Source organism: Streptomyces sp. NPDC002754 (assembly GCF_053592315.1).
In genome coordinates, this window is sequence record NZ_JBSFVM010000017.1 from 55357 (window position 1) to 140335 (window position 84979).

The following is an 84979-nucleotide window of genomic DNA, read 5'->3' on the forward strand; positions in this document are numbered from 1 at the left end:
GCAGCTGAACGGATCTGCTCCGAATTGCGCCTGGCGTCGGCGCGCAGCCGGGGCTCCGATGGCACCGCACCGGTCAAGGTCCTCACCGTCTTCCACTGCCACTCATCACCGAAATTTGACTCGCCTGGTCAGCTTACCTACGGTTGCGGGCACGTACGAAGTTGACCCACACGGTCAACTTATGGCCTCGCCCATCACCGCGACGGTTCCGGTGCGGGCACACGGAAAGAAGGACCACGCACATGATCGTTGTCGCCGGCGCGACCGGGGCCCTGAACGGGGCCACCGTCGAGCACCTCCTCAAGCGTGTACCCGCCGACCGGATCGGCGTCAGCGTCCGCGACGCCGCCAAGGCGCAGCACTTCGCCGACCGCGGCATCCGTGTGCGGCAGGGCTCGTACGGAGATCCGGCCGCGCTGCGCCACTCCTTCGCCGACGCCGAGCAGGTGCTTCTGGTGTCCGGCAACGACCCGGCGGCCGACCTGGTCGGCCTGCACCGCACCGCCATCGAGGCCGCCGTCGAGGCCGGCGCCCAGCGGATCCTCTACACGAGCCAGCACGCCGCCGTCCCCGGCAACCCGTACCCGCCGTCGGAAATCCACATCGCCACCGAGGCGATCCTCGCCCGGTCAGGAGTCGCCTGGACCGCACTGCGCAATGGCGCCTACGGCACACTTGACCAGCTGCTCGGCCCGTGGCAGGAGACCGGAGAGATCGCCCGACCGGAAGACGGTCCCGTCCCGTACACCGACCGAGACGAGGTGGCCGAGGCCACCTCGGTCATTCTCGCCGGTGACCGCTCCTTCGACGGCCCGGTCACCCTCACCGCGCCGACCGCCGTCACCTTCGACGACTTCGCCAGGATCGCCTCGGAACTCACCGGTCACACCATCAAGCGCATCGTCCTGGACGACGAACAGTGGGTGGCCGACCAGATCGCGATCGGCGTCCCTGAACAGGCGGCCCGATTCATGCTCACCTGGTACCAGGCCGGCCGCGCCGGCCACTTCGCAGAAGCCGACCCGCTGCTGTCCGAGCTCCTCGGCCGCGAGGCGAGCAGTGCCACTGACCGGCTCGCGGCCCACATCGCGGCATGAAGCAGCGGCTGCTGCGGGCCGCGTTCACCGTCCGGTCGAGCACGGACGTGAACGACCGCCGCGTCACCGTCTACGAGCGGCGGACGGCCGCCACCGCGGCCGTCCGGTCCCAGTAGGTCGGACCCCGTTCGCCGTGCCGGATCCGCTGCCGCCGTAATGGCGCGGGCGCGGGATCAGGCGCAGGGCCGCCGCGAAGACGGCGAGCGCACCGAGGAGCAGGAGCGTCTCCTCGCGGTGGCTCACCTCGGCGACGTACACGGTGACGACGAACGGCGCGTCGGCGAGTGCGAATCGGCCGCGGAGCGGACCCCGGCGAATGCCCGACGGCGCACCGGGATCAGCGCGCCGGCCATCGGGACGCCGAAGCGCCAGGAGACATCCAGACCGATCCCGCCGGGGTCGGTCACGACGACGGCCGCCACCAGTAGCGGCGCCCAGAGCACCAGGGCCGTGAGCCCGGCCGCGCCGCGTACCCGGCGGGCCGGACGCAGATCGGGCGGGCAGCCGGCGGGACGGCGGCGACCAGAACCGGTGCGAGGACGATGGCCGCGAAGTGGAGCGGCTGGAATGCCCGCCCCGGCGCCAGAGCCCGCGTCGACTAATGTCCGTGGCGTGGATACCCCCCGCCTGTTCGACGGCAGACTCAAACTGCGGCACCTGCTGCTCGTGGACTCCCTGTCCCGACAAGGAACCGTGGTGGGGGCCGCCAACGAACTCCATGTGACGCAACCCGCCGCGACCCGGAGCCTGCACGAGGTGGAGGACATCCTCGGTGTCCCGCTGTTCGAGCGCGGGCCGCGCGGGGTCACCGCCACCGTGTTCGGTGAGGCCTTCACCCAGCACGCGCGCGCGGTGCTCGCCCAGCTCACCCGGGCAGGCCGGCACATGGTGGAGTTGGCGGAGGCGGAGCGGGGGACCGTGGTGGTCGGCATCCACCTGGCCGGTTCGAACACGCTGCTGCCGCGCGCGGTGGCGGCGCTGAAACATGCGCATCCGCTGCTGACCGTGATCGTACGGGAGGCCTCCCCCGAGGAGCTGCTGCTCGACCTGGAGGCCGGGCGCATCGACCTCATCGTCGGCCGGCTGACCGCGCCCTCCGGCGACGGCCTGATCCGGCACCCGCTGTACGACGAGTCAGTAGGCCTGGTCGTCCGTGCGGGCCACCCGCTGGCGGGACGGGAGGGGATCGACATCGCGGACACCCTCGACTTCCCCTGGATCCTGCCCGGTTCGCAGACCACCCTCCGCCGCGAGGTCGAGGACCTCTTCGCCCGCCGGGGGCTCACCCTGCCGCGGAACCGGGTAGAGGCCACCTCGTTCCTCACGGTGCGTCAACTCCTGCTGGAGACCGACGTGGTGGCGGTGCTGCCCGCACTGATCGTGCGCGACGACGGCCGGCTCGCGCCGCTGTCCGTACCGCTGGAGCCGGTGGGGCACCGGGTGGGTGTGACCCTGCCGGGCGGCCGCACCCTCAGCCCGTCCGGCGAGGCACTGCTGAAGGCCCTGGAGCAGACCGCGGCTCTCATGACCGAGGACTCCCCCGGCCTTCGGCAGGAGGAGTCCTCATAGTCCGCGTCGCCCTCGTCATAGCGGCGTCCCGGCGCCGACCACCACGCGGCGCGGCGGTCACGTCCCCAGAAAACGCTCCGCGTTGCCGCGGGTGATCTTGCGTCGCGCCTCCTCGGTGAGGAAGTCGCTCTTGCGGACCACCTCGCCCACCGGCCGCTCCCCCAGGGGGTACGGGTAGTCGCTGCCCACCATGACGTGGTCCTCGCCGACGGTGTCCACGAGGAGCCGCAGCGCGCGCTCGTCGAAGACGACCGAGTCCACGGAGAACCGGCCCAGGTAGTGCGAGGGCGGGTACTGCGAGGTGCCGACCACGTCGTTGCGGCCGTGCCAGGCGTTCTCCATGCGGCCCAGCCAGAAGGCGAACGAGCCGCCGCCGTGTGCGAAGCAGATCTTCAGCCGGTCGTCGATGCGGTCGAAGACACCACCGAGCACCATCGCCAGGATCGACAGGTGTGTCTCCGAGGGCATCGCCGTCAGCCACCGTGCCATCCACCGGTCGAGGCGGGGCGAGTTGTCCATGTCCCAGGGGTGCACGAACACCGGTACGTCCAGGGACGCGCAGTGCTGGAGGAAGGTCACCACCCCGGCACTGTCCAGGTCCTGGTCGCCGACGTGGTTGCCGATCTCCACGCCACGGTGACCGGCCGCCACCGCGCGTTCCACCTCGCGGCAGGCCGCGTCGGGGTCCTGGAGGGGGACCTGGCAGAACGGGATCAGGCGGTCCTGCGCGGGCGCGGTGATCTCCAGGGCCAGGTCGTTGAAGATCCGTGCGATCTTCGCGGCCTCGGCGCCGCTGCGACCGTAGTGGAAGAACGCCGGGGTCGGTGACACCACCTGGGTCCGTACGCCGTCCGCGTCCATGTCCCGCAGCCTGACCTCCGCGTCCCAGGCGTTCGCCTGGATGCGCCGGAACTCGGAGGACCCGGTCATGATGACGGCCTCGGCCTCGGACTCGATCCGCAGCCACGGTGCGTCGGGGCCACCGAGTTTCGACAGGTCGGGCCAGCCCTTCGGCACGTAGTGGGTGTGGACATCGATCACGTCTGACACCGGTTCAGCCCTTCCCGGGGTGCAGCGCGCCGCACGCGGAGCACACACGGGCCTTCTCGTCGCCGTAGAACTCCTCGAAGACCGGCGGGAGATCGGCCACGATGTCACGCACCTGCAGCTCCACCTCGTGCACGGTCGCCGAGCAGGAAGCGCAGAACCAGAGGAACTTCTCCAGCTTGCCCTCCTCGCGGACCCGCTCGATGACCAGGCCGATGGAGTCCGGGTCGGGGCGCTGCGGCGAGTGCGGCACGTTGCCGGGGAGCAGCCAGGCCTGGCCCTGCTTGATGTGTACCGTGTGCGGTCCTTCGTCGGTCATCAGGTTGACGTGCATGTCCCCCTTGACCTGGTAGAACCACTCCTCGTACGGGTCCAGGTGGAAGTCGGTGCGCTGGTTGGGGCCGCCGACGATCTGGACAATGAAGTCGTTGCCGAGTGACATGGTGCGGTTGTTCACCGGCGGCTTCAGCAGGTGTGCGTGGTCGTCGATCCAGCCCTGGAAGTCGATGACCTCGGGGATGTCGGTCACGGTGTCTCCTCGGTGGTTGCGGTCGCGGGCAGGTGTGCCACGGCCTGGATCTCAATGAGCAGGTGCGGGTGGGGCAGTTGGTGGACGGCGACGGTGGTCCGGGCCGGACCGTTCTCGTCGAAGTGCTGTCCGTAGACCTCGTTGTATCCGCCGAAATCGTTCATGTTGACCAGATAGGCGGTCACTTGGACGACGTCGGCGAGACTGCCACCGGCGTCGGCGAGGATGTCTCCGATGTTCTCCAGGACCGCGCGGGTCTGCGCCCGGATGTCGAGGTCCGTGGTGCCCATCTCGTCCGTGGACACACCCACGAAGGTGTTGTCCGGTCGCCGCGAACTGGTGCCGGAGACGAATACGAGGTCTCCTGCGCGCCGGAAGTGCGGGAAGCGGCCGCGGGGCGTCGCCTTGCCCGGAACGATACGTGCCTCGCCCATCAGACACCCCTCACACTGACGCGGCCGAGGCCGGAGACCTCACAGGTGGTGACCCCCGCGGTCAGCGGCATCGCCGCCGTGGCCGCGCCCGCGAGCACCACGTCCCCGGCGCGCAGCGGGACGGACCGGCGGCGCGCCATGTCGAGCAGCGCGCGCAGGGCGTTCAGCGGCCCGTCCAGGATGGCGACGGTCGAACCCGCCACCTCCTGCTCCTCGTTGCTCAACCGTACGGTCAGGTCGCCGACGTCCTGGAGCGGCGCCCAGGGGCCGATGGCGTAGCCGGCCGCGGAGGTGTTGTCCGCGACCACGTCCTCGTACGTGAACCGGAAGTCGCGGTAGCGGGAGTCGATGATCTCCAGCGCGGGTGCCACGGCGTCGACGCAGGTGGTGATGGAGGTGTCCGGGGCGGCCGGGTCCACGTCCCGGGCGAGCCGGAAGGCCACCTCGGGCTCGACCTTCGGGTGGATGAGGCGCGAGAGGTCGACATCGCCGCCGTCGGCCACACACATCGCGTCGGTCAGCCGGCCGACGATGATCTCCGAGACACCCATCTGTGCCATCTTGGCCTTGCTGGTGAAGCCGAGCTTGACGCCGGTCATCCGCTCACCGCGTGCGGTGCGCCGGCCGAGCAGCGCGGCCTGGATGACGTAGGCGTCGTCGATGGTCAGGGTGTGGGTGTCGGCGAGGCTGAGGGTGTCGGTGACGGCCGTCTGGGCTTCGTCGAGCCGCCCGGCCAATTCGTCGACGGTGTGCGCGTCGAGCATCAGGTGTGTCCTTCGGTTCGGGTGGTGGCGGCGTGCGCGGTCGTGCGCTGCGGACCGCCGGGATCATCGCCGGTCGGCGTCACAACTGCACGCATACGTTGGTGGGTTCGGTGTAGAAGTGCAGCGACGAGGCGCCGCCCTCGCGGCCGAGGCCGGACAGGCCGACGCCGCCGAAGGGCGAGCGCAGGTCGCGCAGGAACCAGGTGTTGACCCAGGCCATCCCCACGTTCATGGCCTGTGCCACGCGGTGGCCGCGCCGCAGGTCCTGCGTCCACACGGAGGCGGCGAGACCGTACTCGGTGTCGTTGGCCAGCGCGATCGCCTCTTCTTCCGTGTCGAAGGGGATCAGCGCGGCGACGGGGCCGAAGATCTCCTCGCGGACCGGCCGGTCGGCGTTGGTCAGGCCGGTCCAGAGCGTCGGCTCGATCCACGAGCCACCGTCGAGGTCTCCGCCGAGACTCGGGACGTTACCGCCGGTGAGGACCTTGGCGCCGCACTCCTCCGCCAGGTCGAAGTAGCCACGCACCTTGTCACGGTGGGCCTGAGAGATGAGGGGCCCGGTGGTCGTCCCCTCGGCGAGCGGGCTGCCCAGACGCAGGGCCTCGGCCCGCGCCACGAGCCCGTCGGCGATCTTGTCGAAGACCGGCCGCTGCACGTAGACCCGCTCGGTGCACAGACACACCTGGCCCGTGTTGGCGAAGACGGACCGCTCGAGACCGTCGAGGGTCTCCTCGATGTCGGCGTCCTCGAAGACGAGCGCGGCGTTCTTCCCGCCGAGCTCGAAGGAGACGGGTCGTACGCGCGGCGCGACCGTCTTCATCACGTGTGCGCCGGTCGCCGACGAACCCGTGAAGGTGACACCGTCGATCCCGGGGTGGGTGGTGAGGTGCTCCCCCGCCGAGCCGCCGCCGAAGCCGTGCACGACGTTGTACGCGCCCGCCGGGAGCCCGGCCTCCGCGAGTACCTCGGCGAGCAGCGTCGCCGTGCCGGGGGTCTCCTCGCTCGGCTTGACGACCACGGTGTTCCCGCAGGCCAGCGCCGGGGCCACCTTCCAGGTGAGCAGCAGCAGCGGCAGGTTCCACGGGACGATGACCGCGACCACGCCGAGCGGCTTGCGCACCGCGTAGTTGAGGGCCTGGCGCCCGCCGGCCAGGTCGGTCATGAAGGATTCCTGGCCCGCGGCGGCGACCACGTCGGCGAAGGTGCGGAAGTTGGCGACGGCGCGGGGCACGTCCAGCTCCCGGGACAGCGTCAGGGGCTTGCCGGTGTCGGCCGTCTCGGCGGCCACGAACTCCTCGAACCGTGCCTCGATGAGGTCCGCGGCCCGCCGGAGCACGGCGGTGCGTTCCCTGACCGGGGTCGACGACCAGGGGCCGAGGGCCGTGCGGGCCGCCGTCACCGCCCGGTCCACCAGGGGTGCGTCGGCCTCGTGCACCTGGGCGTGCGCGCGGCCGGTGGCCGGGTCGATCGCGTCGAAGGAGCGGTGGTCGGTGCCGGCTTCGGGATCGACGTAACGCCCGTCGACGAAGTTGCGGATCCACCGTGTCGTGTCTGCCGTCATGGTCACAGCCTGGAACTCCGGGCCCATGCCTGACAAATGAACTTTTCGCTCGTTGCCATGCCTGTTTCGGTATGTCGGGCCGAGCGGCCGCCAGAACGCGTCGGGGCGTGTCGGGACGCGTCCGGTATACCCAGACGGCTATGGCGGCGAGGGAAACCGGCATTTGTCGGCCGGTCCGCGGGGGCCCAGGATCCACCGAAAGCGCGGAACCCACCCCGCCGAACCCAGCAAGCGAGGTACCTACGCCATGAGTGACCCCGAGCGTTCGCAAGGTGCGAGCAGAACCGCGCTCGCCACCCTCCTCGGCACCACCTTGGAGTGGTACGACTTTTTCCTCTACGGCACGGCCGCCGCCCTCATCTTCGACAAGCAGTTCTTCCCGGGCCTGAGTCCGGCGGCGGGCACGCTCGCCGCCTTCAGCACCCTCGCCGTGGGCTTCGTGGCCCGTCCCCTGGGCGGTCTGGTCTTCGGCCACTTCGGGGACCGTCTCGGCCGCCGCTCCACGCTGGTGGCCTCGCTGCTGCTGATGGGTCTCGGCTCCACCCTCATCGGGCTCGTGCCGGGCTACGACACCATCGGCCTGTGGGCCCCGGTCCTCCTGGTGGTGCTCCGCATCGTCCAGGGCATCGGCCTCGGCGGTGAGGGTGCGGGCGCCACGTTGATGTCCATGGAGCACGCCCCCGAGGGGCGGCGGAACCTGTACGCGGGCTTCCCGCAGATGGGCACACCGGCCGGTCTCGTGCTCGCCAATCTCGTCTTCCTGGCCACCAACTCCCTTGCCGGGCATGTGGCGTTCACCGGGTGGGCCTGGCGCATCCCGTTCCTGCTGAGCTTCGTCCTGGTCGGCGTCGGGCTGGTCGTCCGGCTGCGGGTCACCGAGTCGCCGTCCTTCGACAAGGCGCGGGAGGAGCAGGAGGTGGCCCGCTTCCCGCTGGCCGACGCGATGAAGGTCGGCCTCCCGCGCCTCGGCCTGACCCTGCTGGCCGTGCTGGCGAACTCCACGGTCGCGTACGTCTTCATGGTCTTCACGCTGTCGTACGGCACTCAACACCTGGGCTACGACCAGCAGTTCCTCATTCTCGGGGTGAGTGGGGCGGCGGTGCTGTGGTTCGCCTCCATCCCGGTGTGGACGCGCTTCGCCGACCGGCACGGCAGACGGGGCATGTTCATCGCCGGCTCCGTGGCCGTGCTCGTCTGGTGTGCGGTCTTCTTTCCGCTGCTCGACACCGGCAGCCGTGCGACCGCGCTGGTCGCGCTCGCCGGGATGGGTCTGATCATCCCCGTGACGCACTGTGTGCAGGGCGCGATCATCGCCGACACCTTCCCGGTGCGGGTGCGGTACTCCGGTACCTCGCTGATCCTCCAGGCCGGCGCGGTGCTCGGTGGCGGCCTCGCGCCCATGATCTCCAGCGCCCTGCTCGGCGGCGGCGACTCCTCCATGGGTGTGACCTGGTACCTCGTGGTGGTGTGCGCGCTCAGTCTCGTCGGCGCGGTGGCCCTGTTCCGTGCGGTCCCCGAGACTCCTCAGCAGAAGGTGACCACTCCCGAGTTCGCAGGTGAGGCATGAACGACGACTCCTTGGCCCGCAGCGGCCCTCTCCGGTTCGCCACCGCGGAGCGGTTCTCCCCGCCCGTACCCGTACGAGGAGTGGAACCCGCCAACGGCGCGGGCGGCATCTGCCCCCAACCGCCGTCCCGGCTCGACAAGGTGATGGGCCCGCCCCACGACCGCAGGCCCCAGAGCGAGGACTGCCTCCACCTGTCGGTCACCTCCCCGACCGCCCCCGGGGCCGGTCGCCCCGTTCTCCTGTGGTTCCACGGAGGCGGCTTCAGCAGCGGTGCCGGTGTCCTCGACTGGTACGACGGCAGCGCACTCGCCGCCGAGCAGGACGTGGTCGTCGTCAGCGCCGGATACCGCCTCGGCGCGCTCGGCTATCTCGTGCTCGACGGGGTCAGCGAGGGGAACCTCGGCCTCCTCGACCAGTTGGAGGCGCTGCGCTGGGTACGCGACAACATCCACCTGTACGGGGGTGATCCCGGCCGGATCACGCTCGTCGGCCAGTCCGCCGGCGCCCTGTCCATCCTTCAGCTGCTCCGCTTGCCCGAGGCCCGGGGACTGTTCCGCCGCGCGGTGCTGCAGAGCGCGCCCGTATCCATCGCCACCAGGCCGCTCGCCGAGGCCCGCGAAACGGGCCACCTCTTCGCGACACACCTCGACGCCGACCCGCGCACGGCCCCGCACGAGGCACTGCTCACGGCGCAGGCCCTCACGGCGGCCGACCTCCAACAGCGGGTCGGCAACACCCTGGTCCCCCCGTTCGGCCCGGTCTCCGGCACCCGCCCTCTCCCGGCCGGACGCGCGGACTTCGCCTTCGACCCCACCGCCATGGACGTCCTCTACGGCTGGAACGCCGACGACATGTCCGCCTTCGCCGAAGGCGCCAACGACCACGGCAGCGTGGCCGAACGCACCCACCGCGTCTACGAGGCACCGCTCACCGCCCTGCACGGGGAACTGGAGGCCGCGGGCGCCCGCGTGCACGGCTACCGGCTGGACTGGCGCCCCCGCGGCTCCGCCTACGCTGCCACCCACTGCCTGGAGATCCCACTCGTCCTCGGCTCGGCGACCGCCTGGCACGGCGCACCGATGCTCGGCGACCTCACCTGGCCGGAGGTGGACCGCTTCGGACGCGAGGTCCGCGGGGCGTGGGCCGCTTTCGCCCGCACCGGGGATCCGGGGGCGCTGCCTGCTCCGATGACCGGGCTGGACGGCTGAGCGCCGGCGGGTCACACCTGTGGCAGCGCCAACCGCTCCCCGTACAGGGCCCGCGCGTTCCCGGTGAGGACGGCGCGGGTGGCGGTGTCGGTCAGTCGGGAGGTGCGGATGTAGTCGAAGGCCCGCCGGTACTTCTCGCCCTGGAAGTACGGGTGGTCCGAGCCCGCCAGGAGCCGGTCGGTTCCAAAGGTTTCGGCTGCCAGGACCAGCGACGGTTCGTGGAAGTTGGCCGCGTCGAACCACATGCGCGGCAAGGTCTCCATGGGCGGTTCGGGAAACGCGTGCCAGTCCTCGTAGTTGTCCTGGAGGCGCTGGGCCAGGAAGGGCAGGTCGCCGCCCAAGTGGGCCACGTGCAGCCGGACTTGAGGGAAGCGTCGCGGGATGTCCGCCTTCAGGAGTTGGAGCACGGCGATGGCGTCCTCGACAGGTGCCCCGTTGACCCACTCGAGACGGTGGTCGTTGATGAGGTCCGAGCGGGCGCCCGAACCCGTGGCGTGCACATTGACGATGGCCGACCGCTCGTCGAGGGCAGCCCACACGGGGGCGAACCGGGCGTCCGCGGGGCTGAGCCCGCCGGGCAGCACGGCCGGAAGGGAGACGCCGGCGAACCCCAACTGGTCGAACAGTCGCGGGAGTTCGGTCAGTGCGGCGTCGACATGCGGCAGCGGCAGCGCGCCGTAGGCGAGGAACCGGGTCGGGTGGGCCTCGACGAGGCGTGCGTACTCGTCGTTGATCCACCTTGCCGCGTCGAGTGACGGCTGCGCTTCAGGTCCGCCCGGGCTCTGCGGTGTCACGGCGAGTACCTGGACGGCGACGCCCGCGGCGTCCATGCCCCGCAGGCGTTCGGCGATGTCCGCGTCGGTCGAGTCGGCGGCGAGGTTCCGCGCGATCCTGGTGGTCGCAGGGTCGACCCCGATACCCTCCAGCCGGTCCAGATACGCCGCCGGGTAGACGTGCGCGTGGGTATCCACGGCGAAGGCGTCCACCGCGTGGGTGTCCACCGCGTCGGCGTCTGTCATCGGGCGACCTCCACTCTGGTGTGCCGGGGGCTGACCAGCGACGAAAACACCAGCGTAGGCAGGCTCGGTCCACACCGCAGGCGGAGACGGCCATGACGCCATCGGCAGGCGACCGTCAGGAGACGACGACCCTTACCCGGGCGAGGGTGTCGAGGCGCGCGAACGGGGTGGCCGGGTCCGCGTCCCGGTGGGCGGAGGCGCGGACGGTGACGAAGTGTGTGCCCCGCTGCGCGAAGGTGTGCCGTCGCTCGATCACCACGCGCGGGGCCGGGACGATCTCCTCGTGCGTCGCGAAGGCCGCGGTTCCGTCCAGGTCCCAGGCCGCGGCGACGATACTGCCGCCGTCGGGAGGGCAGGTGAACTCGGCGCGTAGCACGACCTCTTGACCAGGCGTCACCTCGGCGCGTTCGCCGCCGTTCGCGGTGAGCCGGGCCACGGGCTGTACTCCGCGTCGGTCGTGGGCGGCGGCGGGAACGTGCACCTGGCCGTCGGTGACGTTGTAGGCGGTGGTGGCGGGCGGTTCGACGCCCCGCTCGGCCCAGGCGGCCACGTCCCGCAGTGCCTGGTGGAGGGCGCCGAGATAGGAGACCGTGTGCGTGGGGTCCTCCTGGGCCTCGCTGTCGCCGTGCAGGGCGTGGTCGACGTACCAGAGGCGGAAGTTGGCCTGCTCGCCCTCCTCGCCGAGGTGCTCGCGGATCCGGCTTCGGTACCAGTCGCCCTGCCAGGGGAAGGCCTCGCGGTCGAGCAGACTGCACACGGCGACCATCTTGCCGTGCGGCCGGCCCTCGGGCAGCGATCCTGAGGCGGCGCCGGTGAACAACGGGCCGGCGAGGAGCTCGCGCTGCGGGTGGCGAGGGGTGCCGTCCGGGTTGCGGAACTGGTCCCAGACCGCGTACTCGGGGCCGGGCACCTGATGCCGGTGGTAGGTCTGGGCGGCGAGGAAGCCGCTGTTGTCGATCTCGATCTCGTCGCCCGGACGCAGCCCGTCCGGGCTCGCGCCACGGAATTGTTCGTCGAGGACGGCCAGGTCGCCGTGCACCTCGCTCAGTACGAACGAGCCGCCTGCCGCGGCTCCGGTGATGACGCGCAGGTCGGCTCCCTGGGCGGCGACACGGACGGGCACGCTCAGCCGGATCCCGGTCAACGGCTTGTCGGCGGAGGCGGAGGCGAAGGAGGTGTCGACGCCGCCCCGGACGGTGCCGTGCGGCGGCATGTCGTCGGACGCGGTGACCAGTTCGGCCACGGTGCAGCGGTGCCGCAGCCGGTCGCGGTGGAGGGAGCTGTCGGGTGCGGAGTCGGCGCCGAGGTGTCCGGGCCGCGTCCAGAAGTCCTCGAAGTAGCCGGCGTCCAGGGCCTCGACGCCGGGCTTCAGGACGCTGAAGGCGTGGTTGCCCATGGTGCGATGGCCGAACCAGGAGCGCGGCGGGAAGCCCATGCGGGTGGCCTCCTCCAGGGCGGCCCGCTGCTCGGCGTCCAGACCGGCGTACATGTCGCCGCCGCCCGGCTCGGTCGCGTCCACGATCGCCTCCAGCCTGCCCCGCAGCACCCGTTGGGCGTGCATGCGGACGCTGAAGACATTGGGGATCGCCATCGGGCTGCCGATGACGTAGGGGACGAATCCGTCCCACACACCCTCGGTGTTCTCGGCGGCGCCGATGGTGCGGTAGGCACCGCCGCTGCCGCCGTAGAGGTAGCCGTAGGGGCGGTGGTCGAAGCCGTAGACACGCACGGCGAGTTCGCGGGAGTAGCGGGCGCAGGCGGCGTTGGCGCGGTAGGCGCCGATGGTGGGATCGGCGCCCGAGGTGGGGTCGGCGTAGTCCGGACCGCCGCCGTTGGTCTCCAGGAAGTAGCCGCCGCTGTCGGCCGCGAAGCCGATGCGGTCCTCCTGCCCGCGGGCGGTCTGCGCCAGGTGCTCGCTCTGCGGAACCGGGGTCACATGCTGGAAGAAGCGGCCCGCGTACTGCTCGCGGGGCGGGAAGTACGCGGAGAAGCGGGTGTCGGTGCCGTGGAAGCCGCCGTGCAGGTAGCGGTGCGGGACCGGTTCCTGCCGCCACTCGTCCACGTCCGTGTAGGGCTTGCCGAAAAGCTCGTCGGCCTGATGTTCCATCATGTTCCTTTCCTACGAGGCTCGTTGTAGGCCCTGATGCGGCGTCAGAGGCCGACCTCGGGTCCGTCGAGCAGGGCGCGGGCCCGCATCCAGTTCTCCCCCGTCAGGCGGCGCACGCCGTCGGCGAGCAGGTCGTCCACCGGGACGTCGGCGTTGGTGATGCGCATCATGGTCAGGCCGTCGAAGAGGGCAGAGATCTGACGGGCGGTCTGTTCCGGGTCGAGGCCCGGGTGGGCGAGGCCGTCGCGCTGCCGGCGCTCGACCAGCCGGGCGAAGATGCGCACGCTGTGCTCCGTCCGGTCGTGGAAGTAGGCCGCCGCGGGGCTGCCCGGCGTGGCGGAGAGCCCCTTGAGCGTCAGATACAGGCGCAGCCGCCGCTCTTCGACGGGGCCCGGAGCCACGGCGCGCCGCAGCTCGTCGAGGTCGAGGCGTACGTCCTCTTCCTCGACACCGGCCTCCCGCACCGCCAGTTCGTCGGCCCGCACCATGCCGGCGACGAGCAGGTGCTCCTTGCCGGCGAAGTGGTAGAGCACGGTGGCCTCGGGGACCCCGGACTCGCGGGCGACCAGCGCGGTGGTCACCCGGTCGTGCCCGTGCTCGTCGACGAGACGCAGCACGGCGTCGGCGATGTCCGCGCGGCGCTTGCGGGAACGGGCGTACGGGCCGCGCTTGGCGGAGGGGGTGGTGTCGGTCATGTGGGCACGGTATGCGCTGCCCTGGGGCGGGTTCATCGCACGCCCCGCAGCCGAGCGGTGGTGAAGACACTGGCGACGGCACAGACCGCGCCGAGCAGCAGAAGGAGGGTGTAGGAGCCGCCGGTGACGGTCAGTACCGCCGAACCGAGGGCGGGGGCGAGGGTCTGCGGCACCGTCTGGGCGAGATTGATCAGCCCCAGGTCCTTGCCGACGCCCTCCGCGTCCGGCAGCACATCCGCCGTCAACGCGGCGTCGACGCCCATGAAGGCACCGAAGGCGAGCGACACCAGCCCCCAGGCGAGCAGGAATTGCGTCTCGGAGGTGATCCGGGTGACCAGCAGCATGCCGAGCCCCACCACCGAGCCCCCGAAGTAGACGAAGGGCCGCCGGCCGAACCGGTCCGACAACGGCGCGGCGGTCACCAGGCCGATCACGGTGAGCAGCCCGGCGACCGCGTTGACCGTGGCGACGCTCGCGGTGGCCGCGTGCAGGTCCAGGTCGAAGCGGGACTGGACGAAGTAGAGCAGACGTGTCTGAAGAACCGCGTAGGCCATGACGACGAGCACGCGGCCCGCGCACGCCCAGCGGAAGTTGTGGTCGCGGAAGGCGACGAACATCGTGCGCCACATCGGCGCTGGTGTGCCCCGGGGCGCCTGGGCGCGATCGTCGTCACGGCTGGATCGTTCGGGAGCCACCAGGACGAACACCACGGTCCCGACCAGCACCACCGCACCGAGGAACGTCGTGCCCACGGCAGGGGTGTCGACGAAGGCGGCGCCGAGCCAGCCCGCGCACGCGGCGGCCAGCGTGGTGGCGAGCGCGGGCAGCGCCCCGACGGTGCCGCGGCGGCTGCGTGGCACGCGTTCCGCCATCACCGTGCTGAGCGGTGTCGTCACGAGGACGACGGTGATCTGCGCGAGGGCGAAGGCCAGCAGGAGCGAGGTCGGTCCGGGGGCGAAGCCCACGGCGGCGAACGCGACCACCGCGCCCGCGCCGCCGGCCAGCAGCCAGGGCGCGCGCCGGCCCAGGCGGTGGCGCGTGCGGTCGGAGAGCATGCCGATCACGGGGCTGGCCAGCATCGAGACGGCCGCCCCCACCGAGGAGACGATGCCCAGCCAGGACTCCTTGTGCGCCTCGCCGACGAGTCGGGCGATCTGCACGGGCAACAGGACCGTGGCCACGGCGTTGACGGTGAGATAGACGGCCGTCTGAGCAGCCGTCAGAGCCGCCCCGACCCGGACAAGACCCACCCGCGGGAGGCCCGCTTCCGGAGCGTCTTCCGGTGCGCCTTCCGGCTCGTCTCCCCGGTTTCCCGGGACAGGTACGGAACGCGCGGACGGATCCGTGGCGTCCAAGACGGCCTCCTGGCGGGAGCGGCGCAGTGGATGGAGGGGGTGGAGCGTAGGAGCGAACCCTGAGCGTAGTCACAATTTCAGTCGAGACAAGACCTGCGAACGAACCCGTTGAACGAGTGAACTTCACGGCTCACTCCATTTTCACGCCCGCCCACCCATCTGGGACGGCTCGCGCTCCCCTCGACCAACCGGACTTCTTTCCTCCCACCCCCTGGACGCGCCGACGATCTTCCGCCTAATGTCTGCCGCATTCCATATTCCATAGAATCCAGAATCCAGGGAGCGAGCAGTCGATGAAGTCACGTGCGGCGGTCGTCACCGGGGTCGGAGAGCCCGTCGAGATCCGTGAGTTCGACGTGCCCGAGCCGGGGCCCGGCCAGTTCGTACTGAAGGTCGAGCTCACCGGGATGTGCGGCACGGACGCACACATCCGTCGCGGGCGGCTCGCCAGTGTCACCTTCCCCGCCCTCCTGGGTCACGAGATCGTCGGCACACTCAGCGCACTCGGCCCCGGCGTGCACACCGACCACGCGGGTCGGCCGGTGTCCCTGGGCGACCGTGTGGGCGTCCTCCCAGCACTGAGCTGTGGCACCTGCTTCGACTGCCAGGTCCGGCACCGGCCCGACGCCTGCCAGGACCGCCGCCCCTCCTACGGCTTCGCCTCGCCCATCGGCCAAGTCCCGGACCTGAGCGGTGGGTTCAGCGAGTACCTGTTCGCCTCCAACGTCGGCACCGTCTTCCACCGCACCGAACTCCCGCCCGGCATCGCCGTTCTGCAAGAACCCCTGTCGGTGGCGCTGCACGGCATCGACAGGGGCCGGATCGGGGTCGGCAGCTCCGTCGTCGTCCAAGGGGTCGGCGCGATCGGGCTGATGGCGGTTGCCGCGGCCCGTGCGGCGGGCGCAGGCCGGATCGTCGCGCTCGGCGACCCGGGCACACGTCTGGAACTCGCCCTGGAACTGGGCGCGGACGACGTCGTCGACATCGGCGAGCACACCGGGACCGAGGCTCGCCGACGTGCGGTCCTGTCCGCGCTGGGCCGCCCGGCGGGCGCGGACTGCGTGATCGGCACGGCCGGCTCACCCCAGGCGTTCACCGAGGCCATCGGTTACCTCGCGAGCGGCGGAGTCCTCGCCGAACTCGGCAACTTCACCGACAGGGGCACCATCCCCTTCAACCCGTTCAGCGACCTGCTGCAACGCGACCTGACGCTCACCGGTGTCTACGGCGCGGGCCCCGACATGCAGCGCCGCTACCACCAGGCGCTGACTCTCCTTGAGCGGGAGGACCGGCCGTACGAGCGCGTGGTCAGCCATCGCGTGCCCCTGGACCGTGTCGGCGAGGCGCTCTCCGCGCTGGAGGGCAGCTACTCCCTCGACGGCCGGGATGTCGTCAAGGTCGCTTTCAGCCCCGTGAGTTGACGACTTACCCCCGCCATTTTCGTCCCACCCCTCCCCCCTTCTTCCTGCCCCGACGGTGACGAGGAGACCGCGTCCCATGCGAAGAATCCCCCTGCCGGTCGCGGCCGCGACAGCCGCGGCCGCCCTGGTACTTGCCGGCTGCTCCACTCCCCCGCAGAAGGGCGGCGCCGGCACTCTCGGCACGGCCCAAAAGCCCGTGGAAATACGGGTGTTGGCCAATGACGCCTTCGCCAAGCAGTGGCAGGACAAGCTCGTGCCACAGTTCCGCAAGGAGTACCCGAACATCAAGGTCAGGGTCGACGGGCTGCCCTATGCGGACCAGTTGCCGAAGACCATGCTCGATCTGACCGGCGTGTCACCCACGTACGACATCGTGCTCGCCGACGATCCCTGGATCCCCCGGCTCGCGGAGACCGGCGCGCTGCTCGACCTGCGCAAGGGGGATGCCCGCAAGACCACCGGCAAGGACTACGACTGGGCCGACTTCACCCCCTCTGACCTGGCGGCAGGCCAGGCCGATGGACACCAGTACGCCGTCCCCGTACGCACCAACCTGATGCTGATGTTCTACAACCGGGCCCTCTACAAGAAGGCCGGGGTCGCCGAGCCCGACGAGCACACGACCTGGAAGCAGTACCTCAAGGACGCCTCCAAGCTCGACCAGGACACCGACGGGGACGGCAAGAAGGACTCCTGGGCGGTCGGGACCTACTTCACCAAGGACCCACTGACACCCACCATCTGGCAGACGATGCTCAACGCCGACGGCGGACAACTGATGGACGACAAGCATCACGTCACGTTCAACAACGCCAAGGGTGTCAAGGCCTTGCAGACCCATATCGACCTGCTCAAGCACGCTCCGCCCGGTGCGAGTACGTATCAGTTCAACGAGCCGCTGGAGGCGTTCCGGCAGGGCAGGACAGCCACCATGTTCATGTGGGGCAGTGTCTACAAGGGCACGGCCATGGACAGCGCGTCCACGAAGCTCGGCTCCGGGGACGTCGGCATCACCACGATGCCCGCCGGCTCAGCGGGACCCAGCACACACCGTGGTGTGTGGTCGGCGGCGGTCACCAAGAAGTCGCCCCACCAGGCCGCCGCGTGGACGTTCCTGCAGTGGGTGACCTCGAAGAAGGGCGAGCAGTGGGTCGGCGCCCATCTGGGGTCGTTCCCCGCCCGCCGTTCCACCCTGGCCGATCCTCCGGCCGAGTGGCTGCGCCCCGTGTACAGCGCCATCGAGAAGGGCGACAAGGCGGTCAAGGCCGGGAAGATGTACCGTCCCCGGCTCCCCGAGTCCGACGCCGTACAGCAGATCCTCGCCCTGGAGACCAGCCGGGCCATGTCGGGCGAGACGACCGCGAAGGAGGCCCTGGACCGGGCGGAGAAGGACATCTCCACGCTCCTCGCGGCGAAGGGGTACGACCAGTGAGCGCCCCGACGACGACACCCCGCGGGCTGCTGCCCTTCCGCCGTGGCGCGCGGCTCGGTGAACAGGGCACCGCGTGGCTGTTCCTCACCCCCGCTCTCGTGCTGCTCGGCGGCATGCTGCTCTACCCCATCGCGTACACGGTCTGGGTCAGCTTCTCCTCCTTCGACCTCGCGAAGTTCGAGCCCTCCGGCTGGGTGGGGTGGAGCAACTACCGGCTGGTGCTGCAGGATCCGGGCTTCGCCCAGTCCCTCAAAGTGACCGGCATCTACCTGATCCTCGCCCTGCCACTCCAGATGGTGCTCGGGTTCGCGATCGCGTTTCTGCTGAACGTGGAGTGGAAGGGCCGCGGCGTGCTGCGGGCGCTCTTCCTGATCCCGATGGTGGTGGCTCCCGTCGTCGCCGGCGGGATGTGGCGGATGCTGCTCGACCCCATGTGGGGCGTGGTCAACTACGTACTCGGGCTTGTCGGCATCGGGCCCGTCGAGTGGCTCGGCGACCCGACACTCGCCATGATCAGCCTCGTGGTGATCGACACCTGGCGCTGGACCCCCTTCGTGGTGCTGATCGCCTCGGCCGGGATCATGGCACTGCCCACCGAGGTGTACGAGGCGGCCCGTGTGGACGGCGCCTCCGCGCTGCGCACACTGTGGCGGATCACGCTGCCGCTGCTCGTGCCGGTGATGTCCGCCGCGTTCATCGTGCGATGGCTGGGTGCGGTCAAGATGTTCGACATCGCGCTCGCGGCCACCAAGGGCGGCCCGGGACAGGCCACCGATGTGGTCAACCTCTACATCTACGACAAGGGTTTCCGCAGCCTGGAGTTCGGCAGCGCCTCCTCCATGGCGACGCTGGTGCTGCTGCTCACGCTGGTGGTCACCTACGTGCTCTTCCGGATTACCCGGCGGTTGGAGAACCGATGGTGAGCGAGACGGTACAGACGGCGCCGGGACCGAAGTGGGGCCGAGTCTTCGCGATCGGCGGGGCCATCCTGGTGACACTCGTCTTCCTGTTCCCGGTGCTGTGGATGGTGAGCATCTCCTTCAAGCTGCCGCGTGACATCTTCTCCGTCCCGCCCCGCCTCTTCAGCGAGCTGACATCGGCGAACTACACGAGCTACTTCCAGCAGGCCCGCATCCTGCCCCGCATGGTCAACACGGTGATCGTGGCGGGTGGTTCGGCCGTCATCTCGATGGTCGTCGGCTCGATGGCCGGCTACGCGCTGTCGCGGCTGCGCATGCGCGGCGCGGGCGTCGTCGCGGGACTGATCCTCGCCTCGCGTGCGGTGCCGCCGATCGCCCTGGTCGTCCCGATGTTCCTCGTCGCACGCAAGCTCCAGCTGACCGACCAGTACATCACCGTGATCCTCGCCTACATGACGTTCCTGATCCCGTACGTGGTGTGGCTGATGCAGGCCTTCTTCCGCGGTCTGCCGCGGGAGTTGGAGGAGTCGGCGATGGTCGACGGGTGCACACGGTTCGGCGCCTTCTTCCGCATCATCGTGCCGTGCAGCCTCAGCGGCCTCGTCTCGACGCTGATCTACTGCGTCATCCTCGCCTGGGAGGAGCTGCTGTTCGCCCTGGTGCTCACCAACGACCACGCGGTCACCATCCCGGTCGCCATCGCGGGCATGGCCGCGGACACGGAACGGGGCGGCCTGTGGGGCCCGTTGGCGGCCGTCGGGGTGCTGACGGTACTGCCCGTCGTCATCTTCGCGCTCGCCGTGCAGAAGTACCTCGTCAAGGGCCTCGCCGACGGAGCGACCAAGGGATGACCACACGCATACGGGACGTCCGCGCCCGCCTCGTCGAACTGCCCTACCCGCGCCCCTTCCACCCCTCCTGGGCACCTGAGGGCGGCCACCGCGCCATGTCGGCCGTCATCGTGGAGGTGGAGACGGAGGACGGCATCGTCGGGGTGTCCGGCGGCGACATGGGACACGGCACCGGGCCGATGCTCCTGGAGACCATCCGTACGTGGCTCAGGCCCGCGCTCGTCGGCCTCGACGTCCTCGCGACCACGGGCATCGCCAACCGACTGCGGTACGTCGCCGAATACGTCTTCCCCCGGCCCTGGGTCGTGGGCGTCGCCGTCTGGGACGCGGTGGGCAAGGCCTGCGGCCGGCCGCTGCACCAGTTGTGGGGCGGTGAGCGCACCGCCATTCGCGCGTACGCGAGCTTCGGCGAAGTGCGCGACCGGCATCAGCGGGCCGACGATGCCCTCCAAGTGGTGGCGGAGGGATTCACCGGCATCAAACTGCGGGTGCACGCGGACACGATCGCCGAGGACGTGGCCCAAGTGGCCGCCGTACGCGAGGCGGTGGGGCCCGACGTCACGCTGATGGTGGACGCCAACCAGGCGGCCGCGTCCTGGCGCTACCGTCCCGACGGCAGCCGCATGATCTGGGACTTCGAGCGGGCGCTCACCACCGCGCGGGAGTTCGCCGACCTCGGCGTGGCCTGGCTGGAGGAACCGCTGGGGCGTCACGACTACCGCTCCCAGCGGGAGTTGACGGCCGCCTCCCCCATTCCCATCGCGGGCGGGGAGCACAACCGCGGCCTGGGTCAGCTCGTCCGTCTGCTGGAGGACGACTGCTTCAGCATCTACCAGCCCGACGCCAATGAGAGCGAGGAGATCGGCGCGCTGCGGATGTTCGGGATGATGGCCGCGGCGCGGCAGCGGAAGGTGATCCCGCACGCCTGGGCGACCGGCCTCGGCGTGGCGGGGAACCTGCAGCTGTGCGCTTCGCTGCCGAACTGCGACTGGCTGGAGTATCCGTACGACCCCCCGGTGATCGTGCCGGAGGTCTTCCACGTGATGCTCACCCGGCCGCTGCTGCCCGACGCCTCCGGGAACGTACCGCTTCCCGAGGGCCCGGGGATCGGCGTCGAACTTGACCATGCGGCGATCGAGCCGCTGACCGTACAGCAGGTGTGAGAGGCGCACATGACCCGACGACCTTCCTCCGCGGACCCGGCCCTGTCCGGTGGGCCGGCCCCGCGACCGCCCGAGCCCTTCCGTACCAAGGCCGACCTGGCCGCGGAGCACATCAAGCAAGAGATCATGTCGGGGCGGGCGGCACCCGGCACGAAGCTCGTGGCGCGCACGGTCGCGGAGGCGGTCGGCATCAGCGAGACCCCCGTCAGGGAGGCCGTCAAGCAGCTGGTGTCGGAGGGCTGGCTCGTCGAACGGCCGCACGTGGGCGCGGTGGTGGCGCAGGTGACCGTCGACAACGCGCGTGAGCTGTACGGGGTCAGGGCGGCGCTGTCGGCGCTGGCCCTGGAGCTCGGCGGGCCGCTGACGGGAACCAGGCTCGACCAGGTCGACGAGGTGCTGGCCGAGTCCGTCGAGGCGGTCGGCGAAGGGGACGTGGCCCGCTTCGCCGCCCTCAACCGGCGGTTCCACTCGCTGCTCTGTGACACCGGGCAGACGCAGATGATCCACCGGATGCTGACCGGGATCTGGTCCAAGACCGAAACCGCCCAGCGCGGGTTCCGTCTGGTGCCCTGGCGGCTTCCGGAGTCCCACGCCGAGCACGTGGCCATCAGGGACGCGCTCGCGGGCGGGTCGTTCCAGGAGGCGGCGGAGCTGGTGCGCGCCCACGAACTGGCGGCGATGGACGCGCTGATCCAGGCACTGGAGGAACAGTCCGCGGCCGACGGCGCCGGGCCCCGCGGGGCCAACTGAAGCGCGGCGCGCCCTGTTCCCCTTCACCAATGGTCCGGCCTCATTCACAGGGGCCCAGAGTTCAAGGAGAACTTCATGCACACCGGGCACCGCGTAGCGGAGCGCGAGATCACCGAGCGGACCAATCTGTGCCGTCCCGACGGGCGGCTCAACCCGGACGCGGTCGGCTGGAGCAGGACGCCCCTGCACCACACCAACCTCAAGGGCTGGGGCCGCACGATGCGCTGGGAGTACTGGTGTGTCGTCACGCCGAACCATGTGTTCGCCGTCACCGCCTCCAGCCTCGACTACCTGTCCAGCAAGGGCGCCTGGTGCCTGGACCGGCGCACGAACACCCCCCTTCATTCGGTGGAGGTGACCAAGCCGGCCCGTGGCGTGCAGTTCCCCGACCGCTGCGGGGAGGGCAGCGTGTGGCTGGGGCCCGGCCAGAACTCCGTCTCCATCGAGGAGGTCCCCGGGCACACCCGGCTGCGGGTGAAGGCCGGTGAGTTGCGGGCCGACCTTCGGGTGGAGCGCGTTCCGGGGCGGGACAGCCTGGCGGTGGTGGTGCCGTGGTCGGATCGGCGCTTCCAGTACACGGTCAAGGACGTGGGCCGCCCCGTGGAGGGCACCATCACCGTGCGGGGCGAGGAGTTCCCGGTGTCCGCCGAGGAATCCGTCGCCACCCTGGACCACGGCCGGGGCCGCTGGCCCAGCAGCACGCTGTGGAACTGGGGCGCCGCGCACGGCCACGTCGACGGCCGCGAGGTCGGCCTGCAGATCGGCGGCAAGTGGACCGACGGCACCGGCAGTGTGGAGAACGGCCTCTTCCTCGACGGCCGGTTGCACAAGATCAGCGAAGAGCTGGTGTGGCGTTACGACAGCCAGGACTGGTACGCGCCGTGGCACATCACCGGTGAGCGTGTCGACCTTGAGTTCCAGCCCGAGTACGTGCGTTCCTCCGACGCCACTCGGCTGTGGATGCGCAGCCGCGAGGACCAGGCATTCGGCCGCTACCGGGGCCGGGTCGTCGACGACGCGGGCGAGACCGTGGAGGTGCGGGACCTCTACGGCTGGGCCGAGGAGGTCCACCGGCGCTGGTGAGCGGCACGGAGGTGCGGTCGCGGCTGGTCAGGACGTCAGTCGGCGGGCGAGACGTTCGGAGTCCGCCTCGGTCCAGCCGGGCGGCCGGGTGATCTCCGCCCATGCGCTGGTCGGCATCGCGCCGTACCGGTGCCCGTAGCCGTCGGGGACGTCCGCCGCGCCGGCCATGTCGCAGGCCACCTGCCAGAACGTGAGCAGCGGGTACCAGCGCATGGCCGGTGACACGTCCCCGGCCCGCGGTGTCAGCATCCAGTCCGGTTTGTTGACGGCGAGCCCCGGCGACCACCACACCACCGGGTCCGACCCGTTCTGCAGGTAGACCGACCGCGGCTGTCGCCAGGGCGCGTCCGGGATCGTGTAGTCACGGGGTACCTGGGCGAACCGCACGTTCGCCCCGTTGTCGTAGACCGGCCGCCACTGCGGGCTGCCGGTCCGGCGGCCGTCGGTGACCCGGTTCCACAGCGGGTTGCTGTACGTGGGGCCGACGAACAGCGCCCCGTCGACCTTCGAGGTGAGCGCGTCCGGGGATCCGCCGAGCGCGTGCTCCATCGCGTACGATCCCAAACTCTCGCCGTACACGAGGAGTTGAGGCCGGTCGCCCTTGGGCAGCGTGAGCCACTTGCGGCGCACCGCGTCGAACAGGGCGGAACCGGCGTCCGCGGCCTCGTCCTCCGTCAGCACCGACACACCACTGGGCAAGTACGAGTACTGCATGGCCACCAGGGCGCTGTCGCCGCCCCACATGTACTCCAACGGCTTGCTGCCCTGCTCGTTGATCCAGCCGGTGCCGGTGGTGCCCATCACGGCCAGCACCTTGCGGGAGAAGCCGCCGGTGCGTTCCAGCTCGCGTACGGCGAGGTCGGCCCGCTTCTGGAGGGTGTCGGCCGAGCGGAGACCGACGTACACCCGCACCGGATCCTTGGCCGGTGCATGGGTGAACGACGCGATGTCCTCACGGCGGGTGGCCTCGCCGACGAAGTCCCGGCCCTTGGCGCCCAGGCTGTCCCACGGCGCCTGCGACGGCGGACTGCCCGAGAGCGTGGCCAGCTCGGGCCGCACGATGCCCTCCGTGGTCCCCTGGTCGGTCAGCGACGCGGCGCTCTCGATCACGCGCAGGGCCCGGCCGACCAGAACCCCTTGAGCGAAACCGATGGCGATGAGGGCGACCAGGACGACACCGACGGCGTACGCCACAGGGCGCGGCACATGACCCCCTGCGAGGTTCGTCACGACACGTGTCGCAAGGCGCAGCACGCGGGCCACGCCCAGCACGAGCAGCGCCAGCACGGCGGAGACCAGCGGCACCAACGCCCATTGCCACCACACCACCTGAGGTGGCATCGACACGGCCCGGCGCACATCACCCTGCCAGCGCACGCTCCGCGCCGTCAGCACCACGACGGCCGCGACCGCGACGGCGGCCACCGCCCACTTCACCCACCCGTGACGCGTACGTGGTGGATACAGCCCGGCGCGGCCGGCGATCCGGCGCGTCACCGCGTCGAGAATCGCACCGACGGCGTACCCGACCACCGCCGTGACGCCCGCCGCGAGCCCTTGCAGCCACCAGGCGCGCGGCAGGAGCGAAGGCGTCAGTGACAGGCAGTAGAAGACCGCGGCCAGCACGCACCCGCCCCAGGAGAACCCTCTGAACACGACCCGCTCAGACCCCGCGTGCCGACGGAACCAGGACCGCGGCCTGCCGTACACCTGATACGAACTGTGCTCCACCGCAGGCACTCCTCAGGCCGCGCTCGACACCTCCGGAGAGGGGACCGCGGCAACGGCAACCGGTTCCGACAACTTGCCAGTAATGTCGCATCAATCCAGGCTTGGCACTACTTGTGCGCACCTACTTGTACACATCTACTGACGCACACCTACTCACGCCCATCTATACGGACCGTCGGCGGACGAGGTGACCCATCCATGCAGGCACCCTTCACCGGGCGCATCTCCCACGCCTCGGCCCTCGCCTGCGCCGTCGGCGTGCTGGTACTGACCAACCTCGCCAACAACCGCTGGATCCCTTCCTGGATCCTGCTCACCGCGGTGGTCAGCACCTGCGTGCTCGTGCTGCTCCTGCTCCGGGCCGGCGGCGAGTGGGCCGATCTCGGTCTGGCCCGGGACTCGCTGGGCACCGGCGTGCGCTGGGCCCTCGCCCTCATCGGCATCGTCGCCGCCGTCTACGTGTGCGCCGCCGCTCTCCCGGCCACCCGCCACCTGTTCGAGGACAACCGCAACGACGGCCTCGGCCTGCCCGAGGTGCTGCTCAAGTCACTGATGATGGTTCCCCTGGGAACCGTCCTTCTGGAGGAGACGGCGTTCCGCGGTGTCCTGTACGGCCTGATCCAGCGCATGCGCGGCCCCACGGCGGCCATGCTGGGCTCGTCGCTGCTCTTCGGCCTCTGGCACATCCTGCCGTCGCTCAACCTCGCCAACGACAAGCCCGCACTCACGTCCACCTTCGGGAACTCCGTACTGGGCACCGTCCTGGTCGAACTGGGCACGGTCCTCTTCACCGCGGCGGCGGGATGCGTCCTCTGCCTGCTCCGGAACCGCAGCGGCAGCCTGCTGGCCCCGATGGGCCTCCACTGGGCGACCAACGCCCTTGGGTACGTGTTCGGGTATCTGTGGAGTCGGGCATGAGGGCCCTCAACAACGCCCCACCAGACGGGCGATGGCCGGTGCGATGTCCTCCAGGGGCAGGACGAGGTCGACCAGTCCGGTGTTGATCGCCGAGCGGGGCATGCCGCGGAACTCGGCTGTGGCCGGGTTCTGCACGATGACGGTGCCGCCGTGCTTCTTCACCGCGGTGATGCCTCGTGAGCCGTCGCCGTCGGCGCCGGTGAGTACGCAGGCAATGGTCCTGGAACCGTAGGCCTTCGCGGCGGACTCGAACATCGGGTCGGCGGCCGGGCGGGCGTGGTTCACCGGCTCCTCCTCCGTCAACGCCAGCGTCCTGGACGTCCCCACGCACAGGTGCCGGTCCGGCGGAGCGATGTACACGGTGCCCAGATCGGGGTCCTCCCCGTCCTCGGCCAGCTTGATCCTGAGGTCGGTCCGGGGGGGGACAGCACGGAGACGATCCGCGTCTCGCGGGAGCGCCGAAGGTGCTGCACCACCAGAACGCCGACAACTCCCCGCTCAGGCCGCCCAACAGCGTCCCCAGGCCCTGAATCCCACCCGCGGACGCGGCCACCAGAACAATCACCAGAAGTGGAAGAAGCACCGGTACTCACCTTTGGAGAGTAACCCCCGGCGCGGCCCAGCAGGCGGAAGCCCCTGTGCCTGCGCCCTGCCGGAAGGCTGACGGTCAAAGCCTGGTGACTTCGGGGCGTAGCTGTTAACTTCCCCCTCCACGATCATACATTCAGTCATTACGTGTATGAATGGAGCGACTATGCGGGGAACGACGGCCGTGGTGCTGGGCGGCAGCGTGGCGGGGCTGTGTGCGGCGGGGGTGCTCGCGCGGCACTTCGACGAGGTGGTCGTGCTGGAGCGGGACCAGCTCCCGCCGGACGCTCAGCATCGGCGGGGCGTGCCGCAGAGCAAGCATCCGCACTTCCTTCTCAACTCCGGGCGCCGCGCGATCAGTGAGATCTTCCCCGGGTTCGAGGAGGATCTGATCGCGGCGGGCGGGATGCTCCTGATGCCGTCGCTGGACGCGGCGTACTGCGAGAACGACGGCTGGGGGCCGCGCCAGGCCGGCTCGATGACGATGGTGTACAGCTCCCGCGTGCTCATCGAGCGGGTCCTGCGCGACAAGGTCCGTGAGCTCCCGGCCATCGAAATCCGCGAGGGTGTGAGTGTCACCGGGCTGCGGACCAGCGGGGGCGGGACCGCCGCCGGGCGGGTCGAGGGGGTCGACTTCCGTACGGACGACGGCGGTTCGGGGCAGCTCTCCGCCGACCTGGTCGTCGACGCGCTGGGGCGCGGCTCGTCCGTCGCCGACTGGCTGGCCGGGGCCGGGTGGCCGGCGGCGGCGGAGAAGACCCTCGACGCCAAGGTCACGTACACCTCGCGGTGGTACGACCTGCCACCCGCCGACCGGCGTCCCGAGTCCTGGTGGTGGAAGCACCTGGTCGTCACCCCGACCCAGGACACCGGCGACCACCCCGAGGAGCACGAGTTCCTCAGCAACTTCTTCCCGATCGAGGGTGATCGGGCGATCGTGTGCATGGGCGCGTGGGGTCTGCGGATGCCCCGCGAGGTCGGCACCTTCGAGGCCGCGGCGGACCGCGTACGGGCGACGGCCTTCGGGCAGGCGATGCACACCTGCACACCGACCTCCGAGGTGCACCTCACCCGCTCGACCGGCAACAAGTGGCGCCGCTTCGACCTGCTCGAACGGCCGCCGCTCGGCCTGGTGAGCGTTGGTGACTCGATCTGCGCGTTCAACCCGTTCTACGCCCAGGGGATGAGTTCGGCGGCCCGCTCCGCGCTCATCCTCGCCGAGCTGCTGCGCGGCCGCGAGGCCCTCGACGCCGCCTTCTTCCGCGAGTTCCTCGGCCGGCAGAAGAAGTCGCTCGACGTGCCGTGGATGCTCGCGATGGCCCGTGACCAGGCCTACGACTTCGCGACCGGGAGCGAGGTCGTCGCCGCCTGGCGCCGCAACCTGTCGGCGCGCCTCAGCTGGCCGGTCTTCAACGCCATCACCGCGACGAGCCGTGAAGACGCCTACGTGGAGCGGACGTTCGCCGAGGTCTTCAACCTCGACAAGTCGCTGCGCGAGATGGCCACCGACCCGCGGTTCTGGTTCCGTATCGCGCGCTACAAGGTGCGTCGACTGCTCGGCCGCACGGTCGTACCCGGTGGGTTCGACGAGCAACAGGACCCGCCCGCGACCGACTTCACGGATGCCACCACCAACGGCGCCGACCGCACGCCCGCCGCGGACCCCGCTCTCGTCAAGGACTGAGACACACCACGCTGAGACATCCACCGGCACGACCGATCCGAGGAGCGACGGATGGGCTACACATGCGACTCAGCGGCCGAGCGCATCTCGGAAGGGCTCGGATTCTCGTGCCATGACGCCGCCCCCGTCGTGGACCTCCGCAACCCGTTCGACCTCGAGAGCGGCACGATGCCGTTCCTCGAACTGCTCGTCATCGGCGGCGCGGTGTTCGCCCTCGTCCACGCGTGGCGGCGGTGGCGGCGCGACGGCGACCCGGTCAACATCTCGCTGTGGTTCGGCTCGGTCGTCTACCTGGCGGTAATCGAACCGCCGCTCTACTTCCCGAGCTGGTTCGGGCTGCAGGAGCACGTGGGGCTCATCTTCTCCCACAACGTGTTCACCGTGCAGTTCATGTACGACCGGCTGCCGCTCTACATCGTCGCCTTCTATCCGGCGCTGTCGCAGCTCGCCTACGAACTGGTCCGCGTCCTCGGCGTCTTCGCGCGGCGGGGACCGCTGGCCGGTTCGCTGGCCGTCGCGTTCGTCTGCCAGGTGTTCTACGAGATATTCGATCAGCTCGGGCCCCAACTGAAGTGGTGGGCCTGGAACCCCGACAACACGTTGATCAACGAGCCGGCGCTCGCCTCGGTCCCGATGAACAGCATGTTCCTGTTCGCCTCGGTGTCCTTCGGCGCGATGACCTACCTCGTCGTACGGCTGGTCGGCGCAAAGGACGCCGGGGAGGGCGGAGAGGCAGGCAGGGGTGCGCTTTCCGGCCGTCGGATCGCCCTGCGCACCCTGGCCGCCGGTGTGCTGACACCACTCGCGATGGGTGTCGCCGGGATACCCAGCAACCTGTTCAGCGGCGGGGACCAGCTCGGGATCCAACGGGCCGTCCTCGGGGTCGAGTTGGCCCTGGTCTGGCTCGTCGGCCTCTACCTGCTCGCGGACTCCTGGCGCGCGCGGCGGGCCGACCCGACACCGGCCCCGGCGGCGTCACCGTGGTTCGCCCGGGTCTACCCGGCGGTGTACCTCGTCGCCCATGTCCTCCTCTGGCTGGTCGCGTTGCCGGCGTACTTCGCGGCGTCCGACGGCGTCACCGAGCAGGGCACGCCGGTCGGAAGCCTCTGGTACACCGGCCTGTGCGCCGTCGCCGCCGCCGGTCTCGTGGTGGCCGCACTGCGCGCGACCATGCCCCAACGGGCCGAGGAGCTTGTGCGATCCTGAGGGCATGGGTCATCACGGCTGGGGAGGCCGCCCTCCCGCATCGGACGCGGAGGCGCGGCAGCGGATCATCGACGCGACCGCCCGCTGCGTCGACCGGCACGGCGCGGCGAAGACGACCCTGTCCGACGTCGCGGGCGAACTCGGTGTCACCCGGCAGACCGTGTACCGCCACTTCGGCGGCATCGGTGACATCATCGGCGAGGTGGCGGCCCAGGGCGCCGAGTCGTTCGTCGACTCGATGATCGCGCACCTGCAAGGCGTCACCGACCCGGCGGATGCCGTGGTCGAGGGCATGATCTTCTGCGTGCGGACCATCCCCACCGAGCCACGCCTGAGCCTGCTGCTGCAGCGTGGCGACACCACCGCCTTCGGGCGCGGCGCCACCACCGGTGACACCATCACCTACGGCGCCAAGATGTTGCAGCGGTTCCCCGTCGACTGGGCCGCAGCGGGCATCGGCGAGGCCGATCTCGACGGCCTCGCCGAGATCATCATGCGGCTCCTGACCTCGCTGCTCCAGCACCCCGGCGAGCCCCCGCAGGACGAAGCCCGGCTCCGCGCCCTCCTCAACCGCTGGCTGGCCCCGGCCCTGTCCGGCACGCCGCGGCCCGGGTAGGCGGCCTGCCCCAACGGCGGACCGTCACCGTGCTGGAAGCAGCCCGGCGCTCCGCAGGTGTCGCTCGACGGATGCGACGGAGGTGTCGGCGAGCGGGATCTGCGGCGCGGCCGTGACACCGTGTGTGAACACACCGAGCAGGCGCAGGGCGTGCTTGAAGCCGCCGAGGGCGGAGGAGTTGCGGCCCATGTCGGTCTCCGGGCCCGTGTCGACGAGGCCGAACAGTTCGACGAGGCGCTCCTGCTCCTTGACCGCGGTGTCCAGGTCGCCGCCGCGTACGGCGTCGTAGAGGCGGACGTATCCGGCCGGGTCGACGTTGCCGAGTCCGGGTACGACACCGTCGGCGCCCGCCAACAGGGCGGCGTCCACGGTCAGTTCGGATCCCGTGAGGATGCTGAAGGAGGGCGCGGGGCCGTCGGCGCGGCCGCGGCGTCCGCCGAGTTCGACGAGGAGTCGCCGCAAGGACCCCTCGTCGCCGCTGCTGTCCTTGAGTCCGGCGAGTGTGCCGTCCTCGGCGAGTTCGCGTACCAGCGCGGCGGAGAGCTTGGTGTGTACGCAGACGGGCAGATCGTAGGCGAACAGGGGAAGGTCGACCCGCTCGCGCAGCAGGCGGAAGTGGCGGGCGATCTCGACCGGGTGTGTACGGGTGTAGAAGGGCGCGGTGGCCACCAGCGCGTCGGCGCCGGCCGCGAGGGCGGCGCGGCCGTGTTCCGCGACGCGGGGTGTGGTCATGTCGATGACACCGGCGAGCACCGGGACCCGTCCGCGGGCGGCCTCGATGACGGTCTCCAGGGCGACGGCCCGCTGCCGGTCGGTGAGGAAGGCGACCTCGCTGCTGGAGCCCAGGGCGAACAGTCCGTGCACTCCCCCGTCCACCAGGTGGTCGACGAGCCGGGCGAGGGAGGCCGTGTCGACGTCACCGTGCGCGTCCAGCGGGGTGCAGACGGGCGGGACGACGCCGCGGAGGGGCTGGGGCCAGGACATGGGGTCTCCAGAAATGTACGTGGGTGGTTCGGAGGGAAACAGGGCCGCCCGGCACCCGGGCGGCCCTGCAGTACTACGGCGTGGTGACGTTCAACGACGTTTCCCCGTAGGCGTGTTGACGGCCGCGGACCTGGTAGTCCGCTGTCGCCTTGACGGTCCCGGCGGTGGCGTCCGCGGGAACCGTGACAGGGACCTTCACGGTGGCGCCCTGGCCGGGGTTGAGCGCGGGCACGGTGACGGCCGGTGCGCTGTAGCCCTTCGGCAGCGTCAGCGAGACCGAACCGGCGGGCAGGGCCGCGTCGTTCTGGCTGACGACGCGGACGGCGACCTCGGTGGTGGCTCCGGCCTTCAGGCTCGCGGGCGGTGTGACGGTGACGGGCGCGCAGACACCGCTCAGCCACTGGAGGTCGAAGGACGAGTAGGTGATGTGCCGGTAGTCGTCGCGCTCCCAGAGCAGGCCCGTGCGCGGGTTGGCCGCGGTGCCGTCGCCGAGCTGGGTGAGGGTGGAGTACGCGGCGGAGCCGGCCTCGACGGTCCTGCGGATCGGCCAGTTCTGCCCGTTGTCGCAGGACAGGCGGACGGTGAGGTTGCTGCGGCCGCTGGTGGTCGCGGTGTTGCTGAACATCAGCCAGTTCGCGCGGGGGTGCGAGGCGTCGACCCCGGGCGCGTAGCGGGAGATGGAGCCGTTGTTGGCAGGGTCCGGCAGCTCGGTGTCCTGCTTGAAGGGTGTGTAGGTGACACCGCCGTCGCTCGAGTACGCCACCGTCCGGTACGGGGCGGAGCGGTTGTTGAGCATGACGCGGCCGTCGGACAGCTCCACGGTCTTGTTCTCGTCGCCGCCGGGGCCGACGGGGGTGCCCATCTTCCAGGTGGCGCCGTGGTCGTCGCTGTAGGCACTGACCGCGTAGTTGGCGCCGTTGTTCCGGATCGCGTACTGCTGGATCAGGCGGCCCTTGTACGTGCCGTGCCGCAGCTGGATGCCCTCTCCGGAGGCCGCGAACATGCCGGCCCACGCGGGGTTCTTGATGTCGGCGGTGATGCGCTCGTGCTTCCAGGTCAGGCCGTCGTCGTCGGAGTAGCTGTAGTCGGCCTGCAGGACGTCCGGGTCGCTCTCGTCGTTGCCGGTGGCCGAGCCGAAGAAGCCCTGGTTCACCGAGGCCGCGTAGAAGAGGAAGATGCGGCCGCTCTCACGGTCCACGAGGAGGCTCGGGTCGCCGTACCCCTTCGGGGCGGCGTCCTTGCGCACCACCTGCTGGGCCTGCCAGGTGGCGCCGCCGTCGGTGCTGCGGCGCACCATCACACCGATGTTGCTGGGCAGGTCGGAGAGGGTGGGGCGGGCGTCGTAGGCGGCCAGCAGCGTGCCCTTGGCGGTCGAGGTGAGCGCGGGGATGCGGTAGTAGGGCGAACCGGTGCCTGCGGTCGCCAGGTCCTGCGAGGTGAGGATGCCGGCGGTGGCTCCGTGGGCGACGGTCGTGGTGGCGGCCACGACGGCGAACGCCGCGGCGAGGGTGGCCAGGGTGACTCTTCGCTGCATGAACGGACCTCTTCTCGGTTGGGGATCAGACGAGTTGGGGGTCGTACGGGGGCCGGGCGCCGGTCTCCGCGGCAAGGAGTGCGCGCACCCAGCTGAGCTGTTCACGCCGGTGGTGGCCTCCGCCGCCTTCATGGCCGTTGAACTCGTAGACGCGGACGTCCTTCGGACCGGCGTATCGGTGATAGGCGGCGAAACAGGTGGAGGGCGGGCAGATGTCGTCCATCATCGCGATGGAGAACAGGGCGGGCGCGGTGGCGCGCGAGGCCAACAGTGCGGCGTCGACGTACGAGAGCGTGGTGAACACGGTGTCGGTGCGGTCGCGGTGCAGCCGCAGGTACTCGGCGATCTCGGTGTAGGGGCTGGTGGCGGAGATCCGTGCGGCGCGGCGGATGTCGCACAGGAACGGGACGTCCGGCAGCACTCCGGCGAGACCGGGTACGAGCGCGGCCACCGCGAGGGCGATGCCGCCTCCCTGGCTGATGCCGGTCACCACGATCCGGCCCGGGTCGACGGCCGGGTGGGCGCGGACGGCGTCGACGCAGCGTACGGCGTCGGTGATCACCCGCCGGTAGTAGTGGCTGTGCGGGCGTTCGATGCCTCGGGTCAGGAATCCGGGGACCGTACCGACGAGGGTGGCCGTGTCGGGTGTGTCGCCTCCGGCGGTCGACCAGCCCTGGCCCCTCGTGTCCATGATGAAGTGCGCGTATCCGGCGTTCGACCACAGCAGTTGCTCGTGCGCGAGTCCGCGTCCGCGCCCGTATCCGAGGAACTCGACGACGCAGCCGAGCGGTTCGCTCGTCCCTGCGGGCAGGTGCAGCCAGCCGCGTACCGGCTCGCCGTCGAAGCCCGGCACGGTGACGTCGTACGTCGTCACCTGGGTCAGGCCGGTGTCGACCGGTGCGAAGTGCGGCGGGGCGCCGAGGGCGCGCGCCTGGTCGAGCGTCTCGGACCAGAACCGGTCGAGGTCCGCGGGCTCGTCGAGGTCGGGCAGCAGTGCCAGGCACTCGGCGAGGGTGAGGTCCGTCAGTGGCATGAAGGGGCCCGGTGGGTGAGGGCGTGCGCACGGCGCGACGCGGGGGTACGGGCTGCGGAGGGCAACCGGCACGAGGGACAGAAGACGTCTGATGTCTGCTGTCCTGGACCTTAGGGATCTCCGAGAAACGCGTCAAGTGCCCACGCGGATGGAACAGTTGATGCCGGCCCCCGCCGGATCACGGCATGGATCACGGCATGCAAAAGCGGCGCAGCCCCCGTGTCGAGGGTCTGCGCCGTTGGTCAAAGGCCAGGTCAGCGGCGGGCGCGTGCCTCCGCGATGCGGCGGCGCACCGGCGCGTAGTGCTCGCTCAGCGCGGCCGCGAACTCGGCGGCGTCGCGGGTGCGCACGGCGTCCACGATGCGGTCGTGGTTGGCGATGGTGGCCGCCTCGTGCTCGTGCGTGAACACGTCGAGGTGCGGCGCGACGACGACGTACACGTCCCAGAACGCCGCGGACAGCTGCCCCATGAGGTCATTGCCGAGCGGCGCGACGAGCAGCGTGTGGAAGGCCCGGTCGGCGTCGACGAACCCGTGCCCGTCCCCCGCGCCGGCCCCGCGCATCGTGTCGACAAGCCCCTGGAGGTAGTCGACCTGATCGCCCGTCAGCGTGGTGACGATCCGCTCGGCCATGCCCCGCTCGAAGAGCTCGCGCACCTCGATCAGGTCCGACATCACCTGGAAGTCGTCGTCGGGGCTGAGCAGTCCGCGGAACGTGAGGCTCTCGACGAGGGCGGACAGGCTCAGCCTGCCCACATAGGTGCCGTGCCCGTGCCGCACCTCGACGATGTCGAGCGCGGTGAGGATCCTGATGGCCTCGCGCACGCTGGAGCGGCTTGCCCCCAGGGCCTCGCACAGCTTGGGCTCGGTCGGCAGCGGGTCACCGGGGCGGAGCTTGTTGCGCAGAATGTACGCCTTGATGCCGTCGACGACCTCCTGCCTCAACGGCTGTCGGACCGGCTTGAGTTCGGGCGTGACCACCCGCGCCGCACCCTGTTCCACCGCCACCTCTTGACCCCTTTCGGTTCACCGGGCTACGTTCCCACACTATCAAGGCATCAGACATCAGACGTCTGATGCATTTCGATGAGGCGCCGACCATTCACGCCGCCGCCGCTTGCTCCCACTTCTCGTTTCCCGCTTCTCGTTTCCCGCCTGGAGGACTCCTTGCCCTCGCGCAGCGCAGTCGGCGTCAACCGCCGCACCTTCATGAGATACACGAGCGCCATCGGCGTGACGACCGCGATCACCACGGGCCTGACGGCCTGCGGCGGCCCCGCCTCCAGTGGCAACGGCGCGAAGACGTCCGGCGGCACCGGCTCCGGCACGATCGAAGCCGGCCTGTCCTACCCGCTGTCCACGGGTTTCGACCCCATGATCACGTCCGGCGCCACGCCGTACGCCGCGAACATGCACATCTTCGAGGGCCTCGTCGATCTGAACCCGGCCACGCTCGTCGCCCGGCCCGCGCTGGCCACCCACATGCCGAAGAAGATCAATGCGACGACGTACCGTGCGACTCTCCGCAAGGGCGCGACCTTCCACGACGGCTCCGCCGTGACCGCCGACGACGTGGTCTTCAGCTTCGAGCGGGTCCTCGACCCGAAGAACGCTTCGCTGATGGCCCAGTTCGTCCCGTTCATCGACAAGGTCGACGCCGTCGACGAAGGCACGGTCGAGTTCAAGCTGAAGTACCCCTTCGCGCTCTTCCCCTCCCGGATCTCCGTGGTGCGGATCGTGCCGAAGAAGATCGCGGGCGCCGACGCCAAGGCCTTCGACGCCAAGCCGGTCGGCTCCGGCCCCTACCGCTTCGTGTCCGCGGTCCGCGAGGACAAGATCGTGATGGAGAAGTACGCCAAGTACAACGGCCCGCACCCGGCCAAGGCCCAGAAGATGACATGGCACCTCATCTCCGATCCCTCCGCCCGGGTGAGCGCCCTGCAGTCCGGCCGCGTGCAGGCCATCGAGGACGTGCCCTACATCGACATCAAGGGCTTCACCGGCAAGAACGAAGTCGAGTCGGTGCAGTCCTTCGGCCTGCTGTTCCTGATGTTCAACTGCGCCGACAAGCGGTTCGCGGACAAGCGGGTCCGCCAGGCGCTGCACTACGCGCTGGACACCGAGAAGCTCATCAGGACGGCGCTGCTCGGCAAGGCGGCGCCGGCCACCGGGTACGTGCCCGCGACCCACCCGGACTACCACAAGGCCGCCACCGTCTACGGCCACGACGTCGCCAAGGCCAAGAAGCTCCTCGCCGAAGCCGGGGCCACGAAGCTGTCCTTCACCCTGCTGCTCACCGACACCGGCTGGGTCAAGGACATCGCCCCGCTGATCAAGGAGAGCTGGGCGGCGGCCGGCGTCGACGTCACGCTCGACATCGCCCAGTCCCCCGCCCAGTACGCCAAGGTCGACAAGGGCGACTTCGACGCGCTGGCCGCGCCGGGCGACCCGTCGGTCTTCGGGAACGACGCCGACCTGCTGCTGCGCTGGTTCTACTACGGCTTCTGGCCCGAGAAGCGCTACGGGTGGACCGGTTCGGCCGCGTACAAGAAGACAAAGTCGCTGCTCGACCAGGCCGCGAGCAGCGCCGACGAGAGCAGGCGCAAGGAGCTGTGGGGCCAGGTCACCGATCTGGTCGCCGAGGAGGCCGCCCTCTATCCGGTGCTGCACCGCAAGCTGCCCACCGCCTGGACCTCCGACGCGCTCACCGGGTTCAAGCCGCTGCCCACCACCGGCCTCTCCTTCGTCGACGTCGGCCGCGCCTGACGCCGGGCGGCCCGGCCACCAACCTCTAGGAAAATCAAGATGGTTGCATTCCTCCGGCTCGCGTTGCGCCGCGTCGCGATGATGCCGGTGATGATTCTCGGCATCGCGCTGCTGGTCTTCGTGGTCCTGCAGTTCTCGCCCGCGGACCCCGCGTACAACGCGCTCGGTGACAGCGCGAGCCCCGAGGCGCGTGCCGCGTTCGCCGAGGCCCAGGGCCTCAACGACCCTTTGCCGGTGCGGTACTTCAGCTTCCTGGGCCAGTTGGTGCAGGGTGACCTCGGTGTCACCGTGCCGCCCAGCCAGCCCGTGGTCGACCGGATCGCCACCGCGTTCCCGCTCACCCTCCAGCTCACGCTGCTCGGTCTCGCGCTGGCCATCGTGCTCGCGCTGGTCGTCGGTGTCACCAGCGCCATGTGCCGCGACCGCTGGCCCGACCAGGTCTTCCGCGTCGTCTCCATGGCCGGCATCGCACTGCCCTCGTTCTGGCTCGGAGTGCTCCTCATCCAGCAGTTCGCGCTCAACACACCGCTCTTCCCGACGGGCGGTTACGTCAATCCGGCCGAGTCCTTCACCGGCTGGCTGCGCTCCCTGGCCCTGCCGGCGATCTCGCTCGCGCTGCCCGTCGCCGCGTCGCTCGCCCGGCTCATCCGTACGTCGATGGTGGCCGAACTCGACCGCGACTACGTCCGCACCGCCCGCGGCAGCGGCCTGCCGCCCTTCCTCATCATCCGCTCGGTCCTGCGCAACGCCCTGGTCACCCCGCTCACCGTGCTCGGTGTCAAGGTCGGCTATCTGCTCAGTGGCGCCGTCGTCATCGAGGCGATCTTCGATCTGCCCGGCATGGGCAAGCTGATCCTCGAAGGTGTCACCGGCGGCGACGTCGCGCTCGTGCAGGGCACCGTACTCACCATCGCCATCGCGTTCCTCGTGGTCAACGTCGTCGTGGACCTGCTCTATCTGTTCGTCAACCCGCGTATCAGGACGGTGTGATGCTCGCTCCACGTTCCCTCGCCGAGCGTCTCGCCCGGCCCGGCACACGGCTGCGCCGCCTGCCACTGACCTCCCGTATCGCCCTCGGTGTGCTCCTGGTCGTCGTCCTCGGCGCGGTCCTCGCACCGCTGCTCACCCAGGACCCGCTCGCCACCGGCGTTCCGGCCCAGGCACCGGGCGGCGACCACTGGTTCGGCACCGACCGGTCCGGCCGTGACGTCTTCGCCCGGGTGGTGCACGGCGCCCGCTACTCGCTCACCATCGGCTTCGGCGCCACCCTGCTCGCCCTTGCGCTCGGCTCGCTGCTCGGCGCGCTCGCCGCCACCTCGCGCAAGCTCGCGGACGAGTCGGTGATGCGCACGCTCGACGTCATCATGTCGTTCCCGCCGATCGCGCTCGCCGCGGTCCTCGTCGCCGTGTTCGGCCCGAGCGTCCCCGTCATCATCTTCACCATCGCGTTCGTCTACGCGCCCTCCCTCGCCCGCGTCGTGCGCGCCAACGTCATGGAGCAGTACGGCGAGGACTACGTGGCCGCCGAGCAGGTCATCGGCGCGGGGCGCGGCTACATCGTCGCCCGCCACATCGCCGTCAACTGCGCGGCCCCGATCCTGGTGTTCGCGACCGTCATGGTCGCCGACTCGATCATCTTCGAGGCGAGCCTGTCGTTCATCGGCGCCGGTGTGCAGGACCCCGACCCCAGTTGGGGCAGCGTCCTGGCGTACGGCCGGCAGATCCTGCTGTCCGGCGGCTGGTGGGCGACCTTCTTCCCCGGCCTCTGTCTGCTCGTCACCGTGCTCGCCCTGAACGTGCTTTCGGAGGGCATGACGGACGCGTCTGCCGCCCCTGACACCTCGCGTACTGGGGGCGGCGATCCCTCCGAGGCGCCCGCGGCGGCAGCCGTGGACCAGGCCGACGTGAACACGGCTCTCAGCGAACTCGCCACACAGCTCGCCGGGACCGATCCCGCGGTGCGCCCGTTGCCCGCCGACGCGCCCGAGCTCCTCGCCGTACGCGATCTCACCATCCGCTTCCCCGACCGCTACGGCGACACCCGTGTCGTCGACGGAATCTCCTTCACCGTGCGCGAGGGCGAGACGCTCGGTCTGGTGGGAGAGTCCGGCTGCGGCAAGTCCATCACCAGCCTCGCGATCATGGGTCTGCTCGCCCGCAACGCCGAGGTCGAGGGCGAGATCCGCTACCGCGGACGCGATCTGCTGACGCTGACGCCGAAGGAACGCCGCGCTCTGATGGGCCCGGAGATCGCGATGGTCTACCAGGACGCCATGTCGTCCCTGAACCCGTCCGTGCTGATCGGCACCCAACTCAAGCGGCTCACCTCGCGGGGCGGCACCCGCACCCCGGCCGAGCTCCTCGACCTGGTCGGCCTCTCCCCCGAACGCACCCTGCGCAGCTACCCGCACGAACTCTCCGGCGGTCAGCGCCAGCGCGTCCTCATCGCCATGGCGCTGTCCCGCAGCCCCCGCCTGCTCATCGCGGACGAGCCCACGACCGCGCTCGACGTCACGGTGCAGGCCCAAGTCGTGGACCTGCTCGTGCAGTTGAGGGACGAACTCGGCTTCGCCATCGTCCTCGTCTCGCACGATCTCGCCCTCGTCGGCGACCTCGCCCACCGCGTGGCCGTCATGTACGCGGGTCAGGTCGCCGAGACCGGTGCCACGCGTTCCCTGCTGACCGACCCGGCCCACCACTACAGTCGCGGCCTGCTCGGCTCCGTCGTGTCCCTGGAGGCGGGCGCGGAACGTCTGCACCAGATCCGCGGTGTGGTGCCTGCGCCCCGGTCGTTCGGCGCGGGCTGCCGCTTCGCCTCGCGCTGCGCCGCCGCGACCGACCTGTGCGCCACCACGCCACCGCCCGTCGCCGACCGGGGGCCGGCGGGCGACCACTGGTTCGCCTGCCACCATCCGGCGTCCGAGGCCCTGGCGGCGCAGCACCTGGAGAGCACCCGATGACCGCGCCCGCACCCACCGCTGAGACCACCCGGGACACTGCCATGGACGACCCGCTGATCCGCCTCGACGGCATCCACGTACGCCACAAGGCCCGTAGCGGTGGCATCCTGCGCCGGGACTCCGTTCATGCCCTCACCGACGCCTCGCTGGAGGTGCATCGCGGCGAGATCGTCGGCCTGGTAGGCGAGTCGGGCTGCGGCAAGTCCACGCTGGCCCGCGTGGTCACCGGTCTCCAGCGCCCCACCGAAGGCCATGTCCTCTTCCACGGACGGGACTTGTGGGAGATGTCGGCGGCCGAACGCCGTACGGGCTTCGGCCCCTCGGTGGGTGTCATCTTCCAGGACCCGTCCACCGCGCTCAACCCCCGACTGCCGGTACGCCGCATCCTGCGCGACCCGCTGGACGTGCACCGCCGCGGCAGCAACGCCGAGCGCGAGCGACGCATCGGGGAACTCCTCGACCTGGTGGGCCTGCCGGAACACACTCTCGGCGCGCTGCCGAGCCAACTCTCCGGCGGGCAGCGACAACGCGTCGCGATCGCCCGCGCGTTGGCCCTCGAACCCGAACTCATCGTCGCCGACGAACCCACCAGCGCGCTCGATGTGTCCGTGCGCGCCCAGATCCTCAACCTCCTCACGGATCTGCGCGAACGCCTGGGCCTCGGCATGGTGTTCATCTCCCACGACGTCCAGACGGTGCGCTACCTCGCGGACCGGATCGCGGTGCTGTACCTGGGCCGTGTCGTCGAGGAGGGTCCGGCCCACCAGGTGGCGGGCCGGGCACGGCATCCCTATACGGAGGCCCTGCTGTCGGCGACGCCGAGTCTGCTGGAGCGGCCCGAGCGGATCATGCTGGCCGGCCCGGTACCGTCCGCCACCCATCCGCCGACCGGCTGCCCGTTCCGTACGCGCTGCTGGAAGGCGGACGACGTGTGCGCCACCTCGTTCCCCGCCGCGGACACGGAGGGCGGGAGCCACCGGTGGCACTGCGCGCACGCCCGTACGTTCGCACTCGAGACCGTGGAGTAGCCGAGGTCACGCGGGCGAGCGGCGCGCGCCGATACCCGGCAGTTCCTGCAATCGCTCCCGGACGTACCGCTCCGTCTGCGCCGCGTCCCGCTCGCCCACGTCAACGCTCACCACGTTCCATCGCGTCGCCGCCAGCCTGCGCAGGGTCAGTTCGCTCTCCCGGCGCAGGTGGTCGGCCGCGGAAGCCAGGTCGCTGACGGAAGCGGTGCCGGGCGAGTTCCGAAGCTTGTCGACATACCAGTCCGCCCACTGCGGGCCCTCACGTTCGACCGCCCGCCGCAACGCGACTTCCGGGTCGTCGCGGAGGAACACGACGGTGACCCGTGCCGGCTGCACGGCTTCCTCCAGGTCGTGCACGACCTCCGCGATCGCCGTCTCGTCATGCCCCCAGGCCACCAAGGACGGGATGAAGGGGATCAGCGCATCCGTCACCAGGACGTCCACGCCGTCCGCCCGCGCCTGCTCCACGTACGACCGGGTTGCCTCCACCAGAGTCCGAGGCCGCACACTGCCGGCTCCGCCGGCGAACTCCTCGGCCACGGCACTGAAGGCCGGGCGCACCAGGATGTCCGCTTCCTCGAAGTGATCGACCACGGCCCCCGACGCGTCGGCCCAACGCGCCAGCGCGCCGCACAGCGTCGACTTCCCCACACCGGGGCTGCTGCCCACGACCGCGATCAAGTGCTGTTCCACCACAGCAGTTTTCCACACACCACCGCTCGCCCACGTTCGCGGGGCGCCTCCCATCAAGGACGTACGGCGGAATCCGCGCGATCGGCCGCGGCCCTGCGCAGGGCCGCGAGGCCGCGGGCGATCACGGGGTGGTCCTCGCTGCCGCGCCGTACGCACGCGACGAACCGCCGTACCGGAGCGGGCGCACCACGCAGGGGCACCCGCACCAGCTCCAACGACACCGGCGCCAGGCGCGGCACCAGCGCGATGCCCAAGCCGTGGGTGACGAGCGCGGCCACGGCGTGCCAGTCGACCGCGGCATGCGCCGTCCGTGGTGTGAACCCGGCCGCCACGCCCGCCGCCGTCAGCAACTGCTCCTGATCGAGGGGGTCGCCTGCTCTGATCCAGGTCTCCTCCGCGGCCTCGGCCAGTTCGATGCCGCCCGTGCGCGTCGCGAAGGGGTGACCGGGTGGCACCAGTACGTCAAGTGGCTCCTCCAGCAACGGTAGTTGGGTGAAGCGCGCGTCGTTATGCGCGGGGCCGCCGGGCGCCGGGATCGCCACCGCGATGTCCGCGCGTTCCGTCATCAGCAGCTCGTACCGGTCCTCCGCGTGGTCCTCACCGATCTCGACCGTGATCCGCGGATGTTCGTCGCGAAGGCTCCGGGCCGCGGGTGCCATCAACGCCGCGATGGCCGTGGCCGCCCCGGTGAACCGCAGCCGCCCCGCCTCCTCGTTGCAGTAGGTGGCCAGCTCGGCCCTCGCCCGCTCCCAGCGTGCAAACAGCGCGTCGGCGTGCCGGATCAGAGCCAGCGCCGCGGGGGTGAGCCGGACCCGCCGCCCGTCCGGTTCGAGCAGTTCGACACCCGCGTGGGCCGCGAGTTGCCGCAGTTGCTGGGAGACGGTGGACGGGGTGAGGTGCAGCACGCGGGCGGTCGCGGTGACCGTGCCCTGTTCGTGCAGGACCCGCAGGGTCTGCAACCGAGGATCGATCATGCTGCCATCCAACCATTCGGCACGGCCGCACGGTTTCAGGCGGAAACATTCGATGGACGCACACGCTCGCAGCCGCTGAGACTGCCTGCATGGCCGTCTCCGAACTCCTCAACGATGCCTTCCTGCCGGGCCTGTGGGCGGGGTACGCCCTGGCCGTGCCCGTCGGCGCGCTCGCCGTGCTCCTGGTGAGCCTGACCGCGCAAACCTCGCTGAGGGTGGGCACCTCGGCGGCGCTCGGCGTGGCCACGGCCGACGGCCTCTACGCGGCGCTCGCCGTACTCGGCGGGGCGGCCGCCTCCCGGATCGTTCAGCCCGTGGCGGGTCCGCTCCGCTGGGTCGGCGCCGCGGTCCTGCTCGTCCTGGCGGCCCGGACGGCACTCACCGCGATACGCGAACGGGGCGCGGCCCCGGAGGCGACGTCCCCGCCGTCCGCCCTGGGCCGGCCGGCACGCGCGTACCTCGGCTTCCTCGGTCTGACCCTGCTCAATCCCTGGACCATCATCTACTTCTCGGCCCTCGTACTGGCCGGACCCGCGCGCGGGGACGGCGGCGGGCCGGACCGCGCCGCGTTCGTCGCGGCCGTGATCGTCGCCTCCGCGAGCTGGCAGGTGCTTCTGGCCACGGGTGGAGCCGTGCTGGGCAGGACACTGACCGGCCCGCGGGGGCGGCTCGTCACCGCGGTGACGTCGAGCGCGGTGATCGGAGCGCTCGCGGTGAGCCTGGTGCTTACGCCGTGAGCGAGGGCGCTGCCGCGGATCGCGGCCGTAGTGACAGCGCAGGCAGCAGGGCCCGGACCGTGCGTCGCGGTCCGGGCCCTGTCTTCGTACCGTGCCGCCCCGTGGCGGCGGTGCGTCAGCTCTGAGTGCTGTCGTCGCCCGCCTGCTCGGCGGCGGCTGCCTTCTCGCGCATCTTGCGCACCAGCTCCGCCTTCTGCTCGGCCGCACCCTGGCGGTCGAGGTTGCGGTGCGGGCCGTTGTTCTGGCGCTCGGCGCGGGACAGCTTCTTGCGCTGGCCGCCACCCTGGCCCACAGGGTTGTTGATGTTCTTGCTCACGGTCATGGGTTCTCCCGGAATGATGTGAAGTGATCTACGGATTCATCGGTGGGGGACGGGCGCGGCGACGTCGGAGGACGTCAGCAGGGGCCCGTCACGCTCTCACTCGTAAATCGGCGTCTGGAAGAACATGTCCCCGACATTACCCGGTTCCGCCGACCCCGCACACCAGGTTTCCCGCCGTCCCGGCGCCGGCCGGCCGCTCGTCGACCACCCCGCACCATTGACGGTGACCTGACACAACCGGACCGTAGTGGGCATGCCGAAGACGTGTGCACGCCTGCTCGCCGCCTTGGCGATCCTCTGCGGATTCCTGACCGTGTCGGGCGCACCGCCCGCCACCGCCGCCGACGCCCTCCCCCACTCCCTCTGGTTCGACGAGACACCTCTCACGGTGCAGAACGGCCGCTTCACCGACGGCCATGGCCGAGAGGTCGTCCTGCGCGGCTACAACGTCTCCGGCGAGACCAAACTGGCGGAGAACGGCGGACTGCCCTTCGCCTCCGTGGCCGACGCCAGGAAGTCCGCGGCGGCGCTCCGCGCTTCGGGTGGCGGCAACGCCGTCCGCTTCCTGCTCTCCTGGGCCGCGGCCGAACCCGAGCGGGGCAAGGTCGACACCTCCTACCTCGCCGCCGCCACCGACCAGATGCGCGCCTTCCTCGACGCCGGCGTCCGCGTCTACCCCGACTTCCACCAGGACCTCTACTCCCGGTACTTGTTCGACGCGGACAGCTGGTACACGGGCGACGGCGCCCCCAAATGGGCCGTGGAGGCGGGCGGTTACCCCAAGGAGTCCTGCGGGATCTGCCTCCTGTGGGGCCAGAACATCACCCAGAACAGGGCCGTGACGCAGGCGTCGCACGACTTCTGGCACAACGAGTACGGCCTGCGGGACGCCTTCCTGGACACCGCCGGGGCCACCATGGCGTACATCAAGGAGCGCGTGAGCGCGGCCGAGTTCACCGGCGTCGTCGGCTTCGACCCGTACAACGAACCGCACGCCGGCACGTACGACTCAGGCCGGACGAGCCGCGCCTGGGAGCGGGACGTGCTGTGGCCGTTCTACGAGAAGTTCCGCGCCCGCATGGACACGGCCGGCTGGCAGGACAAGCCGCTCTTCGCGGAACCGAACCTCTTCTGGAACGCCAACCTCGACTTCCAGCGGCAGGAGGGCGGGCTCCTCGACACAGGCACCCTCGGGCCGCGCTACGTCTTCAACACCCACTTCTACGACCAGAAGGCCATCTCCGGGATCTTCATGTGGGGCAAGGCGAAGGACGGCCAGTACACAGGCGACTTCGGCACGGTCCGCGACCGCGCCTCCGCCACGGGCACGCCCGCGATCGTCAGCGAGTTCGGCCACCCGCTCGCCGGGGCGGTCTCCGGCAAGGCGCCGACCGTCAACAAGGCCATGTACCAGGCGCTCGACTCCCGCGTCCCGGGCGGCAGTTGGTGGTCGAACCCGTCGGCGTCCGGCCCGGTCCTGTCCGGAACGCAGTGGCAGTGGGACATCTACAGCGGACGCCACCACGAGCCGATGAACGGCAACCCCGACAAGGTCAAGACCGACGGTGACGCCTGGAACGACGAGGACATGTCCGCCGTACGCCTCGACGACTCGGGCACACCGACCCTCCGCCAGGACACCCGACTCCTCGACCGCCTCTACCCGAGCGCCACGTCCGGCAGGAACGTCGCCTTCACCTACGAGGACCGTTCACGGGACGGCTCCACGACCCTGACCTGGAACCCGGTGCCCAGCTCGCTGCCGAACGTCGCGCGCCTCGTGGGTTCGGGCCAGTACGGGCTGCTGGCCTGGCGCTCGGGCAAGGGCTCGGCCCCGACCGAACTGCACCTCCCCGCGACCTTCCCGACCGGTTCCACGACCGTCGTCTCGGACCTCGGCACGGCACACGCTCCCGCGGCCTAAACCCCGGGCACCCCGATCGCCACGGCCCCCGAACCCGGCGGCACGGGCAGCCGCCGCCTGCTCCTCACCGACCAGGACTCCGGTGCGCTGCACTACGCGCTGGTGACCAACGGAGCGTCGGCGCCATCGGCCGAGCTGCTGAAGTCTGCCCGCTCCGAGCTGTCGGACTGGGCCACGAAGACCCTCCGGTAGCGCGGTTCCAACCGCCTTCGTCATGGTCCCGGCCGGCTCTCCACGTACCGGCGTACGGCCGTCCTCGTGATTTCCCCGCGCGCCCTGAGAACTTGAGGACCTCGAAGACAAATAGGCTGATAACACACTTCGCATGTCTGAACACGCTGCTCAACCCATGCGAAAGTCCCGAAGACCCGCGCGCGCCTGCCTCACCTTCGCCGCCGCGCTGTCCCTCGGCGCCATCGGCTCCGTCTCGGCGTACGCCGCGGACGCGACAGTTGTCCATCCCGGGGACCTCGGCCCCACCGGGCCGTGGTTCAGGCTCCAGGACGACCCGGGAAACGCCGGAATCGCCCACGGCACCCAGGAAGTCGCCGCCTTCGCCGACCCGCAGTGGCTCGACGGAAGCCTGCACCTGGCCGTCGGGGCCGGCGAGACCTCCCAGGCCGCCCACCCGTTCGCCGCGCCGATCACGCTGACGTCGCTCCTGGCCTCCGGCATCTCGTACTCGGCGTACCAGAACTCGGCCGGGTCCACCGTCGGGAACGCCGGCGCGAACCTCCAATTCCCCATGATGTGCGGCGGGACGTTCACCACGCTCAGCTTCGAGCCGGGCAGCAACTCCGACACCGCGGGCAGAAACGGCGTCGTCCCGGACACCTGGCAGACCTACGCCCCGGACGGGGCGTCCTCGTGGCGAACGTCGCGGGCCGTGGCCGGGATGCCCGCACAGGGCGACGCGACGCTGGCAACCTTCGCCGCCGCCTGCGATGCACCCGGGGACGGCGCCCTCGGCGTCATCGCCAGGGTGGGCCGGCTGGGCTCCGACACCGCCACGCTCGACACCTACGTGGACGGCATCACCGTCGCGGGCACCACCTACGACTTCGCGGTGGAAGGGCGCGCCACCGCGGCCGTGGACGTCCCCGACCGGGTCGTCGCCGGAGGCCCTGCGGTCGACGCCTCGGTGACGTACACGAATCCGGCCGACGGCCCGGAGTACCCCGACACCGGCACCACCCTGACGCTCAAGGGCCCGGCCGGACTGCGCCCCGACCAGGTGACGGTGATGGTGGACGGCAAGCGGATCCCGCTGGCCGCAGGATCCGACGGCACCTTGGTGGGACAACTGCCCAAGGGCACCACCTTGCCCCCCGCGGGCGCCTCGACCACCGCGTTCACCCTCGCCGTCGCCGACGGAGCGCCGACAGGACCGCTGTCCGTCACCGCCGAACTGACAGCCCAGGCGAGCGGCGGGACCCGCAAGCCTGTCGACGTGGCGGACGCCGACTCCGCGCGTATCGAAGCCCGACCCACCCCCAGCCCCACTCCCAGCCCTTCCACCGCCCCACCGACCCCCGGGCCCACCAAGAGCGAACCCGCGGTGCCGGCCCCCGGGCCGACCGGTCCGACCCTCGCCGAGACCGGAGCAGCCGCGCACGAGCGCTGGCTGGGCATCGGGGCGCTGTCGCTGGTCGCCCTCGGCTCGGCGACCTTCCTCATCGCGCGCCGCCGATCGAACTGACCACGCCGACGGGCGCTACCTGCTCGCATCGAGAGCCTCGGCAAGCGCGTCGAGGCTCACGTCGACGATGGCGCGCAGTTGCTCCCCTCCCACCCCGGTTCTGCTCATGACGGCGAGGGACTGATTCACGGCCGCAATGTGGATGGCGAAGGTCTCGGCCGCCTCGTCGTGCAATCCGCCGGCCTTCAGTGCGGCGCGCAGCCGGGAGCGCTGGAAGCCGACCGCCTCCTTGGCGCGCCCGACGACGCGCGCGCTCAGTACCGGGATCGCCAGGACGGATTGCACCACCAGGCATCCGTCGGGCACATCGGGGTCCGCGATGCGTTCCAGGGTGACATCGAAGAACCCCCGCACGGCCGCGAGTGGTCGATCGGCGGCGCATGACAGCGCGGCGTCGAACTTCTCTCCGTAGCGCGCCGCGTAGCGCTCCAGGCAGCGCATGAAGAGCGCGTCCTTGTCGCCGAGGGAGGAGTAGATGGAGCTGCGGTTGAGCCCGGTGGCACGGGACAGGTCGTCCACCGATGTGTCGGCGTAGCCGGCCCGCCAGAACTGGATCATCGCGGCGTCGAGCGCCATGTCGATGTCGAACTGCTTCTTCCCTGCCATGCCGCACCTCCCTACTGGTCTGCGCTTGTGCTGCCGGCCACTCTATCTTGAACTAAAAAGTTCAAGATAGGTACGTTGCGACAGCACACTCCACCCTGAGGGAGGGACTCCATGACCGACCACCTGATACCCGACCATCCGATGCCGGACCTGCCGCTGCACGACCTGCCCGGCTTCACGCACCGCTGGGTCGACGCGGACGGTGCCCGACTCCATGCCGTCGAGGGCGGCCTGCCGAACGCCCCGACCGTCGTCCTGCTCGCCGGATTCCCGCAGACCTGGTGGGCGTGGCGAAAGGTGATGCCCACGCTGGCCGACCGATTCCACGTCATCGCGATCGACCTGCCGGGCCAGGGCCACTCCGAACGCCCGCACGGCAGCTACGACACGCACACCGTCGCCGCACACGTCCACGCCGCGGTGGAAGCCCTCGGAGTGTCGGCGTACTGGCTGGTCGCCCACGACATCGGCGCGTGGGTCGCCTTCTCCCTCGCCCTGAAGTACGAGAGCCGGTTGCACGGACTCGCCCTGCTCGACGCCGGGATCCCGGGCATCACGCTCCCCGAGTCCATCCCGACCGACCCCGAAAAGGCGTGGAAGACCTGGCACTTCGCGTTCCACCTCGTGCCCGACCTGCCCGAGACACTCCTCGCGGGCCGCGAACGCGCCTACGTCGACTGGTTCCTGAAGGCCAAGGCACTCGACCCCGGGACCTTCGACGACGCCGAGGTCGAGCAGTACGCCATGGCCCTCGCCGCTGGCGGCGGGCTCCGCGCCGCCCTCGCGTACTACCGGGACGCTGCCGAATCGGCGCGGCTGAACCACGAGGCACTTGAACGGCAGCACTTGACGGTGCCGGTTCTCGGGATTTCCAGCAGCCACGGCTCCATCCCCGACATGGCGGCTTCCATCGGGCCATGGGCCGACAACGCCACCGGGGTCGTCGTGCCGGACGCGGGACACTTCATCCCGGACGAACAGCCCGCCGCGGTCGCCGCGGCCCTGGCCGGTTTCATCTCGGACCACGATTGACGCCGCAGTGGGTCAGGCAGTTGGCGGCGGTGACATCCGCGGAACCGGACCCGCTCGCCGCACGGTTCATCGGTGGCCTGCTCGGTCACGGCATGCGCGTGCCCCGCGGTGTGCAGACGCAGCTCACCCAGGACGCCGAATCGACCGGCTGAGGAACTGGAACTTCCCCCCTTTTGCCGGGCAGTCGACGCCCGCAGGCAACTGGACCTACGGGAAGCGTTGTTGGTCCGCAGTCAGGCCCCACTCGGACTGGCCAGAGGGCTGGCACGATGAGTACCCATGGATGCTCAAGAAGCTGTAGCGGCACAGGCTCGCCGTGTGGCCACCCAGCTCTTTCCGCACGCCGTGGGCGCCGTGCTCGGAGGTTCCGCGGCTCAAGGTCGCGCCACCCCGACCAGCGATCTGGACGTGGCCGTACTTCTTCCCGACTCGGAAACGGGCCGCCGGGAGGTGATCCGTCACGATGGCCGCATCGTCGAACTGTTCCTCAACACCGTTGCGGGCCTACCCGAGTTCTTCGCGTGGGACGGGGCCCGACGCCGCGGAACCGTCCTCTTCCTCTACGACCGGGGTCTACCCCTTGCCGACCCGCACGGGCACGTGGCTCGTGCGCGCCGGCTGGCCCGAGATGTGCTGGCTTCCGGCCCTCCGCCGCTCACCGAAGCCGAGTGGGAACACGGTCGCTATGTACTCACCTGCTTCCTCGACGACCTGATCGACACCCCACCCGACAACCGGTACGAACAGCTCTCCCTCGCCGACCAGGTGCTGCACAAAGCAGCTGACCTGGTCACGGCCCATCACAACGCTTGGACGGGGATCGGCAAGTGGCTTCCACGCAGGCTGCTGAGCGCTGACCCCGCATTGGGTGAGGCCCTCCTGGACGGTCATCGCGTCCTGGCCGAACACGCCGACCCGCTGCCGTTGGCCGCTGCGGTCAAGCAGGCTCTGGACTTGTTCGGCGGACCGTTGATGGAGGGCTACGCACACCGCTGGCCCGTGTGAGTGGTCTCCGACGTCAGGCGGCCGCCATCCTGCTCTGCCGTCGGCAGACGGTCGCCCCCGCGGTCGTCAGCGCCAGGAACGTGGCCATCACGATCGCCATGGGGGCGGCGCTGCGGGTGCCGAACAGGCCGATGAGGGGTGAGGCGGCGGCGCCGAAGGTGAACTGCGCGACGCCGAGCAGTGCGGACATCGTGCCCGGGGCCGTGCGCCCCCGGCTCTGCCCCACGGCGTTTACGGCTGGGAACACGAACCCGAAGGACGCGACGGTGATCAGCAGGCACAGGCAGAAGGCCCAGAGTTGCGACCCCACCGTCGCGGTGAGCACAAGCAGGAGGAGCTGGCCGCCCAGCCCCGCCACCGCACCGATGACCAGCAGTGTCTCGGGACGACGCCCGCGCACCAGCCTCCCGTACAACAAGGACGCGCCGAGGTTGGCCAGGGCGTTCACCCCGTAGACGACACTGGTCATCGTGGCCGACAGGCGCAGCAGGTCGTGCAGGACGAACGTCGCCCCGGCGATGTAGGCGAAGACGGCAGCGCCGACACCGCCCATGGTCAGAACCGGAGCGAGGATGTTCGGCCGTGCCAGCAGGGTCCCGACGATCGGCTTCTCGCAGAACGTCGGCAGGCCCGCGCGCTGGACGGCGCGGATCAGGTCGGCGTGGGTGAAGGTGGGCGCGGCGATGACGACCCCGTCGAGGCCCGCGCCGAGCAGTGCGGCGAGGTCCCCGGCGACCTCGCCGCCGGTGCGGTCCGCGACGGCGCGGGCGGAGCGCTCGTCCGCGTCGTGAACGACGATCCCGCTGACCACCGGGAGGTTGGCGAGTGTCGTGGCGTGGAACGCGCCGATGCGGCCGGTGCCGATGAGTCCGATGCGCATGGGGAACACCTTTCGTCATTCGTACGAGCGGGAGGGCCCAGTGGACGGGCGGGCTCGCTATTTGTTATTACATCCGTACGTACGGACGTGCGGAGTTTTACGGGATTACGGCATACTGGCGCTGTTGGCAGTAGCGCTCTGGAGGGTGACGTGGAGTCGATCGCCAAACTGATCACCATCGACCGGAACAGTCCGGTCCCGCTGTACTTCCAGTTCGCCCAGCAGTTGCAGCAGCTCATCGAGAGCGGCGTGCTGCCGCCCGGCACCCGCCTGAGCAACGAGATCGCCCTGGCCGACCAGTTCGGGCTCTCCCGCCCGACGATGCGTCAGGCCATGCAGCACCTCGTCGACAAGGGCCTGCTCGCCCGCAAGCGCGGAGTGGGCACCCAGGTCGTCACCAACCGCATCCGGCGCCAGGTCGAACTCTCCAGCCTGCACGACGACTTGGAGCGCGACGGCCGCCATCCGCGCACCAAGGTGCTGTCGGTCACCACCCGGCCCGCCGACGCCGAGGTCGCGGCGGCGCTGCGACTCGGCGAGGGCGTCGACGTGCTGGCCGTTGAGCGGGTCCGGTTCGCCGACGACCAACCCATCGCGCTGCTGCGCAACCACCTGCCGGCCGGGCTCGTCGAGCTGACCGCCGACGCTCTGGCCGAGACGGGCCTGTACCAGTTGCTGCGCCGGTCCGGGGTGGATCTGAGCTCCGCCCAGCAGGCCATCGGCGCCCGCAGGGCCACCGCGGCCGAGGCCAAGCTGCTGGAGGAGACCCGCGGCGCCACGCTGTTGACCATGACCCGTACCGCGTACGACGACGCCGGGTCGCCGGTCGAGTACGGCGCCCACGTCTACCGCGCCTCGCGCTACTCCTTCGAGATGACGGTCGCCGCCCGCTGACGGGCCCTTCGCGCGCCGTGTCATCAGTGGCCTCGTTTCAGTAGCGCGTCGGACAGGTCGGCCGCGGCCGCGTTCGGCCGCAGGCCGATGACGTCGAGGCGGCGCAGGGGGTCCGCCACCACGGACGGGCCGACGCCACGGGCCGGGATGATGACCACGCCCTATAGACAGTATGTAAGGACAATCGATTGACAGTTGATTGCCGAGCCGGGCAGGCTCGGTCCAAGCCCGCATCCAAGGAGGCAAGGCCGTGACCACACCTCTCGCCCAGCGCATCGCCGGAGCGCCGATCTCCTGGGGAGTCTGCGAAGTCCCCGGCTGGGGACACCAGCTCCCACCCGAACTGGTCCTGCGCCAGATGCGCGAAGTCGGCCTGACCGCAACCGAGTTCGGGCCCGAGGGCTTCCTGCCCGCCGCCCCGGCCGACAAGGCCGCCACGCTCGCCTCGTACGACCTGAAGGCCGTCGGCCAGTTCGTGCCGGTCGTCCTGCACGACCCGGACCGCGACCCGCTGCCCGAAGTCGAGGCGGCGATCGCCGGGCTCGTGGCCGCCGACGCGGGCACCGTCGTCATCGCGGCCGCCACCGGCGCCGACGGCTACGACGAGCGCCCCGCCCTCGACGCGGCGGGCTGGTCCTCGCTCCTGGCCAACCTCGACCGGATCTCCGCCGTCGCGGCCGGCGCCGGTCTCGTCGCGACCCTCCACCCGCACGTGGGCACGATGATCGAGTCGGGTGACGAGACGCGGCGCGTACTCGACGGCTCCGGCATCGGGCTGTGCCTGGACACCGGGCACCTGCTCATCGGCGGCGGCGACCCGGTCGCCCTCGCGGCCGAGCGGCCGGGCCGGATCTCCCACGTCCACCTCAAGGACGTACGCATGGACCTGTGCGAGCAGGTCGTGGCCGGCAAGATGCCCTACACCGAGGCGGTCGCCGCCGGGATGTACGTCCCACTCGGCGCCGGGGACATCGACATCGCCGCGATCGTCCGAGGTCTTGAGGCCGACGGGTACGCCGGCTGGTATGTGCTCGAACAGGACACCATCCTGGCTTCGGCGCCCGCCGCGGACGGCGCGGGCGGCCCCGTCGAGGACGTGCGCGCCTCGGTCGGCCACCTGCGCTCGCTGGCCGGCACCGCCGCGCACGCCCCGGACAGCGTGGAGGGCTGACCATGGCTCACGAACTCGTCACCATCGGGCGCAGCGGGGTCGACATCTACCCGCTCGACCACGGCGTCGGCCTCGAAGAGGTACGGACGTTCGAGAAGTTCCTCGGCGGCAGCGCGACGAACGTCGCGATCGCGGCGGCCCGCCACGGCCGCGCCGCCGCCCTCATCACCCGGGTCGGCCGTGACCCCTTCGGCCGGTACGTCCAGCAGGAGGCCGCGCGCCTCGGGGTGGACCCCGTGCACATCACGCCGATCACGGAGCCGGACGGCCCGCCGACTCCGGTGACGTTCTGCGAGGTGTTCCCTCCGGACGACTTCCCGCTCTACTTCTACCGGTACGGGACGGCTCCCGACCTGATGATCGAGCCCGCCGCGCTGCCGCTGGACGACATCCGCGCGGCCGGGGTCTTCTGGGCGACGGTGACCGGTCTGTCGGCCGAGCCGAGCCGGTCCGCCCACTTCGCCGCCTGGCGGGCCCGCGGCCGACGCACCCACACGGTCCTCGACCTCGACTACCGGCCGATGTTCTGGTCGGGCCCCGAGGAGGCACGCCGGCAGGTGGAGCGCGCCCTGGAACACGTCACCGTGGCCGTCGGGAACCGTGAGGAGTGCGAGGTCGCCGTCGGCGAGACGGATCCGCAGCGGGCCGCCGACGCGCTGCTCGACAGGGGCCTCGACCTCGCCATCGTCAAGCAGGGCCCCAAGGGAGTCCTGGCCGCCACCCGCGAGGAGCGGGTGGAGGTCGCGCCCTTCCCCGTCGAGGTCGTCAACGGCCTCGGTGCGGGCGACGCGTTCGGCGGCGCCGTCGTGCACGGCCTGCTGAGCGGCTGGGACCTGCGCCGGACCATCGCGTTCGGCAACGTGGCGGGCGCCCTCGTGGCCTCCCGCCTCGCCTGCTCCACCGCCATGCCGACCACGTCCGAGGTGGAAGCGGCCCTCGCGTCCGCCCCGGGGGCCCAGACCGCGGGGACCACATGATCAACGCCGCACGGCTGACCCGGATCCGCGCCCGTGAGCCCGAGCTCATCGGCCGCTCCTGGCAGAAACGCTCCCGTCGCCCGGTGGTCGGGAACGACGGCCGCCTCCTCATCGTCGCCGCCGACCACCCGGCCCGTGGGGCCCTCGGCGTCCGGGGCGACCCCGGAGCCATGGCGAGCCGCACCGACCTCCTCGACCGGCTCGCGACCGCGCTGTCGCGGCCCGGCGTGGACGGTGTGCTCGGCACCCCTGACCTGCTCGACGACCTTCTGCTCATGGGGGCCCTGGAGGACCGGGTCGCCATCGGGTCGATGAACCGGGGCGGGCTGCAAAGTGCCGCCTTCGAGCTCGACGACCGGTTCACCGCGTACACCGCGGAGGCGATCGCCGCCCAGGGACTCGACGGAGGCAAGACCCTCACCCGGATCTGCCTCGACGACCACGGCACCGTACGCACACTGGAGGCGACGGCGGCCGCGATCACCAGCCTGGCCGAGCACAGCCTGATGGCCATGGTGGAACCATTTCTGACGGTGCGCCAGGAAGGCGGCGGCGTGCGCAATCTGCTCGACCCGGACAGCGTCATCAGGTCGATCCACATCGCGAGCGGGCTCGGCGCCAGCAGCGCGTACACGTGGCTCAAGCTGCCCGTCGTCGACGAACTGGAACGCGTCCTGGACGCCACCACCCTGCCGACACTGCTCCTCGGCGGCGACCCGCAGGGCGACCCCCATGACACGTACGCCTCGTGGGGCGCGGCCCTCGAACTCCCGGCGGTGCGCGGGTTGGTGGTCGGGCGGGCGCTGCTCTATCCGCCGGACGGTGATGTCTCCGCCGCCGTCGACGTCGCGGCCGAACTCGTCCACGGGAGCGACACATGAACACGCCACGGGTGGACACATCACGGTTGGGCACACCACCGGACGCGACGACGGTACGGCTCACGGTGGCGCAGGCCGCCGTGCGGTTCCTCGCCGCCCAGTGGACGGAGCGTGACGGGGAGCGGCGGCGGCTCTTCGCGGGTGTCCTCGGCATCTTCGGCCACGGCAACGTCGCGGGCATCGGTCAGGCGCTCCTCCAGCAGGACCGGCAACCCGAAGGACTCCCCTACATCCTGGCCCGCAACGAACAGGCCATGGTGCACACCGCCGTCGCCTACGCGCGCCAGCAGGACCGCCTGGAGGCCTGGGCCTGCACCGCCTCGATCGGCCCCGGCTCCACCAACATGCTCTCACTCTGCGGATCGTGCTTTCAGCTTCCGAACGGCAGGTAGTCCGTCTCGTGAACTCCTCGCCTCCGTACTGAAGTTGGGCGCGGCCAGAGCGGAACCCCTACTGCGCACCCCGGGGGGGGCGGTCAGCCGAACGGGGTGATCGTCTCGTACGGCTGCTGGAACCGCACGGCGATGCCGGACTCGGCGCTCTTGCGGTCGAGCAGTGCCTTCGCCTTGGCGAAGTTGTCCAGAATCCGCGGCACGGGGCGCGGTCGCTTGGTGAGCGGCCGTCCGAAGTCGTCCCAGTGCACAGGGATGACGAGGTCGGGGCGGGTGGCCTCGACGGTGTGGTGCCAGTAGTCGTTCTGGAACCGCGCGGACTGTGTACCCAGGCCACCGATCAGCGGGCCGAACCCCGCCCAGGTCAGCTGGGAGCGCAGATCGTGGCGCCGTCGCTGGCCGGCCTCGGGCAGGGAGAAGGCGAGCAGCGTCCAGGTGCCGTCCCATCCGTCGTTGACGGCACCCTGCTTCCAGATGCGGTCCTCGCCGTCACGGAGGATGGCCTCCGCGCGGTCGGTGAGGGCGAAGTACATGCGGCGCCCTTCACGGCGGCGTTGCAGCAGACCGCGACCCACCATGCGGGTCAGGGTCGAGCGGGTGGCGTGCTCACCCACGCCCGTACGGCCGAAGACCTCGATGACGTTGCCGGAGTAGACGCAAGCGTCGCCGCCCAGTACGTAGTTGCCGAGGAAGGTGAGCATGAGGGACTGGGGACGCAGGACCCCCTCGGCCCCTCGCTCCCCCGGCGTGCTGCGTCCGCCGCCTGCCATGCCACCCTCCCGCGTCGCTCCGCCACCGTACGACCCAATGTTACGCACTCTGTCGATCGTCGCGAGAGGAGTGCACAGCGCGGTCAACTAGAGGGATCTAAAAGGGGGTTAGTCCGCTATGAGCCCGGGTGATCACCCCAGCGCCCCGGCCCGCACCCCGCGGCTTCGTGGGATACGACAAGAAGGAGGGCGATCAAGAAGGACGGCATGATCAAGCACAAGCGTGCGCTCGGCGGTGCGATCGCACTGGCCATGTCCCTGGGTGTCACGACGCCCGCACTGCCGGGAAACGCCTGGGTGGCGCGGAACCTGCCCCACGCCTCCGAGTTTGCGCTGGAGCGCACTTCAACTCCTAGTTTCGGCGCATGCGATACATCAGACTCGGAACGACCGGACTGGAAGTCTCCGCCATCGCCCTCGGCTGCATGAGCTTCGGCGAGCCGGGCCGGGGCGGCGAGCCCTGGTCGCTGGGCGCGGACGCCAGCCGGGACATCATCAAGCAGGCCCTCGAAGGCGGCGTCAACTTCCTCGACACGGCCAATGGGTACAGCGCCGGAAGCAGCGAGGAGATCGTCGGCAGGGCGGTCAAGGACTTCACCCGACGCGAGGAGGTCGTCCTGTCCACCAAGGTCTGGATGCGGATGCGCCCCGGCCCGAACGGCGCCGGGCTGTCCCGCAAGGCGATCTTCGCCGAGCTCGACGCCTCCCTGAAGCGGCTGGGGACCGACTACATCGACCTGTACCAGATCCACCGCTGGGACTACGACACCCCGATCGAGGAGACCCTCGAGGCGCTGCACGACGCGGTCAAGTCCGGAAAGGTCCGCTACATCGGAGCCTCTTCCATGTACGCCTGGCAGTTCGCCAAGGCCCTGTACCTGGCCGATCTGAACGGCTGGACCCGGTTCGTGTCGATGCAGGACCACTACAACCTCATCCACCGAGAAGCGGAGCGGGAGATGCTCCCGCTCTGCGCCGACCAGGGCATCGGCGTGATCCCGTGGAGCCCGCTGGCGCGGGGCAGGCTGACACGGGTCCGGGACACCGCCACGGCGCGTGCCGAAACCGACGAGGGCGGCAAGATCCTCTACCGCGACGGGGACCAGGCCGTGGCAGAGCGCGTCCACGAGATCGCGGGCAAGCGGGGTCTGTCCCCGGCCCAGGTCGCCCTGTCCTGGGTCATGCGCCACCCGGCGGTGACCTCGCCCATCGTCGGGGTTACCAAGCCGGCCCAACTGGCCGACGCACTCGCCGCGGTGGACGTCGCACTCGACGAGGACGAGGCCGCCTACTTGGAGGAGCCCTACCAGCCGCACGAGGTTGCCTACCTGGAGAAGTCCTTCTACAAGTCGCGCCCTGCGGCGGGCTCCCGGTAGTCCGGCCTACCGCCGACCTTCGACGAGTCCTTGCCCTGCGCAGCGCCACCAGCACGCCGAACGCCGGGATGGGCAGGCCGTAACGCTTCGAAATGCCGGGGCAACCGGGCCTGGTACCGGTTGAACGTGCGGTGGAGCCGGCCGAAGACTGCCCGCGCGGAGGTGTCCACGTCCGGGACCTCGCGCTGCCACTCCGCACTCCGCACGCCGCCGGGGCCGATACGGGATCGGCAGCGGCGGATTGCGGGGCGGCTGGATGCGACGGTCGGCGCCTCGCGGTTGACCCGGAGGCTGTCCGGATCAGGTCACCTTGGAGCGCAGCGCGTAGCGGTCCTCGCGCCACGCCTCGGTGGTCAGGACCTCGCGCAGGAACTGCACCGCGTCCCACACATCGACGAAGCGGAGGTACAGCGGGGTGAAGCCGAAGCGCAGCAGGTCCGGTGCGCGGAAGTCGCCGATGACGCCGCGGTCGATGAGCGCCTGCATCACCGGGTATCCGTCGGTGTGCCGCAGCGCGACCTGGCTGCCGCGCGCGTCGGCGTCCCGCGGCGTCACGACCTCCAGGCCGAACTCGCCGCACTCCTGCTCGACGAGGTCGATGAAGAGGTCGGTCATGGCCAGGCTCTTGCCCCGGAGCTGTTCGAGGTCGACCCGCTCCCAGATGTCGAGGCTCGCCTCCAGGGGTGCGTACGACAGGAGTTGGGGAGTGCTGCACTGGAACCGCTTGATGCCAGTGGCCGGTTGGTAGTCGGTGGTGAACGCGAAGGGGTCGGCGTGGCCGTGCCAGCCGGTCAGTGGCTGCCGGGCCACCTCCTGGTGCCGCTGCGGGACGTAGACGAACGCGGGGGATCCCGGGCCGCCGTTGAGGTACTTGTAGGTGCAGCCCACGGCGAAGTCGGCGCCGCTCTCGCCGAGGCGTACGGGCAGCGCGCCGACGCTGTGGCACAGGTCCCAGATCACCAACGCGCCGTGGCTGTGCGCGAGTTCGGTGACCGAGGCCATGTCGTGGAGCTGTCCGGTGCGGTAGTCGACGTGGCTGAGGACCACGACCGCGACGTTCTCGTCGAGCGCCTCCTCCAGCGTCGGCGCGTCGGCGCCGACCAGTCGCCGCTGGTAGCCGTCGAGCAGACCCGTGGCGCCCTCCATCATGTAGAGGTCGGTCGGGAAGCTGCCCGCCTCCGAGACCACGACCTTGCGGTCGGGGCGCATCCCAAGAGCCGCGGAGAACACCTTGAACAGGTTGATGGACGTGGAGTCGCACACCACGACCTCGCCCGGTCCCGCACCGATCAGCGGCGCGAGCCGGTCACCGAGCACGGCCGGCTTGTCGAACCAGCCGGCGGTGTTCCAGCTGCGGATCAGGCCCTGGCCCCACTCGACGTCGACCATCTCGCCGACGCGGGTGCGAGCCGCCCGCGGCAGGGCACCGAGGGAGTTGCCGTCTAGGTAGTTCACCCCCTCGGGCAGGACGAACTCCTCCCGCAGTGAGGCGAGCGGGTCAGCCGCGTCGTACTGCTCACACAGGGCGCGTGTCGTGGTCACGTTGTTCCTTTCGGGTCGGGATGGCCGCCGCGATGACGAACGCGAGCGAGGCCGTTCCCCAGGTGAGCCCGATCGCGCGACGTCCATCAAGGCGATGACACCACCACTGACGGCCTCATGGAAAGAGACACCCAGTGCCTGCGGGGCTTGATGCTGAACGGACTCCGCAAGTCCACCCGCGGGACGTCAGCCGCCGTCCACCCACCGTCCCGCGACCCTGGCCATACCCCCTTCCCCGCTTCCCCGCTTCCGCGGCGAACAGCCTCGCGGCCGCCTCCCCGACGTCCGCGGTCCCGTCAGCTCAGGTCCGGGACCAGCAGGACCTTGCAGGCGTCCCCTGTCAGGAGGTCCATGGCCTCGTTCACCTGACTCAGTGGCAGTCGGTGTGTGATCAGCCAGTCCAGGTCCAGGCGGCCAGAGTTCAGCAGGAGCATGGTCTGCTCCCACGTTTCCCACAGCCGGCGGCCGAAGATCCCGCGCAGTGTGATGCCGCGCTTGTTGATCTGGGCGGCGACGTCGATCGGCACCGGCCGGCCCGGGTGGCCCACGGTCACGACCGTGCCTTCGCGACGCAGCGCGTCGAAGAGGGGCGGGAGCGCGGCGGCCGCCCCCGAGCATTCGAAGGCCACGTCGGCCCCGCCGCGGTGGCCGCTCAGTTCGCGGCTGCGCTCGGCGATGCCGTCGCCCGGCTCCATGGCGATCACACCGAGCTTTTCGGCCTCGGCGCGGCGGAACGGGTTCGGCTCGATCACGATCACGTAGGCCGCGCCCATCAGGGAGGCCAGGCGGGCGACGACCATGCCCACCGGCCCCGCGCCGCTGACCAGAACGCCGCGTCCCGCCACCGAATACCCGGCGCGCTGGATGGCGTGGACCGCGACACCGGCCGATTCCAGCAACGCGCCGGTCTCCAGGTCGACGTTGTCGGGAAGGGGGACGCAGATACTGTCGGGCACGGCGACGCGTTCGGCGAAGACCCCGTCGAAGTGCATGCCGAGGATTTGCGTGTGCTCGCAGGTGTGCGCGTCCCCCGTGCGGCACGCAAAGCACTGCCCGCACGGCAGGTGGCTCTCCAGCGCGACACGGTCACCGACGCGCAGATTGCGCACCCCGGTACCCACCTCGACGACGGTGCCCGCCGCTTCGTGCCCGAGGACGACGGGGAGTCCAAGGTTGAATGCCTGGGCGGCCGACGACCATTCATAGCATTCGCGGTCGGTGCCGCACAGTGAGGCCGCGGCGACCTCGACGACCACCTGGCCGGCTCCCGCCTTGGGCTCGGGCGCGTCGGTGACGTACTCGACGCCCTTGTCCGCCGCTGCCTTGACGACTGCTCGCATGAGTTCCTTCTCCTTCAATTCGCATGTACGGGTGGGGTGTTGGGCCAGATGACCGGTGCGCGGGTCAGGCCGAGGTGGATGTCTGCGCGAAGCGGTTCAGCACGTCGACCGGGCCGACCTGGCCTCCCTTGAGCAGCAGTCGACAGCCGGCCACCGCCGCGTCGCTGTCGGTGCGGCAGATGGGGGCGGCCGTGACGAACTGCGAGGAGACACGAAGCTCGCTGACGCCCATGGCCAGCAGTGCGTGGCTGGAGGTGTCGCCGCCGAGCACGGCGATGTCGCGGGTGAGTCCCTTGGCCGCCATGTTCGCGGCCACGGTGCCCAACAGTTCACCCACGTACGCCGCGTCGAGAGGGCCGGCAGCGGCGTAACGCGGGTCCTGGGTGCCGCGTGTGGTGTGCACGATGACGTTGCGTCCGGCATCGAGCCAGGCGGCCGTGCGCTGTTCCAGCTCGTTCAGCCGGGAGGGGTCATCGCCGTTCAACACTTGGGCGGGCACGGCCAGTTCGGCCCAGCCATGCGCGATGGCGTCGGCGATCTGCGCGGCCGTGGTGCTGGAGGCGGAGGCGCTGACGGCCAGCACCGGCCCGGTTGCCGACTGGGCGGCGGCAGTGACAGTGGCAGTAGCCGTGGCATTGGCAGTAGCCGTGGCCGTCGCAGTACCGGATCGCTCGCCGGCCGTGCGTGCGAGGGCTGCCATCACACCACCGGAGCCGACCACTATCGCCGGGCCGCCTTCACGGACGGTGTCCTCCCGCAGCGCCAGCGCCAGCGCGTCGAGGTGTCCCTCCTCGACGGCGTCCACGACGAAGGCCGCCCGGCTGGAGCGGCGGAGCGTCCCCCACCGCTCGCGGAAGGAGCCGTCGGCGTAGGAGGGAAGGTGGATGGCCTCGGGCACCTCGCCGGTCAGCGACTGCCCGGCGATCACCTGCCGCAGGTCGGCCTCGTCCATCGGTGTCGACGGATGGCCGGCCATGACGGGGTGCCGGTCGAGGCGGTGGGCACCACCCGAGTAACCGGCGAAGTGGTTACTGAAGGCGGTGTACCGGCCGAAGTCCGGCTGTGCAGGGGCGATGGCGATCGGCCCGTGGCCGGGGAAGCGCTCGTGCAGCAACTCGATTCCCCTGCCGATGCTGCCGCGTGCGCTGGAGCTGTCGAAGGTCGAGCACACCTTGTAGATGAGCACATCGGCGTCGGCCGTGGCGATCTGCTCCAGCTGTGCGCGGACCAACGCGTCGAAGGCCGCCCCGCCGAGGGAACGCGAGGGCCCCGCGATCCCCACGACATCGCAGTCGGTGGGCAGTTGGCGGCTACCGTCTCCGACGACGAGCACGGCATCGAGTCCGTGCCGGTGGGCCTGCGCGAGGACATCGCTGGCTCCCGTCAGGTCATCGGCCACGAAACTGACGTACGTCATGTGAGGTCACCCCTCCGCACGGCCATCCCACCGAAGGTGCGCCCGGCGTGCAGCAGCGCCGGATCGCCCGCCTCGGACGCCGCGCGCGCCGCCGCCTCCAGCGAGACACCGTCGACGGCTGCCGCCCACGCGGCCCGGAGGCTGCGCACACCGGCCGCGGGCCCGTCGGGGTGGGCGGCCACGCCGCCGCCCGCGAGCATCAGCAGGTCGGTCGACCCGGTCGCGGCGAAGGTCGGCGCCGGGGTGGTGACATTCTGGCCGGACGACAAGGTCGGCACCGGGCCCAGGGTGTGCCCCAGGGGCTCGAACAGGCTGCGTACGTTGGCGGTGACCTCCTCGTCCGTCTCGTAGAACTTGCTGCCAAGGCCGCTGACATGCAGGTGATCGGCGCCCGCGAGACGGGCCAACTGCTGCCACACCCGGTACGACATCCCCAGCGCCGGTGAGCGCATGGACCCGGCGAGGCCGGCGCGGTGGCCGTGCACGGGTACCTCGGAGAACTCCCGCAGCCAGGCCAGCGCGGGCAGCCCCATGACGGGAACGTTGAGCATCACGCACCGGCCACCCGCCTCGACCACCATGTCGTGCCGCCGACGGAGCCCGGCGAGGTCTCCCGTGATGTTGAAGGCGTACATGACGGGGTGACCGGTGAGCTGCTCGGCCTCCCGGATCTCCTCGGTGGCGACGGCGATCCGGCGCTCCAGGGGAAGGTACGTCGGATCGGTCATCAGCTCGTCGTCCTTGATCAGGTCGATCGAGGCCCGAGCCAACTCCCTTACCACGAGCCGGAATTCATCCTCGGTGAGACCCACGTTCGGCTTGATGATCGTGCCGATCATGGCGCCTTCGGCGTCGCCCATCAGCCTGCGGGTGCCCGGGATGCCGAACGCCGGGCCCTGATGGGCAGCGACGAACTCGTCCGGCAGCTCGATGTCCTGCACGCGGCAGGCGAACAGTTCGCCGAGCTCGAAGAGGTTCCCCGCGATGGCGGTCTGCAAGGTGGCCAGGTCCGTCCCGATGTTCTCCATCGGGAACTCGACCACTGCGAGGGACGCCCGCACCTTCTCGGGGGAGGTACGCGAGGGCAGTGACGGGACGCGCTCGCCCAACTCCCGCACACCAACAACCTGCGCGGCATGGCGTTCACGAATGCGGGGTGACTCGCCGGGCACCGCGATGAAGGTGCCGCTGGACTGCTCCCCTGCCATCGCCGCGGCGGCCTGCTCCGGGTCGGTCTCGGATTCCAGGTAGTACGTGCAGCGGATGACCCGTTGGTCACGCATGTGTTCTCCGTTTCTCAACGAGGTTGGTACGAGGGGGTGTTCCGCTCAGTTGGTGGCGGTGCGTCGGAGTCGGAGTCGGCGGGTTGCTTCTGGACCCGGCGTGCCCACAGAGCCGTGATCAGCGGGCACAGGATCGACGTCACCACGACGGACGAGGCGATGAGCACGGTCGCGGACTGGGCGGCCGGTGCGTAGACGGGGTTGGCGGACGCCACGATCGAGGGCACGACCGCCGCGTTGCCGGCGGTGGTCGCCGCGGCGAGGCCGGCGATGCCGTCACCGCCAGTGGCCTTGTCGGCCAGGAGCAGGACCGCGCCGCCGACGAGCACGACGAACAGCCCGAGCGCGACCCCCAGCAGTCCGGCCTCCCAGACAGCGGTCAGGTTGAGCGTGAGCCCGAGGGACAGCCCGAGGAACGGCACGATCGCCGGGACCGCAGGAGCCAGGAAGCGGCGCATCTCGGGGTCGAGATTGCCCAACAGCATCCCGAACGCGAGCGGCAGGATCGCCCCGACCAGCGTCTGCCAGGGGAAGGCGGAGAGTCCGGCGACGCCGAGCGTGACCATGGTGAGGAAGGGGCCGGACTCCAGGCTCATGACGCTGTAGGCGCCGACGTCGCGCTTGCGTCCGAACTGCGCCATCAGCGACATGTACAGGCCGCCGTTGGTGTCGTTCAGCGCGGCCACGACGGCCAGCGTGGACAGCCCCGCGAGGGCCCCGCCGCCGATCGGCGACTCCCCCAGGAGCCGGCCCATCACGACGCCGACGAGCATCGCGAACACGATCTTGGATCCCAGCAGCACACCGCCCTTCTTCGCGATGTACGGCGTCGCCTTCACGTCCAGGGTCGAGCCCAGACAGACGTAGAAGACCGCCAGGATCGCGGGCAGGCCGGTGTACAGCGCTCCGGTGAAGGAGCCGAAGAACTCTCCGGAACCGGGCGCTGCCGTGTGCACCACGGCTCCAACCAGCATGGGGACGAGCATCAGCCCGCCCGGCACCTTCTCGATGCCCGCCTTGATGGGCAAAGCCATGACGACCTCCGAACGGCTATGTTCGAATGAACATTGAATGAATCGGACCGTAGTCGCGGCAAGTACGCAGGTCAATAGGTTCCAGCGGCCGAGACGGCACACTGACCGGCGTACAGTGTTCACATGAACAGCACGTCGTCAGGGGTGGTCGGCACGACGTCGCGCACCCTCCGCGAAGAGCAGGGCTGGAGGCCGGATAGCGTTATGGACGTGGCTCAAGACGAGGTGGATACGGTGCGCGGCTCCCGGCAGAGGGCCATCCTGAAGGCGCTTCAGACGTCCCGGCAGGTCGACGTCAACACGCTCGCGGAGCGCTTCGGCGTGTCCGGCATGACGATCCGCCGCGACCTCGCCGAGCTCGATCACGCGGGGCTGTTGGACCGCGTGCACGGCGGCGCGGTGCCGCGCCGGGCACCCGCGTACGGCTCCCGGACCACGACGATGACACTGGAGAAGTCGAGAATCGCGCGGGCCGTGGCGGAACTCGTCGAACCCGGTGCGTCGGTGGGCATCGACACCGGCACCACGTGCACCGCCGTCGCCACGGAGCTCGCCGGCCGCGACGATCTGACGGTCATCACCAACTCCCTTCACGCGGCGTTCGAGCTGCGTGACACCAGGAGCCGGGTTCTCGTCCTGGGTGGGCTCATGACTCCCGAACTCACCCTGACCGCCTCCACGGCGGCGCAGGAACGGCCGCAGATCCATCTGGACCTGCTGATCCTCGGCTGCGGCGGACTCTCCGTCGACCACGGGATCACCTACTTCGACCCCGCCGAGGTCGAGGTGCGCCGCACCCTCCTGGACCTGGCCGACCGGGTCGTCGTCGCCGCCGACCACTCCAAGTTCGGCCGCAAGAAGGCGATGGCCCTCGGCGACCTGTCGATCATCGACGTCCTCGTCACCGACGAACTGCCTCCGGCTGAACTGCGCCCGGCGCTGGCGGACGTGGTCGTCGCTCCGTAGCGGGACGAGCCGGGGCGACAGGTTCGCGAACGTCACGGGCTACGCTCCGGGGATGGAGATCCCCAACGCCCGCCGGGAACGCGCCAGTCGACGTCGCACGGTCGCGGACACCATCCTCGACCGGCTCGGCCTGTTCGAGCGGTGGCGGCCACTCGGGACGCCGGTACTCGTCGGATCCGTCGCTCTCGACCTGGTGGTGGAGGCCGACATCGACATGGAGATCTACTCCCCCACCCCGTCCATCGCCGACGGATTCGCCGCACTCGTGCCCTGCGCGGAGCTCCCGGGCGTGCGCAAGCTGCGCTTCGCCAACGCCCTCGACCTGGCGGACCGCGGCCTGTACTGGCGCCTGGACTACGAGTTCACGCCCGACGAGACCTGGAAGATCGACATGTGGTGGCTGCCCGACGACCACCCCGGCCCACGCGCGGCCGATCTCGTGACCCCGGTACGCGACGCCCTGGACGACTCGACGCGCGACGCCGTCCTGGCCATCAAGGAGGGCGCGCTGACGCAGGGTGAGGCCACCCAGGGGGTGTGGGTCTACCAGGCGGTCCTGGACCACGGAATCCGCACCTACGACGAGTTCCGTGCCTGGCAGGCCTCGACCGCGACGGACGTACTGACGTCGTGGCGGCCGCATCGAGACTGAGGGGCCAGGTGCCAAGTAGGCGCGTGCTGCGAGGAGTTCGGGCGGTCGACCGGGTGTCGCGGACCGGCCCCGCTCACTCGGGTGTGCTCGGGCGGGCCGTGGGGCGGACGCCGTCCTTCGCGGTCGGGGACTCGGAGGCCGCGGACGACGGGGGCGGGGGCAGGGCGGACGGGGCCGAGGTGGACGGCGTTGCCGGGCTCGACGGTGTCGGTGACGAAGGGCGGGGCGTCGGGCGGTTGTCGGGGGCGGTCGGGGACGAGGGCGCGGCGGGCGGCACGGGGGTGCGGTCGGGGGACACATCCGGGGCCAGGACGACGTAGCCGACGGCCAGGGCTGCGGCAGTGGCGAGCCCGGCGATCGGGACGGCGTAGCGCCGACCGATTTCGCGGAGGCGAGGCAGTCGGCGCAGGTGCGGGCCTGGCGGCCGGGCCGGGCGCAGTGTGCGTACGGTGACGTTGTCGGCGTGCGCAGCGAGTGCCTCGCGCAGGCGGTGCTCCACCGGGCGTTCGGCGTGGTCGGCCGGGCGGGCCCGTGGCGTGCGGGGAGTCATATCCGACCCTCCAGGCTCTTTTCCAGTGCGTCCAGGGCGCGGCTGGCGTTCGACTTCACTGCGCCTTTGCTGATGCCGAGCGTGGCGGCTATCTCGGCCTCGCTGAGGTCGGCCCAGTAGCGCAGCACGAGGACTTCGCGGCGGCGCGGCGTGAGCCGGGACAGCGCGGCGAGGACCTCGCGGTGCGCCTCGTCGAGGACGACGGAGTCCTCCGCGGACGGGGCTTCGCCGGCCGGTGGCGGGGTCCACGCCCGTGCTGTACGGCGCCGACGCAGCACCGAGCGTGCGGTGTTGACGACCGCGGTGCGGAGGTAGCCGAGAGCGTTGTCCACCTCCGTGATGTGTTCGCCGTGCCGGCGGTACAGCGCGGTGAACGCGTCCTGCACGACATCCTCGGCGGTCCCCAGGTCGTCCACGAGCAGCACCGCAAGCCGCACCATGCGCAGCCGGTGCGCGTGGTAGAGCTCGCCGATCGTGGGCGGCCGGTCGAGGTGCGGAGGCACTGCGTCGTACGCGTATGTGTACGTGTACGGGGGTGTGTCCCGGCCCGGCGTATCGGCGGCCGCCGGGCCGGGTGCCCCTTCGAGGGCGGACCGCTCGCGTCGCAGCAGCCCACGCAGCACACCCCGCCATCCGGCGCGGACCCGGCCGTCCGGAAGCGCGAACGGCCGTGAGGGCGGGGCGAGTTCGTGGGCTGCGGCGATGTGCACAGGGTTCCTCGGATGTACGGCGTCAGCGGTGCGAGCGGCGGCGTACGGCAAAGAGGGTCCCCGCGCCGCCGACGACGAGTGCGGCGGCCCCGGCCCCCAGGACGGTGGTGGTCGTGTTCGAGGAACCAGTATGTGCGAGCTCGTCCTCGGCGGGGGCGGGGGCGGGCGCGGGCGTGCCGGGCTCGGTGGTGGCGGGCGCGGGTTTGCCGGGCTCGGCGGGAGCGGCACTCGGCGCCTCCGTGGAGGCTTCGTCTCCCTTCTCGCCGGGGGCGGCGGGCTCGGCCGAAGGCGGGGCGCTCGAGACCGGCTTCGAGGACACCGGGACGCTGGTGGCCGGAGCCGACGGCACCGGGCTCGGCTTCTCGGTGGTGGCGACCGAGGGACTCGCCGACGGCTGCACCGGGGTGGCGTGGGCGGCGGGCATCGCGCCCAGGGCGGCCAGCAGGCCGGTGGCCACAACGGCACTGCGCACAACAGGAACAAGGTGGTTCACGGGGGTACTCCACGGTCGGGGCAAGGAAGCCGGACGGCACCCTTCACCCCCACACGACGCGCGACCCGGCATCAGGTTGCCGGGTCGCACAAAAATCTTCTCTGCCCCTCACCCTAGGTGTGCATCATGCAATGATTATGCATGAGCCATACGATGTGTATAGTGCACATAGAAGCATTGAAACTATGAGCGAGGAGCCCGAATGGCGACCCCCCAGCCGACGACCCGGTCAGGCGGTGTGGTCGCGACACTGGCCCTGGCCGGCACCGTCGCGGCGATCATGCAGACCCTTGTCACACCCTTGATCGGGGACCTGCCGCAGATCCTGGACAGCACGCCCTCGAACACGGCGTGGGTCATCACCGTCACGCTGCTGGTCTCGGCTGTGTGCGTCCCGGTCTCCGGACGCCTCGGGGACCTGCTCGGCAAGCGGCGCATGCTGCTCATCTGCACCGTGCCGCTGATCATCGGCTCGGTGGTGTGCGCGCTCTCCTCCACCGTGCTTCCGATGATCATCGGGCGCGGTCTCCAGGGCATGGGCATGGGCATGGTGCCGCTCGGGATCGCGCTGCTGCGCGATGTCGTCCCCGCGGAGAAGCTCAGCTCCTCCATCGCGCTCGTCAGCGCCTCCATGGGGATCGGCGGCGGCATCGGCCTACCGATCGCCGCCGCCGTCTCGGAGTACGCGAGCTGGCGCGTGCTGTTCTGGGGTGCGGCAGGACTCAGCGCCGTGATCGCCGTGATGATCTGGATGTTCGTCCCCAGCCTTCCCGCCCCCGGCAAGGGGCAGCGCTTCGACGGAGTCGGCGCCGTGGGCCTCGCGATCGGGCTGGTCTGCCTGCTCCTCGCGGTCTCCAAGGGCGGGGACTGGGGCTGGGGTTCGGGCAGCACCCTCGGACTGTTCGGCGCCGCCGTCGTCGTGCTGCTCCTCTGGGGCTACTGGGAGCTGCGCACCCGTGAGCCGCTGGTGGACCTGCGCGCCACGGCCCGCCCCCGCGTGCTGATGACCAACATCGCGTCGATCTTCGTCGGCTTCGGCATGTACGCGAGCATGCTGATCATGCCGCAGCTGCTGCAGTTCCCCGAGGCCACCGGTTACGGCCTGGGACAGTCGATGCTCGCGGCGGGGCTCTGGATGGCTCCCGGCGGCATCATGATGATGATCGTCTCTCCGCTCGGCGGGAAGCTCACCAACGCCCGCGGTCCCAAGTTCACGCTGCTGTGCGGTGTATTGGTCGTCGCGGCGGGCTACGGAGCCGCGATGCTGCTGATGGGGACGGCCTGGGGCATCATGCTCACCGCCATGATCACCAGCGGCGGCGTCGGCCTCGCCTACGGCGCGATGCCGGCACTGATCATGAGTTCCGTCCGGCAGGACGAGACGGCCGCGGCGAACGCCTTCAACACTCTGATGCGCTCGCTCGGCACCTCCATCGGCGCCGCCGTCATCGGCGTCGTTCTCGCGCAGATGACCACCACCATGGGTGGCCAAACCTTCACTTCGGAGGGCGGCTTCCGCACGGGCATGATGGTGGGCTGCGGTGTCGCCCTCGTCGCCTTCGTCATCGCGGTGTTCATCCCCGTCCTGCAGAAGACGGGCGAGCAGGAGGAGGCGACACAGGACGTTCCGACGGAGGGCTCCGACTCCGCTGCGACGGACGTCCGGAACGCCACGCCGGTGCCGACACAGACCGGGACCGGCACCCCGGTCAGTGGCCGCGTGCAGGACGCCGAGAAGGCGCCCGTCGCGCAGGCCGCCGTCACCGTGATCTCCCTGGGTGGGCGGCAGTTGGGCCGTGCGATCACCCGCAACGACGGCTCGTACAGCCTCGACGTACCGGGTGCGGGCAGCTACATACTGATCACCGCGGCCCACGGCCATGCGCCGCAGGCGTCCACCGTGCTGGTCGGCGACGAGCCGCTCTCGCACGAGATCCTGCTCAGCGGCACCAGCGGTCTGAGCGGCGTGATCCGGGCGGCCGAATCGCACGACCCGGTCGTCGCCGCCACCCTCGTGGTGACAGATGTACGGGGAGATGTCCTCGCCGCCGCAGCGTCCGATGACGACGGCGCCTTCACCCTCTCGGACCTGGCACCGGGCACGGTGACGGTGGCCGTCAACGCCGGTGGATTCCGTCCGGCCGCCCTCCCCGTCGAGGTCGCCGGGACCGGAGTCACGCGGGTGACGATCGAGCTGTGCTCCGGCGCCGAGGTGCGGGGCACCGTACTCACCCGGAGCGGCCCGCTGAACGACGCGCGGGTCACGCTCGTCGACGGTGCGGGCAACGTGGTGGCCACCACGGCCACCGACCTCGACGGCACGTACGCCTTCGCCGATCTGGACACGGGCGACTACACGTTGATCGCGAGGGGCTACCCGCCCAAGGCCGACGCGGTCAGCGTGCGCGACGGCGTGGTGCAGGGGCTCGACATCGCCCTCGACCACCCGGCGCGGTAACTCGCCCTGCCCTGACGGCCGGTGGGCCCGACAGCATGCGGCTGTCGGGCCATGCGCGGTGAGGCGCCGGTCGCCCATGGCGCGGGCGGCTGCCCCGTCGGCGGCGTAGCGGAACCGAGTCGTACGGCTTCGTCCTCGGCACCCGGCCCTCACCCCGCGGCGCCCTGACAGGCCCTAGGGTCGTTGGTGTGCGCGATGTGCGGGTGGTGTTGATCGGCGGGACGTCGAACGTCGGGAAGTCGACTGTTGCCCAAGTGGTGGCGGAGAAGCTCGGGTTCGAGTACCTGAGCACCGACGGGCTGGCCCGGCACCCCGGGCGACCCTGGCGAACTCCGGAGCGGGAGGTGCCGGCGCATGTCGCCGAGCACTACGGATCGCTCACGGTGGACGAACTGATCACGTCCGTTCTCAGCCACTACGACCGGCTGTGGCCCCGCATCGAAGAGCTGATCACGTCCCGTGCGACCGAGGACCGTGACAGCACGGGCCTGGTTCTGGAGGGGTCAGCTCTCTGGCCCGCCCGTGTCGCGAGGCTGCGGGTCCCGCGCACGGCCGCCGTGTGGCTCACCACCGACGACTCCGTAGTACGCGCACGTGTTCACGCGGCGGGCCGCTATGAAGCAGCCACAGACGACGAACGGGCCCTGATGGACAAGTTCCTGGCTCGCACGGAGCGCTACCGGGTACTCATGCTCGACGCCATCGACAGGCTGAGCCTGGATCGCATCGATGCGGGCCGTGGACAGTCCGCCGCAGAACTGGCCGACACCGTGCTCGCGACCACCAATGCACAGCTCACGGTGGGGCGCTCATCCCGCACCTGATCAGGCTGTCGACGGGTCACGCCCAGCAGCACCGCGGGGGCTTGTCGCCGTGGGCTTCCCCAGCAAGCTGAGCGGTGCCGGGCCCGTAGCCGGTGAAGTGCGGCAGTGCGGTGCCGGGCGCGCCGGCCGACGGTGCTGCACACCCTCCCCCTGCGACTGGTCAGGGCGTGGACTCCGCCCTGCATATAGTCCCCTCAGTCGGCGCGGTCGTCGCACTCCCAGCGTGGGCTGCGCAGGTGCGGCGAGACAGCCGTGGCAATGTCGACAAGTCCCTGAACAGGCACGTGCGCTGGTGCGGAGCGGGGCAAGAACGTGCGGCGGAGCGGAGCCGCGACGACAGCCCTCGCCCACGCCCCCTCCACCAGGTCAGCGCGAAGGGCGAAACAGCCCGGCCGTGAACCAGTCGATCGCGTCCCAGGGGGAGACATCCTCCGCGAGCCGTCGGCTATTCGGCCTCCACCTTCACGTCCTCCGAGTCCACGGCGTCGGCGTAGGCGATGACGAGGCCGGGCACCTCCTGTGCGATCCGCGCGCAGACGGCCCGGTGCCAGCTCGCCGGGTAGGCGGACTCCGGGTGGCCGGCGTGGTATTCGGCGTCGGTCCGGAACGTGACGATCCCCGGGTCCGGGAGGTCGATCAACTGCTCCACGGCCTTGCCGATGAACTCCCCGGTCAGGCGCTGCAAGTCCGCCAGCTGCCGCCGGACGGTTTCCGGGATCGGGTGCTTGCCCTGTTCCCAGTGGTCGACCGTCCGGGCGGACACGGCGAAGTTCTCCGCGAGCCATTCCGGGCTGAGTCCCAGGAATTCGCGGGCGACTCGGAACGCGGCCGGCGTCATCCGCTCGCCTTCCGGTGTGCCGGTCGGGTCGGGGAAGGTCTCCGTCATGGATGCTCCAGCCGTGCGAGAGCCCCGGCCGAGGCCAGGGCTGGAGGGGGTCACTCGAACCGATCGGACAAAACGTAGCTTCCGGATTTGGAACCCTGCAAGGGCACCCTTGCCGTGGACCAGGCGATCGAGCGGCCCCGCGGCCCGGTTGGAGACCCCGCCAAAACGCTGTGGTAGCAGCATGGTTACGATCACCGGTTGACGGGAAATCGAGGTGGCTTCCGGTGGATGCCCCGGCGGCCGGCCGGGCCTGCTGACGCCCCCCTCATGCCGCCCGACCCGCCCTGCCGCCAAGGACCGCACATGACTCTCGCCGATCAGCCCGCCAGTGCCGTTGCCAGCGCCAGCGCCGAGCTGGTCGGCATCCAGCGCCTGCGTCGCCGCCTGGAACGGCTGATCGGTGTGGCCGCGACCGAAGGGAACGAACTGGTCGCCCTGCGCAACGGCGACGAGATCTTCCCCGCCTTGCTGGAGGCGATCCGGACGGCCGAGCACACCGTCGACATGATGACGTTTGTGTACTGGCGCGGGCAGATAGCCCGCGACTTCGCCGCCGCCCTCGCCGAGCGGGCCCGGGCCGGGCTGCGGGTGCGGCTGCTGCTCGACGGCTTCGGCGCCAAGGAGATCGAGAAGGATCTGCTGGCGGACATGGACGCCGCGGGCGTGGAGGTCTCCTGGTTCCGCAAACCGCTGTGGCTGTCGCCGCTGAAGCAGAACCACCGCTGCCACCGCAAGGCGTTGATCATCGACGAGCACACGGCGTTCACCGGCGGCGTCGGCATCGCCGAGGAGTGGTGCGGCGACGCCCGCAATCCGCGCGAGTGGCGCGACACCCACGTCAAGGTGCGGGGACCCGCCGTGGACGGCATCGCCGCCGCCTTCGCCCAGAACTGGGCCGAGTGCCACGACACGCTCTACGACGAGCGGGACCGGTTCACCGAACACCCCAAGGCCGGCGACTCCGTCGTGCAAGTGGTGCGGGGCTCCGCGGGATTCGGCTGGCAGGACATGCAGACCCTGATCCGGGTCGCGCTCACCTCGGCCGAGCAGCGCTTCCGCCTGGCCACCGCCTACTTCGCCCCGGACACGTACTTCATCGATCTGCTGTGCGCGACGGCGCGGCGCGGGGTGACCGTGGAGATCCTGCTGCCCGGCCCGCACACCGACCAGCGGGCCTGCCAACTGGCCGGGCAGCACCACTACGCGCGCCTTCTGGAAGCGGGGGTGTCCCTCTTCCAGTACCAGCCGACCATGATGCACGCGAAGGTCATCACGGTGGACGGGCTGGCGGCCCTGATCGGCTCCACCAACTTCAACCGGCGCTCCATGGAGCACGACGAAGAGGTCATGCTGGCCGTCCTCGACGCGGAGTTCACCGCCGGACTCGACCGGGACTTCGACGCCGACCTCGGCCACAGCACCAGGATGACCGAGGTCCGCTGGAAGCGCCGCGCCGCCCTGCAACGCGTGCGTGAAGCGGCGGTGCTGCCGCTCCGGCGCTTCCTGTGAGCACCACGCGCGGGAACGCGGCCTCCTCTCAGTCGGCCGCCCGGTGGAGCGTGGTCCGTCCAAGGTGGGGCTCCGCGCGAGCGGCAAGCACCTTGACACGTACGCGGCGCGCGGTGACAGGAGCGTCCAGCGGCAGGATCCGCTGATGGCCGATGGTGGTACCGGTGGCGATCTGACGCCAGGTTCCGCCGGTGTCGGCCTCGACGGCGAACTTCTCCACCCGTTGCCCGTGCTCGATGTCCTCGCGGACCCCGACCCGGTCGAAGGTGGTCGTCCCGTCGGCGTTCGCGGCCACCGGCCGGCCGTACACCTTGCGTACCCGTTGCCCGAAGGCCGTCAGCTCGGCGACGTCCGCGGCATCGATCGTCCCCGCCTTCGAGGGTGGCACGTTGAGCAGCAGGGACGCGTTGCGCCCGACGCTCTTCTCGTACAGGTCGAAGAGCTGGGCCGCCGTCTTCGGCTTCTCGTCCGCGTGGTGGAACCAGCCCGGCCGGTTGGAGACATCGGCCTCCGCGGGGAACCAGGACAGATGGGTCACGCCGGACTCGGTGAGCCGGGCGCGGGAGCCGATGTCGGCCACGCTCGCGCCGTGCGGCAGCAGCCATTCACCGTGGTACGTCCGCGGGTCGGCGGTCGTCGGCACGACGCTCCACTCGGTCTCGCGCGCGATCCCGTCCTCGTTGCCGACCCAGCGCACACCCGCCGGGCCGCCGAAGACCACGGTGTCCGGCGACAGCGCCTTGATGACCCGGAACCACTCCTCGAAGCGGTACTTCTGGGTGATCCCGGCGTCGGCCCACGGGTTGGCGCCGTCCAGCCAGAACTCGTCCAACGGCCCGTATTCGGTGAACAGTTCGTAGACCAGGTTCAGGTAGTACGCGTCGTAGTCGTTGACGTGCACGGTGAACGTGGGCAGCTTCCCCGACCGCACGGCGTCCGCCCGGTCGTCGCCGTCCACGAGGGTGGGAATGGTGTGCTCCTTGACGGCACTGCCGTTGCCGAACCGGCCGAGGCCGCCGGGCGCACGGTCACCGTCGTCGACGGCGGTCTGCTCCACCGAGGTCAGCGTCCCACCCTCGTCCTGCTTCTTCCGCAGGGACTCGATCCACTCGGCGTGCCAGGCGTGCGGCAACTCGCCGCCGTCGGAGGGCGAGAGATAGATCCCTACGCGCATCCCGTGGGCGCGTGCCGCATCCACGTACGTGCGGACGACGTTCGGCCGACCGGGGCTCTTGAGGATCGAATGAGGTGTGTACCGGCTGGGGAACAGCGTGAACCCGTCGTGATGCTTGGCGGTGATCATCGCGAGCTCGGCGCCCATGGCTTTGTACGTACGGATCCACTGATCCGCGTCGACAGCGGTCGGCGCGAACGTCGCCGGGTCCTCGGCGCCCGACCCCCACTCGCGGTCGGTGAACGTGTTCATCCCGAAGTGCGTGAACGCCGTTATCTGCCGCCGCTGCCACGCCAACTGCCCTTTCCTAGGCACGACGTTCGCGGCCTTGGCGATGATCTGTTCCGGGGTGTCGTCCCCGGTGACCGGGATGATCGAGGCGGGGCGGACGCGGACCCTGCTGCCGGCCGGCGCTCCCGTCGGCGCGGCAGTGGCGGCGTACGCGCCGGTGCTGCCGAGGGCGGCGATCGCGGGCACGGCACCCAGGACACCGAGGATCTGGCGGCGAGACGTCATCAGTCACTCCTACAGGCACATGGCTCGGATCTCTCTTCGCTGCGCTTCGGTGGATCATGACGCAGTAACGAATTTTCGGTAAGAGCTGTGACTGGAGTGATGCCTCGCTATCGCGCGTTCCGCTGCGACAGCCGGTGTGTGATCCGGTCGAAGAGCTCCGTCAGCGGCTCGCCGACATCCTGGCCGAACTCGGTCAGTCCGTAGGTGACTTGGGGTGGCGTCGTCGGTTCGACCTCACGCCGGATCAGGTCGTCCTGGACCAGTGCGCGCAGGGTCTGGGCGAGCATTTTCTCGCTGATGCCCTGGATGCTCTCGCGCAGCTCATAGAACCGGAGGTCGCTGCCCCGCAGGGCGATCAGCACCCAGATCCCCCACCTGCTGGTCACATGGTCGACCACGGACCTGGCGGGGCAGTCGGTGTGAAACACGTCATACCGCTTGCCCGGCTCGACCTGCCTGCGCTGCACGCCTTCATCCATGACATGAGCTTACCTTCGGGTATGCCCTTACCAAAAGTTAGCCCAGGCTCCTAGCGTGCAGCCCTCAGAACACATCGAGGAGCTGACCATGATCGTAGTGACCGGAGCCACCGGGAACATCGGGCGTACGTTGACGCGGATGCTGGCCGAGTCGGGCGAGGTAGTGACGGCGGTGTCACGGCACATGGCGGCGGTGCCCGACGGCGTCCGCCACGTGGTGGCCGACCTTGCCGAGCCGGCCGCCCTCAAGCCCGCGCTGACCGGCGCGAAGTCGCTGTTCCTGCTGCTGTCGGGCGACCTGCACGCGACGGGAGCCGACCCCGCACACATCATCGGCGAAGCCGCGGCCGCCGGGGTCCGCCGTGTCGTCCTGCTCTCCACGCTCGGGGTGGTGACGAGGCCCTTCGGCGCTACGCGGATCGCGATGCGCTCGCTGGAGGAGACCCTGCGGGAGTCCGGCCTGGAGTGGGCCATCCTGCGGCCGGGCGGCTTCGCCTCCAACGCCCTGTGGTGGGCCGACTCCGTCCGCAACCAGCAGGTCGTCGCCGCGCCTTTCGGCGATGTCGGCGTGCCGATCATCGACCCGGCGGACATCGCCGCGGTCGCGGCGGCCTGCCTGCTGGAGGACCAACACACCGGTCGCGCCTACGAGTTGACGGGCCCGGAGGTGATCACTCCACGCGAGCAGACGGAGGCCATCGCCGCCGCCCTCGGCTCGCCCGTCAGGTTCCAGGAACTCACCCGCGACGAGGCCAAGGCCGCCATGACCCGGAGCATGCCGGCGGAGCTCGCCGATGACACGCTGGACATCGTCGGGTCCCCGAACCCGGCCGAATTGCGCGTCAGCCCGGACGTCCAGCAGGTCCTGGGCCGCCCGCCGCGCCCGTTCTCCGACTGGGTGGCCGGCAACGTCGCCGCGTTCCGCTGAGAACGAACCGGCAAGGCTTGGTACGAACCGATCGTTCGCACCAAGCCTTGCCAACCTGAGTGACTGTCAACTCACCTGTTTGTTAAGGCTTTCCGGAGACCTTGAGGCCGCGGATCCGGCCGGCGTTGTCGAACGAACCGAAGCCGATCCGGCCGTCGCCCGGCCGCGCGCTCACCGCTGTCATCAAGGGGTGCGACGAGCCGTCCATGTACACGGCCGTCTCTCCGGTGTCCCCGCAGCGCACCACCCTGACCTGGTGCCAGGCCGCGTCGCTGATCGCGGGCGGGGCGCCGGTGGTGCCGTCCCACTGGTCCTCCACCCGCAGCCGGTCGGCGTCGTCCACCGTGAAGACGCCGTTGTGCGGGTAGATGGAGTTGTCCTGTGAGAGGTGCGCGTAGCCGAACCGGGTGTCCGACTCATGGCCGAAGACGACGACCACGTCCCGGTTGTCGATGTCGGCCGGTGTGTCGATGCGGACGTCGGCGTCGATCCGGACATTGCGGTACGTGGGTCCTGCGGTGAGCACCGCGTACTCGTAGGGGCGGCGGGGTCCGGGCCGCTCGACGCCCGGCTCGGTCATCACCGCCTGGCCGTCCGTGAACTGCCACTTGGGCGGGGTGACGGGCGCCCAGTTCTCGGCGCCCATCACGTCGGTGAGGGTGGTCCCGCTCGTGTCGCAGCTCGCGAACTTGCGCGTCCCCGTCACCTTCCAGATCTTGCCGTTGGCCTTGGAGAGGATGTACAGCTCGCCCTCCGCGTCCTGCCCGAACCGCAGGTCGACGCGCTCGTCACCGGCGAGTTCCTGCATGGAGACGCGCTTGCCGGACTTCGCGTCGTAGACCATCAGGCTGTAGTTCTGGGCCAGTTGCTGTTCGGCGCCAGGCTTCGCGCGGCGCATGTCGGCGGCGTCGGTGTACAGGAGCCGGCCGTCGACGATGTCACCGAAGAGGTACTTGCCCTGCAGTCCGTGCAGGTCCTTGCCGCGGTAGACGTAGCCGCCGGAGATACCGCGGCCCACATCGGACTTGCAGTCCCAGTTCGCCGGCGGGTCGTGGTCGTAGGCGGCCACTGGGTAGGTGTAGCCGTACTTCGCGTCGTCGGCGGGCAAGGGAAGGATTTTGGCGCAGGGGTCGGTGGCCTTCTTGTCGAAGACGAAGGCGCCCTCGCGTTCGCTCCAGCCGTAGTTGTCGCCCGCCCGCACCTCATAGACGGACTCGATGGCGTGCTCGCCGACGTGGGAGAGGAACATGCGGTGGCTGCCGCGCGCGTCCCAGCTGAAGCGGTGCGGGTCGCGCATGCCGATGGCGTAGATCTCGCCGAGGGTGCCTGTCTCGCCGACGAACGGGTTGGAGGGCGGGATGCCGTACTCGCCGTTCGCGCTGTTGTCGCCGCGCGGGTCGATGCGCAGGAGCTTGCCGTGCGGGAGGGCACGGTTCTGCGGATCGCCGGTGCTGTTGCCCTTTCCGCCGTCGCCGACCGCGATGTAGAGCAGCCCGTAGTCCGCGTCGCCGGGCTTGGCGGTCGGGTTGAAGTCGAGCTGCTGGACGCCGTGGACCTGCCCGTTGAAGCCGATACGGAGCAGCTCTCGGTGGGTGCCGGAGAAGGTGGGCGCGCTCGGGTCGTCGGCCGTCCACTCGGTGACGATGCCGTGGAACCCGTTACCGCTGGGCTGGTCGAAGTCCGGCTTGGCGTCGGTCAGTTCGGGCTTCTCGGTGTGGACCGTGTAGAAGCGGCCGTTGTGCCGGAAGTCAGGGTCGAAGGCGACGTAGCCGAAGCCGGTGCCCAGTCCCCGGCTGGCGTAGAAGGCGGAGGAGAACTCCTTGTACAGGTCGAGGTAAGTGTGCTGCCCGGAGCCGTCCTTGTTGAGGGAGTACATGGTGCCGTTCTGGTCCGCGACGGCCAAGCGGCCCGACCCACCTGGGAACGGGGTCAGGTAGTTGATCCGGTTGTGCCGGATGAGGCGGTCGTCCTCGACCGGTCCCGGGCGCGGCTCGGACTTCGGGAGCTGGGCGAACTCCTGTACTTCGAGGCCGAGTCCGGAGGTGACGGGCTTGCCGGGGATGGGGTCGGTGACAGCGGCCGACGTGGCGTCGGCGGGCGCTTCGGCCGCGCCTGCCGGTGTGGACGATGCCACCGGTGTCGCGGCGAGCGCCGCGGTGAGCAGGGTGCCGATGAGGAGTTGGACGAGGAGAGGTCTTTTGCGGGGCCGGACGTGCGGGGCCGACGGGGACAAGGGGGCTCCGTTCGTGTGGTGTGCGGGTGCGGGTACGCAGGGGGCTCGCTCGGGTGGCGGCGTGCACAGGACGTGCCTCGCCCAGGGCATGGCCTCAGGAGGCTGGTTGCCAGCCGGTGCGGCGATACTCGGCCCTCACCTGCCCCGAGGTGACGGCCCGGTCCAGGAACAGCAGGTCGTCCATGCGGCAGTTGCAGGGGTTGGCCTCGCGGGTGTTCTGAGGGAAGCTCCCGCCGATCTTGATGCCGCGCGGGTCGGTCGGCGAGGCGCGGTCGGGTTCCGGCTCTCCGGCGAGGGCCCACGGGTCGTCGTCGCGTACGTAACTGCCGGGCAGCGTACGGCCGTTGCGGTACAGCACCATCCTGCCCGTGTCGAAGTCGAAGGTCGCGGCGAGGTGGACCCACTGGCCGTCCGGCAGATGCGTACGCCAGTCGCCGTCCGCGGCGAAGGTCTGGGACGCGGAGCCGTCGACGCGGCGCCCGAGTGCGACGAGGCGCAACTCGCCGTCCACATCGATCAGTTCGAGGAGGGCCCGGACGTCGTGCCCGTTCGAGTCCCCGGTCAGGACGCCCGCGAGGCCGATGGCGTTGTAGCGGTCGGAGGGGTCCGCCGAACCCGAATTCGGGCTCGGGTTCTGCCCGGTGGTACGGAACCAGCCCATCACCGTGGCCTGGCGCGCCCCGTTGAACGCGTGCAGCGAGGCCGCACCGTCCGGGTCGTACACCCCGGCCTTCCAGTCGTCGTTGCCCACCGTGTCCGGGTTCACCTGCCGGGTCTGGAGGACGTGGCCGCGCCGCGGATCGGCGTCGTCGCGCACGCGCATCGCCGAGCCGCCGTTGACGAGCGACAGAGGGGGGCCGGACGCCCCGATGTCGCGTTCACGCCCGGCGTCCGTGGGATCCGGATGCTCGAAGTCGTAGCCGGCGACCAGGCTCCCGCGGATGCCTGCCAGGGCGGCTGCGGACGGGTCGTCCGACGCTGACGCACCGCCGGCCGGCGTGACGAGTGCGGCGGTGAGCAGAGCGGCCCCGGCCGCCACCGCGACGGGCCATGACCTCGAACGCACGGATCTGCGTCGGCGTGCGGGCGCGGCGGTGCCAGACGTCATGTCTCCTCCAGAGAACACGCGTTGAAAGCGCTTCCTACTGCGTCGCCTGCAACGTACAAACATCGAGCGGAGGCGACAAGAGTGCAGACAACGTTGGCAGACAACGATGTCGCGGCAGGCGTTGCGTTCAAGGCGTTGCCGCACCCGGTGGGGAATCCGGTCAACGGGAGGGATCGCCAGGGAGGTCGAGGAGGCGCTGCAAACCGTAGGAGAACCTGCCGTCGAAGGACGGCTGCAGCAGGTGGGGCAGGGTGCGGCTGAGGGCCGGGAACGCGCCGGAGGCGACAGCCTCGGCCAGGCGGTCGGGTTCAGCACTGGAGATCGCCTGCTCCTCCCTGCACAGGCCGAGGGTGAAGTAGAGGGCGTTCCAGCAGGTCCACACTGCCTCTTGCTCGCGGTAGCCGCCGTCCAGCAGGGCGGCGATCAGCGTCTCCGCGACGGCGAGCGTGGCTGGTTCGGGTGCGTACGTGCCGCCGACGACGGCCGCGCCGTCCCGGTGGGCGAGCAGCGCACGGCGGTAACGCCCGAGGAGTTCGGCGGCGCGGTGGTCCCAGCGTGCGGGCAGGTCGTCGAGACGGATCTCGGACACGATGACGTCCGCCATCAGTTCAAGAAGGCGGCCCTTGGACTTCACGTGCCAGACGACGGTGTTCATCCGCACGCCCCGCCGCTCCGCGATCGCCCTCAACGAGACGGCCTCCAGGCCCACTTCGTCGAGGGTTTCCAGGGCGGTGGCCACTACCTCGCTTTGACTCTTGTTCACTGACCAAGTATATCTGACGGCATCGGGTATTGGTCACTGACCAAGAGGAGGTTGTCATGGATGACGTCGTGGTGGTGGGCGCCGGTCCCGTCGGGCTGTGGCTGGCCGCGGAGCTGCGGCTGGGCGGGGCGTCGGTCACGGTGGTCGAACCCCGCACCGCTCCGGACCCGCACTCGAAGGCTCTGACGATTCACCCCCGCACCATCGAGGTGCTGGACAGTCGCGGGGTCGCCGGAGCGTTCGTCACCGAAGGCGTTCCGATTCCCAACGGGCACTTCGGAGGCCTTGAGGACCGCATGGACTTCCGTGTCCTCGATACGCCCTTCCCCTTCACTCTGGCGCTGCCTCAGACGCGCACCGAGGAGCTTTTCGAGTCCCGGGCAAGGGAGTTGGGCGCGACCGTCCGGCGCGGCCATCGAGTGACCGCGCTGCACGAGGAGGGTGTTGTCGTCGATGACGGCGAACTCGTGCGCGCGCGGTTCGTGGTGGGCTGCGACGGTGCCGGCAGCACCGTCCGGCGGGCGGCCGGCATCGATTTCCCGGGAACGGACGCGACCGCGTGGGGCTGGCTCGGTGACGTGGTCCTGGACTCGCCGCCGCGCGGCGGCTTCGCCAGTGTCACGAGTCCTCGGGGCGGCCTCATGGTGGTACCGATGCCGGGAGGCGTCCACCGCATCGTCGGTGCGAACCCGGACAGCGTCCAGGAGGGTCGGCCGGGCGAGCCGACCCTGTCGGAGCTGCGGGCGAGAGTCACGGACATCGCCGGATCGGACTTCGGAATGCGCGATCCGGTGTGGCTGTCCCGCTTCGGCAACGCGGCCCGGCAGGCATCGTCCTACCGCCGCGGCCGGGTGCTGCTGGCCGGCGACGCGGCGCACATGCACTTCCCGGCCGGTGGCGTGGGGCTCAATGTGGGCGTGCAGGACGCCATGAACCTGGGATGGAAACTGGCCGCGGTCGCCACCGGCCGAGCTGGCGACGACCTGTTGGACACCTATGAGACGGAGCGGCGTCCGGTGGGGGCCGACCTGCTCGTGCACACGCAGGCGCAGACCGCGCTGACGATGGCGTACTCGGCGGACGGCCAGGCCCTGCGCCGCGTGCTGTCCGGCCTGATCGCCACGGTGCCGGAGCTGTCCCGTCACCTCGCCGAGCGGCTGTCCGGCCTCGACGTGGACTACGGCACCGGCCGGCGCGTCCCGGATCTGCGGTTCGCCGACGGACGCCGCCTGTTCGAACTGCTCAGGACCGGGCGGCATGTCCTCCTGGATTTCGCGGGTGACGCCGCGGGCCAGGACGTGCCGGCCGACACCGTCCGGGTCACGACGGAGCTGGCCAAGGCGGAGGACCGCGACGACTGGAACACGGCCCGAGCCGCGCTGATCCGTCCGGACGGCCACCTCGCGTGGAGCCGTCCCTGAGTGTGCGGTTCGCTTGCTGCCTAGGGCGCCTCTAGTGCGGCACGCCCGCCAGCACCCGGTCCGGTGTGAGCGGGAGTTCGCGCAGGCGGACGCCGGTCGCGTGGTGCACGGCGTTGCCGATGGCGGCGGCCGTTCCGACGATGCCGATCTCGCCGATGCCCTTGCTGCCCATGGGGTTGAGGTGCGGGTCGTCCTCGTCGATCCAGTGCGCCTCGATCTCGGGCACGTCGGCGTTGGCCGGTACGTGGTAGCCGGCGAGGTCGCGTTCCACGAAGTCGCCGAAGGCCGGGTCCAGCGTGCTGCCCTCGGTGAGAGCCATGCCCAGGCCCATCGTCATCCCGCCGATGAACTGACTGCGTGCCGTACGGGAGTTGAGGATGTGGCCCGCCGCGTAGACGCCGAGCAGGCGGCGCACCCGGACCTCGCCGGTCACCGTGTCGACACCGACCTCGGCGAAGTGTGCGCCGAAGGAGTGCCGCGAGAAGTCGCTGTCGGCGTCGGCGCGGCCCGCCGTGTCGGCCGTGGCGTCGATCCCCTCCGGCGGGAGCGGCTGCCCCTTCCGGTCGGCCAGGTCCGCCGCCAGTCGCGTACAGGCCTCGTGGACGGCCCAACCCCAGGAGGCCGTGCCGGAGGAGCCGCCCGCCAGTGAGGCGTTGGGGAGGTCGCTGTTGCCGATGTCGGTGCGCACGCGGTCCACCGGAACGCCGAGCGCGTCGGCGGCGACCTGGGCGAGGACCGTGCGCGCGCCGGTTCCGATGTCGGTGGCGTTGATCCGGACGACGAAGCCGCCGTCCGGTGCGGCGTGGGCGCTCGCGCGGGACGGGGCCACGATGACCGGATACGTCGCCGCGGCCATGCCGGAGCCGACCAGGACGGAGCCTTCGGCGCGCGAGCGGGGGCGCGGGTCGCGTGCCGCCCAGTCGAAGCGGCGGGCTCCCTCGCGCAGGCATTCGGCGAGGTGGCGGCTGCTGAAGGGGCGGGAGCTGTCGGGTTCGCTCTGGGTGTCGTTGCGCAGCCGCAGCTCGATGGGGTCGATGCCGAGCGCTTCGGCGAGTTCGTCCATCGCCGACTCCAGGGCGTACATGCCCGGCGCCTCCCCCGGCGCCCGCATCCAAGAGGGGCTGGGCACGTCGAGCGGGAGCACCCGGTGGGTGGTGCGGCCGTGCGGCGAGGCGTACATGACGCGGGTGGCGGCGGCCGCCGTCTCGACGAACTCCTTGATACGGGAGGTGTGCGAGGTCACCTCGTGGATCACGGAGGTGAGTGTGCCGTCGGCCTCCGCCGCGAGCCCGACCCGCTGCACGGTCGGCGAGCGGTGGCCGACGACGGCCGCCAACTGCCCCCGGGGCAGGACGAGTTTGACCGGCCGCCCGGTCTCGCGGGCGGCCATGGCGGCGAGCACCACGTGCGGCCGTGGTGTGCCCTTGGCGCCGAAGCCGCCGCCGACGTGCTCGGAGACGACCGTCACCTGGTCCTTCGGCAGCTCGAACAGGCCGGCCAGGACGTCGCGGACCGTGGTGGCGCCCTGGCTGGAGTCGTGCACGGTGAGCCGGCCGCCCTGCCAGGAGGCGGTCGCCGCGTGCGGTTCCATCGGGTGGTTGTGCAGCGGCGGCACTTGGTAGGTGACATCGACGCGGGCGGACGCGCGGGCGTGCACGGCGTCGGCGTCGCCGCGGGTGTGCTCGCCGGAGGTGCCGTCGGAGTCCTCGGGAACGTAGGCGTCGGGGTGGTCGGCCGTCAGGGTGACGTCGTGGGGTTCCTCGGCGTAGGTGACACGGACGGCCGCGGCGCCTTCGCGTGCCGCCTCCAGGGTGTCGGCGACGACGAGGGCGACGTACCAGCCGCGGTGCGGAACCCGCGCGTTCTGGAGCACGGCGAGAGTGACGTCGTCCGGTTCGGCCAGACGCGGCGCGTTGCGGTGGGTGAGGACGGTGATTACGCCGGGCAGGACCCGCGCCGCCGTGTCGTCGACGGCGGTGACCTCGCCCCGTGCCACGAGGGCCGGAACCGGCCAGGCGTAGGCACACCCCTCAGGTGTGTGTTCAGCCGCGTAACGGGCGGCCCCGGTCACCTTGGCCGGGCCTTCCCTGCGCGCGGCAGGCGACCCGAGAGCGCTGGTGGTGTCCGGCATGGTTCTTCTCCCTGGAGAGCGGGGGTTGGGTGGTCCGCGGTGTGTCAGGAACCGGCGGGCGGCGCCAGGCGGCGCAGCACGTCGCACGCGAGATTGCGGGCGAGGCGCACCTTGAACGCGTTGTCGCGCAACGGCTCGGCGGCCGCGAGCTCCGCATCGACGGCCCGCTCGAACGCCTCGTCGCCCGGTGCCTCACCCGTCAGCGCCTGTTCGGCGCGCAGGGCCCGCCAGGGCCGGTGGGCGAGCCCGCCGAACGCGATCCGCACGTCGCGCACCACGGCGTCCTCGACCCTCAGGGCGACGGCCACGGAGGCGAGCGCGAAGGCGTACGAGGCGCGGTCGCGGGCCTTGCGGTAGGCGGAGGGCAGCCCGGCGGTGGCGGCCGGGAGCAGGACGCCGGTGATGAGCTCGCCGGGCATGATCTCGGTGTCCAGGTCCGGGCGGTCGCCGGGCAGCCGGTGGAACTCGGCGGCGGGCAGCGTGCGCCGGCCCGCCGCTCCTTGCAGCTCCACCCGGGCGTCGAGCGCGGCGAGGGCGACCGCCATGTCGGAGGGGTGGGTGGCGATGCACTGCGGCGAGTGCCCCAGGACCGCGAGGTCGCGATGGACGCCGTCACGCGCGCCGCACCCACTGCCCGGCTCACGCTTGTTGCACGGTTTGCCCAGGTCCTGGAAGTAGGGGCAGCGGGTGCGCTGGAGCAGATTGCCGCCCGTGGTGGCGACGTTGCGCAGCTGCCCCGAGGCCCCCGCGAGCAGCGCCTGTGACAGCACGGGATAGCGGGTGCGCACCAGTGGGTGGGCGGCGAGGTCGCTGTTGCGGACGGTCGCCCCGACGCGTACGGAGCCGTCGGCGAGCTCCTCGACGCCGTCCAGCGGCAGCCCGCTCACGTCGACCAGCGTTCCGGGCGTCTCCACCCCCAGTTTCATCAGGTCGACGAGGTTCGTTCCGCCACTCAGGTAGCGGGCGCCCGGCCGCCCCGCGTGGGCCGCGGTCGCCTCGTCGACGCTGTGGACTCGTAGGTACCGGAAGGGTTTCACCGGGTCACGTCCTCGACGGCCTCGACGATGTGCGGATAGGCGCCGCAGCGGCACAGATTGCCACTGAGCCGCTCACGGATCTCGTCCTTGCTCAGCTCGACGGGTGCGCCCGGGGCCGCGCCCGGATCCGTCACGTGTGAGGGGTGGCCCGCCGCGGCTTCGGCGATGGCGCCGACGGCCGAGCAGAGCTGACCGGGTGTGCAGTAGCCGCATTGAAAGGCGTCGCGGTCGAGGAAGGCGCGCTGAAGCGGATGCAGACCGGAGCCGCCGGGCTCGCCCTCGCTCTGGCCATCACCGTCACCGTCGGCTTGCAGACCCTCGACGGTGGTGATGTCGCGTCCCTCGTGGGCCACGGCCAGCAGCAGGCAGCTGTTGGCGCGGCGCCCGTCGATGAGCACGGTGCAGGCGCCGCACTGCCCGTGATCGCATCCCTTCTTCGGCCCGGTCAGATCCAGCTGCTCGCGCAGGACGTCCAGCAGTGTGCTGCGGTGGTCGACCGTGAGATCGCGGTGCTCGCCGTTCACGGTGAGTGGCACTGCCGAGTGGAAGGCATCGGTTGCCATGGGCGCTCTGCTCCCTCGTCCGCCGTCCGAAGCGTGGTCTGCCGTCCGACCCCGCGTATCCAGACTGGGCCAGGACACTCACTCCGGCACGCGGAGGACGCGCCGCGCGAGGGGGCGGCGAGGCCTAGTAGTGCTTCGTTAGCTCTGTTCGGTGGGGCTGATCAGGAGCATGTTGGATGTGTGGACGCACATGAAGTGGGCCGTCTGCGGGCGGAGTTGGGACTGTTCGTTGCGGATGTGTTTGCCTCGGTGCCGCGCAGGGATCAGCGGGGCTGGGGCGAGTGCTATCTGCGGGGTTTGATGCTGGACGGGCGCCGTAAGTCGATCCAGCCGATGGCCGAGCGGCTGCCGGACGGGAACATGCAGGCCCTGCAGCAGTTCGTCAGCCAGTCACACCGTGGGACTGGATACCGGTGCGGCGCCGGATCGCCGAGCGGGTCTGCCAGGTGATCCGGCCCGCGGTGTGGGTGGTCGATGACGTGTCGTTTCCCAAGTGCGGGAAGGCGTCGGTGGGGGTGGCCCGGCAGTACTGCGGTGCGCTGGGCAAGCGGGCCAGCTGCCAGGTTGCGGTCAGTGTGCACGCCGCCACCGATGCCGCGTCGTGTCCGCTTCAGTGGGCACTGTTCCTGCCCGAGGAATGGGCCGGCGATGTCGTGCGGCGGCGGGCCGCGGGGGTGCCCGAGGACGTCGGACATGTGCCCAAGCCCCGGCTGGCGCTGCACCTGCTCGACGAGTTGTCCGGTTCGGTGGAGGAGGTGCCGGTGATCGTGGCTGATGCCGGCTACGGCCGCAGCTTCCGGCAGGCGCTGGAGGAGCGTGGCTGGTCGTATGCGGTGGCCGTCGATCCCAAGGAAACCGTGCAGGTGGAGGCAGCCGAGCCGTATCGGCCGCCCTACGGCGGGCTGGGGCCGCCGGCGCGGCCCTGCTACCGCGACAGTCCCCGGGCGTTGGCCGATGTCGTCGATGCCACCACACCGTTTCGGCAGGTGACCTGGCGACAAGGCAGCAAG

The 84979-nt window shown here is 70.6% G+C and carries 76 protein-coding genes and 4 pseudogenes (2 of these 80 running past the window's edge); 40 read left to right on the plus strand and 40 right to left on the minus strand.

The genetic code is table 11. The features are described from left to right. Positions 1–8: the final stretch of a LysR family transcriptional regulator gene (locus tag ACWD2L_RS27640; protein ID WP_451192065.1), read on the plus strand. It extends 1498 nt beyond the left edge of the window; only the last 8 of its 1506 coding nucleotides appear in the window; its start codon lies beyond the left edge, outside the window; it ends in the stop codon at positions 6–8. Here the strand turns inward: ACWD2L_RS27640 and ACWD2L_RS27645 are convergent. Beyond that, positions 1–86 (minus strand): annotated as a pseudogene (locus ACWD2L_RS27645) (TetR/AcrR family transcriptional regulator); its annotated part reaches 64 nt to the left of the window's first position; the annotation flags it as partial. The gene ACWD2L_RS27640 and the pseudogene ACWD2L_RS27645 sit on opposite strands and share 72 nt — an antisense overlap. 156 nt (positions 87–242) lie before the next feature. Here ACWD2L_RS27645 and ACWD2L_RS27650 point away from each other — a divergent pair. Continuing rightward, positions 243–1097: an NmrA family NAD(P)-binding protein gene (locus tag ACWD2L_RS27650; protein WP_351334921.1), complete on the plus strand. Its 855-nt coding sequence runs from the start codon at positions 243–245 to the stop codon at positions 1095–1097. Between the two features lie 612 nt (positions 1098–1709). After that, positions 1710–2666 (plus strand): LysR substrate-binding domain-containing protein, encoded by a 957-nt coding sequence (locus ACWD2L_RS27655; protein ID WP_351334924.1) that lies wholly within the window; start codon positions 1710–1712, stop codon positions 2664–2666. A 57-nt stretch (positions 2667–2723) separates the two neighbouring features. Here ACWD2L_RS27655 and ACWD2L_RS27660 read toward each other — a convergent pair whose 3' ends face one another. The 5 genes from ACWD2L_RS27660 to ACWD2L_RS27680 form a co-directional block, all read right to left on the minus strand. Beyond that, positions 2724–3716 carry an amidohydrolase family protein gene (locus ACWD2L_RS27660; RefSeq protein WP_351334927.1) on the minus strand — a complete coding sequence of 331 codons (993 nt, stop codon included), beginning with the start codon at positions 3714–3716 and terminating at the stop codon, positions 2724–2726. Positions 3717–3720: 4 nt separating this feature from the next. After that, positions 3721–4242 carry a 3-hydroxyanthranilate 3,4-dioxygenase gene (locus ACWD2L_RS27665; RefSeq protein WP_351334929.1) on the minus strand — a complete coding sequence of 174 codons (522 nt, stop codon included), beginning with the start codon at positions 4240–4242 and terminating at the stop codon, positions 3721–3723. After that, positions 4239–4676, minus strand: a complete 438-nt coding sequence (locus ACWD2L_RS27670; protein ID WP_351334932.1) for a RidA family protein — start codon at positions 4674–4676, stop codon at positions 4239–4241. The genes ACWD2L_RS27665 and ACWD2L_RS27670 overlap by 4 nt, the downstream gene beginning before the upstream one ends. Further along, a complete protein-coding gene (locus ACWD2L_RS27675; protein ID WP_351334935.1) occupies positions 4676–5440 on the minus strand; it encodes a 2-keto-4-pentenoate hydratase in 765 nt (254 codons plus the stop codon). Before ACWD2L_RS27675 ends, ACWD2L_RS27670 begins: the two co-directional genes overlap by 1 nt. 79 nt (positions 5441–5519) lie before the next feature. Continuing rightward, entirely contained in the window at positions 5520–7001 is a 1482-nt protein-coding gene (locus ACWD2L_RS27680; RefSeq protein ID WP_351334938.1) for a 2-hydroxymuconic semialdehyde dehydrogenase, read from the minus strand. A gap of 247 nt (positions 7002–7248) precedes the next feature. Here ACWD2L_RS27680 and ACWD2L_RS27685 point away from each other — a divergent pair, with 247 nt between their 5' ends. After that, positions 7249–8568 carry an MFS transporter gene (locus ACWD2L_RS27685; RefSeq protein WP_351334939.1) on the plus strand — a complete coding sequence of 440 codons (1320 nt, stop codon included), beginning with the start codon at positions 7249–7251 and terminating at the stop codon, positions 8566–8568. Further along, positions 8565–9776, plus strand: coding sequence for a carboxylesterase family protein (locus tag ACWD2L_RS27690; protein ID WP_351334942.1), 1212 nt, complete (start codon positions 8565–8567; stop codon positions 9774–9776). Before ACWD2L_RS27685 ends, ACWD2L_RS27690 begins: the two co-directional genes overlap by 4 nt. An 11-nt stretch (positions 9777–9787) precedes the next feature. Here ACWD2L_RS27690 and ACWD2L_RS27695 read toward each other — a convergent pair whose 3' ends face one another. The 4 genes from ACWD2L_RS27695 to ACWD2L_RS27710 all read right to left on the minus strand — a co-directional run bounded on the left by ACWD2L_RS27695 (position 9788) and on the right by ACWD2L_RS27710 (position 14847). Next, positions 9788–10795 carry an amidohydrolase family protein gene (locus tag ACWD2L_RS27695; RefSeq protein ID WP_351334945.1) on the minus strand — a complete coding sequence of 336 codons (1008 nt, stop codon included), beginning with the start codon at positions 10793–10795 and terminating at the stop codon, positions 9788–9790. Positions 10796–10910: 115 nt separating this feature from the next. Beyond that, positions 10911–12905: a hypothetical protein gene (locus ACWD2L_RS27700; RefSeq protein ID WP_351334948.1), complete on the minus strand. Its 1995-nt coding sequence runs from the start codon at positions 12903–12905 to the stop codon at positions 10911–10913. Positions 12906–12946: 41 nt separating this feature from the next. Then, on the minus strand, positions 12947–13597 hold the full coding sequence (locus ACWD2L_RS27705) for a TetR/AcrR family transcriptional regulator (protein WP_351334951.1): 651 nt from the start codon (positions 13595–13597) through the stop codon (positions 12947–12949). 32 nt (positions 13598–13629) lie between these two features. Beyond that, complete coding sequence (locus ACWD2L_RS27710) at positions 13630–14847, minus strand: MFS transporter (RefSeq protein WP_351335087.1); 1218 nt, start codon at positions 14845–14847, stop codon at positions 13630–13632. A 398-nt stretch (positions 14848–15245) separates the two neighbouring features. Between ACWD2L_RS27710 and ACWD2L_RS27715 the strand changes: the two genes are divergently transcribed. The 7 genes from ACWD2L_RS27715 (at position 15246) to ACWD2L_RS27745 (ending at position 22572) form a co-directional block, all read left to right on the plus strand. After that, positions 15246–16373 carry a zinc-binding dehydrogenase gene (locus tag ACWD2L_RS27715; protein WP_351334953.1) on the plus strand — a complete coding sequence of 376 codons (1128 nt, stop codon included), beginning with the start codon at positions 15246–15248 and terminating at the stop codon, positions 16371–16373. 76 nt (positions 16374–16449) lie between these two features. Beyond that, entirely contained in the window at positions 16450–17805 is a 1356-nt protein-coding gene (locus ACWD2L_RS27720) for an ABC transporter substrate-binding protein (RefSeq protein ID WP_351334956.1), read from the plus strand. Next, entirely contained in the window at positions 17802–18728 is a 927-nt protein-coding gene (locus tag ACWD2L_RS27725) for a carbohydrate ABC transporter permease (RefSeq protein ID WP_351334959.1), read from the plus strand. The genes ACWD2L_RS27720 and ACWD2L_RS27725 overlap by 4 nt, the downstream gene beginning before the upstream one ends. After that, positions 18722–19576 carry a carbohydrate ABC transporter permease gene (locus ACWD2L_RS27730; protein ID WP_351334962.1) on the plus strand — a complete coding sequence of 285 codons (855 nt, stop codon included), beginning with the start codon at positions 18722–18724 and terminating at the stop codon, positions 19574–19576. Before ACWD2L_RS27725 ends, ACWD2L_RS27730 begins: the two co-directional genes overlap by 7 nt. Continuing rightward, complete coding sequence (locus tag ACWD2L_RS27735; protein ID WP_351334964.1) at positions 19573–20739, plus strand: mandelate racemase/muconate lactonizing enzyme family protein; 1167 nt, start codon at positions 19573–19575, stop codon at positions 20737–20739. The genes ACWD2L_RS27730 and ACWD2L_RS27735 overlap by 4 nt, the downstream gene beginning before the upstream one ends. A 9-nt stretch (positions 20740–20748) precedes the next feature. Beyond that, positions 20749–21489, plus strand: coding sequence for a GntR family transcriptional regulator (locus tag ACWD2L_RS27740; RefSeq protein ID WP_351334967.1), 741 nt, complete (start codon positions 20749–20751; stop codon positions 21487–21489). A gap of 75 nt (positions 21490–21564) precedes the next feature. Continuing rightward, positions 21565–22572 (plus strand): DUF2804 domain-containing protein, encoded by a 1008-nt coding sequence (locus ACWD2L_RS27745; protein WP_351334969.1) that lies wholly within the window; start codon positions 21565–21567, stop codon positions 22570–22572. Positions 22573–22599: 27 nt separating this feature from the next. Here ACWD2L_RS27745 and ACWD2L_RS27750 read toward each other — a convergent pair whose 3' ends face one another. Then, positions 22600–24303, minus strand: a complete 1704-nt coding sequence (locus tag ACWD2L_RS27750; RefSeq protein WP_351334972.1) for an alpha/beta hydrolase — start codon at positions 24301–24303, stop codon at positions 22600–22602. A 198-nt stretch (positions 24304–24501) separates the two neighbouring features. On the opposite strand from ACWD2L_RS27750, the gene ACWD2L_RS27755 reads away from it, so the two are divergent. Then, the gene (locus tag ACWD2L_RS27755) at positions 24502–25221 is read left to right on the plus strand and encodes a CPBP family intramembrane glutamic endopeptidase (RefSeq protein ID WP_351334974.1); all 720 of its coding nucleotides are present in this window, start codon (positions 24502–24504) and stop codon (positions 25219–25221) included. A gap of 6 nt (positions 25222–25227) precedes the next feature. Here ACWD2L_RS27755 and ACWD2L_RS27760 read toward each other — a convergent pair whose 3' ends face one another. Beyond that, on the minus strand, positions 25228–25581 hold the full coding sequence (locus ACWD2L_RS27760; protein ID WP_451192076.1) for a chemotaxis protein CheB: 354 nt from the start codon (positions 25579–25581) through the stop codon (positions 25228–25230). 394 nt (positions 25582–25975) lie between these two features. On the opposite strand from ACWD2L_RS27760, the gene ACWD2L_RS27765 reads away from it, so the two are divergent. From ACWD2L_RS27765 to ACWD2L_RS27775, 3 genes are read left to right on the plus strand one after another with little or no spacing between them, the layout of a single operon-like run. Then, positions 25976–27493: an FAD-dependent oxidoreductase gene (locus ACWD2L_RS27765; RefSeq protein WP_351334980.1), complete on the plus strand. Its 1518-nt coding sequence runs from the start codon at positions 25976–25978 to the stop codon at positions 27491–27493. Positions 27494–27544: 51 nt separating this feature from the next. Continuing rightward, a complete protein-coding gene (locus ACWD2L_RS27770) occupies positions 27545–28699 on the plus strand; it encodes a hypothetical protein (RefSeq protein WP_351334983.1) in 1155 nt (384 codons plus the stop codon). Between the two features lie 4 nt (positions 28700–28703). Then, positions 28704–29315: a TetR/AcrR family transcriptional regulator gene (locus tag ACWD2L_RS27775; RefSeq protein ID WP_351334986.1), complete on the plus strand. Its 612-nt coding sequence runs from the start codon at positions 28704–28706 to the stop codon at positions 29313–29315. Between the two features lie 24 nt (positions 29316–29339). Here the strand turns inward: ACWD2L_RS27775 and ACWD2L_RS27780 are convergent, their stop codons facing one another. The 4 genes from ACWD2L_RS27780 to ACWD2L_RS27795 form a co-directional block, all read right to left on the minus strand. Next, positions 29340–30299, minus strand: a complete 960-nt coding sequence (locus ACWD2L_RS27780) for a dihydrodipicolinate synthase family protein (RefSeq protein WP_351334989.1) — start codon at positions 30297–30299, stop codon at positions 29340–29342. A 73-nt stretch (positions 30300–30372) separates the two neighbouring features. After that, the gene (locus ACWD2L_RS27785) at positions 30373–31833 is read right to left on the minus strand and encodes an exo-alpha-sialidase (RefSeq protein WP_351334991.1); all 1461 of its coding nucleotides are present in this window, start codon (positions 31831–31833) and stop codon (positions 30373–30375) included. A gap of 25 nt (positions 31834–31858) precedes the next feature. Then, entirely contained in the window at positions 31859–32866 is a 1008-nt protein-coding gene (locus ACWD2L_RS27790) for an acetylxylan esterase (RefSeq protein WP_351334994.1), read from the minus strand. A gap of 254 nt (positions 32867–33120) precedes the next feature. Continuing rightward, positions 33121–33873, minus strand: a complete 753-nt coding sequence (locus ACWD2L_RS27795) for a FadR/GntR family transcriptional regulator (protein ID WP_451192081.1) — start codon at positions 33871–33873, stop codon at positions 33121–33123. A 201-nt stretch (positions 33874–34074) separates the two neighbouring features. Here ACWD2L_RS27795 and ACWD2L_RS27800 point away from each other — a divergent pair, with 201 nt between their 5' ends. Genes ACWD2L_RS27800 through ACWD2L_RS27815 form a run of 4 tightly spaced genes read left to right on the plus strand, consistent with a single transcriptional unit; the run spans position 34075 to position 39619 of the window. After that, entirely contained in the window at positions 34075–35631 is a 1557-nt protein-coding gene (locus tag ACWD2L_RS27800; protein ID WP_351334997.1) for an ABC transporter substrate-binding protein, read from the plus strand. Between the two features lie 39 nt (positions 35632–35670). Next, positions 35671–36621: an ABC transporter permease gene (locus tag ACWD2L_RS27805; protein ID WP_351335000.1), complete on the plus strand. Its 951-nt coding sequence runs from the start codon at positions 35671–35673 to the stop codon at positions 36619–36621. Further along, a complete protein-coding gene (locus tag ACWD2L_RS27810; RefSeq protein ID WP_351335002.1) occupies positions 36621–38591 on the plus strand; it encodes a dipeptide/oligopeptide/nickel ABC transporter permease/ATP-binding protein in 1971 nt (656 codons plus the stop codon). The genes ACWD2L_RS27805 and ACWD2L_RS27810 overlap by 1 nt, the downstream gene beginning before the upstream one ends. A gap of 53 nt (positions 38592–38644) precedes the next feature. After that, entirely contained in the window at positions 38645–39619 is a 975-nt protein-coding gene (locus ACWD2L_RS27815) for an ABC transporter ATP-binding protein (RefSeq protein WP_351335090.1), read from the plus strand. A 6-nt stretch (positions 39620–39625) separates the two neighbouring features. Here ACWD2L_RS27815 and ACWD2L_RS27820 read toward each other — a convergent pair whose 3' ends face one another. Next, on the minus strand, positions 39626–40312 hold the full coding sequence (locus tag ACWD2L_RS27820; protein ID WP_351335005.1) for an ATP-binding protein: 687 nt from the start codon (positions 40310–40312) through the stop codon (positions 39626–39628). Between the two features lie 53 nt (positions 40313–40365). Next, positions 40366–41286: a LysR family transcriptional regulator gene (locus ACWD2L_RS27825; RefSeq protein ID WP_351335008.1), complete on the minus strand. Its 921-nt coding sequence runs from the start codon at positions 41284–41286 to the stop codon at positions 40366–40368. Between the two features lie 89 nt (positions 41287–41375). Between ACWD2L_RS27825 and ACWD2L_RS27830 the strand changes: the two genes are divergently transcribed. Further along, on the plus strand, positions 41376–42023 hold the full coding sequence (locus ACWD2L_RS27830) for a LysE family transporter (RefSeq protein ID WP_351335011.1): 648 nt from the start codon (positions 41376–41378) through the stop codon (positions 42021–42023). Positions 42024–42138: 115 nt separating this feature from the next. Here ACWD2L_RS27830 and ACWD2L_RS27835 read toward each other — a convergent pair whose 3' ends face one another. Next, a complete protein-coding gene (locus ACWD2L_RS27835) occupies positions 42139–42345 on the minus strand; it encodes a DUF6243 family protein (RefSeq protein ID WP_351335014.1) in 207 nt (68 codons plus the stop codon). A 253-nt stretch (positions 42346–42598) separates the two neighbouring features. Between ACWD2L_RS27835 and ACWD2L_RS27840 the strand changes: the two are divergent. Together ACWD2L_RS27840 and ACWD2L_RS27845 are read left to right on the plus strand one after the other, a co-directional pair. Continuing rightward, positions 42599–44461 (plus strand): annotated as a pseudogene (locus tag ACWD2L_RS27840) (cellulase family glycosylhydrolase). A gap of 157 nt (positions 44462–44618) precedes the next feature. Then, on the plus strand, positions 44619–45968 hold the full coding sequence (locus ACWD2L_RS27845) for a hypothetical protein (RefSeq protein WP_351335017.1): 1350 nt from the start codon (positions 44619–44621) through the stop codon (positions 45966–45968). Between the two features lie 15 nt (positions 45969–45983). Here the strand turns inward: ACWD2L_RS27845 and ACWD2L_RS27850 are convergent, their stop codons facing one another. Continuing rightward, positions 45984–46574 carry a TetR/AcrR family transcriptional regulator gene (locus ACWD2L_RS27850; RefSeq protein ID WP_351335020.1) on the minus strand — a complete coding sequence of 197 codons (591 nt, stop codon included), beginning with the start codon at positions 46572–46574 and terminating at the stop codon, positions 45984–45986. Positions 46575–46685: 111 nt separating this feature from the next. On the opposite strand from ACWD2L_RS27850, the gene ACWD2L_RS27855 reads away from it, so the two are divergent. From ACWD2L_RS27855 to ACWD2L_RS27865, 3 genes are all read left to right on the plus strand, one after another. Further along, the gene (locus tag ACWD2L_RS27855) at positions 46686–47606 is read left to right on the plus strand and encodes an alpha/beta fold hydrolase (RefSeq protein ID WP_351335023.1); all 921 of its coding nucleotides are present in this window, start codon (positions 46686–46688) and stop codon (positions 47604–47606) included. Between the two features lie 29 nt (positions 47607–47635). Beyond that, on the plus strand, positions 47636–47758 hold the full coding sequence (locus ACWD2L_RS27860; protein WP_351335026.1) for a hypothetical protein: 123 nt from the start codon (positions 47636–47638) through the stop codon (positions 47756–47758). A gap of 166 nt (positions 47759–47924) precedes the next feature. Further along, positions 47925–48611 carry a nucleotidyltransferase domain-containing protein gene (locus ACWD2L_RS27865; protein ID WP_351335029.1) on the plus strand — a complete coding sequence of 229 codons (687 nt, stop codon included), beginning with the start codon at positions 47925–47927 and terminating at the stop codon, positions 48609–48611. Positions 48612–48624: 13 nt separating this feature from the next. Here the strand turns inward: ACWD2L_RS27865 and ACWD2L_RS27870 are convergent, their stop codons facing one another. Beyond that, positions 48625–49491: an MFS transporter gene (locus ACWD2L_RS27870; RefSeq protein WP_351335031.1), complete on the minus strand. Its 867-nt coding sequence runs from the start codon at positions 49489–49491 to the stop codon at positions 48625–48627. 150 nt (positions 49492–49641) lie between these two features. Here ACWD2L_RS27870 and ACWD2L_RS27875 point away from each other — a divergent pair, with 150 nt between their 5' ends. After that, complete coding sequence (locus ACWD2L_RS27875) at positions 49642–50385, plus strand: GntR family transcriptional regulator (RefSeq protein ID WP_351335034.1); 744 nt, start codon at positions 49642–49644, stop codon at positions 50383–50385. A 23-nt stretch (positions 50386–50408) separates the two neighbouring features. Here the strand turns inward: ACWD2L_RS27875 and ACWD2L_RS27880 are convergent, their stop codons facing one another. Beyond that, positions 50409–50543 carry a hypothetical protein gene (locus tag ACWD2L_RS27880; RefSeq protein WP_351335037.1) on the minus strand — a complete coding sequence of 45 codons (135 nt, stop codon included), beginning with the start codon at positions 50541–50543 and terminating at the stop codon, positions 50409–50411. Between the two features lie 92 nt (positions 50544–50635). On the opposite strand from ACWD2L_RS27880, the gene ACWD2L_RS27885 reads away from it, so the two are divergent. The 4 genes and pseudogenes from ACWD2L_RS27885 to ACWD2L_RS27900 all read left to right on the plus strand — a co-directional run. Continuing rightward, positions 50636–51556: a TIM barrel protein gene (locus tag ACWD2L_RS27885; RefSeq protein WP_351335040.1), complete on the plus strand. Its 921-nt coding sequence runs from the start codon at positions 50636–50638 to the stop codon at positions 51554–51556. Positions 51557–51558: 2 nt separating this feature from the next. Further along, a complete protein-coding gene (iolC, locus tag ACWD2L_RS27890) occupies positions 51559–52533 on the plus strand; it encodes a 5-dehydro-2-deoxygluconokinase (RefSeq protein WP_351335042.1) in 975 nt (324 codons plus the stop codon). Further along, positions 52530–53414 carry a Cgl0159 family (beta/alpha)8-fold protein gene (locus ACWD2L_RS27895; protein WP_351335045.1) on the plus strand — a complete coding sequence of 295 codons (885 nt, stop codon included), beginning with the start codon at positions 52530–52532 and terminating at the stop codon, positions 53412–53414. Before iolC ends, ACWD2L_RS27895 begins: the two co-directional genes overlap by 4 nt. Continuing rightward, a pseudogene (locus ACWD2L_RS27900) lies at positions 53411–53767 on the plus strand (thiamine pyrophosphate-binding protein); the annotation flags it as partial. The gene ACWD2L_RS27895 and the pseudogene ACWD2L_RS27900, both read left to right, overlap by 4 nt. A gap of 122 nt (positions 53768–53889) precedes the next feature. Here ACWD2L_RS27900 and ACWD2L_RS27905 read toward each other — a convergent pair. After that, complete coding sequence (locus tag ACWD2L_RS27905; RefSeq protein ID WP_351335048.1) at positions 53890–54576, minus strand: hypothetical protein; 687 nt, start codon at positions 54574–54576, stop codon at positions 53890–53892. A 365-nt stretch (positions 54577–54941) separates the two neighbouring features. On the opposite strand from ACWD2L_RS27905, the gene ACWD2L_RS27910 reads away from it, so the two are divergent. Continuing rightward, a complete protein-coding gene (locus ACWD2L_RS27910; protein WP_351335051.1) occupies positions 54942–55952 on the plus strand; it encodes an aldo/keto reductase in 1011 nt (336 codons plus the stop codon). A 300-nt stretch (positions 55953–56252) separates the two neighbouring features. Here the strand turns inward: ACWD2L_RS27910 and kynU are convergent, their stop codons facing one another. The 5 genes from kynU to ACWD2L_RS27935 all read right to left on the minus strand — a co-directional run bounded on the left by kynU (position 56253) and on the right by ACWD2L_RS27935 (position 62568). After that, positions 56253–57494 (minus strand): kynureninase, encoded by a 1242-nt coding sequence (kynU, locus tag ACWD2L_RS27915; protein ID WP_351335053.1) that lies wholly within the window; start codon positions 57492–57494, stop codon positions 56253–56255. Between the two features lie 296 nt (positions 57495–57790). Continuing rightward, entirely contained in the window at positions 57791–58834 is a 1044-nt protein-coding gene (locus ACWD2L_RS27920; protein ID WP_351335056.1) for a zinc-dependent alcohol dehydrogenase, read from the minus strand. Positions 58835–58898: 64 nt separating this feature from the next. Next, positions 58899–60251, minus strand: coding sequence for a four-carbon acid sugar kinase family protein (locus ACWD2L_RS27925; protein ID WP_351335058.1), 1353 nt, complete (start codon positions 60249–60251; stop codon positions 58899–58901). After that, positions 60248–61534 (minus strand): RuBisCO large subunit C-terminal-like domain-containing protein, encoded by a 1287-nt coding sequence (locus ACWD2L_RS27930; protein WP_351335061.1) that lies wholly within the window; start codon positions 61532–61534, stop codon positions 60248–60250. Before ACWD2L_RS27930 ends, ACWD2L_RS27925 begins: the two co-directional genes overlap by 4 nt. A 14-nt stretch (positions 61535–61548) precedes the next feature. Continuing rightward, positions 61549–62568, minus strand: a complete 1020-nt coding sequence (locus ACWD2L_RS27935; protein ID WP_351335064.1) for a 2-keto-3-deoxygluconate permease — start codon at positions 62566–62568, stop codon at positions 61549–61551. 210 nt (positions 62569–62778) lie between these two features. Between ACWD2L_RS27935 and ACWD2L_RS27940 the strand changes: the two genes are divergently transcribed. Next, positions 62779–63534, plus strand: coding sequence for a DeoR/GlpR family DNA-binding transcription regulator (locus ACWD2L_RS27940; protein ID WP_351335066.1), 756 nt, complete (start codon positions 62779–62781; stop codon positions 63532–63534). Positions 63535–63586: 52 nt separating this feature from the next. Further along, the gene (locus ACWD2L_RS27945) at positions 63587–64186 is read left to right on the plus strand and encodes a hypothetical protein (RefSeq protein WP_351335068.1); all 600 of its coding nucleotides are present in this window, start codon (positions 63587–63589) and stop codon (positions 64184–64186) included. A 73-nt stretch (positions 64187–64259) separates the two neighbouring features. Here ACWD2L_RS27945 and ACWD2L_RS27950 read toward each other — a convergent pair whose 3' ends face one another. From ACWD2L_RS27950 to ACWD2L_RS27960, 3 genes are read right to left on the minus strand one after another with little or no spacing between them, the layout of a single operon-like run. Further along, positions 64260–64736 carry a hypothetical protein gene (locus tag ACWD2L_RS27950; protein WP_351335071.1) on the minus strand — a complete coding sequence of 159 codons (477 nt, stop codon included), beginning with the start codon at positions 64734–64736 and terminating at the stop codon, positions 64260–64262. Then, a complete protein-coding gene (locus ACWD2L_RS27955; protein ID WP_351335074.1) occupies positions 64733–65446 on the minus strand; it encodes an RNA polymerase sigma factor in 714 nt (237 codons plus the stop codon). The genes ACWD2L_RS27950 and ACWD2L_RS27955 overlap by 4 nt, the downstream gene beginning before the upstream one ends. Before the next feature lie 22 nt (positions 65447–65468). Then, complete coding sequence (locus ACWD2L_RS27960) at positions 65469–65918, minus strand: LAETG motif-containing sortase-dependent surface protein (protein ID WP_351335076.1); 450 nt, start codon at positions 65916–65918, stop codon at positions 65469–65471. 223 nt (positions 65919–66141) lie between these two features. On the opposite strand from ACWD2L_RS27960, the gene ACWD2L_RS27965 reads away from it, so the two are divergent. Together ACWD2L_RS27965 and ACWD2L_RS27970 are read left to right on the plus strand one after the other, a co-directional pair. Continuing rightward, positions 66142–68397, plus strand: a complete 2256-nt coding sequence (locus tag ACWD2L_RS27965) for an MFS transporter (protein WP_351343298.1) — start codon at positions 66142–66144, stop codon at positions 68395–68397. A gap of 188 nt (positions 68398–68585) precedes the next feature. Next, positions 68586–69221 (plus strand): hypothetical protein, encoded by a 636-nt coding sequence (locus tag ACWD2L_RS27970; RefSeq protein ID WP_451192099.1) that lies wholly within the window; start codon positions 68586–68588, stop codon positions 69219–69221. Positions 69222–69666: 445 nt separating this feature from the next. Here ACWD2L_RS27970 and ACWD2L_RS27975 read toward each other — a convergent pair whose 3' ends face one another. Then, on the minus strand, positions 69667–70107 hold the full coding sequence (locus ACWD2L_RS27975; protein WP_351343300.1) for an Aca2/YdiL-like domain-containing protein: 441 nt from the start codon (positions 70105–70107) through the stop codon (positions 69667–69669). 303 nt (positions 70108–70410) lie between these two features. On the opposite strand from ACWD2L_RS27975, the gene ACWD2L_RS27980 reads away from it, so the two are divergent. Continuing rightward, complete coding sequence (locus ACWD2L_RS27980) at positions 70411–71616, plus strand: phospholipase D-like domain-containing protein (RefSeq protein ID WP_351343302.1); 1206 nt, start codon at positions 70411–70413, stop codon at positions 71614–71616. 28 nt (positions 71617–71644) lie between these two features. Here ACWD2L_RS27980 and ACWD2L_RS27985 read toward each other — a convergent pair whose 3' ends face one another. Continuing rightward, a complete protein-coding gene (locus tag ACWD2L_RS27985; RefSeq protein WP_351343304.1) occupies positions 71645–73306 on the minus strand; it encodes an alpha-L-fucosidase in 1662 nt (553 codons plus the stop codon). A gap of 107 nt (positions 73307–73413) precedes the next feature. Further along, entirely contained in the window at positions 73414–73785 is a 372-nt protein-coding gene (locus ACWD2L_RS27990) for a winged helix-turn-helix transcriptional regulator (protein ID WP_351343306.1), read from the minus strand. Positions 73786–73873: 88 nt separating this feature from the next. Here ACWD2L_RS27990 and ACWD2L_RS27995 point away from each other — a divergent pair, with 88 nt between their 5' ends. Further along, positions 73874–74713: an NAD(P)H-binding protein gene (locus ACWD2L_RS27995; RefSeq protein WP_351343308.1), complete on the plus strand. Its 840-nt coding sequence runs from the start codon at positions 73874–73876 to the stop codon at positions 74711–74713. 82 nt (positions 74714–74795) lie between these two features. Here the strand turns inward: ACWD2L_RS27995 and ACWD2L_RS28000 are convergent, their stop codons facing one another. The 3 genes from ACWD2L_RS28000 to ACWD2L_RS28010 all read right to left on the minus strand — a co-directional run bounded on the left by ACWD2L_RS28000 (position 74796) and on the right by ACWD2L_RS28010 (position 78817). Then, entirely contained in the window at positions 74796–76946 is a 2151-nt protein-coding gene (locus ACWD2L_RS28000) for a PQQ-dependent sugar dehydrogenase (protein ID WP_351343310.1), read from the minus strand. A 94-nt stretch (positions 76947–77040) separates the two neighbouring features. Continuing rightward, positions 77041–78054, minus strand: coding sequence for a hypothetical protein (locus tag ACWD2L_RS28005; RefSeq protein ID WP_351343312.1), 1014 nt, complete (start codon positions 78052–78054; stop codon positions 77041–77043). 160 nt (positions 78055–78214) lie between these two features. Then, positions 78215–78817: a TetR/AcrR family transcriptional regulator C-terminal domain-containing protein gene (locus ACWD2L_RS28010; RefSeq protein ID WP_351343314.1), complete on the minus strand. Its 603-nt coding sequence runs from the start codon at positions 78815–78817 to the stop codon at positions 78215–78217. A gap of 56 nt (positions 78818–78873) precedes the next feature. Between ACWD2L_RS28010 and ACWD2L_RS28015 the strand changes: the two genes are divergently transcribed. Further along, positions 78874–80238 carry an FAD-dependent monooxygenase gene (locus tag ACWD2L_RS28015; protein WP_351343316.1) on the plus strand — a complete coding sequence of 455 codons (1365 nt, stop codon included), beginning with the start codon at positions 78874–78876 and terminating at the stop codon, positions 80236–80238. Positions 80239–80269: 31 nt separating this feature from the next. Here ACWD2L_RS28015 and ACWD2L_RS28020 read toward each other — a convergent pair whose 3' ends face one another. From ACWD2L_RS28020 to ACWD2L_RS28030, 3 genes are read right to left on the minus strand one after another with little or no spacing between them, the layout of a single operon-like run. After that, entirely contained in the window at positions 80270–82369 is a 2100-nt protein-coding gene (locus ACWD2L_RS28020; protein WP_351343318.1) for a xanthine dehydrogenase family protein molybdopterin-binding subunit, read from the minus strand. Positions 82370–82413: 44 nt separating this feature from the next. Next, the gene (locus ACWD2L_RS28025; protein ID WP_351343320.1) at positions 82414–83406 is read right to left on the minus strand and encodes an FAD binding domain-containing protein; all 993 of its coding nucleotides are present in this window, start codon (positions 83404–83406) and stop codon (positions 82414–82416) included. Next, on the minus strand, positions 83403–83969 hold the full coding sequence (locus ACWD2L_RS28030) for a 2Fe-2S iron-sulfur cluster-binding protein (RefSeq protein WP_351343321.1): 567 nt from the start codon (positions 83967–83969) through the stop codon (positions 83403–83405). Before ACWD2L_RS28030 ends, ACWD2L_RS28025 begins: the two co-directional genes overlap by 4 nt. Positions 83970–84149: 180 nt before the next feature. On the opposite strand from ACWD2L_RS28030, the pseudogene ACWD2L_RS28035 reads away from it, so the two are divergent. Beyond that, positions 84150–84979: pseudogene (locus ACWD2L_RS28035) on the plus strand (IS701 family transposase); the annotation flags it as partial.

Coding starts and splice junctions, on each gene's coding strand:
- ACWD2L_RS27825 (WP_351335008.1), bottom strand. CDS start 41,286: ATGATCGATCCTCGGTTGCAGACCCTGCGGGTCCTGCACGAACAGGGC.
- ACWD2L_RS27705 (WP_351334951.1), bottom strand. CDS start 13,597: ATGACCGACACCACCCCCTCCGCCAAGCGCGGCCCGTACGCCCGTTCC.
- ACWD2L_RS27685 (WP_351334939.1), top strand. CDS start 7,249: ATGAGTGACCCCGAGCGTTCGCAAGGTGCGAGCAGAACCGCGCTCGCC.
- ACWD2L_RS28030 (WP_351343321.1), bottom strand. CDS start 83,969: ATGGCAACCGATGCCTTCCACTCGGCAGTGCCACTCACCGTGAACGGC.
- ACWD2L_RS27650 (WP_351334921.1), top strand. CDS start 243: ATGATCGTTGTCGCCGGCGCGACCGGGGCCCTGAACGGGGCCACCGTC.
- ACWD2L_RS27945 (WP_351335068.1), top strand. CDS start 63,587: ATGGAGATCCCCAACGCCCGCCGGGAACGCGCCAGTCGACGTCGCACG.
- ACWD2L_RS27910 (WP_351335051.1), top strand. CDS start 54,942: ATGCGATACATCAGACTCGGAACGACCGGACTGGAAGTCTCCGCCATC.
- ACWD2L_RS27720 (WP_351334956.1), top strand. CDS start 16,450: ATGCGAAGAATCCCCCTGCCGGTCGCGGCCGCGACAGCCGCGGCCGCC.
- ACWD2L_RS27675 (WP_351334935.1), bottom strand. CDS start 5,440: ATGCTCGACGCGCACACCGTCGACGAATTGGCCGGGCGGCTCGACGAA.
- ACWD2L_RS27985 (WP_351343304.1), bottom strand. CDS start 73,306: ATGACGTCTCGCCGCCAGATCCTCGGTGTCCTGGGTGCCGTGCCCGCG.
- ACWD2L_RS27695 (WP_351334945.1), bottom strand. CDS start 10,795: ATGACAGACGCCGACGCGGTGGACACCCACGCGGTGGACGCCTTCGCC.
- ACWD2L_RS28005 (WP_351343312.1), bottom strand. CDS start 78,054: ATGACGTCTGGCACCGCCGCGCCCGCACGCCGACGCAGATCCGTGCGT.
- ACWD2L_RS28020 (WP_351343318.1), bottom strand. CDS start 82,369: ATGCCGGACACCACCAGCGCTCTCGGGTCGCCTGCCGCGCGCAGGGAA.
- ACWD2L_RS27835 (WP_351335014.1), bottom strand. CDS start 42,345: ATGACCGTGAGCAAGAACATCAACAACCCTGTGGGCCAGGGTGGCGGC.
- ACWD2L_RS27935 (WP_351335064.1), bottom strand. CDS start 62,568: ATGGCTTTGCCCATCAAGGCGGGCATCGAGAAGGTGCCGGGCGGGCTG.
- ACWD2L_RS27855 (WP_351335023.1), top strand. CDS start 46,686: ATGACCGACCACCTGATACCCGACCATCCGATGCCGGACCTGCCGCTG.
- ACWD2L_RS27975 (WP_351343300.1), bottom strand. CDS start 70,107: ATGACGGAGACCTTCCCCGACCCGACCGGCACACCGGAAGGCGAGCGG.
- ACWD2L_RS27775 (WP_351334986.1), top strand. CDS start 28,704: ATGGGTCATCACGGCTGGGGAGGCCGCCCTCCCGCATCGGACGCGGAG.
- ACWD2L_RS27670 (WP_351334932.1), bottom strand. CDS start 4,676: ATGGGCGAGGCACGTATCGTTCCGGGCAAGGCGACGCCCCGCGGCCGC.
- ACWD2L_RS27680 (WP_351334938.1), bottom strand. CDS start 7,001: ATGACGGCAGACACGACACGGTGGATCCGCAACTTCGTCGACGGGCGT.
- ACWD2L_RS27845 (WP_351335017.1), top strand. CDS start 44,619: ATGCGAAAGTCCCGAAGACCCGCGCGCGCCTGCCTCACCTTCGCCGCC.
- ACWD2L_RS27755 (WP_351334974.1), top strand. CDS start 24,502: ATGCAGGCACCCTTCACCGGGCGCATCTCCCACGCCTCGGCCCTCGCC.
- ACWD2L_RS27800 (WP_351334997.1), top strand. CDS start 34,075: ATGAGATACACGAGCGCCATCGGCGTGACGACCGCGATCACCACGGGC.
- ACWD2L_RS27785 (WP_351334991.1), bottom strand. CDS start 31,833: ATGCAGCGAAGAGTCACCCTGGCCACCCTCGCCGCGGCGTTCGCCGTC.
- ACWD2L_RS27730 (WP_351334962.1), top strand. CDS start 18,722: ATGGTGAGCGAGACGGTACAGACGGCGCCGGGACCGAAGTGGGGCCGA.
- ACWD2L_RS27980 (WP_351343302.1), top strand. CDS start 70,411: ATGACTCTCGCCGATCAGCCCGCCAGTGCCGTTGCCAGCGCCAGCGCC.
- ACWD2L_RS27830 (WP_351335011.1), top strand. CDS start 41,376: ATGGCCGTCTCCGAACTCCTCAACGATGCCTTCCTGCCGGGCCTGTGG.
- ACWD2L_RS27995 (WP_351343308.1), top strand. CDS start 73,874: ATGATCGTAGTGACCGGAGCCACCGGGAACATCGGGCGTACGTTGACG.
- iolC (WP_351335042.1), top strand. CDS start 51,559: ATGGCTCACGAACTCGTCACCATCGGGCGCAGCGGGGTCGACATCTAC.
- ACWD2L_RS27950 (WP_351335071.1), bottom strand. CDS start 64,736: ATGACTCCCCGCACGCCACGGGCCCGCCCGGCCGACCACGCCGAACGC.
- ACWD2L_RS27905 (WP_351335048.1), bottom strand. CDS start 54,576: ATGGCAGGCGGCGGACGCAGCACGCCGGGGGAGCGAGGGGCCGAGGGG.
- ACWD2L_RS27690 (WP_351334942.1), top strand. CDS start 8,565: ATGAACGACGACTCCTTGGCCCGCAGCGGCCCTCTCCGGTTCGCCACC.
- ACWD2L_RS27930 (WP_351335061.1), bottom strand. CDS start 61,534: ATGCGTGACCAACGGGTCATCCGCTGCACGTACTACCTGGAATCCGAG.
- ACWD2L_RS27990 (WP_351343306.1), bottom strand. CDS start 73,785: ATGGATGAAGGCGTGCAGCGCAGGCAGGTCGAGCCGGGCAAGCGGTAT.
- ACWD2L_RS27735 (WP_351334964.1), top strand. CDS start 19,573: ATGACCACACGCATACGGGACGTCCGCGCCCGCCTCGTCGAACTGCCC.
- ACWD2L_RS27780 (WP_351334989.1), bottom strand. CDS start 30,299: ATGTCCTGGCCCCAGCCCCTCCGCGGCGTCGTCCCGCCCGTCTGCACC.
- ACWD2L_RS27700 (WP_351334948.1), bottom strand. CDS start 12,905: ATGATGGAACATCAGGCCGACGAGCTTTTCGGCAAGCCCTACACGGAC.
- ACWD2L_RS27810 (WP_351335002.1), top strand. CDS start 36,621: ATGCTCGCTCCACGTTCCCTCGCCGAGCGTCTCGCCCGGCCCGGCACA.
- ACWD2L_RS27895 (WP_351335045.1), top strand. CDS start 52,530: ATGATCAACGCCGCACGGCTGACCCGGATCCGCGCCCGTGAGCCCGAG.
- ACWD2L_RS27805 (WP_351335000.1), top strand. CDS start 35,671: ATGGTTGCATTCCTCCGGCTCGCGTTGCGCCGCGTCGCGATGATGCCG.
- ACWD2L_RS27965 (WP_351343298.1), top strand. CDS start 66,142: ATGGCGACCCCCCAGCCGACGACCCGGTCAGGCGGTGTGGTCGCGACA.
- ACWD2L_RS27740 (WP_351334967.1), top strand. CDS start 20,749: ATGACCCGACGACCTTCCTCCGCGGACCCGGCCCTGTCCGGTGGGCCG.
- ACWD2L_RS27765 (WP_351334980.1), top strand. CDS start 25,976: ATGCGGGGAACGACGGCCGTGGTGCTGGGCGGCAGCGTGGCGGGGCTG.
- ACWD2L_RS28015 (WP_351343316.1), top strand. CDS start 78,874: ATGGATGACGTCGTGGTGGTGGGCGCCGGTCCCGTCGGGCTGTGGCTG.
- ACWD2L_RS27925 (WP_351335058.1), bottom strand. CDS start 60,251: ATGACGTACGTCAGTTTCGTGGCCGATGACCTGACGGGAGCCAGCGAT.
- ACWD2L_RS27920 (WP_351335056.1), bottom strand. CDS start 58,834: ATGCGAGCAGTCGTCAAGGCAGCGGCGGACAAGGGCGTCGAGTACGTC.
- ACWD2L_RS27790 (WP_351334994.1), bottom strand. CDS start 32,866: ATGCCACTGACGGACCTCACCCTCGCCGAGTGCCTGGCACTGCTGCCC.
- ACWD2L_RS27715 (WP_351334953.1), top strand. CDS start 15,246: ATGAAGTCACGTGCGGCGGTCGTCACCGGGGTCGGAGAGCCCGTCGAG.
- ACWD2L_RS27870 (WP_351335031.1), bottom strand. CDS start 49,491: ATGCGCATCGGACTCATCGGCACCGGCCGCATCGGCGCGTTCCACGCC.
- ACWD2L_RS27745 (WP_351334969.1), top strand. CDS start 21,565: ATGCACACCGGGCACCGCGTAGCGGAGCGCGAGATCACCGAGCGGACC.
- ACWD2L_RS27770 (WP_351334983.1), top strand. CDS start 27,545: ATGGGCTACACATGCGACTCAGCGGCCGAGCGCATCTCGGAAGGGCTC.
- ACWD2L_RS27850 (WP_351335020.1), bottom strand. CDS start 46,574: ATGGCAGGGAAGAAGCAGTTCGACATCGACATGGCGCTCGACGCCGCG.